Here is a 109,285-nt window from a genome sequence, read left to right on the forward strand (position 1 = left end):
GAGAGCTCCTCGCCGGCTATCTGGCGGGCGAAACGGTGGGTCTTGAGAATGCTGACCACCGACTTGTTCACCAGCGAACGGCTGTGCAGCAGGACTGTCACGTCCCGCTCCCGGTGCAGCTTGCCGATGATCGGGATCATCGACTCCGCGATTTCCTCGCGGTTCTTCCAGTTGGTGAACGAGGCGTCGTCGTTGACAGTCACAGGTTTCACTTTCGAGCTAGGCGTCGCTCATATGCTAACCCGCCCGCTTTTTGATCTTGAAAGGTGGTGTCCTTCCCGCGTACGCGGTACGGGGAACCCCGGCGGCGGCGGTGTCGTTAGTGCCGGGTGAGCGGCCCGAAGGGAGGTCGCGGAAAGGATCGCCCATGTCAGCCCCCGCCACACACAGCTCAGCCCCCGCACCGTTCGCCGCCCGGCCGGTGGCCGGCGCCGACGGCCCGCCCGTCGACGTGGACCGCCGCGAGGGGCCGTACGGCGAGGTCGTACTGCGTCGGCGCGGAGAGACGTACGAGATCATCGCCAACGGCTGCTTCCTGATGGACACCTCCGACGGCCGCTCCGAGCGACTCCTCGTCGACGCGGCGTACGACGCCCTCGGTGACCGCACGCAGCGCCCCGCCGTCCTGATCGGCGGCCTCGGCGTCGGCTTCTCCCTCGCGCACGCGGCCGCCCAGGACCGGTGGGGGCCGATCACCGTCGTCGAACGGGAGGAGGCGATCATCGACTGGCACCGGAACGGACCCCTGTCGGCCGTCTCGGGACCCGCACTCGCCGACCCGCGCGTGGCGGTCCTGCACGCGGACCTGGTGGCCCATCTGCGCGCGCCAGCAGGGGAGTTGGGGGCGAATGATGTGACCGGTGCGACCGGTGCGACGTACGACGCTCTGTGCCTGGACATCGACAACGGCCCCGACTGGACCGTCACCGACGACAACCGCAACCTCTACACCCCCGCGGGGCTCGCCGTCTGCCGGGCCCGGCTCAACCCCGGCGGTGTACTCGCCGTCTGGTCCGCACGACCCTCGGCCGCCTTCGAACAGGCCCTGCGCGAGGCCGGGTTCACGGCGGTGCGCAGCGAGGAGATCCCGGTTGGCCGGGGCGTGCCGGACGTCGTGCACCTCGCCCGCAAGCCCGCCTGACCTGCGCGGACGCACGCAGAGGGGCGGGGGAGCTGAGGTCAGATGCCCGGTGCCTCGCCGGTGCCGGAGGAGCCGGGGGAACCGGGGGCGCTGGGGGAACCGGGCGAATCGGCAGAACTTCCCTTGTTCCTGCGGCGGTTGACCACGACGACCGCCGCACCACCGGCCACCGCGACCCCCACGCCGAGCCCCACCCAGCCGAGCGCGCCGGACGACTCCGACGCGGCGGGCCCGGCGGTGCCCGTCGCAGGAGCGGTAGTGGCACCGGTGGCCTTCGGCGCGAGCGCGTCGAGCGTGCCGACCGGCTCGGCCTTGCCGACGGCCGAGAACCCCCAGTCGAGCAGTCGCCGCATCTCCGAGTACACCTCGTCGTGCTTCTTCGTCTGCGGATTCATCACCGTCACCAGGAGCGTGTGCCCGTCCCGATGGGCCGCCTCGGCAAGGGTGTTGCCCGCATTGGTGGTGTAACCGTTCTTGCCGCCGATCAGCCCCGGGTACTTCTCCACCCCGCCGATGCCCGACAGCATCCGGTTGGTGTTGGAGATCCCGAACGGCTTCCCCTTGGTGTTCGGCCCGCCGGGGAACTTGGCCTCGGCCGTGGAGCAGTACTCCTTGAAGTCCTTGTTCTTCAGCCCGGCGCGCAGGAACAGCGACAGGTCGTACGCGGAGGAGACCTGGCCCGGGGCGTCGTAACCGTCGGGACTCAGGACGTGCGTGTCCTTCGCGCCCAGTTCGTCGGCCCGCTTCTGCATGTCCGAGACCGTCTTCGGCACGCCGCCGTTCATCGCGGCCAGTACGTGCACGGCATCGTTCCCCGACCGCAGGAACACCCCGCGCCACAGGTCGGCGACCTTGTACTGCTGCCCGGGGACGATGCCCACCGCGCTGCTCCCGGAGCCCATTCCTTCGAGGTCCTGCGGGGTGACCTTGTGACTGGTGCCGTGCGGAACGCCCGGCAGCACGGTGTCCGCGAACAGCATCTTCAGGGTGCTCGCCGGAGGCAGCGCCCAGTGGGCGTTCGACGCCCCCAGGACCTGGCCCGTGTCGGCGTCCGACACGATCCACGAGAGCGCCGAGAGATCCTTCGGCAGTGCGGGTGCCCCCGCTCCGACCTGCGGCCCCGGCCTGCCCAGCCGCTCGCCGCCGACCTCGGACATGCGCGCCGGCGGAGTCTTCGCGGGCTTCTCGTCGGGCTTGCCCGTGGCGGTCGCCCGGTGCGGGGACAGCCGTTCGGCCGACGGGAGTCCGCTCGCCACGGCCGGGGAGACCCCGGCGACAGCAGTGACCGCGGTGACGGAAAGGCCCACGGCGGCATACCGGAACCAAGGGGAAAGGGAGGGGCGCATCACCCGAACGTATCGCAGTCGCCACCGTGCAAATCCACGCTGAACAGTGGAATTTCCCACGGCGCCGGGAGGGAACGAAACCGCTCCGCAACCCGTCCCTCAGATGAATGCGGGCAGAAGAACGCGGGCCTCAGAAGATGTTGGGGTGGAACCCGTTGCAGTCCGGGTCCTGGAGTGGGCAGGACGGATGCGCCTTGCGCCCCGGCTCGGGCGAACTGGGCGGCTCCGATGCCGGGTCGTACGGCTTCGGCGGCGGCATCTCGTACTCCAGGCAGCCGCAGACGACGCCGCAAGAACCCGAGAACCGGGGCTCGCCGTGCCGGAAGCGCGGGTGCCCGCACCTGCATGCGTTCGTTGCCCAGGACATCAACTGCCTGCCTCTCGGAGCACTCCTACGGGTTCGTTGCGGGCGCGGGGCCGTATGACAGCGGGGCCGTATGACCGCGGGGCCGTACGACATTGTCGCGGCGGACGGGGGCGGAGGTCGAGCCCCCGTCCGGGCCCGCCTATTGACCTTGTGGGTCGGTCCGTACGTCGGCAGGTACGAGAGCCCGTACGGACGCCGCCAGGTGCTCGCGGAACCAGCGGTGCCCCGGATCGGCCGAGTGGCGCGGATGCCACGCCATCCCGAGTTCCAGCGGCGGGAGGTCCAGCGGTACGGGAAAGGTGCGCAGGCCCAGGGCGGCCGTGGTGCCGGGGAGCCAGCCGCTCACCGTGATCGCCACCAGGTCGGTGTCACGGGCGAGCATCATCGCGCTCGTATGGCTCGGTACGACGACCGCGACCCGGCGCCGCAGCCCCCGTTCCGCGAGCGCGGCGTCGATGGGGCCCAGGCGCTTGCCCAGCCGGGAGATGCCGATGTGGTCCGCCGCCGCGAACCGGCGGGCATCGATCCGCCGCCCGCCGAACAGGGGATGACCGCTGCGGGCCACCCCGACCACCGTCCCCCGGGCGAGCTGCCGGGTCCGGATCTCCGGATCAAGGTGCCCGAGAACACCCAGCTCGACGTCCACCCCGCCCTGCCGCAGCCCGGGCCCGCCCTCGGCCGACTCCGGCACGAAGACCACATCCACCTCCGGCGCCCGCGTGCCGATCCGCTCGATCAGCGTCCCCGCCAGCCCGACCAGCAGCAGATCGGTCGCCTGGACGGTGAACGTCCGCCGGAGATGCACCGGGTCGAAGCCGGCCCCGGGGCGCAGCACGTTGTCGCACTCGCGCAGCAACGCGCCCACCTCGCCCCGGAGTTCCAGCGCCCGGGGGGTCGGCACCATTTCCTGCCCCGCCCGGACCAGCAGCGGGTCGCCGACGGTCCGGCGCAGCTTCGCCAGGGTCCGGCTGACCGCGGGCGGCGACGTACCGAGCCGTTCGGCGGCACGCGTCACGCTGTTCTCCTGGAGCAGGGCATCCAGTACCCGCAGCAGATTGAGATCCACCAACTACCGCCCTGAGCTGCATTGTTACGTATGGGACAAGAATTGCATGCCCATCCTTGCATTGCCCGGGGAGTCCTGCCGTACCGAGAGTGAAGACGTCCACGACATCGCGTGGGCCCTTCCTCTTCGCCCCGTAGGAGCCACCCCGTGCAGCAGCCCCAGCAGCCCCAGCTGTCCCAGCTGTCCCAGCAGTCCTCGAAGCCCGCGCCGTCCTCCCGTGCCGCCCGCGAGGGCGACACCCTGGCCGTCGTCAGCCAGAGCGGACCGACCGTCTCCTTCTACGACGCCGCCCACGACCGGCACCTCGCCACCCTCGAAGTCCCGGCGGAGCCCCACGAGTTGTGCTTCGACCCCACCCAGCGCCTGCTGTGGTGCACCACCACGTACCACTCCGGCTACTACCACGCCAACGCCGGCCGGCATACCGAACTGACCGCCATCGACCCCGACACCCACCGCATCGTCGAGGTCATCGACCTCGCCCCCGAACACGGCCCCCACGGCCTGGCGCTCGACACCGCCCGGGGCCGCCTCTACGTCAGCGTGGAAGCCACCGCCGACCGCCCCGGCGGAGTCGTCGTCGTGGACACCCGGACCCGCCGCCCCCTCGGCAGGATCGACACGGACGCCCCCGGACCGCACTGGTTCGCCATCGACCCCGCCGGCCGCGCGGGCTACGCCACCAACAAGGAGGCGCCCTACGTCTCCGTGGTCGACCTCGACCGGGGCACCCTGACGGCGAAGGTCGAAGTCCCGGGCAGCGAGGGCCTGGCCGTCTCGGCGGACGGGAACCACGTCTACGTCGCCGCCCCCTACGCCGCCTTCTCCGGCGCCGACGCCGACCAGGAGCGCCCGGCCCCCGGAATCCGCGTCATCGACACCCGTACGGCAACCGTCACCGACACCCTGCCCACCCAGAACGTCATCCTGCCCGTCCACCTCACCACGACGGGACGACTGCTCGTCGGCGAGGTACGGATGGCAGCCGACCCCGCCTCCCGCCTCGGCCGCCACGCCCCGGGCCGCCTCACGGTCTTCAGCACCGACACCCACAAGGAACTGGGCCAACTCGACGTCGGAAGCGCCCCGTTGACCATCACCTCCTCGCCCGACGGCCGACTCGCGTACGTCGCCTGCGCGGTCTCCTCCACCGTCGACGTCATCGACCTGGAGACCCTGACCCCGCTGAGCCGCCTGGACATCCCCAAGCAGGGCGAGCCCGGCGCCCACGGCCTGGCCTACATCCCCCGCCCGCACCGGTGAGGGAGGATGAGAACCGACCTCCGCGGTCGCCACCCCGCAGAAGCCCGCAGAAGCCCGTAGAAGGCCGTCAGCCCGCCGCCTCCCTGCCGAAGGATCCCGCCCATGCCTGCCAGCCGCCCGCCCGCCGCCACGACAGGCACACCGCGCCGGGTGCTGCGGGCGGACCAGCAGCAGGCGGTGGACAGCGCCGTACGCCACCTCAGGAGCCCCAGGTCACGGGGGCACGTCGTATCGGCGTGCGGTACGGGAAAGACCCTCACCGCGCTGCGCACCGCCGAGGCGCTCGACGCCCGCCGGCTGCTGATCGTGGTGCCGAGCCTGGACCTCATCGGCCAGTGGGCGCGCGCCACCCGGGCCGACGGGCGGGACGAGCCGATGATCGCCGTCTCGTCGCTGAAGGCGGGCAAGCACCCCGTACTGGCCCGCGCGGCGGTCGGGAGCGCGAACAGCCCGGACTTCCTGGCCGGCTGGCTGGCCCGGCGCCGCCGGGCCACCGTGTTCGTGACGCTCGACTCCCTGCCGAAGATCGAGCAGACCCAGCACACCCCGCACCCGGCACCGCTCTTCGACCTCATGATCGTGGACGAGGCCCACCGCACGGCGGGCAGCTGGGACAAGCAGTGGACGGCCCTGCACGACCACACCCGCATCCGGGCCGACCGCCGCCTCTACCTCACCGCGACCCCCTACGAATGGGAACCGCCCCGGCTGACCGAGGCCCCCACCCTCCGTCCCCGGCCGAAGCGGACCCCGAGCACCGCACCCGAATGGGACGCCCCGGCCCTGGTGGCCTCCATGACCGACACCAAGACCTTCGGCCCCCGGCTGCACACCTACTCGCACGCGGACGCCATCGACGACGGCGTACTCGCCGACTACCAGCTCCTCGTCCCCACCATCACGGACGAAGAACTGCGCACCGCACTCTCCGACACCACCGGCGAACCCGCGAAGGGCCCGACCGCGCGCCACACCACCGCCCTGCACCTGGCCGTGCTCAAGACCATGGAGGAGCACCGGCTCCACCACGTGATCGTCTACTTCCAGCAGATCGCGGACGCCACCGACTTCGCCCGCCAGTTCCCCCACACCCTGCGCTCGCTCCCGGCCGGGGACCGTCCCGCCTGGGCCGGCGAACTCGTCGTGCAGTCCATCAACGGCACCCACACCCCGGGCCAGCGCCACGACATCCTCACCGACTTCGCCGACGCGAGCCGGGCGGTCCTGACCAACGCCCAGGTCCTCGGCGAAGGCATCGACCTGCCCGCCGTCGACGCCGTCGTGTTCGCCGACCGCACGGCCAGCGTCCGCCGGATCGTGCAGGCGCTCGGCCGCGCCCTGCGCAAACCCGCCCACCGGGAGAGCAAGCTGGCGAGCCTGATCATCCCCGCCTACATCCCGCCCGGCGCCGATCCCACGGACCTCCTCGGCACCCCGTACGAACCCCTCTGGCTCGTCACCGCCGCCCTGCGCCACCACGACCAGACCATCGCCGTCCGGGCACCGCGCACCACCAGCAAACGGCGCCTGGAACAGAACACCCACACCATGCTCGCCCGCCGCTTCCGCTTCGACTTCTCCCTCGACCCCACCGACATCGCCCGGGCGATGGACCTGCTTGCCTGGCCCGCCGACGGTGCCGCGCTCTCCGCACCCCGACGGGCGGGACTGGCCGCCGCCACCCGCTTCCACGCCGAACACGGCGACCTGCGCGTGCCCACCGACTACGAGGACGCCTACGGCTACCGCCTCGGCACCTTCATCAGCGGCCAGCGCACCGCCCGCCGCCAGGGCGCACTCACCCCCGAGTGGATCGCCGAACTCGACGCCCTGGACATGATCTGGGACGAGAACGAAGCCGCCTGGCAGGGCCACCTCGCCACCGTCACCGCGTACCGCGACGAGCACGGCCACCTCGCCGTGCCCGCCCACCTGCCGGGCGGCCAGTTCCTGGTCGACCAGCGGCTGCTCGCCCGCACCGACCGGCTCGCCCCCGCCCGGTACGCCCAGCTCGCCGCGCTCGACCCCCAGTGGACACTGCCGCACGGCCCCGACTGGCACCGCAAGTACCACCTGCTGCGCCGCCACCTCCAGGCCGGAAACGACCCCGCCGCCCTGCGCCGCGACACCGTCATCGACGGCGTGAAGATCGGCAGCTGGCTGCACCGCCAGCACACCTCATGGGACGCACTCGACCCCGGCCGACGCACCCTCCTCACCCGCCTCGGGGCGGACCCGGCCGGGGCGCCGCTCCCGGCGGGGGCCAGGCCCGGCACCCCGGGAGGACGCACCCGCCGCACCCGCCGCACCTTCGAGCGGACCGCCGGGATCCTCCGCCTGTTCGTGGAGCGCTGGGCCCGCCCGCCGGGCGCCCGCGAATGGATCGAGGCCGACGGCGAAAGCGTCATGATCGGCCCCTGGCTCTGCAAGACGCGTGCCAAGGGGAAGGCGGGTCGACTCACCGAGGAGCAGGACCGGTTGATGCGCGAGATCCTCGGCGCCGACTGGAACCCGACGGAGCCCGAGGACTCTGCGCTCCCCGCATCCCGCGCCAGGGGCTGACCGGTTGTCAGTGGTGGCCCGTACGGTGTGAGCATGACGGGGAAGATCGAGTACGTACGGGGAGACGCCACCGCTCCGCAGGGCAAGGGCGTCAGGCTCATCGCGCATGTCTGCAACGACCTGGGCGGCTGGGGCAAGGGGTTCGTCCTCGCCCTCTCCCGCCGCTGGCCGGAGCCCGAGGCGGCGTACCGTCGTTGGCACCGGGGGAGGGCGGGCAACGACTTCGGGCTCGGCGCGGCGCAGTTCGTCCAGGTGGACCGGCACACCTGGGTGGCCAACATGATCGGCCAGCGGGGCATGCGGACCGGCAGCCACGGGGTCCCGGTCCGGTACGAGGCGATAGGCACGGCCCTGGAAGCGGTGGCGGCCAAGGCCGTGGAGCTCGGCGCCACGGTCCACATGCCGCGCATCGGGTGCGGGCTGGCGGGCGGGAAGTGGTCGCGGGTCGAACCGCTGGTGGAGGAGCGGCTGGTGGCCAGGGGGGTGGGAGTCGTGGTGTACGACCACGGCAACTGAACCTCCCCCCTCTCTCCTCCTCCCTGTCTCCAGTCCCGCCTGACCTCCCTGGCGCTCCTCAGTGGCTGACCGGAACTCCGGTGGTCGGGGACTCCGGGACGCCCAGGCGCCGGGCGTCCTTCTCCGGGCGCAGGAAGAGGGCCGCCAGGACCCCCGAGACCAGCAGGAGGCCCGCCGTGACGAGCCAGCCGTGCTGGTACCCGGCCGTGGCAGTGGCCGCACTGTCCACGATCCGGCCGAGGACCAGCGGGGACACGATGCCGCCCAGCGCGAAGACCGCCACCAGCGCGCCGAGCACGACGCCCCGCTGGGACGGCGGCGTGATCCGGGCGACGGCCGTCTGCGCGGCAGTCAGCATGACCAGGGCGACCGCCATCGGACCGAACATCATCGGCACCTTGATCCACAGCGTGCCGACGGTGGCGAACACGGTCACCGCGACCGCCGAGACCACCAGCAGCAGTCCGGCACCGGCGCCCTCCGGCAGTCGCCCCCCGCCGGGGCGGGACGCGGCCCGGCGGGCCAGCAGGCCGTGCGCCAGCAGGACCACGCCGTTGGCCACCGCGCCCCCGCCGACGGCGGCGCTCGCCTGCCCGAGGTCCCACCCCACCACCGTCCTGAGGTAGTCCGGCAGCCAGGTGAGCTTGGCCCCCATCACCCAGTACGCCGCGAACGAACCCAGCGCCGCCGTGACGAAGGTGCCGGACAGGAGGACGGCCCGCAACGGCACCTCGGCGACCTCTGAACTCCCTTCTCCCGTACGGGCGTTGCGGCCCACGGGCGGGGCCAGTGGCCCTTCCTTGCCCTTGACCGCCCACAGCGCGCCCCACACCAGCCCGGCCAGCCCCGCCACCCCGAAGGCCCAGCGCCAGCCGAAGTGGGTCACCACGGCCCCGAGCGTGGGCGCCGCGACCGCGACCCCCGCCGCCGCGCCCACCATGAGGATCGCCGTCGGCAGGGTGCGCTCCCGCTGCTCGAACCAGCCGTGCACGTGGTGGACCGCCACGGGCGCGGCCGGCCCCTCGGCGAAGCCGAGCAGTACCCGCGTCGCGATCAGCGTCGCGAAACCCGCCGCACCCCACACCATCGGCAACTGGGCCACCGACCATAACAGGCCCATCACCAGCAGCAGCACCGAGGTGCGCACCTTGCGCGTCAGGAAAGAGACCCCCACCGCCGACAGCGAGAAGAGGCTGAAGAACGCGGCCTGGGCCGCACCGAACTCCTGACGGCTGAGCCCGAACTCCTTCATGATCTCCGGCCCGGCCAGCCCCAGGACGGCCTTGTCGGCGAAGTTCACCAGCATGAAGACCAGCAGCAGCCAGGTCGCCGTCCACGCCTGCCTGCCACCCGCCGCTCGCGGACCTGCCGAGTCGGTAGGGCCCGCCGAGTCCGTAGAGCCCGCCGGGCCCGGTCCCGCAGGCGGATCCCGCGGATCCGTGCGCCGCGTCGCGGCAGCCCCTGCCTCCACGGTCACACCCCCTGTTCCGGGCGCTCCGAGGGGGCGCCGCAACCGCAGCCGTCGTCGTCGACGACGTCGACGTGGCCCACGCTGATGGCGCCCGCGGCCCGGCGCCGCCCCTCGTCACCGCGCGTCAACTCGGTGGCCACGTCCGTGCCCGCCGCCACCGCCGCCGACTCCGCGGCCGCCCAGTGGAAGACGCCGCGCGCCATCGTCGAGGTCTCCTGCCCGGCCCGGAAGCCGTACACCTCCGCTCTGACACGTGCCACTTCACGGTCGCCCGGCGCGGCCAACGCGGCGGTCTCCGCCAGATGCGACGCCAGCCGCAACTCCCCCTCGCCCAGCAGCCGCACCGCCCGCTCCGCCAGCGCCCGGGCACCGCCCGCCGCCGCCGCGAGCTCCGCCGCCAGCGCGGATTCCGGGGCGGGCTTGAGGTGCGCAGGGTTCTGGTCGTACCAGCCGCCCCACAGCCGCCACAGGTTCCGTACGACGAACTCCGGCTCGTCGTACGCCGGATGCAGGTAAGGCCGCTCCAGCAGACCGGCCGGGACCTTCACCGCGTGCAGCACCTCGTCCAGGCGCGCGCCCGCGTTCATCAGGTCCCGCGTCTGGTCGCAGAGCGACTCCAGCAGCTCCGCCGTGTCGTCCAGCGCCCGGCCGACACGCTCGGCGCCGATGATCGGCACCCCGTGCCCCGGCAGCAGCACCTCCGCGCCCAACTCCCGCATGGCACGCAGCGCCTGCGCCCACTCCACCGGGTAGCGCTGCACCTTCTGCGGGTTGCCGGCGTTCGGCGAGTTCCAGATGAAGAGGTCACCCGTGCACAGGGTCCGCAACTCCGGTATCCACACATAGGTGTGGTCGTCCGTCTCCCCGCGCGCGTGCACCAGCTCGAAGGTCAGAGCGCCCCTGCGCAGGGTCAGCCGGTCGCGGTACGTCCGGTCCGGATAGCGGTACTCCGTGGGCCACTTCAGGGACGGCACCCCGAACTGCTTGCGGTTGATCCAGGTGTTGTATCCGGCCGTCTCCCGGTAGCGGTCGAAGCGCGCCGCCACCGCCGCGTGCGCGACCACCTCGGGGCGTACGGCCCCGGCCCCGGCCCCTGCCCCGGCGGCCTCCCGGTCGAAGGGCCTCACGCCGAAGACGTGGTCCACATGGCCGTGGGTGAACACCACCGTGCTCACCGGAGCCGCCGAGCGGGCGCGTACCGCCGCGTGCAGCTGTGCCGCCGTACGGAAATCGCCGGAGTCGACCAGCACCAGGCCGTCCCCGGTGTCGAACACCGCCACGTTCGCGAACGCCGGGAAGAACGCGGTCCGTTCACCGATCGGCACCAGGCCGCCGCCGCTGAACCGCCCCGTGACGTGGTCCAGCAGCGATGCCTCGCCGGACCAGACCCGGTCCGCGTACGCCAGGTAGCCATCGGCACCGCCGTCACCGCCGTCACCGCCGTCACCGCCGTCTCCGCCGGCAGGGGAATCCGTCGTGGAATTGGGTCCCGTCATAGTCTCCGGCTCCTCGCGCTCATGCTCGGGACCACCCCTGCTGCTCACTGCCGCGGTCCGCTGATGACCCCAGAGTCTGCGTCGGATCCCGGCGGGGAGACACCCTCCGCCCTCACAGTCGGACGCCCCGTACCCTGTGACCCGTCACAGTCCCGAGGAGGAGCCGACCGGTGAACGACGACCCGCCGACCGACCGCCACAGCGACCCTCCGGAACTGTCACCCGCCGCACAGGCCCTTGCCGCCCGCTGCGAGAGCCGGGTCAACGAACTGGCCCGCCGGATGGCCCGGGAAACCTTCGAGCAGCTGCCGGGGTACACCGATCTCCCCGCCGACGTGAAGGACGTCGAGGTCGCCGCGACGGCACGCAGCGGGCTGCGCCTCTTCCTGCGCCGGGTACGCGACCCCCGGGGCGGCCGCACCGGGGACCTCAGCCTCTTCCGCGAACGCGCCGCCCAGCGGGCCGACGAAGGCATGCCCCTGCACACCCTGCTGCGCACCCATTCCTCGGGGGCCTACGTCCTGTGGCAGGCGCTCCGCGCCGAGGCCACCGCGGGCGAGGAGGGCGCACTCATCGAACTCGTCGACTTCCTCCTGCGCGGCCACGAGGCCATCATCGGCGCCGTGGCGGAGACCTACCTCGACGAGCAGGCCGCCCTGTCCGCCGAACGCCGCGAACACCACCGCTCCCTGGTGCGCGGACTGCTGGACGGCTCGGTGCCGCCCGCCCGTGCCTTCGAGGAACTGGGCCTGGGCCCCGAAGGCCGCACGCTCGTCGTCCGCCTGCACCTCGAACGGCAGCCACCCCCGATTCCCGCGGACAGCACGGCGGGTCCCGAGGCCCCCGCGCCGCCCACCGCCCCGGACGTCGCGGACCGCCGACGGCTGCGCCGCATCCAGACCGTTCTGGACCGCGCCTTCGGCACCGAGGCGGTGGCGCTGCTCGGTGTCGAAGGCGGCCATGTGATCGCCCCGCAGCGGGCCGACGACGCGGACGGCGCCCGTACCTGCGAAGAACTGCTCGCCCGGCTCCGCCCGTTCTGCGGCGACACCGTCCGGCTGGCGCCGGTCACCGCCGCCACGCCCCAGGACGTACCGGCCGCGGCGCGCACCGCCGCCGACATCGTCCGGGTCGCCCGCGCCTGCGGACTGCCGCCGGGAGCGCACCGTATGGACGACGTCCTGCTGGAGTACCACCTCTCCCGCCGCAACGAGAGCAGCGACCGGATCGCCGCCCTGCTCGACCCGGTCGGCGGCCGGCCGGAGCTCATCGAGACCCTGCGCGTGCACCTGGAACACCGGCACGACCGGCGCGGCACCGCCCGGCGCCTCGGCCTGCACCCCAACACCGTGGACAACCGGCTGGCCCGGATCACCGAGCTCACCGGCCTCGACATCGCCTCGGCCCGGGGGAGCGCCCTGGCCCTGGCCGCCCTGCTCCTGCGCGGCAGCACGCCCGCCTGAGCAGTGGCGGCCAGAGACCCTGGCCTACGTCACACCCCGGCGACCGACCGGATCCACGAGCGGTACGCCGTGACGTTCGTGTACGCGGTGGTGGTCTGCCGGTCGCTGGTGGAAGCCACGCCGACCTGGACACCGTTCGCCGTCATCGGCCCGCCCGAGTCCCCGCCGGCGGTGATGCCGTTGCCCCGGCGGGCACAGATCGCGGAGCCGCCGTAGGCGTCGGAGCAGCCGCCGGTCACGGTCACGTTCGCCACCTTCAGGTAGCGCGACTGGCAGTTGATCTCGGAACCGCACTGCGAAGTAGCACCCCAGCCGAACACCTGGACGCTCTGCCCGACGCTCACCGAACCCGGCTGGCCGAGCGGGGAGTACGTGGCCTGCACCGACCGGTCCAGCCGGACCAGCGCGAGGTCGGAGCTGTGGGTGTACGTCTGGATTCCGTTGGCCATCGTGCCGCCGCTGTGCTGGTCGAGGCTGCCGATGCGGAACGACAGCCCGCCTCCGGAGACACAGTGCCTCGCGGTCAGGATCCACGTCGGCGCGATGATCGTCGCCGAACAGGTCTCTCTGCCGTTGGACAGGAGGCGGGCCGCCCAGGGGGCGTTCGTCGCGTAACCGCCGCCGATGATCGGCTGGTTGACCCCGGACGTGGGTGCACCGGACGTGGGCGCACCCGAGACGGGGCCGGGGGCGGCGGTTTCGGCGGCCGACGCGGTGGGGGAGAGGAGGGCGACGACGGAGACGGCAGCGGCGAAGAAGGCGGGGACCAACCTGGCTATTCGCATGGTTCCTCGTTTCGGGGAACACGCCGAGGGGCGCGTGGGGTGGGGGGAACGACCGCCCCAGGGTCCCGGACAACGAGGAATCCGGGTACTAGCGACTGGTCATAACACGGACTTGGGGCTCCCCCCACCGCAGCGGTCAACTCCCCTGGGGAGACGCCTACTTGGTGAGCACCAGCGTCACGTTGTGCCCGCCGAAGCCGAACGAGTTGGCCAGCGCCGCCGTCCACTCGCCCTTCCTCGGTTCGCCCTTCACCACATCGAGGTCGATCCGCGGATCGAGCTCCTCCAGGTTGCGCGTGGCAGGCACGGCCCCGTCCCGCAGCGCCAGCAGGGCGGTCAGTGCCCCGATGACACCGGAAGCTCCCAGCATGTGACCGGTCATCGACTTGGTCGCGGTCACTGCCGGATGCCTGCCGACGGCGCGCGCGATCGCGTCCGCCTCCGCCACGTCACCGGACTCCGTGGACGTCGCGTGCGCGTGTACGACGCCGATGTCCGCGCCTGTCAGCCCCGCGTCGCGCAGCGCCAGCCCGATGGCGTGCATCTGCCCCTCGGTGTCGGACGCCGTGATGTGGTCCGCGCTCGACGTCACCGAACTGCCCGCGAGGGACCCGTACGTCCGCGCACCCCGGGCCCGCGCGAACTCCGGGCGCTCCAGCACCACCATCCCCGCGCCTTCGCCCATCACGAATCCGGACCGGTGCACATCGAACGGCCTGGAAATCGACTCGGGGTCCTCCGCCTGCGTCGACAGCGCCTTCATCTGCGCGAACGCCGCCAGCGTGAAGGGATGCAGACAGGCTTCCGCGCCACCCGCCACCACCACGTCCGCCCGGCCCGCGCGGATCAGGTCCTGGCCGACGGCGAGCGCCTCGGCCCCCGAGGCGCAGGCGCTGACGGGCGTCCTGGCGCCCCCCTTGGCGCCGAGTTCCATGCTCACCCAGGCGGCGGGCCCGTTGGCCATCAGCATCGGCACCGTGAACGGCGACAGCTTCCGTACCCCCGACTCCTCGAAGATGTCGTCCTGCCCGAGCATCGTCAGCACTCCGCCGATGCCCGTCCCGATCACCACGGCGAGGCGCTCCGGCTCGACCTCCGGAGCCCCCGCGTCCGCCCATGCCTCCCGCGCGCCGAGCAGCCCGAGCTGTTCGACGCGGTCCAGCTTCCTGGCCTGTACGCGGGGGAGCAGCGAAGCGGGATCCACCGGGAGCCCGGCCGCCACGTGCACGGGCAGTTGCGCCGCCCACTCCTCCTCCAGGAGCCGCACCCCCGACTTCCCCGCCAGCAGCGCTTCCCAGGACGACGGCGCATCGCCTCCCACCGGAGTCATCGCGCCGATACCCGTTACCGAAACCGGACCGTTCCCAACCACGTGCAGCCTCCCTGGGCATGGAGAAACCAAACAAGATCCAAATCTATGACGGCATCATTTCAGGCTCACCTACAAGGAATCTGGATCCGAATGCAACCGATTCGGAAGAGCAGCCTTGTTGCCTCTCCACAATTCGATCAGCGGGGCACCTTCGGCATGAAATGGCGGGGTACGGGGGAAATGGAGGCACAGAGGCCGGAATGCGGGCGGGGGAGGGGCACCTGGTGTGGCGGGAGGGGAAGCTGTCGAACGTCTTCCTGGTGACGGCGCACTGGGAGTACTGGTGGAGGGGCGGCCACACTCAGCGCTGGCAGCGCAGGGCCCGGTGGTGGCTGCGTCTGCTGATCGCCGCCGCTGCCCTGGTGGGCGCGGTGTGGTGCACGGAGCGGGTGTCCGGCGCGTACGACCAGACGCGTACGTACCGGCAGGCCCCGCTCTGCCCCGGCACGGCCACCTCCCGCCCCGGCGACCTGTGCGTCGGGCGCGAGCACGCGGTCGTGGAGTCCCGCCACGAGACCGAGAGCTGCACCACCGACAGCGGGGGCGGCCGGACCTGTTCGACCTCGTACAGCCTGACCCTCCGCCGCACCGAACCCAGCCGCACCCAGGAGATCGGCGTCAACCACGACCTGTACCAGAAGTCCCGGGACGGGGACCGGGCCGAACTGCGCGTCTGGCAAGGCGACTTGGTCGGGATGAGCCTGCGGGGCGAGCGGACGACGTATCTGCCGCCCGCGCAGCAGCTCATGCTGCTGATGACCGGGGTCGCGCTGCTGCTCGTGGGAATCGGCACCTGGGCGTTGGTCAGCGGCTCGGTGGACCTGGAGAGTGCGGCGGCACCGGTGGGCTGGCTCTGGCTGGTGCTGACGCTGCCGTGGCTGATCGACGGGGTGCTGCTGGGGGCGAGTCCGATGAGATGGGCGGTGACGGGGGTACTGGTCGCGGCCGGGGCGGGATGGACGCTGGCCGGCCTCGGCAGGGAGTTCCTCGACTCCAGACTCGGGTCGAAACTGCGGCGGGGCTGAAGCCGGGACGAGCCGGGGCCGGGTAGGGGCCGAGTCCGGGCCAAAGCCGGGCCGCCGGGGCCCGGAGCGCGGAAACGGCCTCGTCAGACCTCCGCCGCTGTGACACGGTGGCTTCACTACTGCAGAGATCGCGGAGGTTCGCATGACTGATGTCCCGCAGAACAGTGCCCCCGACGACGACGAAGCCAAGCGGAAGTTCCGGGAGGCGCTCGCGCGCAAGAGCCGGGGCGGAGCGTCCCGCGACGCCCGCGAGGACGCCAGGTCGAAGCTGAAGGGCGGCAGCGGCCCCGCCGGCAACAAGCGCAACTTCCGCCGCAAGACGGGCTGACCCGCGATGAGTTACGGGGAAGGGGCCGCAGCTCCCCCAACAGGGAGCAGCAGCCCCTTCCCTCACCTGCACCGGCCCGGTTAACGCCTCGGTCCCCCGGCGGCGTACACCGACGTGCCCGCGACCGCCAGCACGAGCGCCGTTCAAGTGCCGGCCGTCGCATCCGGGGGCAGCAGCATCCCGGTCAGCACCTGCGTCACCGCGTCCGGCGCCGACGGTACGACGAAGGAGACCGCCAGCCATCCGAACGGCAGGATCCACGCGTACTGCGCCCCGAAGCAGGCCGCCCCGAGGGCCGCCAGCCCCATCAGCCCCGCACTGTTGCGGACCGCGAAGCCGGGCGAGAACGGCTGCCCGCCGAGCCCCACCGACAGCGCCGTCAGCCCCGCCGCGAGGACGAGTGTGGCCGGCCGGGTATCCGCGAGCCCGCCGTCACCCAGCCGGGCCAGTCCCCACACGGCGAGCGCACTGACCACCACCACGGCGGACGAGGCGGGCGCCTGCCGCGATCGCGCGTACAGGATCAGCCACTTCACCGCGCCGCACCCCCGGTCAGCGCGTCCAGCGGGCGGTCGACGGCGTACGTGTCCCGGGGCGCGGCGGGCAGGACGACGAGCACGGCCAGCGCCCCGGTCGCCACCAGCGGCGCGAGGGGCAGCAACCGGCCAGGGACAGTGGCGGCGGCCAGCAGCGCCAGGCCCGTCGCGGCCATGCCGCACAGCCAGAGCGCCTGCCCCGCGTGCAACACCAGGGAGGCACTGCCAGCCCGGGCGGCGTCAGCACGGAAGGCAGCACCCGTCCGACCCCCATGCCCAGCAGCGCCCCCGCCGCGCCCGCCCGGTCTCCCCGGGCCACCCCTCTCAGGAGGTGCTCCTCGTCCAGATCCTGCGGCGCCGCCGCCCGTACACGTTTCACATCTGTAAGACGGAGGGCCTGGTCAGCAGGTTTTCGAGGGAGGGTGACCCTGGTCACAGCGCGTCGATTTTCTGTCCCGAAGGGCCAAGTGTCCCAGTGGGACATTTTGACGAGTACAGTCGGGAACATGAGCAGTACGGAAGGCGCGGGCCGCAGGGTCCGCAAGGTGCAGAAGAGCCGCGAGGCCATGGCGGACGCCGCCGTGGACCTGGTGCTGGAACGAGGGCTGGACCAGGTCACCGTCGAGGCGATCAGCGAGCGCGTGGACGTCTCCCGGCGCACCTTCGCCCGCTACTTCTCCGGCAAGGAGGACGCCGTCGTCGACGCCCTGCGCGCCGACTACGCGAAGATCAACGCCGCGCTCGCCGACCGCCCGGCCGAGGAACCCCCGCTCACCGCCTACCACCGTGCCCTGCACGACTGGCTCACCCACGACCCCCACGCCTGGCACCGGCGCCCCCGCACCGGCGAACTGCTGCGCCTGCTCCACCAGGAGCCCGCACTGCTGGCCGCCTACGGACACGTACGCGACGAAGCCGAGTGCACCTCGGTACGCATCGTCGCCCGCCGCCTGGGCCTCGACCCCGAGCGGGCCCTGCGCCCTTCGCTGGCCGTCGCCCTCGCGGTCGGCGCGTTCGGCACCGCCGTGCGGTTCTGGATCGCGCCGGGCGCCACCACCCCGCTTCCCCCGCTGATCGACGAGGCGTTCACGGCACTGGCCGACGAGCCCGCCCCCAGCACCACCCGCAAGTGAAACCAGGAACCACCATGACCGACATCAGCGCCCCCAACACGACCACCAGCGCCACTTCCGCCGGCGAGTTCACCGGCAGGACCGCCCTGGTCACCGGGGCCGCCTCCGGTATCGGCCTCGTCGTGGCCGAGCGCCTCGCCGCCGCCGGCGCGTCCGTCGTCGTCGCCGACCACAACGAGCAGGGCGCCGAGGCCACCGCCGAGGCCATCACCGCCGCCGGAGGCCGCGCCGCAGCCGTTCGCGTCGACGTCACCGACCCCGAATCGGTGCGCCGCGCGGTCGAGTTCACCGTCGCGACGTACGGCGGGCTGCACCTGGCCGTCAACAACGCCGGGATCGCCGGAGCCTCCGCCCCGACCGGCGAGTACACCGTCCAGGACTGGCAGCGGGTGATCGACACCGACCTCAACGGCGTCTTCTACTCCCTCCACTACGAACTGCCGCAGATCCTCGCCTCCGGCGGCGGCGCGGTCGTCAACATGTCCTCGATCCTCGGCACCAACGGATTCGCGGGCTCCGCCGCCTACTCCGCCGCCAAGCACGCGGTCGTCGGCCTGACCAAGACCGCCGCCGTCGAGTACGCCTCCCAGGGCGTGCGCATCAACGCGGTCGCCCCCGGATTCATCGACACCCCGCTCCTCAAGGAGGGCGACGAAGCGCAGCGCCAGTACCTGGTCTCGCTCCACCCGCAGGGCCGCCTGGGCACCGCGGCGGAGGTAGCCGAGCTCACCCTGTTCCTGCTCTCCGACCGCGCCTCGTTCGTCAACGGCAGCTACCACCTCGTCGACGGCGCCTACGCGGCACGCTGACCCTCCCCCCCCGCCTCCGCCGGCACATCGAGCTTCAGAGGAACCAAGGAAAAAGGAAAGAGGCACCCACATGTCAGCCCAGCCAGCCCCCGCCCCAGCGGCCCGGACCATGCAGGCCGTCCAGTACCGCAGCGTCGGCGCCGCCCCCGAGGTGGTCACCGTCGAGCGCCCCGAGCCCGGCCCCGGCCAGGTGCTGCTGAAGGTCACCGCGGCCGGAGTGTGCCACTCCGACATCGCCGTGATGAGCTGGCCCGCCGAAGCGCTCCCCTTCCCGCTGCCGCTCACCCTCGGCCACGAGGGCGCGGGAACGGTCGCCGCCCTCGGCGAGGGCGTCACCGGCTTCTCGGTCGGCGATTCCGTCGCCGTGTACGGGCCGTGGGGCTGCGGCAGCTGTCTGATGTGCGCACAGGGCAAGGAGAACTACTGCCTGCGCGCCGCCGAACTGGGCATCCGCCCGCCCGGTCTCGGTGCCCCCGGCGCCCTCGCCGAGTACATGATCATCGACGACCCGCGGCACCTCGTCCCGCTGGGCGACCTCGACCCGGTCACCGCCGTACCCCTGACCGACGCCGGTCTGACGCCGTACCACGCGATCAAGACGGCACTGCCCAGGCTCACCCCGGGCAGCACCGCCGTCGTCATCGGCACCGGCGGCCTCGGCCACGTGGCCATCCAGCTGCTGCGCGCGCTGACCCCGGCGCGGGTGATCGCGCTCGACGTGAGCGACGAGAAGCTGGACCTGGCCAGGAAGGTCGGCGCCCACGAGGCCGTCCTGTCGGACGCCCGCGCCGCCGACAAGGTCCGCGAACTGACCGGGGGAGTGGGCGCCCAGGCGGTGTTCGACTTCGTGGGAGCACCGCCCACGGTCACCACCGCGACGGCCTGCGCAGCCGTGGAGGCCGAGATCGCCATCGTCGGCATCGGCGGCGGCGCGGTCCCCGTCGGCTTCGGGACGGTCCCGTACGACGCCGCTGTCCGCTCCCCGTACTGGGGCTCGCGCTCCGAGCTGATCGAGGTGCTCGACCTGGCACGGTCCGGCGCGATCGACGTACACGTGGAGACGTACACCCTCGCCCAGGCCCCCGAGGTCTACGAACGCCTCCACGCGGGCCGCGTCAACGGGCGCGCGGTCATCCTCCCCAACGGCTGACCCCGAGGGGCCGCGCGCTCCGCCTGGGCCCGGACCTCCACGTAGGACTCGTGGGAGGTGATGCGAAACGCCTCCGACGGCTGTCAGTCGACGGGGGCGACCCGGATCAGGTTGCCGTCGGGGTCCGCGACGACGAACGTGCGCCCGAAGACCGCGTCGTGCGGCTCCCTGACCACTCGTACCCCCATCGCCACCCACTTCTCGAAGCGACGGTCGATCTCCTCGGGCCCGCCGGACAGGACGAGGCAGACCTCGCTCGTGCGCGGCATCTCCGGGGTCAGTTCGTCGGGGCTCCCGCTCCAGACCGCGAGGTCCGCACCGTCGCCGAGATCGAAGGTGATGTAGTTGGGGGTTTCGAAACCGGGCTTGGCCTCAAGGAGGTCCCCGTAGAAACGGGCAGCGGCAGGGGCGTCGTTGACATAGACGATGAATACGACCGGGGTCGGCATGGCTCACTCACTCCAGAAGTCGGTCTGTCTTTCCGAACGATCCGAGCTTGCCCGTCAAACATGACGGATCCTGTCATGTTTTCTGAGATGCTCGATTTCGTGACCCCTGACCGCTTCTTCTCCCTGCTGCTGACCCTGCAATCCCGGGAGACCATGACTACCGCCGATCTGGCCGATCAGGTCGGGGTCTCCGTCCGTACCGTCCTGCGGGACCTCCAGTGGCTCCAGGAAGCGGGCTTCCCGCTGCTGGTCCGGCGCGGCCGGACGGGCGGGGTGACCCTGCTCCCCGGCGGAGTCCTCGACACCTCACGGCTCACCCCGGCCGAACGGGACCACCTCGCGCTGCACGGCCTCGACGCCGCGCAGCGCGAACAGCTGGGCGCCACCGCCGACACCCAGCGCGCCGACCGGAAAGTGCGCTCAGGACTGCGCCCGTCGAGCACCGGTGCACTGCCCCTGAGCGCGGTCGTCACCACCGACAACCGCCCCTGGTTCTTCCACGACACAGCGGGCCTGCCACCGGCGGCGCTGGTGGGCGACCTGCGGCGCGCCGTCCGGCTGCGCATCTGCTACCGCCGTTCGGACGAGACCGAGCCCGCCTGGCGGGTGGTCGACCCCTACGGCCTGCTCGCCAAGGCGGGGCGCTGGTACCTCGTGGCGGACTCCGAGGGCCGCCCCCGGCTCCACGCACTGGAACGCCTCACCGACTGGGAGGCGATGCGGACGGCCCGCCGACTGCGTACCGGAGCGACCCTGGAAAGCGTGGCCACCGAACTGACCGCACGCTGGGAGAACCCGGAGAACCTCCTCATCCACGCCGAAGTCAAAGCCCACCGCCTGGACTTGGCGAGGCGCATCCTCGGCCGCCGCCTGACCGTGCCGGACTCCGCGGAGGCGCAAGAGGGGCGAGTGGCCATCACGATCACGGCCCGCAACGTGGAAGACGTACGCCTGCTCCTCCAGTTCGGCAACAGCCTCACCGTGACCGCCCCGCCCGAGGCGCGCGAGCGACTCCGCTCCCTCGCCACGCAGATCCTGGAGAACAACTCCTAGTCGGCGCTCACTGCCGGTCGGCAGCACGGTCCAACCGCCGTGCCAGTTCGGCCAGCCTGTGCGCCTGAGCCTTCGTCGCCTGCCCCATCACCAGGACGCGCAGCAGTCCGGGAAAGGCCACCCGGACCGTTTCGCTCACCCGGGTTCCCGTACCGTCGCGAGCCAGAGTGACCGTCGACTCCAACTGCACGCGACCCGGACTCCGTACCGCACTGACGATCCGCCGGCCGGGCTCCGGAAACGTCATCGTCACCCGGATCGGGTTGTCATAGCGCAACGGCCCGAACCGGAACCGCTCGACGGCGACGTACCGCACCACCTCCGCAACACCACGGCCACCGCCACCGCCACCCACCTCGCCATCGACTTCGACGTCCCGTACGGCGATCACCAACGGGGCCAGCCCGACGTAACTCTCCGGACGGGCCAAGTACGCGAAGACCTCTTCCGGGGCCCGGCCGACCGCGACGGTACGGGTGAACTCCTCGATAGGCATGGACACATCATGCTCAACCGCCCCGGTCTCCGGGTGCGTTCCCGCCAAGAATCGCCCGCGCCCACCCTCCCGGGGAGGACCGCTGAAAGCCCACACCGCCCTTACGCAGGGGCCCCGAGCGGCGGGTGCTCCAGCACCCGGGGCTTGTACTCGACCAGCTGGATGCGGCCGTCGAAGGTACGGTGCTCGGTCATTTCGAGGGCAACGTCCGGATAGCCGTCGTAGATGCGTTCCGCGCCCGTCGCCCCGGTGATCACCGGGAACATCACGACCCGGAAGCGGTCGACGAGTCCGGCTCGCAGCAGGGACCGGCACAGGCTGAGGCTGCCGATCGTACTGAGGAGCCCCGAGCCGCTCGACTTCATGGCGCGGACCGTCTCGACGGCGTCCTCACGGACGAGCGTGGTGTTGGCCCACGTCAGTGGCTCCTTGAGCGAGGACGAGAACACCACCTTGGAGGCTTGCGTGAGCTCGTCGACGGACGCCTCTTCCTCGGCCCTGAACTCGTCCTGACCGTCCGGGACCTCACCCGCCGCGAAGCCCGACATCAGCCGGTAGGTGTTCGCCCCCATCAGATAGGTGACCTCGGGCTGCTCGCCGAGCCATGCGAGGTACTCCGGTCCCTCAAGGCCCCAGAACCCGGGCCACCCTTCTCCCGATGCGTAGCCGTCGAGGGAGGTGATGAAATCGACGAGAAGCTCCGACATGGAGTTGTCCTTTCCTGAGGTGTCATGAGCTTGGACCGACCGAGAGCCCCAAACTCATCGGTCACGCTGCGAACCGAGTAAGCCGCTGACGGGCTCACCCTTCGATTCCGGTGGAGGTGTGTGCGACACCGACCGGCTTGGACTCGGGGGAACCGCGCTGGCGCAGGTAGACGGAGAGGATCGCCATGGAGGCCACGGCAAGGAGCTCGGACTGCCAGTTCTGCAGACTGCGGCTCCAGAAGTCCGCCGATGCGAGGTACTGCGTCCAGCCGACGGGGTCCTGGAGTTGCCTGAGCTGCTGCTCGTTGTACGCGGCGGTACCCGTGACGGACTGGGCCAGCCAGGACAGCAGGAACAGCCCTCCCATCACCAGGCCCAGCGACCGGGAGAACACCGCTTGGCGCACCCCGCCGATACCCGCCCAGCGCGGCGATTCAGGACCCGCGAACCGGCCCGCCCGCTGCTCCTCGTCGGACTGGGTTCCCGCCTTGTGCAGCTCCTTGGACTCCGGCGAACCCCGTTGCAGGAGCCAGACGGTGCCCACGATGTACAGGAAGAACTGCAGGTACTCCGACTGCCAGTTCTCCGTCACGTCCACGGCGAAGTCCGAGGACGTCAGGTAGTCGAGGAAACCCACCTGTGCGAGCCCGTCGGTGGCGAGCTGGTTGTTGAACTCCGTGCACCCCGCGATCGCCTGCCCGGCCAGAGCGAGCAGGAATGCGGTGCCGAAGCCGAGCGTCATGCTGTTGTTCCGTACGAAGCCCCGCACACCCGGCTCCTTCCGTGTGCCGCCGCCGGAACCCCGGGCCGCCCCTCCGTGCGTGGGGGCCGGCGCTGAGCCGGTCATCGCCGCATCATTCCCACCGCGATGAAGTAGAGCAGAGCGCCGACCACCCCGGTCAGCAGGAGCGTGAACAAGGTGCGCATGCGTCAGCCTCCCGAAATGGCGCACTTGTAGGGCTGCTCGGTACGGGGTTCGCACCCCGCGGCGACGACCTTCCAGCCATCCGGGAACTGCGACAGGAACAGGGTGTCGGCGGCGAGGACGGCCCGAGCCTGACGGCCGTACACATCGACTTGGCGCACCGGGCCCCCGGCCGGAAGGTCCTGCGCGCCGATGGCGTCCAGGCACGGCTTCTTTTCGGAGTCCTCGACCTCGAAGCGCGTTCGCGGGGCCAGCGCGGCACACAGGGCCGCCCTGTCACCGGTGCTCAGGGCCCGTTCGAACGCGGTGGAGGCGTGGGACGCCTTCGTGTCCCGTTCGCCGACACCGCCACAGGCCGCCGAACCCGAACCCAGGACCAGTGCGCCCAGCAGGATGAACGTCCTTGTGAGGCGGCGCCGTTCTTGGCTCACGCAACTTCCCTTCTCCCCGAGGGGGGAACGCGCAGTCCGCTTCGTCGCCGCTTCGTCGCGGAGCGGGTGCTTCCCCATGGTCTGCGGTCGACGGTCCGAATCCCTGCCGGACACACCTCGTACGTCCGGCTGGAGTCCGATGGCATGCTCAAGAGCAGCGGCTCGATGCCGCACCGGCAAAGGAGGCGGTGACATGAGCCCCACCCTTGAGCTACGGGTCGGACGTCGGAAGATCGAGGTGAAACGGGCCGACAAGCAGCTGTTCCCCGGGGACGGCCTCAGCAAGGCCGATCTCGCCGAGCACTACCGCCGGGTGGCCCCGCGCATGCTGCCCGAACTGCGGGGCAGGCCCCTGATGCTCGAACGGATGCCGGACGGGGTCACAGGAGGCCGCTTCTACCAGAAGGAGATCTCCGACCACTTCCCCGACTGGATCCACCGTGCCTCGATGGCCAAGGAGGGCGGCGAGGTCACCCATGTGGTCTGCGACGACGCCGCGACCCTGGTCTACCTCGCAAGCCAGGCGTGCATCACCCCGCACCGCTGGCTGAGCCGTGCCGACCGGCCGCGTCGGCCCGACCGCATGGTGTTCGACCTCGACCCGCCCGCCGACGACTTCGCTCCCGTCCGACGAGCAGCGCATCAACTGCACGAACTGCTCGACGAGCTGGACCTCACCTCGGGCCTGATGACCACGGGCTCCCGCGGACTGCACGTCGTCGTCCCGCTGAACCGGCGCGACGACACCGACGACGTGCTGGCGTTCACCCGCGCCGTCGCGGAGAAACTGGCCGCGCGGCACGCGCGCGAGCTGACGACGGAGGCCCGGGTGGGCGCCCGTAAGGGGAGGCTGTACCTGGACGTCGCCCGCAACGGGTACGCGCAGACCGTGGTCGCGCCGTTCGCCGTCCGCTCCAGGCCGGGCGCTCCGGTCGCCGTGCCGCTGAGCTGGGACGAACTGGACTCGCCGGAGCTGACTGCTCGCCGCTGGACGGTGACCGACCTCGGCGACCGCCTCGAAAGTGATCCCTGGTCGGGGCTCGCCCGGCGCGGGCGTGGCGTGGCAGGGGCGGCTCGGCGGCTGCGGGTCCTGGCGTAACACTGCCTGAGGGCAGGCCCGGCAGTCCCTCAGGCAGTGCTGCGCCCCAGGGTTGTTGCGGCAGGGCTGGTGGCACCGCGCGGCGGGAGGGCGAGGCGTCCTGCCGTACGCGCGAGGTGTTCGAATTCGCGGCGCTGGTCGAGACCGTAGAAGGTCGGGTGGCGGAGAAAGTGACTCGCGCGAGGTCCAGCACCAGGACGCGGCGCAGGGCGGGCGCGGGCTGCGGAGTCCGCTGACCGCACGCCTCGGCCGGCTCGCCACCCCCTTCCATGGCGGCGGCGTGCAGCGGTCAGGTCAGTGGTACGCGCGGGACCATTGGGGTACGCGTCGCCCCATGGGTGCTCTCCTCGCGCTGGCCTCGGCAGTCTGTTACGGCCTGGTGGACTTCGCCGGCGGCCTGCTTTCCCGGCGGATCCACTTCGCCGTCGTCACCTACTGGGGGCAGCTCGGCGGCCTCTTCGTCGCCGTCGTCGCCTCCTGCGTGATTCCCGCCGATTCGGTACGGGTCACGGACCTGTGGTGGGGTGCGCTCTCCGGGATCGGAACCGGGACGGCCATGCACTTCCTCAACCGGGGAATGAGCCGCGGGGCGATGAGCGTGGTGATCCCCGTGAGCGCCGTCACCGGCGTGGCTCTGTCCGTCGTGTGCGGGGTGTTCTTCCTGGGCGACCGGCCCACCGTGATGGCCTGGCTGGGCATCGGCGTCACCCTGCCCGCGCTCTGGCTGGTCGCAGGGGGAGGCCTGCGGCGCGGCAGCCGGCTGCGGGGCGGTCCGGCCGCCACGGACGGACTGATCGCCAGCCTCGGGGTCGCCGTGCAGTACGTCGGGCTCGGGCAGGCCGACCCGGTCAGCGGGCTGTGGCCGGTGGCCGCCGGGCGGCTCGCGGCCGTCATCGTCCTGTCCCCGAGCACGGTGCGGTACGCACGTCACTTCCGCCGGCCCCTCTCCCGGCAACTGCAGGCCTACGGGATCGGCGCGGGCGCTGCCGTCGGGCTCGGCCTGTACCTCCTGGCCGCCCAGCAGCAGATGCTGGCCGTCGCCGTCGTACTGGCTTCGCTCTATCCGGCCATCCCCACGGTCCTCGGCCTCACCGTGCTGCACGAGAAGGTCACCCGGGCGCAGACAGCCGGCCTGGTGGGTGCGGCGGGGGCCGTCGTCCTGCTGACCCTGGGGTGACCGCGCGGGCACCGGCGACCCCCAGCCGCTCGGCGAACCCGAGGGCTGTCCGCCGCCCGCCGCCACCCGCCTCATGTCCCTCGTTCGGCGTCACGGCCTCACGCGGCGGTGCCGTCGGCCTCCATGGTCATGCGGGCCACGTGGAGTGCCAGGTAGGAGACCTCGTCCTCGCTCAGCTGCTGGCCCAGCCGCAGTTCGACGATCGTCGCCAGTTTCTGCGCGGTGTGGGTCGCCGTCGGGTAGTGCAGACGGATGCCCTTGCCGATGGTGGACTCGTGGCCCTTCAGCTGGCGGTGCTGCTGGATCCGTACGAAGAGGTAGCGCACATGGGTGATGAACCGCGCCGCATTCACGGACTCCTGGGAGATGTCGAGACCGTACTGCTCCGCCACGACGGTGAGCAGTTGCTGGATGACGCCGGTCATCGTGTAGGTGAAGGACAGGTCACCCGAGGCGAAGCCCGCGTTGACCAGGTGCAAGGTGAGCGCGGTCGCCTCGGAGGCGTCCAGTCCCGGTTCCACGCGCTCGTTGATCGCCGCCAGCAGGCGCTGTGCCTGGGCGTACTCGGCGGCGTACAGGGTCTGCGCCTCGGCGCGCAGCGGGTACTCGACGACGATGCCCCGCTTGGCCCGGTCCAGTGCGCCTGCGACGTGGTCGGCGACGGCGATGGCGAGGGTGGGACGCGTGGACTCACGCCCCTCGATGCCGACCTCGTCAAGGGCGATGACGACAGCCCGCAGGACGTCCTCCCCGATGAGGGAGAAGGCCTCGGCGAGATGGTCGGGATCGCGGCCCTCGGCCGGGACGAAGACGCGCACGATCAGCGCGGGGTCGATGGGCTTGCCCTGCCGGGAGCTGAAGCCGATGCCGCGCCCGGTGAGGATGACCTCCCGGCCCTTCTCGTCGCGCGCGAGGACCACGTTGTTGTTGAGGACGCGTAGTGCCTCCACTGCCGGCCCTCCTTTCCAGTCTGTGGTCCGTTCCTGTCCGATGATCCCGCATCGGCCGCCGTTTGTGTCCCAGCCCCACCCGCCCCTCGACCGACGCGGGACACGCCCCCGCGCCGGTCGGGGCTGATCAGCGCAGTACGGTCACCACAGGGGCGCCGACGGTGACGTCCTGCCCGGTGTGCGGTTCGACCGAGGCGAGGTCCGCGGTGTTGGTGACGGTCATGAGGGTGACGGTCGGGTGCTGCGCGGCGCGCACGGCGTCGAGGTCGACCTCGACGAGCAGATCGCCCGCGGTGACCTGCTGGCCGGAGGCGACGCGCAGGTCGAAGCCCTCGCCCTGCATCTTCACCGTGTCGATGCCGACGTGGACAAGCACCTCGACGCCGTCCGCGGTGCGGATGCCGAAGGCGTGACCGGTGTCGACGACGGTGACCAGCTCACCGTCGACCGGGGCGACGACGCGGCCGTCGGCCGGTTCGATGCCCACGCCCTCACCGAGCGCGCGGGAGGCGAAGACCGCGTCCGGGACCTCGTCGAGGCCGACGACCCGCCCCGCGACGGGCGCGGCGAGAACGGTCTCCTTGCCGGGCGAGGCGACGGAGGCAGCGGTCGGGGCAGCGGCCGGAGCCGCGTCCTTGGCAGTGGAGCCGGCCGAGCCCGCGGACGCCGCCGAGGCAGCCCCGACGGTGACGAGCTCGGATTCCTTGACCGCCGTGCCTGCCCCACCAGCGGCGCCCTCGGCCGCGTCACGCTCGGCGTTGGCCTGTGCCCGCTCCTCCGGCGTACGGAAGTCGGAGAAGTACACCAGCGCCATCGAGGTGAAGAAGGCCGCCGTGATCGCGATGCCGTACGTGGCCATCGGGGAGAAGACCGGGATGGTCAGCAGCGAGGTGAAGGCGAACGCGTTGGTGTCGACACCGCCCAGGACGCCCACGAGCACACCGCCCACGAGGCAGCCGACCAGCATGCGCGGGTAGATCCGCTTGAAGCGCAGGTGGATGCCGTACAGCGAGGGCTCCGAGATGCCGCCGAACAGGCCCGCGGCCAGGGCGCCGGTGGCGGTCTGGCGCATCTCCTTCTCGCGGTGGCGGACCGAGAGGAGCAGCACACCGGCGGTCGCGCCGAAGCAGGCGAAGTTCCAGGCGCCCATGGGGCCCTGGATGAAGTCGTAGCCCAGGGTGTTGATGTTGACGAGCATGAGCGCGTTGAGCGGCCAGTGCAGACCGAGCGGCACCAGGAACGGGTACAGCAGCGGGATGAGGATCGCGAAGACGATCGGGGCGTTGCCGTTGAGCCAGGAGAGTCCCTCGCCGAGGCCGTTGCCCGCCCAGACGCCCATGGGGCCGATGAGGAAGGCGGTCACCGGGATCATGATCAGCATGCTGAAGAACGGCACGAAGACCATGTGCACGTTCTCCGGGAAGAGCCGCTGGAGGCCCTTGTAGACCAGGGCGAGCAGGGCGACCATCAGCAGCGGCACGAAGACCTGGCCGCCGTAGTCGTTCAGCTGCATCGGCAGCCCGAAGACGTGCGCCACGCACTCCTGGGTGCCCAGGGTGTCGTTCGTCGTACAGGTGATGCCGGGGATGCCGGAGTCCTTGTTGAGCATGCCCGTGAAGTTCGGGGTCATCACCGCGGCCATCACGGCCGCGCCCACCCACGGGTCGATCCTCAGCTTCTTCGCCGCGTTGTACGCGACGAAGATCGGCAGGAAGTACAGCACCGATCGCCACATCGCGTCGACGAACACCCAGGTGGCGGACTTGTCCGCGGCCCGGAAGTCGATCACGCCGAAGGCGTCGAGGACGGAGGCGATGGCGATGATCAGCGAGGAGCCGAGGAGTACGCCCATCAGCGGGCGGAACGAGTCCGAGAGGTACTCGAAGAAGTTGTCGACCCAGCCGTAGCGGCCACGGCCCTTGGCCCGGACCGCCGCCTTGACGTCCGCGTCGGACTGCGGGCGGGGCGTGCCGCCGCCGGTCATCGACGGCAGGTTCATGATCTCGGAGTAGACCCGTGCGACGGCTCCGCCGATCACGATCTGGAAGCGGTCGCCGGACTGGGCCACGGTGCCCATGACGCCGTCCAGGGCGTCGAGCGCGGCCTTGTCGACCTTCGCCCCGTCATGGAGCTGGAAGCGCAGCCGCGTCGCACAGTGCGTGAGGCTCTCGATGTTCTCGGGGCCGCCGACACCGCGGAGGATTTCCTCCGCCGACGTGCGGGATCCCTGTACGGGCGTGCTCATGATGCTTCCTCGCATCCTCGGGTTCCTGTATTCCTGCATCGGTCCGCGATCGCTCCCACCTGCGGCAAGGCAACAAAAAAGGCCCGGGTCGCGCCAATGGCGCTACCCAGGCCTTGCCTCGCCTCACGAAGACGGTGAAGTCTTCGGGGGAGTAACAATCCTGCGATCGAGATCGATCGGGCGTCACATTAACCCGACGTAAACCTGACCGCAACTGACCCTCTCTGGCCGCACGGAAGACAGCGGGGCTTCGGCATTCCGGACGGCGACGATGCCGGTACGAACCGGTGGGCCAATTCCCGGTCGCCGTACTTGCTTCCGTACGGCTCCCCTCCCCTCCGGGGCTTGGTGGCCATGGCGGCGACCAGCGCGTGCGGAGCCCGCCTGCCTCTCGACACCCCACCCGGCGGTGGCCATTCGTCCCCCCCCCACAGCCGTCGCGACAGCGGCGTGCAGGGCAGGGCGGGGAGGGCGGACGGCGCGGCTGCGATGCCTCGGGCAGTTGGCCGGATCAGCCCGCGGCGCCGTCCAGCAGGCTGTGGCGCAGTCGCAGCGCCCGTTCCGTGCTGGCCGCCAGGGTGGCGATGCCGATCGCGATGTTGCCCCACGCCGGTACGTCGACGGGCGAGCTGAAGGTCCCGGTGTACCGGGCGATGCCCTCGGACTTCGTGAGCTGTTCAGCGAGTTGGGGGAGGGCGACGGCCAGGGCGGCGACGAGCACGCACAGCGAGAAGAGACCGAGGGCGCGGCTCATTACGGGGTGCGCGCGGTCGAGACGCGCCCGGCGCCCCTCCGCGGAGTCGGGGTCAGGGACCAGCTGGAACTCGCGGCCTCCGTCGGTGACGTAATGGCAGCGCTTCAGGCCGAAGGCACTCATCCTCACTTCGACGGCGCCGCCCGGAACGGGGAAGACGGCAGGAAGCTTGGACTCGGCGTGCAGCCTGCCGTCGCGGTACAAGTGTGCTCTGACGTTGCCGGACGACTGGTTCTGCCAGTGCCTGACGTCCACGGCATAGACGGCCTCCCGGCCGTCGTCGTCCGTCAGCCGCAGCTGGAACAGCGCCCGGAAAGGCAGCTGCCACCAGCGGAAACGCTTCAGCTCACGGCCGTCCCCGGGAACGATCCGCTGTACGGCACGACGGCGCCGCCACTCCTTGATCATGTGTCCGCGCTCCCGTCACTTGGTCGGCTGCGCCGCGCAGGCGAGGTCCCCGGCCGGGCGCTGTCCGCCCGCCAGGAACGCTGTCACCGTGTTGTTCGCGCACGTGTTGCGGCCGAACGGGTAGACGCCGTGCCCGCCCTCGTCGGCGGTCACCATCGTGGCCCGGTCGCCGAATGCCCGTCGCAGCTTCTTGGCGCCGACCAGGGGTGTTCCCGGGTCGCGTTCGTTCTGCACCATCAGCACGTTCGACGGGCCGCGGTCACCGATCCGTACCGGCGGCTCGACCCGGCTGTCCGGCCAGTACGCGCAGGGCTTGATGCTTCCGGTGGCACCGCCCAGCATCGGATACTTCAGCCGGTCGATCGCGGCATTGCGCCGGTAGTCCCGGACCTTCCCGGGCCAACGCGAGTCACCGCAGGTCACGTAGAGATGACCGGCCAGGAGGTGCTCGGGGAGCGGCGGCGGAGGCGGCACCGGCCTGCCCCGGTCGAGCGCCTGCCAGTTCTGGGCCAGCGTGGGCATCAGGCCCTCGACGTACAGCCGGTCGAACGTCAGCCCACGGAACAGCGTCCCGTCGATGCCGCCGACCGGTTTCGCGTCGAGCCGTTTCGCGAGTTCGAAGAACTTGGCCCGCACCTGCCGGGGTGTGGTGCCCAGACCGTATTGCGGGCGCGCGGCGGCGTACGCCGCGAAGTCCGGGAACCGGTCCTCCATTCCGCGGCCGAGCAGGCGGAAGGTGGCGAGGTCGTAACCGCCGGGGCCCATGTTGCTGTCGAGCACGATCCGGTCGCTGCGCCCGGGGAACAACGTCGTGTACACCGCGCCGAGGTAGCTGCCGTAGGAGGCACCGAGGTACGAGGCCTTCGGCTCGCCCAGCGCCGCCCGGATCCGGTCCATGTCGCGCGCGGTGTTCGCGGTGGAGGTGTGCGGCAGCATCCACGCCGTCTTCGAGGTGGCGCACTGCCGGGCGACGGCCCGTGCGTACGGTGCCTCCCGGGCGACCTCGGCGGCGGTGTGCGCGTACGGCGGGAAGTTGCCGCGTGCCTGCTGCTCCGGTGTCAGGTCGCAGGTGACCGGTGTGCTGCGGCCGACCCCACGCGGGTCGAAACCGATCACGTCGTAGGAGTCGAGGACGTCCTTGGGCAGCCCGGCGCCTGCGAGCAGTGCCGGGTAGTCGAGTCCGGAGCCGCCTGGGCCGCCGGGGTTGGTCAGCAGCACACCGCGACGCTTGGCCGGGTCCTTGCTCGCCAGCCGGGAGACGGCGATCTCGATCTGCCTGCCGCCTGGTTCCCGGTAGTCCAGCGGGACGCCGAGCGTCGCGCACTCAAGACGGGGCGTGCCCGCCTTCTGCGATCCGGCCGGCTCCGGACACGGGCCCCACCGCAGCGAGTCCGGAGTGGCTGCGGTCGTGTCCGGAGCAGGCGCCGCCGACGCGCCCGAAATCGCGGCCGCCGCGACCGCGGTGGCGGCGAGGGCGAGGGAAAGGATCTTGCGCATCTGGTGTCCTCCTGAGGTGGCGCACGAGGTCGCGTCGCGGAACGGCCGGGTGACGGGTGACGGGTGACGGTGACGGCGACGCATACGAGTCTGTTCAGCCGGCGTCATCGGCACATCGACCCGGCGGCCCGAGTCACCTTCGACCTAGGTCGAAGCGCTGGTCCGCCCCTGGGCGGAGACGGGAGTCCCCAGGTCCGCTGCTCGGGCCACTGCACGGGCCGCTGGATATCGCGACAATGACCCGATGAACGACGAGGTCGCACCACGGCTCGGAGGGTGGCAGGAGACACAGCGGCTGGTGGCGGCCGCCCTGCTGGGCGTCCCCTTCTGGCTCCTCACCGGCGGGGCACTGCCGCCGGGCTGCGCGGCCGACACGTGTTCCTGGTTCGTCACCGGCGATCCGCTGGTGGCCCTCGGCTGCCTGGTGGCGCTCCTGTGGCGGCGAAGGTTCCCGTTCGCCGTCGCCATGGCGGTCGCCATCGCCTCAGGCACGTCAGCACTCGCCATCGGTGCCGCGCTGCTGGCACTGTGCTCGATCTCCACCCGTCGCCGTCCGGCGCAGATCGGAGTTGTCGCACTCCTCTACGTGGCCGCGTCTCAACTCACCCTCGTGATCTACCCGATCAACAGCCCGCCCGGCACGCTGTGGCTCCAACTCGCCCTCACGGCCCTGAGCGCGGGCACCGCGGTGGCCGTGGGCGTGGCCATCGGCGCACGGCGCGCCGAGGTGCGGTTCCTGAGAGAGCGGGCAGAGAGCGCCGAACGGGAGCAGACCGCACGGGCGGCACAAGCACGGGCGCTGGAACGGAACCGTATCGCCCGGGAAATGCACGACGTACTCGCGCACCGGATCTCCCTGGTAGCCATGCAGGCCGGAGTGCTGGACCACCGGGCCGACCTCACCACTGAGCAGAACCGCACGTTGGTCCGTGGCATCGCCGACGGCTCCCACCAAGCGCTGGAAGAGCTACGGGACGTCCTCGGTGTGCTCCGCGCCGATCCTGGCCACCCGGAGCCGCCACAGCCCTCCCTCGACCGGCTCCCGGACCTGGTGGCCGACGCCCGCACTTCCGGACTGGACGTCACGCTCACCACCACGGTGAAGGGAAACCCGTCCGACCTCGTCGGGCGCACCTGCTACCGGGTCGTCCAGGAAGGACTGACCAACGCCGCCAAACACGCTCCCGGCACCCACGTACACCTCACGGTCGAAGGAACAGCCGGCGCCGAACTGCACGTGAGCGTCCGCAACTCCCCGACCACCATGTCCACTTCGACCACCCCGACCAGTCGACCGCCGGCCTCGGGATTCGGCCTGCTCGGCCTCGCCGAACGCGTCACCCTCGCCGGCGGACAACTCAGCAACCACCCGACGCCCGAGGGCGGATACGTCCTCTCGGCGCGACTACCCTGGCCGAACCACGACCACGACGGGAGAAGCTGAGTGGACGGCGAGCCGGAGCCCGTGCGAGTCGTCATCGTCGACGACGAACAGCTCGTACGGCTGGCGCTACGACTGGTCATCGACGGCGAACCGGACCTGACCGTCGTCGCGGAAGCGGCAGACGGGGACGCCGGGATCGCGGCGGTGGAGGAGCAGCGGCCGGACGTCGTACTGATGGACATCCGGATGCCCGGCCGTGACGGCCTCAGCGCGACACGGGAACTCCTGGCCCGGCCGGTGCCGCCCCGGGTGCTCATGCTGACCACCTTCGACTCCGACGACCTAGTGCTCGGCGCGCTGCGCGCCGGGGCCCTGGGGTTCGTACTGAAGGACACCCCGCCGGCACGGATCCTCGATGCCGTACGAACAGTCGCAGGCGGGAACCCCGTCCTGTCCCCGGCGGCCACGGCACGAGTGATCGCCGCAGCCACCGGACCGCAGTCCTCCGATGCCCGCCGCTCGTCCCGCGAAGCCGCACGGCACCAACTGTCCGCACTGACCGAACGAGAACTCGACACCGCCCGGGCCATCGCGGACGGCCTGGGCAACCCGGAGATCGCCGAGCGACTGCGGATCAGCGTCGCGACCGTAAAGGCCCACACGGGCAGCCTGTTCGCCAAACTGTCGGCCGACAACCGGGTGCAGATCGCACTCCTGGTCCGCGACGCGGAGGAATGACCGGCACGAGGCCGCCGCCCAGTTCCAGGACCGTGGGACGGCCTTCCCGTTCGCCGGACCATTCCTGCGACGGGAGCACCTGCGGAGTCGGGCAGACCAGGTATCTTCGGCGCGCGCCGGAGGCACCGGCCGCACACCTGCTGACGCTGCGCGCCCAGCGATCCGGACACGTCCTGAACATCGATTCCGTGGGCGGCTTCGCCACGGCTCCGGCGGTGGGCCTGTACTGCGCGTCGAAATTCGCTCTCGAAGGCATCTCTGAGGCGCTGCACGGAGAACTGGCCCCGCTCGGCGTCCGTGTCACGGCCGTTGAGCCGGGCGGTGTCCGCACGGACTTCCTCAACAGCTCAAGCATGCAGGTCGAGCCGGCTTCCATTGCGGATTACACCGCCGGTGCGGGGCCTGTGCGCGAGGCACTGGCCCAGAACGACGGCCGCCAGCCGGGCGATCCGGTGAAGGCGGCGAAGGCGGCGAAGGCCATCGTCGACATCACCGAGGTCGCCGAGCCGCCGCTGCGCCTGCAGTTGGGCGCGGATTCGACCGAGCGAGTCGAGGCGAAGCTGGACCTGGTGCGGCGTGAACTTGACGCATGGCCCCACGTAGCACTCGGTACCGGCATCTGAGGAGCCGCGCGCCCACCGGGCCCTCGGTTGGAACGCAGGTTTCTGTACCCGTGATCGCGCCGGGGCCGACGCATGAAGATGGGGATTTTCGGGACTCGGCGGCAGTTCATCTGCTAGGTCAGCTGCGCTGTCCAGGATTACCAGGCAGAACCCCACTTCGCACCGGGGAGTTGATCGACCGGACAGCTCCTAGTAGTCGTTGAGCCAGTCGCCCGGAATCAGCTCACGCAGGCGGTCGAGGGCCTCCTCGGTGCGCGCGCGGGCAAGTAGGACATCTCCCTCATCGTCCCGCAGCAGGACATCCGTCCCCAGGAACCAACGGACACCGGGCCCTTCCTCGCCGGGGGGACAGGCCGGAAACGGGAGGCGAGTGCAGTTCTGCTCCAGGACTTCGACACCGTCTTCGTCGAGGTCGCTCAGGAAGTCGTGGAGCCCTTCGGGAGCATGCAGGGATTCCGAGAGAACGATCTCGACGAAGGCGAGCGAGAGCCGTTCGAGCCAGCTCTCCCACTTCTCGGCGCTCTTGTCCGCCAGGTCCGCCCGGATGAACACGGCGGGATCGTCTTGGCCGAGGTCGGCGAGGAGGATCCCCCAGGAAGCGGCGCCCTGATTCTCGTGCCGGAACACCAGTCCCTCGCGGGAGGGCTCGACATACAACTCGGCCGGGGCGAGCAGGACATCGTGATTGCTCGTGAGGTCCCGGCGCCGGCCGAACAGCCTGTATGCCTCGCGCAGGGCAATCGGCAGCCGCAGGCCCAGCCGTTCCTCGGCGGCGGTCAGGTCGGCCTCGGTGCAGCCGTCCCCCTCGTCCAGCGGAGTCGTCCAATGCGCCGCGAACCCCCGGATGAACTGCCGTGCCCCCGCTCGGTCTGCAACGCCAGCGGAGAGCGCCTGGACCATGTCGAACTCACGTGTCATGCCAGGACAATAGCGATCAACCAGAACCGAAGGAGCGCGACCGCATTCGCAGCGAAAGGGCATCAGTTGGGGCGGGCGCCCCTGAACACCGCAGTCTGACGGGGCAAGTTCAGGAGAAGGGCAGCGGCAGGAGGGTGACTCAGGAGGCGGCGGGCTCGATCTCGCCCGCGAAGACGATGATCTGGTCGATGAGGCTCCGGCGCAGATGGACGACGTCCGTTCCCGCCAGGCGGGGGCCTCCGTCAGGCGTGGTGAAGACCCACTGGTAGCGGGCCCATTCGTCCGGCATGTCCACCGCTGAGCAGCGCACCATCGTGCCGGTCCCCGCCGGGTGGCGCCGGATGTCCAGCACGAACTGTTCGACCGCCGCAATTCCTTCGCTGCGGCCCAACGGTCCCCAGAAGACCACGTCCGAGGTCAGGGCCTGGGAGAGCAGGGCAGTCACATAGCTGTCGTCCGAGGCGTTGAACGCGGAGATGAACATGTCGATCGCGGAGCGTGCGGTCTCTTCCTGCATGCTCCAGTAATACCAGCCGTTTGGCGTGCGCCAGTCGCCAGTTCTGTGCCGGAAATGCGCGGAGGCCGGCGCGGGGCCGGTGCCACGTAACGTCGGTATGAAGGTCTGTTACGGCTGTCCGACGGGTGCGGCGGGGGCGTTGACGCGCTTTTTCGGGCGTGGGTACGTTGCCACGGAGACAGGCCGCGAGTGTCTGTGCGGGACGGGCCCCCGAGGGGCGGAACGGTGACGGTGACAGTGAACGCGATGCGGGCAGTTGAGGGGACGACCGTACGGCGGTCCCGCCGCCGCGTCGCGCTGGTCACGGACCGCACCGTGGACCTGCTACGGGTCAACAGCGCGCTGTGTCGCGCCGCTTGTCGCACCACCCTGCTCTGTCGTCCGCTGCCGCGAGGCTGACGACCTCCTGCCACCGCTGCCGCCCGGCACGGCCGCCGCCCCCGACCGCCGGCCGCGGCTCTGACCGGCCGTAACTCCGCCGCGCCTGCCGCCCGGCCCCTCCGCGTCCGGAGGGAGACCGCGTCATGACCACCGAAACCCTTCACCCCCGCCCGACCGTCGTCGGGCCCTCCGGGTCCGGCAAGTCGACCCTGCTGCGGGTGATCAACGGGCAGTACGCCCAGTGGCTTGCCGCCCGGCACCTGTCCAACGAGCCCGCACCCATCCACCCTCCCACCTGCCGAAACCCCGGCAGCGCCCGTCCCTCCCCCGGCTGCGATACGGAGTCACAGCACTGCCATGACCCTCAGCGTCCCGCCCACCACACCCCCGGCACCCACCGCACCGGCTGTCCCGCCGCCCCTCGGCCCCCGGCACCCGGACCCGCTCCTGGACAACCCCGCCTGGGCCGCGCTCACCGGCCCGCACGCGCACCTCGCCGAGCGCGTCGGCGGGGCCGCCCGCTACCCGGCGGACGTCTCCCCGTTCACGGCGCTCGGCGATCCGGCCGACCCCGGTGCGTGGGACGACCTGGCGCGGCTGCTCGGGCCCGGGGCCACCGCCGCGGTCACCGGCGTCCAGGACGTGCCCGAGGGCTGGGAGGTCGTCGAGAGCGGTGCCGGTGTCCAGCTGACCGACACCTCGCTGCGCGCCGAACCCGCGCCGGAGGCGGTGCGGCTCGGCCCCGCCGACGTACCCGAGGCGCTCGCGCTGGTCGCGCTCACCCGGCCCGGCCCCTTCCGGCCCCGCACCGTGGAGCTCGGCACCTACCTGGGGATCCGCGCGGACGGCGGCCGGGGACCGCTGATCGCGCTGGCCGGGGAGCGGCTGCGCCCGCCGGGCTGGACGGAGATCAGCGCCGTCTGCACCCACCCCGCCCACCGGGGTCGCGGGCTGGCCACCCGGCTGGTACGCGCGGTGGCCGCGGGCATCCGGGAGCGTGGCGAGACGCCCTTCCTGCACACGGCCGCGAGCAACGCCCCGGCGATCCGGCTGTACGAGTCGATCGGCTTCATGCTGCGCCGCCGCACCCGGTTCCTGCTCGTACGCGCACCCGGCGCGGTCCCGCGAGGCCGGGACTGAGAGGCCACCTCCGTCCACCCCTCCCACAGGAAGGCACTTCCCGTGTCCTCAGCACCCCTGCACCTGGCCGTCGCCCTGGACGGCGCCGGCTGGCACCCGGCCGCCTGGCGCGAGCCCGTCTCCCGGCCCGGCGAACTGTTCACCGCCGGTTACTGGGCCGACCTGGTCGCCGAGGCCGAACGCGGACTGCTCGACTTCGTGACCATCGAGGACTCGCTGGGCCTGCAGCCCTCGTACGACCGCCCGTACGGCAGCGGCCCCGACGCACGCACCGACCAGGTGCGCGGGCGGCTGGACGCCGTGCTCGTCGCGGCCCGGATCGCACCGCTGACCCGGCACATCGGCATCCTGCCGACGGTGGTGGCCACGCACACCGAACCGTTCCACCTCTCCAAGGCCGTCGCCACCCTGGACTACGTGAGCGGAGGCCGGGCCGGCCTGCGCGTGCAGGTGACCACCCGCCGCGACGAGGCGGGGCACTTCGGCCGCCGTACCTTCCCCGCGCCCGGCGAGGCGGGCCACCGGTCGCCCGCCGGGCAGCGGATCGCGCACGAGGTGCTGGACGAGGCCGCCGACTACGTCGAGGTGCTGCGCAGGCTGTGGGACAGCTGGGAGGACGACGCGGAGATCCGGGACGCGGCGACCGGCCGGTTCGTCGACCGCGAGCGACTGCACTACATCGACTTCACCGGCCCGCACTTCAGCGTCAAGGGCCCTTCGATCACACCCCGGCCGCCGCAAGGCCAGCCCGTGGTCAGCGCGCTGGCGCACGGGGACCTGCCGTACCGGCTGCTGGGCCAGGCCGCCGACATCGGGTACGTCACCGCGGGCGACGCCGGGCGGGCCGGGGACGCCGTCGCAAGGATCCGCAAGGAGCAGTCGGCGGCGGGCCGCGCCCAGGAGACGCTGCACGTCTTCGGCGACCTGCTGGTGTTCCTCGACGAGGAGCAGGGAGCCGCCGCGGCCAGGCGGGCGCGGCTGGACGGCGTCGCAGGCGCCCCGTACAAGGGCGACGCCCCCGTCTTCACCGGCAGCGCCGCCCAACTCGCCGACCTGCTGGAGGAGTTGAGGGCGGGCGGGCTGACCGGGTTCCGGCTGCGGCCCGCCGTCGTGGGGCACGACCTCCCGGCGATCACCCGCACCCTGGTGCCCGAACTGCAGCGCCGGGGCGCCTTCCGGACGGCGTACGAGGCGGACACCCTGCGCGGGCTGCTCGGACTGCCCCGGCCGGCCAGCCGTTACGCGCCGGCCAGCCGTTACGCGTCGGCCGCGGCCTCCGGGCCCGCCGCGCGCCCCGCCGCATCCCCCGCATCCCCTGCATCCGCCGCCCCGACCCGCTGAGCCGGAAGGACCTCCGACCATGAGCAAGCCAGTCACGTCAGTCAAGTCAGGCAAGCCGGTCAAGCACGTCCACCTCGCGGCACACTTCCCCGGCGTCAACAACACCACCGTGTGGAGCGACCCCGAGGCGGGCAGCCACATCGAGTTCGGTTCCTTCGCGCACTTCGCGCGGACCGCCGAGCGCGCCAGGTTCGACTTCCTGTTCCTGGCCGAGGGGCTGCGGCTGCGCGAACAGGGCGGCAAGCTCTACGACTTGGACGTGGTGGGTCGCCCCGACACCTTCACGGTGCTGTCCGCGCTGGCCGCCGTCACTGACCGTCTCGGTCTGACCGGCACCATCAACTCCACCTTCAACGAGCCCTACGAGGTGGCCCGCCAGTTCGCCTCGCTCGACCACCTGTCCGCCGGGCGCGCCGCCTGGAACGTGGTCACCTCCTGGGACGCCTTCACCGGCGAGAACTTCCGCCGCGGCGGCTTCCTGCCGCAGGAGGAGCGCTACTCGCGGGCCCGGGAGTTCCTGGCCACCGCCCACGAGCTGTTCGACTCCTGGCGCGGTGACGAGATCGTCGCCGACCGGGGCGCGGGCACCTTCCTGAACGACGCGCGGGCCGGGAGCTTCGCCCACCGGGGGCGGCACTTCGACATCGAGGGGCGGTTCAACGTCCCGCGCTCCCCGCAGGGCCGCCCGGTGATCTTCCAGGCCGGCGACTCGGAGGAGGGACGCGAGTTCGCCGCCGAGCAGGCCGACGCGATCTTCAGCCGGTACGCGACCCTCGACGAGGGCCGGGCGTTCTACGCGGACGTCAAGGGGCGGCTCGCCCGCCACGGCCGTACCCACGACGAACTGCTGATCCTGCCCGCCGCGACCTTCGTGCTCGGCGACACCGACGCCGAGGCACGGGAGCTGGCCCGGGAGGTGCGCCGCCAGCAGGTCAGCGGCGCCACCGCGATCAAGCACCTGGAGTTCGTCTGGAACCGCGACCTGTCGGCCTACGACCCGGACGGACCGCTGCCGGACATCGACCCGGACCCGGGCGAGCACACCGTGGCGCGCGGCCGCGCCCAGGTCCGGATGTACCGCGACCCACTGGCGGTGGCCCGCGAGTGGCGGGAGCGCGCGGCCGCCCACAACTGGTCGATCCGGGACCTGGTCATCGAGACCGGCAACCGCCAGTCCTTCGTCGGCTCCCCGGCCACGGTCGCCGAGGAGATCAACACGCTCGTCCAACAGGACGCCTCCGACGGGTTCATCCTCGTCCCGCACATCACCCCGGGCGGCCTCGACGCCTTCGCCGATACGGTCGTCCCGCTGCTCCAGGAGCGCGGGGTGCACCGCACGGAGTACGGGGGCAGCACGCTGCGCGACCATCTGGGCCTGGCCCACCCCGACGTACGGGCGCGCGGCCGGGGCGGGTCGCAGCCGTCGGCGGCGGGCCGGGCGGCGTCGTGAAGTTCCTGGCCATCACCAGCGGCCGTTCCTCTCCCGGAACCGGTTGTTCTCGGCGGTGACCACGCTCAGCCTGCTCGATCCGGTGCGGGCGTACGAGGACTACGCGACGCTGGACCACCTCTCCGGCGGGCGGCTGGAACTGATCGTCGACAAGGTGCAGCGGTACCACGCCGAGTTCGGCCACATGGTGCTCCATCTGCACGTCGGCGCAAGTGGCCTGACGGAGCATCAGCACCGGGACTCGCTCACCCCCTTCCAGTCGGAGGTCGCCCCGGTGCTGCGCCGCGAGATCCCCGACTCGCCCCCTTCGCCTGGGGCCCCGCCCTCGCACCGGCCGCCCCTGCGCACGCGCCCGTACCGGCGGACCCCTGACCGCTGCCCCCTGACCAATTGACCGCCCGTCCGCCCGCCCGACCGAGGAGAACACCCCATGTCCGCCATCCCCCTCTCCGTCCTCGACCTGATACCGATCTCCTCCGGCTCCACCGCCGCCGAGGCGCTGCGCCGCTCCGTCGATCTGGCCCAGCACGCCGAGCGCTTCGGGTACGCCCGCTACTGGTTCGCCGAGCACCATCTCAACCCGGGAGTGGTCGGCGCCTCGCCCGCCGTCGTGATCGCGCTGACCGCCGCCGCGACCTCGACCATCCGGCTCGGCTCCGGCGCCGTACAGCTCGGTCACCGTACGGCGCTGTCCACGGTCGAGGAGTTCGGGCTGATCGACCTGCTGCACCCCGGGCGGATCGACCTGGGGCTCGGCCGTTCCGGCGGGCGTCCGCCCGGCGGCACCGCGGCGCCGCGGCCGACCGCGACCCCGGTGGTCGACGGATTCACCCCGAACGGGCTGCGCATCCCGCCGCGGTTCTCCTTCGACAACGTGCTCGGCTCGCCGCGGGTGGCCGTCCAGCGCACCCTGCTCCAGCAGCCGGACGCCACCTCCCAGGACTACGGCGAGCAGATCGACGACATCCAGGCGCTGCTGGCGGGCACCTACCGCAGCCCGGACGGCATCCCGGCACGCGCCGTGCCCGGCGAGGGTGCCGGGCTGGAGCTGTGGGTACTGGGCAGCAGCGGCGGCGAGAGCGCCGAGGTCGCGGGCCGCAACGGGCTCCGCTTCGCGGCGAACTACCACGTCAGCCCGGGGACGGTGCTGGAGGCCGCGGAGGGCTACCGGGCCGCGTTCCAGCCCTCGGACGTACCCGACAAGCCGTACGTCATCGTGTCGGCGGACGTGGTGGTGGCCGAGGACGACGACCGCGCCCGCGAACTGGCCACCGGCTACGGGGTCTGGGTGCGCAGCATCCGCAACGCGGAGGGCGCGATCGAGTTCCCCACCCCCGAGGAGGCCCGCGCGCACGTCTGGTCCGAGGCGGACCGGGCGCTGGTCCAGGACCGGCTGGACACCCAGTTCGTCGGCTCTCCCGGTACGGTCGCCGACCAGCTGTCCCGGCTCCAGGAGGCCACCGGCGCCGACGAGTTGCTGATCACCACGATCACCCACGGCCATGCGGACCGGGTGCGGTCGTACGAGCTGCTGGCGCAGGAGTGGAGCAAGCGGTGAGGCGCCGGGCCCCCGCATAGGGCCGGTGTAGACCGCCGGGCCAGTGTGGCGGCAACTCCGCGTCCGCGCAGTGCCCGGGGGGTGCACCGATGCGCTCGCCCCGGGACGCACCGGCGCGCTCACACAGAGGAGAGCCATGCCCGGGCAGGAACGCGAGACGCGGTTACCCCTTTCGGCGGCACAGTCGGGCGTCTGGTTCGCCCAGCAGTTCGACGTAAGCGGGTCGATGTACAACATCGCGGAGTACGTCGAGATCACCGGCCCGCTCGACCCCGGGCTCCTCTGCGTCGCGGTGCGGCGCGCCTACGGCGAGGCGGAGGCCGCCAGGGTGCGCTGCGGCGAGAGCGACAACGGACCCTGGCAGCAGCCCATCGACGGGGAAGGCGGGGACGACGGGGACGGCGGGGACCGGGACACGATGGCCCGGCTGGACCTCACCCGTGAGCCGGACCCGCTGTCCGCCGCCCACGCCTGGATGGACGCCGACCTGGCCGTCCCGGTGGACCTGCCGGGCGGCAAGCACCTGTTCACCCAGGCCGTCTTCACCCTGGGGCCGGAGCGGCACCTGCTGTACCAGCGATTCCACCACCTGCTCCTCGACGGTTACGGCGGTTTCCTGCTGACCCGGCGGGCCGCCGAGATCTACACCGCGCTGCATCAGGGCACCGAGGTGCCCGCGAACCGGGCGGGCGGGCTGGCCGAGCTGCTCGCGGAGGACACCGCGTACCGCGCCTCCGACGCGCACGTAGAGGACGGGGAGTTCTGGCGTCAGCAGCTGGCCGGACTGGGCGAGCCCGCCGGTCTGTCCCGGCGGCGGGCCCCGATGGCGCCGGGCGTACGGCGCGACTCCTGGTACCTGTCGCCGCACGAGTACGAGCGGTTGCGCAGGACCGCCCAGTCGTTCCGGACGTCCTGGAGCGTCCTGATGTTCGCGGCGCTCGCCGCGTACACGCACCGCGTCACCGGCAGCGAGGACGTCGTACTGGGCATGTCGGTGGCGGGCCGCAACTCCGCCCTGGCGAAGAACACCCCGGGCATGACCGCCAACGTCGTACCCCTGCGGCTGACCGTGCGGCCGGGGACGACGCTCGCCGAGCTGATCGAGCAGGTGAACTCCCGGGCGAGGCAGGCGCTGCGGCACATGCGCTACCGGTCCGAGGACATGCGCCGTGACCTCGGTCTGCTCCAGGAGCACAACCGGCTGTTCGGGCCGCAGATCAACGTCATGCCGTTCGACTACGGGCTGCCGTTCGGGCAGGCGCACGGCGTCTCGCACAACCGGGCCGTCGGCCCCGTCGACGACTTCATGGTGGCGGTGTCCGTCCGGGGCGAGGGCCTGCAGATCGTGTGCCACGCCAACCCGAAGACGTACAGCGTCGCCGAGCTGGCCGTGCACCGCACCGGCTACCTGGGCGCGCTGCGCGCCGTCATCGACGCGGACGCCACTCCGCACCTGAAGGTCGGTGCGATCGACACGGTCGGCGAGGAGGGGCTGCGCGCGGTAGGGGAGTGGACGCGCGCGGGCGGCGAGGCGGACCCGGTGCGCCACACCGACCTGGCCGCGGCCTTCGCCGAGCAGGCGCGCCGGGCGCCGGACCGCATCGCCGTCTCCTCGGGGGACGTACGGCTCCGCTACCGCGAACTCGACGCGAAGGCCGACCGGTTGGCCGCGCACCTCGTCCGGCGTGGCGCGGGTCCGGGAGCGTACGTGGCGGTGTCGCTGCCCCGGTCGGCCGACCTCGTCGTCACCCTGCTCGCCGTCCTCAAGTCGGGCGCCGCGTACGTGCCGGTCGACCCGGACCTGCCGGCCGGGCGGATCGGCCACATCCTGTCCGACGCCCGCCCGGCGATGGTCGTCACGACGGCGGAGCGGGCGGACGGGCTGCCGACCGAGGGCCCGCCGGTCGTCCTGCTCGACGACGTACCGGACGGCCCCGACACTTCTGACGCAACGTCACCTCCGTTGCCGGAAGCGGCCAAGGACCCCGGGCGGCCCGCCTACGTGATCTACACGTCCGGGTCCACCGGACGCCCCAAGGGCGTCGTCGTCACCCACGCGAACGTGCTGGCCCTGATGGGCGGGGCGCAACGGCTGTTCGGCTTCAACGCGGACGACGTATGGACGATGTACCACTCGTACGCCTTCGACTTCTCCGTGTGGGAGCTGTGGGGCCCGCTGCTGCACGGCGGGCGGCTGGTCGTGGTGCCGTACGAGGTGAGCAGGTCGCCTCAGGACTTCCTCGACCTGCTCGTACGGGAGCGGGTGACGGTGCTGAACCAGACGCCGTCCGCGTTCCAGCAGCTGACCCGCGCCGACCGGGAGGACCCGGCGACCGGCGACCGACTGGCCCTGCGCTACGTGGTGTTCGGCGGCGAGATGCTGGACCTGGACCGGCTCGGCGACTGGTACGCACGGCACGCCGACGACGCGCCCGTACTGGTCAACATGTACGGCATCACGGAAACCACCGTGCACGTCACGCACGCGGCGCTCGACCGGCGGCTGGCGGCTAGCGGCCGGGGCAGCGTCATCGGGTCCGGGCTGCCCGGCCTGCAGACGCATGTGCTCGACAGCGGCCTCAGGCCGGTCGCGCCCGGGGTGACCGGTGAACTGTACGTGTCGGGGCCGCAGTTGGCGCTCGGCTATCTCGGGCGGCCGGGGCTGACCTCGGAGCGGTTCGTCGCCAGCCCGTTCGGGGCGGCGGGGGACCGGCTCTACCGTTCCGGGGACCTGGCCGAGTGGACGCCGGACGGCCGGCTCGTCTATCTGGGCCGCTCCGACGCGCAGGTCAAACTGCGGGGCTTCCGTATCGAGCCGGGCGAGATCGAGGCGGTGCTGCGCGAGCACGGGGCGGTGGCCGACGCGCGGGCCGTCGTGTGCCGGGACGCGGTCGGCGACTCGGTGCTGGCCGCCTACGTGGTGCCCGCACCGGGTGAGGCCGCCCGGACGGCCGCGCTGCGCCAGTGGCTGCGCGAACGGCTGCCGACCTACATGGTCCCCTCGGCGATCGTGCTGCTCGACGCGATCCCGCTGACGGGCAACGGGAAGCTGGACGTCGCCGCCCTGCCCGCCCCGGTCCCCGACGCACGGCGCACCGCGCCCGCCGTGGCGCCGCGGAACGCCGAGGAGTCCGCGCTCGTGGAGGTGTGGCGGGAACTGCTGGGCGTACCGGACGCGGGCATCGACGACGACTTCTTCGACAGCGGCGGCGACTCCTTCAAGGCGGTGACGCTGGCCCGGCGGGCGGGCGGCGGGCGGCTGTCCGTGGTCGACGTGTTCCAGCACCCCACGCCGCGCCGCCTCGCGGCCCGACTCGGGGCCGCCGAGCCGGAGGGGGCGGCGGGGCGCTGGCTGCACCGGCTCGTCCCCGACGACGGGCAGCCGGTGCGGCGGGCGCTGGTCTGCGTCCCGTACGGAGGCGGCAGCGCCACCGCGTACCAGGCGCTGGCGACGCACCTGGCCCCCGGCACCGTGCTGTGGTCGGCGGCGCTGCCCGGCCACGACCCGGTGCGCCCCGAGGAGCCACTGGTCGGCTGGGCCGAGGCCCGCGATCACCTGGTGGCGGAGATCGCACGGATCCGCGCCGCCCACCCGGACGTTTCCGTCACGCTCTACGGCCACTGCGTGGGCACCGGGTTGGCCCTGGCCGTAGCCCGGCGGCTGGAGGACCTGGACCTGCCCGCCGCGTCCGTCTGCCTGGGGGCGGCGCTGCCCCGGGCGCAGGAGGGCGAGCTCGACGACGCCGCACTGCACGCGTACCTGAGCGGGCTGGGCGGCTTCGAGGGCGCCCTCGACCAGGAGGACCTGCGGCGCGTGCTGACCGTCGTACGCCACGACATGGCCCAGGGAGCGGCGCTCCTGCGCGAGGCGTCGGCCTGGCAGCGGCTGCGCACCCCGGTCCGGGTGGTCATCGGTGACGCGGACGCGGCCACGGAGGGCTACGAGAACGGCTATCGGGCGTGGGAGCGGTTCGCCCACGACGTGACGCTGGAGGTCGTCCCGGGCGGTGGCCACTACTTCGTCAAGGGCGAGGCGGAGCGGCTGGCGGAGGTGATCGGCTAGCACCGGGGCGTGCGCAGCTCGTACCGCCCGGCCTCCCCGGAGCCCGTGCGCCCGCCTTCTACCGGACTTTTTGTACGTGGGTGGTGGTGCTGTCGAGAGGGGCGCCGTCGCCCCCGGTCGGCGCGAGGTGCGGCACGGGCGTGCCGTGCTGGTCGACGAGCGTGGAGTGGCTTTCGCCGGGGGCGAAGGCATGGCGCTCTCCCCATTGCCGCAGGGCGAGGACGACGGGGAAGAGGGCGCGGCCGGCGTCGGTGAGTACGTACTCCTGGCGGCGGCCCGACGGTGCGGTGCGCTGGGCGAGCAGTCCGTGAGCGGTCAGCTTGCGGAGGCGGTCGGTGAGGATGTTGCGGGCGATGCCGGTCCGCCGCTGGAACTCGGTGAACGACCGCGCGCCGTCCATCGCGTCGCGGACGACGAGAAGGCTCCACTTGTCACCGACGAGGTCGAGCGTGCGGGCGACGGGACACTCGGGATCGGTCCAGTCGGGGGCCGGGGCGCTCAGGGGGCTGGCGGACATGACACTCCCAATGAGTTGCGAATTGAAACCATCATGCCGTACGGTCAAATCGGTTGCAATTCACTACCAATTTTGATCGGGGTCTCATGAACATCTGGCGGCGAATACTGCTCGCTGTGGTGTGTGGTGTCGCTGTGGCGGGCATCTACGCGGCCCAGCCGGTGCTGGAGCCGATGGGACGGGACCTCGGCGTACCCGCGGAACTCACCGGGTGGATCGTCGCGACCGGCCAGTTCGGCTACCTGGCGGGGCTGTTGCTGCTGGTGCCGCTCGGCGACGTGGTCGACAGGCGCCGCCTCATCGCCGCACACCTCGCGGTCACCGCCGGGGCGATGACCCTGACGGCCTGGGCCTCCACCGCCTGGGCGGCGTTCGCGGGGCTCGCGGCGGCCGGAGTGTTCGCCGTCGTGGTGCAGACCGCGGTGGCCTACGCCGCGTCGGTCTCGCCGCCCGCCGAGCGCGGAAGGAACATCGGCGTCGTCACCTCGGGCGTGGTGGTCGGAATCCTGGGCGCGCGGGTCGTGACCGGAGCACTCGCCGAGCTGTGGGGCTGGCGCAGCGTGTACGCCGTGCTCGCGGTGCTCTCCCTCGTCCTCGCGGCCCTCGTCCTCGCCGTACTGCCGTCAGAGGAACGCCTCCGTCCACCGGCGGCCTACCGCCAGGTCGTGGCTTCGCTCGGCGGACTGTTCCGTCAACGCACCTTTCTCACACGCGGGTTCATCGCGTTCTTCCTGTTCGCCTCGTTCGGAACCCTGTGGAGCGGACTGGCCCTCCCGCTGGCCGGCACGCCGTGGCATCTGAGCGAGAGCCAGATCGGACTGTTCGGCATCGCCGGACTCGCCGGCGCACTGGGCGCGGCACGTGCCGGACGCTGGGCGGACGCGGGAAGGGCGGCCCCGGTCACCGGCGTGGCACTCACCCTGCTCATCCTGTCGTGGGCGGCGATCACCCAGCTGCCGTGGTCGCTGTGGCTCCTCGTCGTCGGCATTGTGATCCTCGACTTCGCGGTCCAGGCCGTGCACGTGAGCAACCAGCACGTGCTCACCGCCGCGCATCCCGAGCGGGTCAGCAGCGTCCTCGGCGGCTACATGGTCTTCTACTCGCTCGGCTCGGCCGTCGGCGCGACCACGACCACCGCCGCCTTCACCACCCACGGCTGGGCGGGCTCCGGCCTCCTGGGAGCCGCGTTCGCGGCCTGCGCTCTGGCCGTCTGGGCGACCGACAGACAACTGCCCAGCACCGGTGCCCACCCCGCGCCCGAGCATGCGCGCACGCGTCAGAGGGTCAAGCCGTTCTAGCGGGCTTCCCGGGTACGTGCGTAATGGCGCCGCGCCCGGTCCCGGTTGCCGCAGTCGCCCGAACTGCACCAGCGGCGGGCGCCGTTGCGGGTGCGGTCCAGGAAGAACCATCCGCAGCCCGGCCCCGCGCAGCGGCGAACGCGGGACAGGGTGCGTGCATCGGCCAGCAACTCCTCTGCCTGGAGGGCGAGTTCGCCGCAGACGGTGGCCGGGACAGGGTGCAGCGGGAAGGCGCGGGGCAGTACGGCGTCCCCGCGGGCCGCGAGGAAGGCCTCACGCAGGGCGTTCCAGGCGGGGGCCGGGGGAGTGCTGCCGTCGACGAAGGCATCCAGGGCCGCCGTCAGCGACTCGCGCAGGCCGAGCAGCGACGCCTCGTCGGGAAGCGAGGTCGCGCCGAGCCCGGCCGTGGCGGCCCAGCGCGTCCAGGCCCCGGCATTCGGTACGCGCTCGGCCCGGCGGCTGTCGTCGGTGCGCCAGGCCACGGTGTTCACGAAGTCCAGGACGGGATGGCCCGCGATGTGCGACGGCTCGATCCCCTCGGTCAAGCCGGGGGAGTCGAGGGTCTCGGTCGTATCGATCGTATCGATGAGGGGGTTCCGGTCGTCGCTCACACCGCCACCTTAACCGGCCCGGCACAAAAACTAACGAGCAAAAGCCCAATAGCTTGTTAGTCTGCTGGAATGAACACTCCACTGCGGCGCAACCCCGGCGCCCCGCCCGACAGTGTCAGGAGCTTCCGGTCCGGGCTCAGTACCGGATCCGGCCTCGCGGCCGCTTCCTTCCTGCTGGCCATCAGCTTCGGCGCGCTCACCCAGACCCAGGGCTGGGGCCCGGTTGCCCCCGTCGTCTGTTCGCTGGTCGTCTTCTCCGGCTCCGCACAGTTCGCGATGGTGGCCACCCTGGGCGCGGGCGGCAACGCACTCGCTGCCGTGACCGCCGCCGCTCTGGTCAACATCCGCTACATACCCATGGGCATCGCCATCGCAGGGGACCTGCGGGGCGGACGGTTGCGCCGGGCGCTGGAGGGACAGGCGGTGGTCGACGGCTCATGGGCGGCAGCCCACCTGGGCGGCGGCCGTTTCGACAGGCCGCTGCTCCTTGGTGCGACGGCGGTCCAGTGGCCGTCGTGGGTGGCAGGCACAGCCATCGGCGTGGCCGTCGCCCCTGATTCCGGCCTCCTGCACACCCTCGGCCTCGACGCCCTCACCCCGGCGCTGTTCGCCGTCCTGCTCCTCGACGAGCTGAAGCGGGGACGGGAGGGGTGGCTGTCCGCCGGTATCGGCGCGGGCGTCGCGGGCGCCCTGATCGCAGTCGTTCCCGCAGGGCCCGCCCTGGTCGCGGGCGCCGGAGCGGCGGCGCTGGTCGCGCTCGCCCGCACGGGCCGGACCATCACTGCCGAGGAGGCGGCCCGGTGAATACGGCACATGTGTGGGCCGCGGTCGCCGCGGTCGCCCTGCTCGGCTTCGCCTTCAAGGCAGTCGGCCCCGCTGTTCTCGGCCGACGCGAACTGCCGCCCCGCGCCCGGTCGGTGCTGGCTCTGACGGCTCCGGCACTGCTCGCCGGATTCGTCCTGGTCGACCTGGCAGGGCCTGGCTGGTCCGCACTCGACCTCACGATCGTCGCCGGTGTCACCGCCGGGATCGGCCTGCGCCTGTGCAGGGCGCCGCTACCGGTGGTGATGGTGGGCGCGGCGATGACGACGGCGCTGCTGCGCTGGGCACACTGAACGGAGTGCCCTCAGCCTGCTTCTGGTCCCGTGGCACTCGGACGGTCCATGAGGCCATGTGCGCGGGGACCCGGGCCGGCGGCAGTGCCGCCCGGTCTTCGAGCCCTTCGGGCAGTGCGGCGCGGGCGAGCACCAGCAGGGGAGGGTCGGCTCCGATCTCGGCTTCGGCGGCCTCCAGGTCCTCGGTGTCGAGCAACTCCCGTGCTGCGGACAGGATCTGGTGCGCGCGGTCAGCCACTGAGGCCCTTTCCCATGACGAACCATCAACATGGCTACCGGCGTTGGCCGTCAAGGGAGAGGGCGCGCTCCTCCTGGTTAGGTCGTCCGGTGGTCTCCCTGCCGCCGGTGGGCGCGGCGGCGGGGCCATTTGCGGGTGTCGCGGGGCTGGACGTACGGCTCTTCGTCAGCGGGCTGCCCGCCGGCGATGGCGCGCTCACGGGCGAGTTCGGCGTCGAACTCAAGGCCCAGCAGGATGGCCAGGTTGGACAGCCACAGCCAGATCAGGAAGATGACGACGCCGGCGAGCGCGCCGTACGTTTTGTTGTACGAGCCGAAGTTGGCGACGTAGAGCGCGAAGCCGCCGGAGGCCAGCAGCCACAGCACGACCGCGAGCGCGCTGCCGGGGCTCACCCAGCGAAAACCGGGGCCGTGGACGTTGGGCGCGCGCCAGAACAGCAGGGCGATCATCAGTGCCACGAGCACGAGCAGGACCGGCCACTTGGCGATGTTCCAGACGGTGACGGCCGCGCTGCCCGCCCCGATGACGTCCCCGGCCCGTTCGGCCAGTGTTCCGGTGAACACCACGATCAGAGCACTGGCGGCGAGCAGGATCATCAGCGTCACGGTGAGCAGGATCCGCAGGGGAGTGAGCTTCCACACCGGCCGCCCCTCGGGCAGGTCGTAGACGGCATTCGCGGCGCGGATGAAGGCGGCCACATAGCCGGATGCCGACCAGAGGGCGGCGACCAGGCCTGCGATCGCGATGATGCTGCTGGTGCCCCCGCTGTCTTGGAGTTGGCGTACGGCATCACCGAGGAGGTCGCGGACCGCGCCCGGCGCGAGCTGCTGCAGGCTGTCCAGAACGGTGCGCGTCGCGGACTGCCCGATGACGCCCAGGAGCGACACCAGTACGAGCAGTGCCGGGAACAGGGACAGCACTCCGTAGTAGGTCAACGAGGCCGCGCGGTCGGGCAGATCGTCGTCCAGGAACTCTTTGCCGGTACGTCGTAGTACCGACCACCAGGAACGGGAGGGCAGCTCGGTGGGTTCGTCCGGGGCGGCTTCCTCAACCTGACGCTCCGGGCCGGTACCCAGGGCCGGTTCCGTGTCGCCGTGCTGCTGCTTGGGTTTGCCGAAGAGTGCCATACGACGCGAGTTGCCCTGCTCGTACTGGCTAATCGATGCGTGTACAAGCCCTTTTGGCCAACGGTGTGGCTTCCTCTCGCGCCGGGTGTCGGACGGCCCGGTCAGTTGTTTGAAGTGAGCTCTTCCGGAAACTCGTGAACTGGCCGAGGGGGCCGGAGGGGGTGTGGCCGCTATCCGGCCACCGGCGCTCCACTTACTGGCTACCGGTTACCGGACTTACTGGACCGAGCTCTGAATGCCGTGCGTTGCTGATTTCTGCGATCGAAAGAGGTTGAGCATGACGGTGGTGCAAAGGCCCAGCTCGTCGGCGGCAGAGGACCGTGAAAGCCGTACGGGACCCCTCGTTTCGCCCGTCAACTCACACAACGAGTGGGACCCCCTGGAAGAGGTCATTGTCGGGCGTCTCGACGGCGCGACGATCCCCTCGGGCCATCCGGTCGTGACCTGCAACATCCCGCCGTGGGCAGCGCGGCTGCAAGGGCTGGCCGCCGGGTTCAAGTATCCGCGCAGGCTGATCGAGCCGGCGCAGGACGAGCTCGATCAGTTCATCGCTCTCCTGGAGTCTCTCGATATCCGGGTCACCCGCCCGGAAGCGGTCGACCACAGGCGCCGTTTCAGCACCCCTGACTGGTCGTCGCGGGGTTCGTTCAACACCTGTCCGCGGGACAGCTTGCTCGTGGTCGGTGACGAGATCATCGAGACCCCGATGGCGTGGCCGTGCCGGTATTTCGAGGCTCATTCCTATCGCGCGCTCCTCAAGGACTACTTTCGGCGCGGTGCGCGCTGGACGGCGGCGCCGAAACCACAACTCGCGGACGGGTTGTTCGAGAAGGGCTTCCGTGCTCCCCGCGCCGGTGAACCCATGCGCTACATCCTCACCGAGTTCGAGCCGGTATTCGACGCGGCGGACTTCGTACGTGCGGGACGCGATCTGTTCGTGACGCGGAGCAATGTCACCAACCGCATGGGAATCGAATGGCTGCGTCGCCACCTCGGGCCCGGCTATCGCATCCACGAGATCGAGAGTCGCTGCCGTACGCCCATGCACATCGACACGACGTTCGTGCTGCTCGGGCCGGGCAAGGTGATGGTCAATCCCGAGTACATCGACATCGACCGGCTGCCCGAGGTGCTGAGCTCGTGGGACGTCCTGGTCGCCCCGGAGCCCGACCCGATCGACGAGCGCGTGCTCAAGTTGACCTCGATGTGCGGGAAGTGGCTCAGCATGAACGTACTCATGATCGATGAGAAGCGGGTGATCGCCGAGCGGCATCACACCGGAATGCTGCGCGCACTTGAGAAGTGGGGCTTCGAACCGATCCCGTGCGATCTGCTGCACTACGCGCCGTTCGGCGGGTCATTCCACTGTGCGACGCTCGATGTCCGACGGCGCGGCACCCTCGCATCGTATTTCGACTGACGGGCCAGCCAACTGGCTGTGCAGAGTGCCCAGTTCACGGTCGTGGGGTTGGAGGAGCTGACCCCGCCCCCTGCGCCGCAGTTGGCGGTGCAGGGGGCGGGGTTCGACCATGCGCGGCGCGAGGTGGCGGACCGCGCCGACAAGTGCGGCGAGCAGTGCTTCGCGGGCGGCGTCTCGCTGACCGGAATTCGCCTGGTGGGCGGCGAGCCTTTGCACCACCGCAGGGCGGATGCACGTCGCTCTGCCAGTGCGGGGGAGGGGGCCTTCCATGGCGGCCCAGCCCTCGCTCCACCCCAGCAGGGTCACCACCAGAGCTGATGCCACGGTGGCGCCAGAATCCATCTACGGACTTGAATTGGCGCCAGAATGGTGCCAACCTGACGCCATGTAGGCGCCGTTCGGCCCAGCCTTCGTCGTGGGCAGGCACAGGAACGCGTCCTCTACCCACGCGAGGCAAGTGCCGTGGGACCACGTCATTTCGCGAGATGGAGAATGGTCATGAGTGAAGCGCTCCACACCGTCCCCGCACTTCCGACCGCCCGCACGCCCGGCTGCCCCTTCGATCCTCCCGCCGAACTCCTCGACGCCCGCCGGCACGGAGAAATCAGCGGTTTCACCCACCCCGGTGGCATACCCGGCTGGCTGATCACCGGGTACGACCTGGTCAAGTCGGTGCTGGCCGATCCGCGGTTCAGCTCACGCAAGGACCTCCTGAACATCGTCGACTTCGAACTGCCCCCGGCGCCGCCCGGCGAGTTCCTCCTCATGGACGACCCGGAGCACGCGCGCTACCGCAAGCCACTGGTGGGCAAGTTCACCGTGCGGCGGATGCGGCAGCTCACCGAACGGATCGAGCAGATCACCACCGAGTGCCTGGACGCCATGGAGAAGGCGGGCCCCTCGGCGGACCTGGTGAGCGCGTTCGCCAAGCCCATCCCCACCATCGTCATCTGCGAGCTGCTGGGAGTGCCCTACGCGGAGCGGGACTCCTTCCAGCAGCAGATCGACTCGTTCATGAACGGCGAACCGAGCGACGAGGAACTGACCGCCGCCTACACCGCGACCCAGCAGTACCTCGCGGAGCTGGTGGCCGCCAAACGCGCCCACCCCACCGACGACGTACTCAGCGAACTCGCCGCCGGCGACCTGACCGACGAGGAACTCCAGGGCATCAGCCTGATCCTGCTGGCGGCCGGCCTCGACACCACCGCGAACATGCTGGCCCTCGGCACCTTCGCACTGTTCCAGAACCCCGCCCAACTGGACGCACTGCGTGACGACCCCTCCCTCACCGACCGGGCCGTCGAGGAACTGCTGCGCTACCTGAGTGTGGTCAAGACCTCCATGCGGACGGCCACGGAGGACGTGGAACTGGGCGGCCAAACCATCAAGGCAGGCACGACGGTCCTCCTCTCGTACAACACCGCCAATCGTGACCCCGAGCGCTTCACCGACCCCCACGTACTTGACATCCGCCGCCAGGAGGGCGGGCACCTGGCCTTCGGCCACGGCACGCACCTGTGCCTGGGTCAGCAGCTGGCCCGCATCGAAATGCGAGTCGCGTTCCCCGCACTGCTCAACCGCTTCCCCGCGCTGCGCCTGGCCGTACCGGCCGAAGAGGTCGCCCTGCGCCCGGAGATCGCAGACGTCTACGGGGTGAAGAGCCTCCCGGTCACCTGGGAAGCATGAACGCGCACCGCAGACGCGCCCGGCCTCACGGCAGGCCCGCTGTCGGGTGCTGGTGATCCGCCCTGGCTGTTTGAGCGGGCCGGTCAGAACTCCAGCGCGTCGGCGGGCACGATCTCGGCGCCCATGTTGCGTTCCATCATCCGCAGCGCCGCGTCGGCGAGATCGGGATGGATGTGCGCGACGGCGTCCCGGGGCACCGTGACCTGAAGGTGACGGATGTGCGCGTCCAGTGCCGAGTACAGCACGCACTGCTCGGTCACCTGGCCGCACAGGATGACCCGGTCGACGCCGAGTTCGGTGAGGAGATGGCTGAGGGGCGTCTCGTAGAAGACCGAGTGCCGGGCCTTGATGACGAAGAGGGAGGCGTCGTCGGGCCGCAGGGGCTCCACGAGTTCGGCATGCGGGCCAGAGAGAGCGGTGTGCAGCAGTTCGCCGTGGTGGGAGCGCCACTCCCCGAAGTTGTCGTTGACGTAGATGACCGGGACGTCCGCACCGGAGGCGCGGGCTCGTTTCAGCAGTCCGGCGATGACGGGGACGACCTGGGCCGCGGTCGGGAGGAGCAGCTCGGCGTCGTCGTGGTCGTACGTGTTGATCATGTCGATGACCAGCAGGGCACTCTTCGTCATGTCGTCCAGATTCGCAGATCTGTCCCGTCGGGCCTCTTGGGCGGGAGGGCGTGGCGGCCTCAGGCTTCCTGCGCGTTCGTCCGTACGTTCGCCAGGACGAAGCCGCTGCGCGGCCGGGTCGGCATGCGGTGCAGGGGGATGGACAGGTCCTGATCCGGCACGTCGTACGTCAGGCGGGCGAGCCTCGGGGCCAGGGTCGCCAGTACGGCGAGGGTCACGTCCTCGCCGGGGCACCGGTGGCCCGTGGCGGGGTCGCCGCCGCCCTGCGGGACGAGCTCGTCCCGGCCGGGTTCCCGGGCCAGGAAGCGGCCAGGGTCGAAGGTGTACGGGTCGGGGAACAGCGCCGGGTCGTGATTATGGCCGTAGAGGTCGAGCAACACCATGGTCCCCTCGGGCACCGGCTGACCCTCCCACTCCGCGGTGTCCGTCGCCAGACCGGCGACGAACGGCGCGAACGGATAGAAGCGGCGCACCTCCTGGGCGAAGGCCATCGCCTGTGCGCCGTCGCCCGTGGCGAGCCGCTCGCGCTGCTCGGGCCACCGGTGCAGCGCGTGCGCGGCGAAGGCGACGAACCAGCTGACGGCCACCGTCGGCCGGATGACGTTGAGCACCTCGACGGCCGCGGTGTGCGGATCGAGGAGCGTGCCGTCGGCGTCGCGGTGGTGGGCGACGGCGGTGAACACCGTGCCCTCCTTGCCCTGTACCTCCGTGCTGTGTCCCTTCGCTTCACCCGCCCCTTTCGCCCCTTCGCGTTCGGCCGTCACGAGATCCGCGATCCTCGCCTCCTGCCGGGTACGGGCCCGCCGTGCGCGGAAGTGCCGGGGACCCGCCGTGGCGAAGCCGTCGACCATCGCCATCAGGTCATCGGCCAACTGCCGTGCCCCGTACGGCCCTTCGGGCAGGGCGACGCCCGCCCAGCCACAGACCGCGCGCGTGAGGACTTCGGGGACCTCGTCGAGGAGCACCACCCTCTCCCGGCGCGCCCAGTCGGCCGCCGCCAGGTCCCACTCCCGTGCCACGCGGTCGGCCAGGTCCCGCAGGCCCGCCGCGTCCTTGAGCTCGGCCATGAACATCGCCTTGCGGACGCGGTGGTGCTCACCGTCCAGGGTGTGCACCGCGCCACGGCCGAACAGGGTGTCCAGGAGAGGCCCCGGCAGCGCGTCCTGCCGTACGACGTGCTCCTCGTCGTAGAACCAGCGCACCGCCTCCGGGCCGTGCAGGGCCAGCGCGCGGTGCCCGGCCAACCGGGTGCGCACCGGCCAACGGCCTTCGCGGCGCTGCCGGTCGGGGAGCCAGGCGTAGCCCTTGAGGAGGAGGGGAAGGGTGCTGTCCATCGTGGTGTCTCTCCTGATGTCTGGCCTGAGGTCTGGCTTTATGTCTGGTGGGTGCTTTTTTGGGGGCGGGCGGGCGTGGGTCAGTGCCGTCGTCGGGTCAGTGCCCGCTGGGCCGCCACGGTGGCGGTGTGCAGCGGACCTCGTGCCCGCAGTGCCGCGCGGGCCGCGTTCGAGCCGGGTGCGCCGTGCACGCCGCCGCCGGGGTGGGCGGAGGCCGACGCGAGGTAGAGGCCGCGCACCGGGGTCTCGGGGCGGCCGGTGCCCGGTACGGGGCGGAAGAAGAGCTGCTGGTGGAGGGCAGCGGTGCCGCCGTTGATGGCTCCGCCGTGCAGGTTGGCGTCGGCGGCCTGGAGAGTGGGCGGCGCCAGGACGCGGCGGGCGCGGATGCGGGAGCGGAAGCCGGGCGCGTACTGCTCGACCTGCTCCTCCATCCGGTCGGCCATCGCCTCCTGCTCGCCCTTGTCCCAGCGCCCCGTGAGACCCGCGTACGCGGCGTCGCCCCGTACCTCGTGCGGTACGTGGGTGTAGGCCCAGGCCGACTCGGTGCCCGCGGGGGAGCGGGAGGCGTCGGCGGTGGTCATCTGGCCGAACAGCAGGAACGGCCGGTCCGGGATGTGCCGGGTGGCCAACTGGGCCGCGAACCGGGTGAGTTCGTCGATTCCGTCGACGAGGTGCACGGTGCCTGCCCCGGCCGCTCCGGGCGCGCTCCACGGGACGGGGCTGCCCAGCGCCCAGTCCACCTTGACCGTCGCGAAGTCCCACGCGAAGCGCCGCAGGTCCTCGTGGACGCGCGGGGGCAGGGCGTCGGCGTCCACCAGGTCGCCGTAGAGATGCGGGGCCGACACGTCGGCGAGTACGGCGTGCCGCGCGCGGACCGCGTCACCGTCGGCGGTACGGACCCCGAGCGCGCGCCCCTCCCGTACCACCACCTCGGTGACGGGACGCCCGCAGTGCACGCTTCCGCCGAGCGCGCGCAGCCGGGCGACCAGGGCGTCGGTCAGCGCACCCGCACCACCCACCGGAACCGGGAAGCCGTACGTCTGACCCAGCATGGACATCAGCCAGCCGAAGCCGCCGCTGCCCGCCGCCTCCGGGGCGAGGTCGGCGTGCAGGGCGTTGCCCGCGAGCAGCAGCCCGCCGCCTTCGCCCCTGAACCTCTCCTCGCCCAGCCTCCTGACCGGGAGCAGGAGTTCCCGGGCGAAGCGCAGGCCGCCCGCGGCGCGTACCCGCGCGGCGAGACCGATGCCCGCGCGCACCGGCGGGAAGGGGGTGAAGAGCGCCTTCAGGATGTGCTCGCCCACCCGGTCCCAGCCCTCGCACAGGTCCAGCCACGCCTGCCCGTCGCCCGGTGCGAAACGTTCGAGGCTCGCGGCCGTCACCGTACGGTCGCGGTCGAGCACCGCACAGCTGCCGTCGGTCAACGGGTGCGCGAGGACGTGCGGGGCGTGGCTCCAGCGCAGCCCGTACCGGTCGAGGCCGAGGGCGGCGACGACGGGGGAGGCGGCGGCCAGCGGGTAGAACGCGCTGAACACGTCACTGACGTACTCCGGATGGACCGCGCGGTCGCTCTTGACCGCGCCGCCGGGGTCGTCCTGCGCCTCCAGTACGGTGACCCGCCAGCCAGCGTCGGCCAGGAGGTTCGCGGCGACCAGCCCGTTGGGTCCGCTGCCGATCACCACGGCATCGGCCGCCTCCGCCGCGTCAGGCATGGGCGGACCGCCCGTTCCCGTCCGGCGTTTTCGGCGGCGCTGCCGTCTTCGGCGTCGACCGCTCCACCACCCGGGCCAGCCGGGCCAGCAGGCTGCGGTGCCGCAGCTGCAGCAGTGCGTCCAGCACGCTGTTGTGCAGCGCGCCGCCCACCCCTCGCAGTGGATGCTCGTCCAGGATCACCAGGGTGTTCTCGCCCCACGGCCTGATGTCGAAGGCGATCCGTGCGGTACCCAGCGGGCCGCTGTGCGCCTCCAGCTCCAGGGCGTGCGGCGGCTCGTGGCGGCGCACCGTGGTGTGCCCCTCGAACTCCTTGGGGCCCAGCCGGACGGTGTAGCGCAGGGTGGCTCCCTCCTTCGGCCAGCCTCCGCCGTCCGGGTACGTGGAGGCGGTGCCCACCACCCACTCGTGGTAGCGCGACTCGTCACTGAGCACCGCCCACAAAGCGTCGGGGGAGCGGCGGATGAGCTGGTGTCGGACGGCCACGAATCCTCCTGGGGTACCGGTCGGCCGTCTGGTCGGCCGTTCCGTCTGTCGGCACCGGCCGGGTGCCCTCCGCCATCCGGTTTACACGGAATTCTCCGCTTCCGCAGAGGGAAGTGGCCGGGGGTGTGGCGGATGCCGGACCGGGTACACGTGGCTGCCGGCCCGGCCAAGGTGTGGGCTGGTCGAGGGAGTCTCTCTGCCGTGGGCCGACCAAGGCACACAGGGCCGCAGAGGGGCTCAGCCGACGTAAGACGCAGGAGAGGAGCGCGAGTATGCCGACCCCAGCCATGCCGTCGGAACCCACCGAGGCCGACGGTGCCTCGGACGCCGCGTCCGGCCAGGAGCAGACCGTCGGCACGGTTGCGGAATCCTGGCCCGCCTCGGATCTGGCGCAGTTCCAGGCGGTGCGCGGGCGCATCGAAGAAGAGCAGGACCGGACGGGCCTGCCGTCAGAGGGAGCCGAACCGGGTCAGGAAGGGGACGGCCTCCTCGAAGCGGATGTCGAGTTGCGCCCCGCACGAGAGGACACCGCATGAGTGCGACGCACCCATGGATGACCCCGGCCGCACCACTCGCAGGACGGGCCCCGGCTTTCCAGGACCCGCCCCGTGTCACAGGTCCCGTCACAGACCCGTCGGGAACCGCTCCCACACCCGGTGCGCGGCCAGCAGCCCGGTGACCTCCTCCAGTACCGCCGGTCCCGAGTCGCCCAGCACCACACCCGGTGCCAGTTCCGACACCCCGGACGCCTCCAGCACCGGTGCCGCCCCCGCCCAGCCGCCGATCGCCTTGCCGTGCCGGTACGCCTCCGACACCAGCAGCAGTACGCGCGGATCGGTCGGGCCGCCCGCCCGTTCGTCGGCCTTCGCGTCCCGTGCGCCGTACGCGTCCGCACCTGGCAGGGGCGTACCCGCCAGCAGGACCGCGTCGAACTCGATCGAGCGCGCGGTCGTGAACGTCCGCTGCACGGTGACCGGTTCGCCCTCGCCGTCGTCCAGCTTGCCGCCGGCCGGTGCGATCACCAGCGGCACCATGCCCGCTGCCTCGACCGCGTCCCGTACCGCCCGTACGCCTGCGAGGTCGCCGTCGCCGCCCGCCACGATGCCGATGATCCGGCCCTGCGTCGGCCACTTCTTGCCGAGCTGCGAGAGCGCCGGGCTCGGCGTCACGTCCGCGAGCGGTACGGTCGGCTCCGGGGCGGGCAGCCCGAGACCGATCGCGACCTGCCCGCACAGCTCCGGGTCGATGTTGGCGAGTACCTTCAACGCCCTTTCCTTGATGGCCTGTTCGTAGCACTTGTTCAGCTCGAAGGTGTACGCGGCGATGATGTGCTCGCGCTCCGTCGGCGTCATGCTCAGCCAGAACAGCCGCGGCTGCGTGAAGTGGTCGTCGAACGAAGAGGGAGCCTGCCGCACCTTGCGCCCGGCCTCGACCGCCTGCGGCACCTCGATGTACGCCGAGACGTCCTCACCCGCGAGGAACGGGCAGCCGCCGTCGAGGGAGTTGGGTTTGTAGGGGGCGGCGCCGCTGTGGACGGCGGTCTGGTGCATGCCGTCGCGGAGCATGTCGTTGACGGGTGCGTGCGGCCGGTTGATGGGCAGCTGGCCGAAGTTGGGGCCGCCGAGGCGGGAGATCTGGGTGTCCAGGTAGGAGAAGAGCCGCCCGGCCAGCAGCGGGTCGTCGGTGACGTCGATGCCGGGGACGAGGTGGCCGGGGTGGAAGGCGACCTGCTCGGTCTCGGCGAAGTAGTTCGTGGGGTTGGCGTTCAGGGTGAGCAGCCCGATCGGCTGCACCGGGGACAGTTCCTCGGGGACGATGTTCGTCGGGTCGAGGAGGTCGATGCCCTCGAAGACCTGCTCGGAATTGTCCGGGAAGACCTGCACGCCCAGCTCCCACTGCGGGAACGCGCCCGCCTCGATGGCGTCCGCGAGGTCGCGGCGGTGGAAGTCCGGGTCCATGCCGGCGGTGATCTGGGCCTCCTCCCACACCTGGGAGTGCACGCCCAGCTTCGGCTTCCAGTGGAATTTGGCCAGGGTCGTGGCACCTTCGGCGTTGACCAGGCGGAAGGTGTGGACGCCGAAGCCCTCCATCATCCGGTACGAGCGCGGGATGCCCCGGTCGGACATGTTCCACAGCGTGTGGTGGGTGGCCTCGGTGTGCAGGGTGACGAAGTCCCAGAACGTGTCGTGCGCGCTCTGCGCCTGCGGGATCTCCCGGTCAGGGTGCGGTTTGCCCGCGTGGATGACGTCCGGGAACTTGATCGCGTCCTGGATGAAGAACACCGGGATGTTGTTGCCGACCAGGTCGAACGTCCCCTCGCCGGTGTAGAACTTCGTCGCGAAGCCCCGGGTGTCGCGCACCGTGTCGGCGGAGCCGCGCGAGCCGAGGACGGTGGAGAACCGTACGAAGACCTCCGTCTCCGTGCCCTCCGTCAGGAACGCCGCCTTCGTGATCGCGGCGGCCGTCCCGTACCCCCGGAAGACGCCGTGCGCGGCGGCGCCGCGCGCGTGCACCACGCGCTCGGGGATGCGCTCGTGGTCGAAGTGGGTGATCTTCTCGCGGAGGTGGTGGTCCTGGAGCAGGGTCGGACCCCGCTCACCCGCCTTCAGCGAGTGGTCCGTGTCGTACAGGCGGGCACCTTGGGCGGTGGTCAGGTACGCGTCCCGCTGGGCCACCACGTCCTGGTCGATTCCGGTGGCCTCGCCGGTGGGGCTCACCGTGGCGGGCCCGCGCTGGTCGGCCTTGGGCGGCAGCGGGGGGCGTACCCCGGTCGGCTCGTCGACCTGTGGCGGCTCGGGCGCGGGGCGGCCGGGAATGCGGGGTCCTTCGCCCCCGTCGCCGCTCAGGGCCGATATGACCTTGCTGGCGGCTTCCTTCACCGGGTGCGACTGGGGGGTGCTGGCGCTGGACTTGTCCACGGGGTGCCTCCGGGGTGCAGGGGATGCCGTCGTCGTTGGGCGCCGGCCGTTGTCGGGGCCTGGGTACCCCTGATATGCGGGATGAACCTGTTGATTCAGGTTGATTTCGCACCGGCCCGGAGGGGGACGCGGTGGCACGCCTCCGCGCCTCGGGGACGCGTGCTCCACGCCTCACGGACGCGTGCCCATCCCCGTCGCCGCCTCACCCGCCCGCCCACCGGGAACCCGCGCGGCCAGCGGCGGAGTGTCACCGCCGCTGCCGTCCCGCAGCCCGCCCAGGAACTCCCGCAGCACCTGAACCGACGTGCGTTCCGGCCGCCAGTCCAGCTCCTTCTCCGCCCGCGCGCAGTCCATCAACGGCATCCGCAGCACCGCGTCGAAGAGGTGCGGCGACGCGGGCAGCAGCCGCGCGCCCCACCCCGCCGCCAGCGCCCCGCGCGCCACCGCCCGGGGCATCCGTACCGCCCGCGCCCCGAACATCTCCGCCAGAACCTCCGCGTCCACCGGGGGACCGGCGGCCAGGTTGAACGCGCCCCGCACCTCGCCGAGAACCGCCGCCCGGTACGCCCGTGCCGCGTCGTCCGTGTGCAGCGCCTGCACCCGCAGCCCCGGTACGTGCGGTACGACGGGCAGCGCCGTGGGGCGCACCAGCCGGTTCGGCAGCAACGGCCCGGCGAACAGCCGCCGCTGCTCGCTCGCCGACTCGCGCTTGAAGAGGAACGCGGGCCTCATCCGTACCACCCGCTGCTCCGGATACCGGAGCTCGTGCACGTCCAGCACCCGTTCCAGGTACGCCTTCTCCCGGCAGTACGCGGCGTCCGGCCAGCCGTGCGTGGGCCAGGACTCGTCCACCGTCCGGTCCTTGGGGCCGGGGGAGTACGCCCCCACCGACGAGGCGTGCACCAGCGCGGGCACCCGGGCCCGCGCCGCCGCCTCGAAGACCCGCATGCTGCCCAGGACGTTGGTGCGCCAGGTGACCTCCGGCCGGTGTGTCGGCTGGAACAGCCACGCCAGATGCACGACCGCGTCCGCGTCCCGGAACAGGACGGCCAGCTCGTCCACCGATCCCTGACGGCTGCCGGGGCCGCCCGCCGCTCCGAGGTCGGACTCCACCCAGGTCGTCTTGACCGGAGTCTCCTCCGGAACCCGGCGGGCCAGCCCCCGTACCGAACCCACCGCAGGGTCCTCGGCCAGCGCCCGCACCACGCTCGTCCCGACGTTCCCCGTCGCACCCGTCACCACGATGTGCCTGCCCATGGCCGGCCCTCCTGCCCCATCCCTCGTACGACACCGCTTGCCGCACGCGTGTGCCCTCGGCCGCAGCGGCCCGGCCCCGGTCCGGGTATCCGAACTCCACGTCCGTACACCTGTCCGTACACACGTCCGTACGCATGCCCGTGGAATTACGGCGCCGCTGCCCGTGGTGCGACACCACCCACCGGCGGTGAAGCTGAGATGACCCGCCGAACGGGGGCACACGTGTAGGCGTGCGCGGCCCGGGTACTCCGCAGCCCCACGAACGACTCGCAAGGAGCAGCCGATGCGCAGCAGTGCCACCCACCGCTCCGGCTCGTACTGGATGGAGTACGACGACGGCGCACCCCACCCGCCCCCCGCGGACCGGATCACCGTCGACACCGCCGTGATCGGCGCGGGCATCGCCGGGATCTGTACGGCCTGGGAGCTCGCCCGCGCAGGGCGGACGGTCGCCCTCCTGGAGGCCGGCCGGATCGCGTCCGGCGTCACCGGCCACACCACGGCCAAGCTGTCCGCCCTGCACGGCCTCGCCTACCAGCGGGTGCGCGAGACCCGTGGCGCGGACGCCGCTGCCCTGTACGCGCGCTCGCAGCGCGACGCCGTGGACCATGTGGCGGCGGTGTGCGAGGAGTTGGGGATCGACTGCGACTTCGAACGCCTTGCCGCGTACACCTACAGCGAGTCCGGGGAACACGCGCGCGCCGTGGTCGCGGAGGCCGAGGCCGCGCGGGAGGCGGGACTGCTCGCGACGTACGTCACGGAGACCGGGCTGCCGTTCCCCGTGGCGGGCGCGGTGCGGGTGGAGGACCAGGCGCAGTTCCACCCCCGCAAGTACCTGCTGGCCCTGGTCGCGGACATGGAGCGGCGGGGCGCGCTGGTCTTCGAGGGCGCCCGGGTGACCGGACTGCACGAAGGGGACCCGTGTCGGCTCACGGTCGCGGGCGGGCCCGTGGTGCGGGCCCGCGACGTGGTGGTGGCCACGCACTACCCCGTCTTCGACCGCTCCCTGCTCTTCCCCCGGCTGAAGCCGCACCGCGAGCTGGTGGTGGCGGGACCGATCCCGGCCGAACAGGACCCGCGGGGCATCTACCTGACGCCGGAGGGCACGACCCGTTCCGTACGTACGGCACCCTTCGGAGACGGCGCGGAGCGGCGGCTGCTGATCGTCACCGGCGAGAAGTTCACCCCCGGCGACGGCGGGGTCGAGGAGCGGTACGCGCGGCTGGAGCGGTGGACCACCGACCGGTTCCCCGGCGTGACCCTCACGCACCGCTGGGCGGCCCAGGACAACGAACCGTCCGACGGGGTGCCCTTCGTGGGCAGGCTGCGCCCCGGCGCCCGGCACACCTGGGTGGCTGCCGGATTCAACGGCTGGGGAATGAGCAGCGGAGTGATGGCGGGCCGGCTGCTGGCCGCGCGGATCGCCCGTGTCGCCCGTGAGACGGGCCCGGACAGCGAGCCGGCCGAAGGCGCGCCCGAGGCCTCGTCGTGGGCGGACCTCTACGATCCGGTGCGGCTGAGCCCCCGGCACGAGACGCCCGCCGTGCTGAGCACCTCCGGGACCGTCGCGGGGCACTTCGTAGGCGACCGGCTGCCCCACCGCACCGGCTCCGTGGCTGACATCCCCGAGGGCGGCGGTGCGGTGGTGCGCGACGGGACGCGGCACGTCGCGGTGCACCGCGACGACTCCGGCACGCTGCACCGCGTGGCGGCCCGGTGCACCCACATGGGCTGCCTGGTGCGGTTCAACGACGCCGAGCGCACGTGGGAATGCCCGTGCCACGGGTCCAGGTTCGGGGTGGACGGCGAGGTCCTCCAGGGGCCCGCCACAGCTCCGTTGCCCCGGGAACAACCCGGCCCGCACTCATGACCTGCGACACCGTCGCGCTCCCCGACGGCCCCGACCGAGAACGGGTACGCGGTGAACGAGGAGCAGGTGCGCGAGGCGGTCCTGCCCACCTACGACGTCCAGCCCGCCCTCGAAGCGCACCCGGGCAAACCCGTCGTCAGCGCGAACCAGGCCACCACCTGGGCACTGCCCGGCGCCGTGGGCCGCCGGGCGGCGGGGCGGGGACACCGGTTCTGCTGGACCTCTCCGGTGGCCGCAACGAGCGCTGACCATTGCCTTCGACGGGCAGAGCGTTGTGCTCCATCTGCCGATCCGCCGCCTCATCTGCGGCACGTACGCCTGCCCGCGTCGTACGTTCCCCGATCCGTCCGCTCAGTCGACCGCACCGTACGCGTGCTGCACCACGTGGCTGGGCCGCGTCCGGGAACGTATCGGTCTCTCACTCGCCGGAAGGGCTGGTGCCAGGCTGGCTGCCCAACTGGGTTTCCACGTGGGACGGCTGACCCTGCTGCGTAGGGTCAGCCCGGCAGGCCATGTCCGATGTATCGCTGGGGTGGAGTACTCGATCATGAGTAGATGACTGCCTTCTATCACGTGTGCTTTGTGGTCCAGGACATCGAGCAAGCGATGCAGGACTTTCGACGTTCGGCCGGGGTCGAGTGGAGCGCCCCGCTGGAGGACCGGCTCGGCGAATGGGACTACCGCATCGTCTTCAGTACGGGCGGGCCGCCGTTCATCGAGCTCATCGAGGGGCCCGCGGGCAGCCCCTGGGACGCGTCGGGGGGAGCCAGGTTCGATCACATCGGCTTCTGGTCCAGCGACGTCGTACGAGGCTCCCGACGCCTGGTGCAGGAGGGCATGCCCACGGACTTCTCCGGTTGCCCCTATGGCCGTCCGTTCGCCTATCACCGTATGGACAGCATCGGGGCACGCATCGAACTCGTCGATGTCAGTCGACAGAGCGGGTTCCTCAGTAAATGGCACCCGGGTGGGGGCCCGATGCCCGCCGTAGACGAAAGCAGCGGAGACTGAGTCCGCTCCGCGCAGCCCGGCCTAGGCCTCGACCAACGCCTGGGGGCGAGGCATTCGGCTTCACGACCCTTTCGGGACGTCTTCCACGCGTGTCTGATCCGGCGCGGTGACTCACTGTCCGAGCTCACGGACGCGACGCTCCGCGAGGACGGCTCGGTGACCTCACCGCTCGACCTGACGCCGCAGGCCCAAGTGGAACCACGCGGCTCCGACGTCCCGTGACAACGAGCCGAACCTCTACGCCCCCTCTCTGACCTCCCGGAAGACCAGCGCTGCACCGAGGGCCGCTCCCGCCGGAACGAAGAGCTCCCCTCGGCCCGTCTCGCGTGCGGGAAGTCCGTTCTCTGCCAGCAGCGCACGCGTCCGAGCGATGTCGGGGACGGAGACTGTGCACGCGACAAGCGCAGGCAGCGCGGGCGGTTCTTCACCCGGCAACAGGTCCGGCAGGTCGGCCTTGGCCAGGAGGGTGACCGGCCCCTCCGTGGAGATCGGCCGGCCCAGATAGCGCTCGTACCGCTCGCGAACCAGGGGGAGTTGTCCGTTAGGAACGCACAGCACCACCTCGACGAGGTCCTGGGCGCCGTTGGGATGGTCGAGGTGACGGGTGTGCTGGAATTCGGGGTCCAAGTCGGCGACGCCGCCGCCCCGGCCTTCCGGCGCACCGTCGATCTCCAGGTAGCGGACGAGCTCCGTGCGCACGCCGTTGCGGGTCTCGACCGGTCGGCCGACGGTGTTCACCCCGCCGTGTTCCCGGGCTGCACCGGTGTCACCAACTCGATGAAGCTCCGGGAGAGGTCGGCGTGCGTGTTCGCTGCCCCGAAGGGCTCGGGCACGGCGCCCTCACGGGGCGCCAGCGCCGGCACGCTGGGCGGCGGGAGGCGAAACCCGAGCCGTCGGTAAAGCGCCATGGCCTGTGTCATGTCGCTGACCACGTGACCGACGTGATGCAAGCGTGCGATGTCGTGAGGCATGACGCTCACCGTAGGCCCACACACCGGAAGCCCGGGAGCGGACCAGGGCAGGCGGGGCGATCCCCCGAATGGGACAGCGGGACGGGCAGTTTGCCACCTGTGACGCCGAAGGGTCCGTTGGAGGAAGCCCCGGGGTGTGTTCGTCAGCTGGCTGCTCCCTCGGCCCGCAGTCAGCTCTGGGCCAGGCGGTCGGAAGCGGTTTCCGCCTCGGGAAGCAGATGAGCCAGCAGCAGCTTGATCAGCAAAACGGGGGCGACCCAGGCAAGTTCACGGGGAACGGATACCAGCGTCAGCACACCGGCGGTGGCCAGTACCGTCACGGCGAAGGCTACTGGTCGCCTCAGCAACGGTGAGGCGACCAGCACGGCAGCCGCCCCGGTGACTGCCAATCCGTAGCTCACCGCCGCCGCCGTCCAGCCGTACCCCGGCACGACCAGGGCGAGCAGAAACGGCTGGACGTGGACGGCCACGAACGCGAAGTGGTGACCGTTGGTACGCCCAGGCCGGTGGAACCATCGCTTGGCGGCCCCGGTGGCGTTGACCACCGCACCGCCGAACAGGTCGAACGCCACTGCGGCAACGACGAGTTGAGCGGCCATCGGCATCTCCGACCCTCGGACGAGGGCGAAGGCGAAGGCCGCGCCGAGCACTGCGCTCGCGTAGCAGACGAGCCTCTCGCCCGGTGTGGCCTGTGGCGCCACGAGCCGCGCATCGACCCACCGAACGGCTGCCGAGGTTCCCCCCACGCTCATGACTCCACCCTGGACCGCAGACCTTCGACGCAGACCTCGATGATCGGCTCCGCCAGCTCCGCGATCGGCACCGCCGGATCCACGATCCACTGCAACACGCACCCCTCGATCGCGCCGACGACGACGGCCGCATGGGCGTCACCGATCCCTGCGCGGAGGGTCCCTTCACTCTCGGCCCTCGCCAGCAGTTCGGCGATCACGGCTCTGTACTCGCGGTACTCGGCGGACATGTCCACCGTTGGACCGGTCTCCTGACTGCCTGCGGCCCACAGGTCAATGAGGATGCGGGCGACTTCAGGTTCCTCGGCCAGCATCGCCACCACCGACCGCACCAGTACGGCGAGTTGCTCCAGCCCGCCGCCGGAGCCGCTCCGCGCCTGCTGGAGCACGGCCCGGGACCGGGCCCCGTACTCCTCGAAGACGGCGGCCAGCAGTGCGTCGCGGCTGTCGAAGTACAGGTACACACTCCCCTTGGCCACCCCCGCCTCCCGGGCCACGTCGTCGACCCGCGCCGCGGCGTACCCCTGCCGCGCGAACACCCGCACTGCCGCGTTCAGGATCATCTTCCGGCGCGCAGCGGACTCGACCTTCCTGGCACACATCAGCAACCCCTCCACAATGACTGACTGGTCAGTCATTGTGGAGGGGTGAAGCGCCACGGTCAACTACGGTCATTCGGGGCCGACGTCCCGTCAGGTCACTGGCCGGCGGCCGCTTTCTCCCGGTGGCGTGCCCATGCCTGCTCGCGCAGTTCCGGTGCGCCGAGCAAGTCGGCGGCTGTGCACGTCAGGGCCCGCGCGGCGGCGAGCATCACCCGCCGACCCCGGGCGCCGGCCGCCGCAGTGGCGAACTCCGGGGTGTGATCCGACTCTTCGGAGCCCAGGATGGCCACGAAGGGGTGGATTGCCGGAACGATCGCGCTGACGTCACCGATGTCGGACGACCCCAGATACACGCCAGGCGCGGGTTCTTCGAGGGTGATGCCGTCCGCTCGCAGGTGGTGGGCGAACCGGCCGGAGAGCACGTCGTTGTCGCGGAAGTGCCGGTATCCCGCGCCGGTGGGGGACGTTTCCACCCGCGTGCCGGTGGCAGCCGCGATACCTTCCGCGCACCGTGCCACCTCCGCCAGCAGGTCGTCGAGAGCGCTCGAAGTGGCGGCGCGCAGCCCGAACAGCCCTTCCGCGCGCTCCGGGACGATGTTGGTGGCCCGGCCGCCGTCGGTGATGATGCCCTGGATGTGCGCTCCCGGTGCCAGACGGCGCTGCATTACGTTGATCGCGCCGAACATCTGGATCAGGGCGGCCAGGGCGTCCACCCCCTCGGTCGGGTTGCCGGTGGGATGCGCGGCGCGTCCGTGGAAGACCGCGCGCACCTGCACCTGTGCCGTCAGGGGCGCCCAGGTCCAGTCGTTGACACCGGGATGGAACATCAAAGCGGCGTCGACCTCGTCGAACACGCCCTCCGCCACCTCGGTCACCTTTCCGCCTCCTCCTTCCTCGGCGGGAGTCCCCACCGCCATGACGGTGCCGGGAAACCCCGGAGAAGGCGCCGCGCCCAGCGCGCTGTGCAATGCCAAAGCCGCACCCAACCCGGCCGCGGCGATCAGGTTGTGGCCGCAGGCGTGCCCAAGGCCAGGGAGCGCGTCGTACTCCAGCAGCAGCGCGACCCTTGGCCGGCCGCCGTCACCGGCCTCGGCCACGAAGGCAGAGGGAAGGCCCGCCGCTCCGCGCTGTACGGCAAAACCGGCCTGCTCCAGTTCCCCCGAGAGCAGGGCCGCCGCCGCGTGCTCCTCGAAGGCGAGTTCCGGCTCACGGTGCAGAGCGAGTGCCACATCCCACAGACGCGGGGCACGAGCCGCGACCTCCCGGCTGATGTGCTCGTGCAGGGCAGTGAGAACAGGCGAATCCGGACGGCCTTCCGCGCCGTGGGAGAGGGCCGCGGCGTCGGCGGGCTCCCGGGATATGGACATCGCCTTCACCCCTTCACGGCATCGGCTGTGACCACCCGCACGCTCTTCACCTTGTTGTCCACCGCGTCCGGTACCACCATGCCCGCCTCGGCACCGCTGCGCAGATACTCCAGAATCTCCAGGTTCAGCCGCTCGCCCGGCACCGCCGCCGGGATGCCGGGCGGATACGGGGTGAGCATCTCCGCACTCACGCGGCCCACCGCCTCCCGCCACGGAACCTGCTCAACGGGCCCGAAATAGGCGTCGCGCGGCAACATGACCTGTTCCAGCCGCAGTTCGGCCGGATCGGGAACATGTACCTCCGGCGCGGGCCGCATGTCGTCCGCGTGGCGCACCAGGTCCTCGAAGGCGACGAGCAGACGCTGCGCCGACTGCTCGTCGTCGGCATGGGTGAACTGCGCGCTGATCCGGCGGTGGTCGCTCAGATGCAGGTTGATCCGATGGTGGTCACGCAGCCAGTCGGCCGCGCTGTACCCGCTGATGCGCAGCGCGGAGACGTCCACGATGATCTGGAGCGGATCCATGTCGGCGGCGCGCCCGGGTCCGCAGAAATCAGCGCGACCGTGCACACGCATACCGTCGAGCGCGTCGATCCGCCCGCGTACCTCCCCGGCCAGCGCCAGGGCGTCGTCGAAAAGGGCGCGCCCATGCTCGACCATTTGCCGACGCCAGCCGTCCAGGGCGGCGTACATGAGGCTGGAGGGGCTCGTCGTGCCCAGCAGGTCCTCGCGCGAGCTGAGTACGTGCGGGTCGACCAGATCGCCCTGCAGATGGAACACGGAACCCTGTTCCAGCCCCGAGCCCATCTTGTGCACCGAGGTCACACAGATGTCGACCCCGGCGTCCATGCCCCACGCAGGCAGCTTCGGATGGAACGGCAGGTGCGCACCCCATGCCTCGTCGGCGATCAGTGGTTTTCCGTGTTCGTGGCAGACGGCGGCGATCTCCGCGAGATCGGAGCAAGTGCCGTACGGGGTGGGGCTGGTGACCAGCGCCCCTTTGGCGTCGGGGTGTGCCAGCAGGGCGGCGCGGAAGGAGTCGCTGGAAGGCGGGTGCGCGAGATGCAGGTCGGGGTCCCACTGCGGCTCGACCCAGACGGGACGTACACCGGAGAGGATGAGGCCCGAGACCACCGACTTGTGCGCGTCCCGCCCCACGAGCAGGGTCTCGTGGGGGCCCGCGACCGACAGCATGGCGGCCTTGACGGAGAGCGAGCTTCCGCAGGTGGAGAAAAAGGTGTGCTCCGCGTCCACGGCGTCCGCCATCAGCGCCTGGGCTTCGGCGAGGACGCCGTGGGAGGACATCCGGTCGTCGAGTCCGCTGATCGCGAGCACGTCGGAGCGGAACACCGCGTCGCCGAGCACCGCACGCACCCGGGGGTCGGCGCCCCGCCCCTGCTTGTGCCCCGGTGGAGTGAATGGCGTCTGCTGTTCGGCGTGGTAGGCCTCAAGCGCGTCCAGCACGGGTGCCTTCGAGTGGTCCATAGGGGGCCGGTGCCCCGCACAGCGGTACGAAAACGAAAGTACGAGGCTCTTCGCCCGTACGGCGGCGGCACTGGCCTTGCGTTCCTCTCGCTCACCCGGGTGTACGCGCCCGCCCCGCTGTCCGCCCCCACGGGATGTGCGGGCGCCCCCGTACGACGACCGACCGACCGCCTTGCCGTGCCGTGCCGGCAGGACTCCGACAGCAGGAGCAGGAGCAGGAGCAGGAGCAGGACGCGCGGGCCAGTGGTGCGCGCCCACTGCTCGTTCGCCTGCGCGTGCCGGGGCCGCACACGTCCACCCCCGGTCGAGGGGCCCCGGCGAGCAGCACGGCGTCGGACTCGATCGAGCGCGCCGTGGTGACCGTCCTCTCGGCCACTTCCTGCCGAGCTGCGGGCTCGGCCGTACTTCCGCATGGGGCACGGCCACACCGGGTGCGACTTGCTTGGGTGGCGGGGGTTGGACCTGTCCAAGGAGGAAGACGCCGACGCCGCGACGAGGTCAGGCTCCCTGCGGCTCGCCTTCAGGGAACGGTCCTGCCTCTTCGAGCTGCGGGGCCTTCGCGACCACATTCCGCCACATTCCGCTCACCTCACCTCGTCGCCTGCTGAAGGTGCGAGCTGCGCTGTTCCACCGCAGGATGGCAACTATCAGTGCAGGCGGGGCGCAGAAAGGTCGCCGGTACGTCAGCAGGCATGCCTGGCCCGCGTCCACCCGCACGGGCCCCGCGCGCCGGGACCGGCCTGTCCCCGGCGCGTCACCCGGACGAGCGCGGCGACCGCGGCCGCCACCCAGGTCAGCGAGCGGTGGGACTCGGCAGGGCACTGAGCAGAGGGCGATGATGACGACGATCGGTGTGGAAGAAGAGTATTTGCTGATTGACACCGGCACGGGTCTCCCGGTGGCGCGAGCGGAAAAGGTGCGTCGAGCGCTGGGCGAGGAGAGTCTCACGGCCGATAACGAGGTTCAGCCCGAGCTGCTGCAGGCTCAGATCGAGGTGGCGACCCCGGTGTGCGGCACCCTGAAAGAGCTCGGCGGGCATCTGCTGCGTCTGCGGCATGCCGTGGGGGAGGCCGCGGAGGCGCACGGGTGCCGATTCGTGGCCTGCGCTACACCCCCGCTGCGCGACGGGCATCCGGTGGCCGTCACCGACAGTGCCCGCTACCAGGGCTTGCGCGCCCAGGCGCCGCAGCTCGTCGCGGAGCAGTTGATCAATGGCATGCATGTGCACGTCGCCGTGCCCAGCCGCGAAGCGGGCGTGCAGGTGCTGAATCGCATCCGGGTCTGGCTGCCGATCCTGACGGCCATGTCGGCGAACTCTCCACTGTGGGAAGGTCACGACACCGGGTTCGCCAGCTGGCGCACCGTGGTCTTCGGCCGCTGGCCGGTCACCGGCGTACCTCCGTACTTTCTCGGCGCAGCCGACTACGACCGGCGTGTGCGGCGCTTGCTGGAGAGCGAGGTGATCCTGGACTGTGGTGAGCTCTACTGGCAGGCCCGTCTGTCGGAGAGTTACCCCACCGTGGAAGTGCGGTGTATGGACGTCCAGCTGCGGGCGGATGACGCGGTCATGCTGGCCGGCATCACCCGCGCTCTCGTGGAGACCGCCCTGGCCGAAGCGGCTGCCGGCGTTCCCGCACCGGACTGCGCCACGGAAATGCTCCAGGGCAGCATGTGGCACGCAGCGCGTCACGGCCTGAGCAGCAGCTTGATCGCTCCGGACGGAGGGCGGCGCAGCCCCAGCGACGATGTGCTGAATCAGCTCTTGCGGCACGTGGCTCCCGCGCTCGATGCCTCCGGCGACGTACGACAGGTGACCGGCCTGGTCCAGCGCCTCCTGCGCGAGGGCACCGGGGCAGACCGGCAACGGGCCGCCTTCGGGGTCGGCGGTCCGGAAGCAGCCATCGAGCTCATCGCCAAGGAGAGCACCTTGCCATGAAGCGCTGCACGGAAACGCCGAACCCTGGCGCCGGAGCTGCGCGGAACGGGTGTAACGGGGTGATCGGCCCGGAGCGGCCACCGAAGGCGTTGAACGTGTCCGCGCGGTGGCGGTGTGAACGGCCCCACGAGGACAAGTGCCGTCGCCGCAGGCCCACTTCACACCGGACTCACCGAGGTCCGCACTTTGCGGAGCGGGAGTTCGTGCGCTCAGGGCCGCCTGCCCGCCCATTTGCCGACCCCTTCCGCGGAAGCAGGCTGGGGGATGAACTGACAAGGCGTAGCGGGAGCGCAGCTCCGAGGTGAAGCAACTGGGCACCAGCCTAGGGACTGTCCTGTCTGGCGGATCAGCTCAGGCACAGGCCTATCCAGGGCACTGTGCACCGAGGCGTCGGCGACCCTCAGCCCATCGATGCCGTGAACCCGCAGGCCGGGCCGGTGACAGAGAGCAGATCGGTCCCCATCCAGCAGGCAGGTGCCCACCGGATGGCAGTACGAGACGATCGTGATGGAGTGACGGTATGACGTCACTGCCGCACCGCGTCCTCCGAGCTTTCGACCAGTTCAATGCCGCCCACCCCTGGGACCACAACGCCCACTACCACCCCTGGATCCTGCGGCAGCTCCCCCGACGCTTCGATAGTGCCCTGGACGTCGGATCCGGCAGTGGCGACCTGGCCAGGCTCTTGGCCACGCGCGCAAGCACGGTGCACGGCATCGACTCCGACCCGAAGATCATCGCCCGGGCACGGGACCTGACCCCTTCGGCAACCCCCGTCACCTTCACCACCGCAGACGCGCTGACCGGGATCCCCGCCGATTCCTACGATGTCATCACGTGCGTCGCCTCGATCCACCATCTGCCGTTCACCGAAGCTCTCACCGTCTTCCGCCAGCACCTGGCGCCCGGAGGAACCCTCGTGATTCTTGGGCTGTCGCGCCCGACGACCCCGGGCGACCACCTGCTCGGAGCCGCAGCCATCCCCCTCAACGCTGCCACCGGTTGGCTCAAGAACAGGGGCCGCACGGCACCTCGTCCGGTTTCGATGACGGCCATGACCCGACCGGCGGCCATGAGCTTCCCCGACATCGCCAGCGAGGCCCGTTCGGTCCTGCCCGGCGCACGACTGCGGCGTCGGCTGTTCTGGCGCTACACGCTCGTATGGCATCACCGTTGAGCGTTTCCGTGAAAGCCAGGTGGTGTGAGAACACCAACCGTCAGTGTTCTCAAACCACCTGAGACCTCTGCGGCGAGGAGTTGGGCTTCCGGGTCGTTCTACGGCGTGGGCCCGTCTCTCCAGCGACGGCCCCGCGTCGGGTTCACGATGTCATCAACTAATGGGAAGAATTGAGAGCCGACGCTGAGGAGTCGGGGTGGCATGGAGCCGGGCGGGATCGCAGTCGTAGCAACAGCCAGCACTGTCATCATTCACTGGTGACGACATGGATGCGCTGCTACTGGAACGAGGAAGACACCTGGTTCTACTTCGAGGTCGACGCCGAAGGCTGGGTGATCCGGCAGGTCGAACTCGAAGGCCCTGAGCTGACTCCGATCGCCGCTGCCTCCCTCGCCGAGTGGCAGCGGGCCCACGACGCAGGCCGCCTCGACGAGTACGACAGCAGGTTCGGGGCCACCGCTGAACTGCCCGTCTCCGCGTGGGAAGGCCACGATCCGGAGCAGCTGACTTCCGACGAGTTCGAGCAGGCCTGGGGCTCCGCCCGTCAGCAGATTGCAGCCCGGCCGTCATGACGTCGGACGGTGAAACGGGCACTACGAAGGATGTTGATCGTTGGCAGTGCCGGCGACTGCTGGCCCGCAGTTCGCCGGAAGTCCGCCCACCACCAAGGCAATCGCGTCCTCAGCAGTATCCGCCTCACCGATCACTGTTCCCCGCAAGGGACCGCAGACCCGGTACCGTCCATCGCTCAGCGGATCGACGAACGGTGCGTCCCAGGAGTACGGAACCCCGGTGCAGGTCGTGAAATGAAGCGACCAGTGGCTGGTGAACGGAAACAGCTGCCGCAACTGCGGTTCGGCATGCGCTAGCTCGGCAATCTTCAGCGTTCGACGGGCGAGTTTGAGACGGACCGACTCCTGGCGCAGGTCTTCAAGAAGTAAGCGCCACCTCGCTGCGACCGCCTCAGCCGGGCCCCTTTCGTGGGCCTCGGCCAGCTCGGTGACCTCGACGAAGGGGGCGGCGTCGTGGATCTCCCTGAGCCTCAGGCCGTTCCGCCATGCCTCCAGAGCCCGTGCCATCTCACCCAAGTTCCCAGTCGCACCCGAAATCAACCGCACCCCCATGGACCAGCCGTTGAAGATGAACCACCGCTGTGTAGACCCCAGGTTGATCCAGCACGTCTCACGGTCAGCCACCGTGCTCTCGACGCCCGCCGACCAGAGTGGGTCCGAGTCATCCACGAGAAGCTCGCCCAGGGAGAGGCCAAGCTCAGCAGCCACGGCCTCCAGGGCTCCAGCGAAGCTGCCGGCAGACATCAGGTCTGGATACAGGGCAGAGTTGGCCGGGAGCGGCTCACGTCGGCCAGGGGGTATCGGGTTCGCGGTCACCGGCGCAGTCTGCTCCTCGCGCTGGGGATTCCGCCATGCCCGCGAGGTTGATCAGAGCCAGCCCACTGGGTGCTGTCGCTGAAGGAGACCTCCTTACGGCGTTCCCAGTCGGTGCCGTTCAGGGCGAAGTTGCTGTCCTCCATGGAGGCGGCGGGGATCTTGCCCCGGCCGGTGTTGGTGACCTGAAAGGTCCGGTAGCGGGGGACCGTGCCCTGGAGTTCTTCGTCCACGCGTGAACCCTGCATGCCCTCCTCCGAACCCCCTACAAGGCTCTTGACTATGACCCTGGTAGGGCGTCGCCGTGGAGCCTGAGACAGCAGGCGCCACCGAAGTTGAAGTTGCCCCGTGCGGAGTCTTCTCGGCCGGCGGAGCGCGAGGTTGCCGTCGCCCGGGCCCGCTCCCGGGCCGGATCTCCGCAGGTGGTGCCCCGTTTCTGGCCGAGGAGTCGGGCCAGGAGGTGCTGGCGATACCGCGCCGGCTGGTCGGCCGGGGGACGCTCTTCGCGTGGACGGTGACCGGCCAGAGCATGAACTCCCATGCCAAGTCGTAGTGTGCACGCGCCTGCGCAGCCGAGGGCTTCGGGGGCTGCCCCGGAGGGGCACCTCGCTGAATCGCTACAGGAGCGGTGTCTCCGTATCGCTTGCCAGTCTTGCGTGGAGTTCGACGTCATAACGCACGCCGTCGTACTGGAGCTTCTGCCGTTGGAGCCCTTCGACCGCGAAGCCGGCAGCAGCGGCGACCCGGCAGGACGCAGGGTTGTTGACCCGGTGCCCCAGCTCAAGTCGGAACAGCTCAGCATCATCGAACGCCCACCTCGTCAGAGCACGGCACGCCTGTGAAGCGACACCCTTCCCGCGGGCTGCGGCCGTCGTCCAGTACGAGACCCACGCGGTGTCATGGCGCCGATCGACGGCGCTCACAGCAACGTTTCCGAGGACTACGCCCTGGCCGTCAACCACGGCAAAGCCGAAGGCCGAGCCCTTGTCCCAGCGCTCTGCCCATCCCGAAATCCACTGTTCCGCGGCGTCCTCCGAGTCGATGGCCTCTTCGGATTGCCCACGCATCAAAGGATCGGCGAACGCACTCATCACCGGGCGGGCATCCAGCCCTGCCCATCGACGCAGCAGCAGGCCGGTTGAAGTCTGTATGTGATCACGCACGGCCGGAGTCTCGCCGATCACTGAGAACCTGTCACACCGATTCTTCCAGAGGTCCTGTTCGAGGCCGAAAGACACGGCTGGGAAGGCCGATCCAGGACGCGGTGAGCTTGGCTGATCGGGCCGGGGTCTGCCGTAGCGCCAGTGGTGCGGTGACGCCGCCCAGATTGTCCCGGCCGGTCGTGCCGTGGGCCCGGTGCGGACGAGGGAGACTCCGTGCGTTACCACCGTGCGCTCGCGGCGCACCAAGCCGTCGCGATGTGGGAGCTCTCGCGCCGGGCGTTCCTTGAGTTCGAGCTCGCGGACGATTGTGTGGTGGGGGACCAGGGCCTGTGTGAGGAGATCTGCTCCTCGCTCGGGGCGCCGGTCGTGATCGCGATCACGGCTTCCCAGCCCTCTTGGTACGGGTGTGCTGGTTGGGACCCCAGCCCCGGACGACCCGCTTCACCTCGTGGTCGGCGAGGTGGGGGAAGGAGGGCGGTGAAGGGAGCTCCATCGCTGCCTCGACCTTCGTGGGCAGCGAGTTCGCGGGAGGGCCTTCACCGGGGTGTGCGTTAATCAGTTGATGGGGGGCGAGAGTTGGCGGACACTCTCGCCGATGTACTCCGATGCTGATGTCGCCGCGCTGTACGACTTGCTGAACCCATGGAATCCGGATCGCCGATCCGACGACCGGTTCTACTTCCCGCTGGTCATGGACGCGGAGTCGGTACTCGACGTTGGTTGTGGCACGGGCGCCATGCTGAAGCTTGCCCGTGAGCGTGGTCACCGCGGTCGGCTTGTCGGCTTGGACCCCGACAGCGCCGCGCTCGATCGGGCACGGTCGCGTGTGGACGTGGAGTGGATCGAGGGCATCGCAGCGGACGCCAAGAGAGGTGCGGGCTTCGAACTCGCCACGATGACCGGCCACGCGTTCCAGAACCTGCTGACCGATGACGAGTTGCGGGCCTCACTCAGTGCCATCCACGGGGCGCTGAAGCGCGGCGGTCGTTTCGCCTTCGAGACGCGGCACCCCCAGGCAAGGGCCTGGGAGGAGTGGACGCCTTCGAACCCGGACGACGTGGTCGACCTCATCGACGACGCCGGCCGCTCCCTCCGCTACTGGCACGACGTCGATTCCGTCGTCGGCAACATCGTCACGATCCGCGGAACGGTGGCGAAACCGGACGGCACGGTGCTTCGCGTCCTGAGTGAGAGCTTGCGATTCCTCGACGTCGCGGCCCTCCAGGAGCTTCTGGCCGAGACAGGCTTCGAGATCGACGCCCAGTACGGCGACTGGGATCGCGGTCCGATGACCGATGACAGCCGGGAAATCATCACCATTGCCCGCCGCAGGTAGCTCCTGTCTCGGCGGCTCTGTCTATAGCCAAGTCTGAATTGGTTGAGATGACGCACGGACCACGGGGTTTTCTCGTCGCGGGGGAGCGGGAGCGCGGGATGCCGAAGTCAGTGGTCTGAGAGCTGTGCGAAAACACTCTGGATAGTCACGTCGTACTGCAGGCTGTGGTGCAAGAAGAAGTAGAGGGGCGACGATTGAATGTCGTTTATGGCAACAGTTTCGCATTCAGAACCACTTGGTTCGATTTGAGAGACGTCGCTTCCGGTCCGTCGATCGCCAAGTTGCGTGAAATATATGACATGGAAGCGGTGAAATGGAAATGAGTGAGGATGCCTCTCAGGATTCGTTTGGCTCCCTCGTCCGTGAGCTCACTCGCAACGAGCGCAGGCCCCTGGCCTGCTTTGCGACGCTGGCACTCGCGGGCGCGGCCGCAGAAGCGGCCGTTCCGCTCTTCGTAGGAGCATCGCTCAGCGCTGCACTGGAGCCGGGGCCAGGGCGGCTGGTCGCAACTGTGCTTGGACTGGCCGCGGTTCTCGGCTTCGGAATCGTCGCCAACGTCACCCGGAATGTCATTGCTTCCCGGATCAAGGTGCGCAACGCGGCACGGCTACGTACATCGATCAGCGAGAAGGCGGCGCGAGCACCTCGCGAAGTGGCCGCTTCCTCACACCAGGCGCAGGTCGCCACGGTGGTCTCCTACGACGTCGAACGGGTGACCAACTTCCCCATCGCCCAGATCAAGCTCGTTGCCTCCATCATCGGCATGGCGGTGGTCGCCGCATACCTGCTGTGGATATCACCATGGGTGACCCTCCTCATCCTCTTGGGCGTGCCTACTTTCATGTGGCTCACCACGAAGATCGCGGAGCCTCTGGAGGAACGGCAGGAGAGGCACCGGGAACTGCTGGGCAAAGTGGCCGAGTTGAGTTCCGACATCGCCCTCGGGCTGCGCATCCTGCGCGGTATCGGCGCCCAGAGTGTCATGCGCAAGCGATTCGAGAAGGCATCCCAGGACACCGAGCAGGCGGGAGTCAGGGTCGCGCAGACCGAGGCGCTCCTGTTCGTCTCGGGAAATCTGCTGCCCGGCATTCTCCTCACGGGTGTCGTGGCGCTCGGCGGCCACCTCGCGACAACCGGCGCCATCGCGGCCACCGACCTGGTCACCTTCTATGCGGCTTCGGCCTACCTGGTTCTGCCGGTCTCCACCGCCGCTAGCTACAACGGCCTGCGCAGCAGCGCGCGTGTCGCGGCGAAGAACATCGTGGAGATCATCGACATTCCGGAGAACAACTGGCCCGGCCGGCTCAGCCCCGTTCCGGCAGGCGCGGACCTCGTGGACAGCACGACCGGGTTGAACGTGCCGCCCGGCAAATTCACCGTGCTGGTACCCACTTCAGGCACCGGCACGTCAGAGGAAATGGGCCGCCGGCTCGCCGGGATGACACCCGACTCCGCCGCAACGGTTCTCCTCGGCGGACGCCCCCTGCACGATTACGACCTTTCCGCTCTACGGGACTCTCTGCGGTACCACGGTCCGCGCACCACGATGCTTTCCGGCAGCGCCCGCCAGGTGCTGGACCCCTCCGACCGTCACAGCGAGGAGGATCTCCGCGCCGCTCTGTGGGCAGCCGGAGCCACCGATGTCATCGACAGGCTGCCGGAAGGGCTGGAAACGCACATCGACGCCGACGGACGCAGCGTGTCGGGCGGACAACGACAGCGGCTGACACTGGCGCGCTCGCTGCTCGGCGAGCCCGCCGTGCTCGTGCTCATCGAGCCGACAACTGCCCTTGACGCGGTGACCGAGGTCGAGGTCGCGCGGCGTGTCGCCCACTTCCGCCAAGGACGCACCACCTTGGTGGTCTCCCACAGTGGCGCGTTCCGTGCCGTGGCCGACCAGGTGCTCCGTACCCCTGAGGATTCCTGTGTCTGAACCCACCCGCACCCTGCCAGTAGCCGAAGCGCACCGCGTAAAACGCAGTGTCCGCAAACTCCTCTCCCGGTTCAGGGGACGGCTGACCGCGATCGTCCTCGTCCATGCGGGGGCGACGGTCTGCGGACTCGTGCCGCCATTGGTGCTCGGCGAGATCATCGACAAGGTCTCCGCAGGCCAAGAGCTCTCCCTCTTCCACTCGGCCTCCCTGATCGCTGCGGCACTGCTCGTCGGAGCGGTACTTGAGTTCACCGCCGCGAAGTGGTCGTTCATTCTGGGCGAGCGCGTCTTTTCCGTCCTCCGGATGCAGTTCCTGACCGGTCTGCTCGCCATGCCGCTGCGCCGTGTGGAGAGGGCTGACGCCGGTGAGGTCCTGTCGCGTTCCACCTCCGACATGGACGCGCTGCAGGAAGTGACGCGGACAGGTCTCCCGGAGACGATCGTCGGCTCGGTGACGACCGCGATGACCCTCGGCTTCGCCTTCGTCATCAACCCGCTGCTCGCGCTGGGGTGTCTGGTCGGGTTCCCTCCGATGATCCTCGCGACCCGCTGGTACATCCGTCGGGCGGAGAAGGCCTACGGCGATGACCTCGAAGCGCGCGCTGCCGTGTCCAGCCAGGTCACCGAATCCGTACGAGGCCACGAAGTCGTCGAAACGCTGCAGCTGGAGACGGTTCGGAAGGAGTCCGCTGCACGCGCCGTCGCGCGCGCGGTCGAGACGGCGGGCGAGCCGATCCGCCTCGAACAGCGCGCCTTCCCCGTGATCCAGGTCGGATACCACCTTCCCCTGCTCGTTGTGGTGGGCTGGGGAGCGTGGCTGGTGCGGGCGGGAAGCGCCGAGGTGGGGCAGGTCGCGGCCGTGGCGCTCTACATGCGGGCCATCCTGTCCCCACTGGACGACCTCATCTACTGGTTCGGCGAAGCCCAGCCGGCCAGGGCCGCGCTCGCCCGCATTCTCGGAGTCGCGGGGGAAACGGCAACTCCCGAGCATGCCGTGCCGCAGGAGCACGCGCCACTGGAGCACCACGAGGCGCTGAGCGTTCAGCAGCTTTCCTTCGGCTACGTCGACGGCACGAGCGTGCTGAACAAGATCGACCTGACGGTGCACACGGGTGAACGGGTCTGTGTGGTGGGCGCGTCCGGGGCGGGCAAGACCACCTTGGCCCTTCTGCTGGCCGGCATCCTCACCCCCCTGTCCGGCAGTATCCGTGTAGCTGACAGCGGCGGCGCTGCCGAAACCCGCCTCGATGTGGTCCTGATGACACAGGAGGACCACGTCTTCGGCGGCACGATTGCCGACAACCTGACACTGGTCCGGGAGGATGCCTCCGAAGCTGCCATCTGGGCCGCGTTGGAAGCGGTCGGCGCCGAAGGCTGGGTGAAGTCCATGGAGGACTCCCTGCAGACCCAACTGGGAGCCGATGCCGAAACCCTGACCCCTGCTCAGGCACGCCAGCTATCCCTGGCCCGGCTGGTTCTGATGCGGCCGAAGGTCCTCATTCTGGACGAGGCCACCGCAGGTCTGTCGGAAGAGGAGTCGAAGCAGTTCGCGACGCTGCTTCCCACGGTATTGCAGGACACCACGGTCATCCAGATTGCCCACGACCTGTGGGCGGCTCAGAACAGCGACCGAGTCATCGTCATGGAAGAAGGCAGCATCGTCGAGCGGGGAAGCCACACCGAACTGATCGACTCGGACGGTGTGTACACCCGCCTGTGGAATTCCTGGCGCTCGGCGTCTCTCTCCCCGGAACAGCTCCGATGACCGTGTCGAGCGGGCGAAGCGCTGACCTGGTCCTGACGATCGCGCCGGGTGCGGTCCGGCAGGACACAACGGGCGGTGGCACCGACCTTTTCTGGCCGGAGCACGGCTGCGGAGTGGCCCTCAGAGCCACCCCCGCCGTGTCCCCATCTGTGTAGCAGCTCGCCCGTAGTCGCTGCCCCTGGGGCGGTACTTGGGCTGCTTCATGGAACTTGCCCTGGCCGCGCGGGCCCGGCCCCGCCCGCCCGGCCGGGGCGGCTCCCGGACCTGTCCATACGGGAGCATTGCCGCCAGCACCAGCGCCAGCATGGGGCCGGAGTCCGGCGGCGAACCCGCCCGATTCCGGCCGTCAGCCAGCCCGACCATCCGTATGTACGGAGTGCAGGAACTTCGCGGCACCGCGTACGGCCGCAGTGTGCGGCGCGGGCACCGGCCTCAGTGGTGCGTGCAGCTTGCCCACCAGACGGTGGGTCAGTTCCGGGCGCAGTGCACCGCCACCGGCCAGCAGGGCGCCCCGGCTCAAGGCGTCGGCCGTGAGTGACGTGCGGTCCTGCCGGAGCATCGACGTGATCATCGTGGCGACGGACTCGCTGATTACCTCCGCGGTCTCGGGAACGTCCAGATCGGTCGTGCCCAACGCGGTACGGCGGGCGTCGTGGACGGCGCCGTCGGCGAGCAGTACGACCTCGGTGAGCTGGGCGCCGATGTCCACCACCAACAGGGGACAGGCCGGGTCTGCGTCCGCTGCCAGAGCTACGGCACGAGCGGCGGGCAGCGTCAGCACTGCGCGCGGACGCAGCACTTGTACGGCCGCCCGCGCCCGTTCCCGGAAGGCCGGCCCGTCCAGCACGGGAGTGGTGATCACCACCAGAGGGCGGGCGAAGCGAGGCAGGCGGGAGCCGAGCAACCGGTCGAGCATGCGGCCCGTGCCGGGTACGTCGACGATGGCGCCGCGCTGGATCGGACGGAGCGCTCCGGCACCGGGGAACGTGACGGTGGGTACGTCGAGGATCATCGGCCGGTCGGCCATCCAGGCGCGGGTGCGCGCGCTGCCGAGGTCGAGCGCGAGCCCCCGGCACCGTCGGCACACCGGCCGGGGCCGGTCGCGGAACAGGTCGCCGAAGGGCGCGGCGGCGCGGGTTCCCCGGACGGCGGTCACTGTCCTGCCTCCCGCACCTGCTGGCAACGGGCGCAGTACCGGGCCTGCGGAACCACGAGCAGCCGCTCCCGGCCGACGGGCATACGGCACAGATGGCAGCTGCCGTAGCGGCCCTCGTCGATGCGCCGCAGCGCCGCGCGGACGTCGATGAGGACCATGCGGGCGGACGCGGCGAGCTTGAGGTGTACCTCGGTCCGCGCGGCTGAGCCGATGGGGCAGGGGTCCTGTGTGCGGGGCGCCGTCGCGGCCATCTGCCGCAACTGGTCCTGTCGGCAGGGGAGTTGGTCGCTCAGGCTCTTTCGCAGCAGGGCGAGGTCGTCGGGAGAGAGGTGTGCGGCATGGTCGCGGATCGTCTGGTGGTTCACGCTTCACCCCTTGTGAGCAGGGCGGGAGAGGGAGAGGGAGGAGGAAGGGTGGGAGGGAGTGGTGGGCTCCTGGCCCCACCGGCAGGGAGGCCCGGCCGGTCGCCGTCAGGCCGAGGTGCGGCGCTGGCAGGCGACGCAGTACCGCGTGTACGGGAGGATCTCCAGGCGTTCGACCGGGACCGCGTTGGTGCAGCTCTGGCAGGTGCCGTAGATGCCCGCGTCGATACGGGTGAACGCCGCGTCGATCTCCTTGAGCACGCGGCCGATCGCCTCGGCCTGGGCGGACACCAGGACGTCGTTCGCGGACCGCCCGTTCTCCTGGAGGGCCCGCAGTTGGGCCTTGCGGGAGCTGCGGGCGTGTTCGAGGCGCTGGCGCGCGTCATGGGTGGCGGCCCGGGCGGGGTGGAGGTCGGTCCGGGAAACGTCCGGGGTCATGTCATGAGTCCTTTACGAGGAGGGGGAAGGGGGCGGTAGGGGGGCGGTAGGGAGCGCAAGCGGGGTGTGCCGCAGACCTGCGCGCGGCGGAGAGGGGTGCGGGGCACGCCGTCGCCGGTCACCTTCGAGCCTGGCCCACCCGGCCCCGCAAACCCATCGGGCGCAAGCCCCATTCATGCGGGGCCGCGATGACCACACCCCTGCCGGATGGGTATCAGAGCGCCTCCGAATTGGGTATCAAAACCCCTGGACCTTGCGTCAAATGCAAGGCAGGGTGAGCGAATACGTCTTGCAATCGGAGGAAGAAGCTCCGTCCCGGGGCGCGCGACAGCCGACAGCGGAGCTCACCGAGGCCGGAGCGCGGAGAACGAAGGAGTGTCCCCGGTGTCGCTGTTCTGGCGGGTCTTCGGACTCAACGCGCTGGTACTGGGTGCCGCGACGGCGCTGCTGCTGTGGGCGCCGGTGACCGTCTCCGTACCCGTACTGCTCACCGAGGCGTTCATCCTGGTGGGCGGCCTCGCCGTGATGCTCGTCGCCAACGCCGCACTGCTGCGGTGGGGCCTATCCCCGCTGGGCCGGCTGACCCGGCTGATGGCCACCGTGGATCTGCTGCGCCCCGGGCAGCGGCTGCCGGTGCCCGGCCCAGGCGGCGGCACCGAAGTCACCGAACTGGTCAGGGCGTTCAACGCGATGCTCGACCGGCTGGAACAGGAACGAGCCACCTCCAGCGCACGCGCCCTGCTCGCGCAGGAGTCGGAACGCCGCCGCATCGCTCAGGAACTGCACGACGAGGTCGGGCAGAGCATGACCGCGATCCTGCTGGTCCTCAAGCGAGCCGCGGACACCGCCGATGAGCCGCTGCGGGAGGAGTTGCACCAGGCCCAGGAGATCACCAGGGACGGCCTGGACGAAGTCCGCCGCCTGGTGCGGCACCTGCGCCCCGGCGTCCTGGACGACCTGGGGCTGGTCAGCGCCCTGACCTCGCTCACCCACAACTTCGCCACCCACACCGGGCTCCGCGTGGTGCGCGGTTTCGACGCCGGTCTGCCCGCCCTGGAGCAGCAGGCCGAACTCGTGCTGTACCGGGTGGCCCAGGAGAGCCTGACCAACGCGGCCCGCCACGCGGACGCCGAACGCGTCGAAGTGAGCCTGCACCGCACCGAAGAGGCGGTGGTGCTGGAGGTCACCGACGACGGCCGGGGCATCGAGGCCGCCTGCGAGGGAGCCGGGATCCGAGGCATGCGCGAGCGGGCCCTGCTCGCCGGGGCCGCCCTGCACCTCACGTCCACACCCGGCAGCGGCACCCGCGTCCGCCTCACCGTCCCCGTCCCCCTCTCCATCCCCAGGGAGTCCTGACCATGCCCGACCCGGCCCGGCCCCCCGAACCCGACACCGCTCCGGCGACGCCCATCCGCATCCTGCTGGCCGACGACCACGCCCTGGTGCGCCGCGGCGTACGCCTGATCCTGGAACAGGAAGCGGACCTGCGGGTCGTCGCCGAGGCGGGGGACGGTGCCGAGGCCGTCGAGGCGGCCCGGAACCTGGACATCGACCTGGCAATCCTCGACATCTCCATGCCACGGCTGACCGGCCTCCAGGCGACCCGCGAACTGGCCGCTCTCAAGCCGGACCTGCGCATCCTGATGCTGACCATGCACGACAACGAGCAGTACCTCTTCCAGGCGCTGAAGGCCGGTGCGTGCGGCTACGTACTCAAGTCCGTCGCCGACCGCGACCTGGTGGCCGCCTGCCGGGCCGCGATCCGCAACGAGCCGTTCCTGTACCCGGGTGCGGTCACCGCCCTCATCCGCAACTATCTGGACCGGGTCCGCCACGGCGAGGAGAATGCCGACAACATGCTCACCGCGCGCGAGGAGGAGGTGCTCAAGCTGGTCGCCGAGGGCCACTCGTCCAAGGACATCGCGGAGATGCTCTTCATCAGCGTCAAGACGGTGCACCGTCACCGGGCCAACCTGCTGCACAAGCTCGGCCTGCGCGACCGGCTGGAGCTGACCAGGTACGCGATCCGCGCCGGGCTCGTCGAGCCCTGACGCCCGCCGAGATGCGCCCCTCACCCCGTACCCGCCCGTCGGCGGCAGCAGCCACCCGACCGGCCCGCGCCGCTGCCCGGTCCGCCGGCCGGCGGATCACTGCGCCGCTCGCCGTTCTCTTCGCCGTACTGCTGGCGCTGCTGCCCACGAACACCGGGAACGCCCAGGCTGACGCGGTACGGGGTGCTTGGACGGGCAGCAGCGCGCCGGGCAGCCACGAACCCGTCGACGCCGGACCCGACACTGACGCCGGCGCCGGCGCCGGAGCCGGAGCCGGAGCCGACACAGGCCCCGAGTCCCGTCCCGACGCCGACGCCGCCACCTTCCCGGGTACGGATTCCGGCCCCCACGCGCATACCGGCGACGCCCCCGCCAGCCCGGACTCACAGACCCCGCCCACCGGCCCGCTCGCGGACACCCCCTGGACGCCGGACTCATGGGCCCAGGTCAGGTCCAGGCACGAGCACCTTGACCAGCGCCCCGTCCTCCCGGACCACCCGCTCGCGGAGCACCGCGCCACCACGTCCGTGCGGTGCCAGGGGACGTACGACCCGACTCCTCGCGCATGTCCGCTTGTTTCCCCCGGCCGTGCGGCCCACGACCGCGGCCGGGCGCCCCCGGCCCATACCGGCAGCTGAAGAACCACACCCCTTCCCTCCTCTCACCTCGTCCTCTCCTTGCCGCGGTCGCGCCGACCGCTGCCGAGGCATGCCTGCCGGAGGCTCCCGTTGAAGCCGTTGAAACCGTTGAAACGCCGGAATAACTCGCTGCGCACCCGCGCGCTGCTCGCCCTCGCCGTGATCGCCGGATCACTGGCCATCGCCCTGACCATGCCGATCCGCCTCGGGCTCGACCTGCGCGGGGGCACCCAGATCGTGCTGGAGACCCGCTCCACCCCCACCACCCCCGCCGACCGCGACGCCACCGACCGCACCGTGGAAGTACTGCGCGGCCGCATCGACGCGCTCGGTGTCGCCGAACCCACCCTCGTTCGCTCCGGTGACCGGCGCATCCTGCTCGAACTGCCCGGAGTGCAGGACCCGAAGAAGGCCGCCGACGTGCTGGGCCGCACCGCGCAGCTCACCGTCCACACGGTGCTCGGCCGGGCCGCAGCCGCTCCCGCCGCGACCCCGGACGGCGCCGCATCCTCGTCCGGCAAGGCGGGGGAACGCGTCCTGCCGGACGAGTCCGGGCAGCCCCTGCGGCTGAAGGCCGCCGAGCTGACCGGCCAGGACGTTAAGGGCGCGGACGCCCGGTTCGACCAGCAGGGCGGCGCGGGCTGGCACGTCGCGGTCGACTTCGCGGGCACCGGCCGCGACCGGTGGGCGGCGGTCACTGCCCAGGCCGCGTGCCACCCGTCGGGCGATCCGCAGCGCAGGGTTGCCATCGTGCTCGACGACAAGGTCATCTCCTCGCCCCAGGTGGACCCCTCGGTGGCCTGCGGGGCGGGCATCGCGGGCGGCAGCACCCAGATCACCGGCACCTTCGACGCCGCCGAGGCCCGCGAACTCGCCCTGCTCATCTCCGGCGGCGCACTGCCCGTACCGGTGGAGACCATCGAGCAGCGCACCATCGGCGCCACCCTCGGCGATGCGGCGATCACCGCGGCGGCCTGGGCCGCGGTCGTCGGCACCACCCTGACCGCACTGTTCGTCATCGCCGTCTACCGGCTCATGGGGCTGCTCGCGACGATCGGCCTGGCCTGCTACGGCCTGATCTCGTACGCGGCCCTCGCCGCGGTCGGCGCGACCCTGACACTGCCCGGCCTCGCCGGATTCGTCCTCGCCATCGGCATGGCCGTGGACGCCAACGTCCTGGTCTTCGAACGGGCCCGCGAGGACCACGCCGCCCGCAGCCGCCCCTCCACCCGCTCGGCCCTCACCGCCGGATTCCGCGGCGCGCTGAGCGCCATCGCCGACTCCAACATCACCACACTGATCGCTGCGGGCCTGCTGTTCGCCTTCGCCTCCGGACCGGTCCGGGGTTTCGGCGTCACCCTGGGCATCGGCGTACTCGCCTCCATGGTCAGCGCACTGCTGATCACCCGCGTGCTCGCCGAGTACGCCACCAACCGCCCCGCAGTCCAGCACCGCCCACGCATCACCGGCATCGCCGGTACCGGATGGGTCCGTGACCGGCTGACGCGCCGGAACCCCGACCTGATGCGCCGCCCGCGCCGCTGGCTGGCGGTCTCCGCCGCCGTCCTCGTCATGGCGGTCTCGGGCATCCTCGTACGCGGACTGGACTTCGGCATCGAGTTCACCGGCGGCAGGCTCGTCGAGTACTCCACCAGCAAGCCCGTCGACCCGAATCGGGCCCGTACGGCCCTCGCAGACGCCGGGTTTCCCCGCGCGCTCGTCCAGTCCTCGGGCGACGGAGGACTCACTGTCCGCGCGGAGAGGCTGACCGACGACGAGGCGGCCACCCTCACCGAAACCGTCCAACGGCTCGGCGGCGAGACGCAGAAGGTCCGCGACGAGCTGATCGGCCCCACCCTCGGCGAGGAGCTCCGCCGCAACGCCCTCATCGCCTTCGGCCTCGCCCTCGGCGCCCAACTGCTCTACCTCGCCGCGCGCTTCCGGCTCCGCTTCGCCACCGCGGCGGTCGGCGCGCTCGCCCACGACGTGCTCATCCTCGTCGGCGTGTTCGCCTGGCTCGGCAAACCCGTCGACGGGATCTTCCTGGCGGCCCTGCTCACCGTCATCGGCTACTCGGTCAACGACTCCGTCGTACTCTTCGACCGCGTCCGCGAACACCTCGCCAAGGACCGGAGCACCTCACTGGCGCGCCTGTCCAACCGGGCGATCCTGCAGACCCTGCCCCGCACCGTGAACACCGGCATGGGGGCGGCGCTCATCCTTGCCGCCCTGGCCGTGCTGGCCGACGACGCCCTCACGGACTTCGCGCTCGCCCTGCTGATCGGCCTTGGGGTGGGCACGTACTCCTCCGTGTTCACCGCGACCCCTCTCGCGATCGAACTGCATCCGCGGCTAGGGCGGCCAGGCACGAAGGGTGCGACGGGCACGAAGGGCACGAAGAAGCCCCGTCCCCCGGCGGCGGTGGCGGTGGCGAACGTCGCGCACGAGGACGGTCCGCCCGGCACCCGAAACCGCCCCTGACCCCCCAAGAAGCCCCCAGGGCTGCGCGGCGGGCAGACATACGACCGAACCGGATCCACCATGTAAGGGTGAACCCGTCACCGAGCACGACCCGGCCCCGGCCTCGCCCCCGCCGCAGGCTGCGCTTCGACGGCTGGATCGCCGGGATGGGAACCTCCGGCGGAACCCGGATCGTGCTGGGTCACTGGCCGCGTTCGCCCTTCGGCCCGCTCAGTGACGTCATGCTCGAACGGGCCGACGGGGAACGGCTGTTGCTGGCCCCCACCCCGGAGACCGCCGAGTTCATCCGCCGTAGGTACACCTATGACACGGTGCGCGTCGTGCCGGTCCGAGTGAGCGTGGCGGACGGCCACTGGGCGGTCTCCGCGGGCCCGCTCGATCTACGATTCGGCATCGGCCGGCGCGGACCCCTCGGCCTCCTGCTCCGGGCGGTGCCCGGCCCGCTGGCCGCCCGCCCGGCCTGGTGCGCGGTGACCGACGTGCCCGTACGTTTCCTGCTCTCGGGCGTCCGCACGCGCGGCAGCGCCGGGGGAGGCCACCGCGAGTGGTACGGCGCGCGCGACCTGCACCCGGTCACCGCCCTGTCCGGCACCTTCGACGGGACAGACCTGGGCGCCCTCGCCCAGGTCGACCCGCCGGTCCGCTTCGGGTTCGGCTCGGTTCCCCGCGAGCCCGCGCTCACACGCGTCACGACGACGATCGAACTTGGCGCGGGGAGCGGCCGGTGGGTTAACGCGCCACCCGGGGCGCACGTCGTGGGAGCGACGAGGCGGAAGACGTCGAAGCGGGGCTCCGTGAGCTCGGCGAGGGGGTGTCGGCGACCCAACCGCAGTGCTCACACCGGCGGCGTACGGTGTTTCGCCCAGGGCCTTGGGCGCGGCGGGCTGCGCGCTGCTCGCCTCGTACGGGGCGATTCTCCTGGCACTCCAGGGCGCGCGCCCTGCGGGTGCTCATCAGAGTGAAGACTGCCACCGTCGCGACGAGCAGCAGTGCCGCGCTGATCAGCATCGCTAGTGCCGGCTGATGGGCTTGCGGGCGGAGCATCCCTCTTGTCGCGAGCGGAAAACTGTTCGACAGGCCGGGCCGGAGTCGTCATGATCCGCACTCGTGACGACTCCGAAAGAACTCCTCATCCGGGCCGCTGCCCACAACAACGCCGAGTGGTGCGCAGCGATGAGCCGATCGCACGGCTTGGCAGGCGAGTTCGGGGCGCAGGCTTGGACCGCGCCGTCACGCACACCGCTCTACTACCCCGACGCGGTGACGCTGGTGCCGAACGCCGACCGGGCCGCACTGGCGGACCGGATCGACACCATCGCACCCGGCGCCTCCGTCAAGGACAGCTTCGCCGACCTCGACCTGACGGAGGCGGGCTTCCACATGCTGTTCGAGGCGCAGTGGATCCACCGCCCGGCGAGCGCACCCGCCCCCGCGTCGGACCTCGTCTGGGATGTGGTGGGCGACCCGGACACGCTGCGCGCCTGGACGCTCGCCTGGGACGACGGGAACGGCAACGCGGACCTCTTCCGGCCCGAACTGCTCGACGACCCCGCCACCTTCCTGCTTGCCGGACAGTCAACCGACGACCGAGTGATCGCCGGCGCGGTGGCCAGCCGCAGCGACCACGTGGTGGGAATCTCCAATCTCTTCGCACTGAACGGCGGCCCCGACGCGGCCTGGCCGGTCGTACTCACCGCAGTGAAACGGCTGTTCCCCACCCTGCCGGTGGTCGGCTACGAGCAGGGTGACGACCTGGCGGCAGCCATCCGCCATGGCTTCGAGCCGGTCGGTCCGCTGCGGATCTGGCTGCACAGCCAGTAACCGGCCCGCCCGAGGCCATTCCCGTACCGCAGAAGATGCGGCTGCGACTGGGGGAGGCCGCCCCGCCAAGCGCGCCATCGTCGCGAGGGACCTCGAACTCACCGGGCTGATAAAGCCGTTCACCACCGAGATCTGATTCGGTGCACGCGTCGGCGTCCTCGGCAGCAACGGTTCCGGAAAGGGCCACTTCCCTGCGCCTGCTGGCCTGCGGCGGCACCGACCCGGAGGCCGAACCCTCGACCTCTACTCGGTCGAAGCCCTCGGACAGGCCCTGTGCAAGGTGGCAAGGTAACGGCTGGTGCGGGGTCGCTGCTGATGGCCGCGTCGCCAGGCGGACCAGCCGAGTCGGTGGGCGGCATCGTGGAGGGGCTGGAGTACGAGCGTGTTGAACAGGCGCTGGATCTCCTTACAGGACAGTGGGACCAGCCCGTTTGGGGTGGGGGTTGCGCGCCTGTTCGTCGGCGCGGACGACGGTCAGGAAGGCGTGAGCGAGTATCGCGAGGCTGACCCAGCGGGTCCAGGAGGGGTAGCGGCGGACTTGGTGCTCATCGAGTCCGGCCAGACCCTTCTCGGTTTGGAAGGTCACTTCCACACGCCACCTGGATCCGGCTACCCGCACGAGCTCGGTCAGTGGCACCGGCCGGGGTGAGAGGCAGCGGTAGTAGGCGAGTTCGCCGGTGGTGCGGTTGCGGCGGATCAGGAGCTGGCGGCTGCCCGGCGCCGCCTCGGTGAGATCGGTGACGGCCCAGTCGTAGAACCGCTGTCCCTTCGCACCGCGTCCAGCTCAGAGTCTCTGCCGGGCACGCTTCGGCACCTGCTTCACCAGGGCGTCGGCGCGGAACGTGCCCTCTCCGGTGGGCACTTCGGCCGATCAAGCCACCGCGAGGACATGACCGATGCCGCGCTCCTCCAGAGCCGTGCGCACATTCGAATTGTTGCCGTAGGCCTTGTCACCGGTGACCCAGCCCACGTGATGTCCGGCGTCGAGGAAGTGTTCGATCATCGTGCGGGCCAGTTCTGGTTTGGTCGCGAAGGCGGTGTCGCCGCCGAGCCCCGCTGCCGGCAGCGGTCCGGGGTGTTTGGCCAAGGAACGCGGGATGTACGGCTCCCGGTCCACCGCTGCGTGTCCCCGCTCGCAGGCATAGACGAGGTAAACGGCGCCCCGGGAGCTTTCGATCCGCCCGGCCGTTCCGGTGTACTGGCGCTGGACCCCAACCGTGTAGGTGCCCTTCTTCACGTCGAAGGTCCCGTCGACGTCCAGCACTGCCTCCTCGTCGTGGAGGCGCTCAATGACGTATCCGCGCACGTCGTCGCGGACGGCGTCGGCATCCCAGGAGGCCCGGCACAGCAGATGTTGCATGCCGTGCGGGCTGGCCCCCCGGCCCACTCCGCGATCGGCCAGCAATTTTTGCGCGGCAGGTCCGACAGCAGTTCGAGCACCAACCGCCCGACCCGGCGCCGGGGCCCAGCGCGAGCGAAACGGCACGCGATGCGGCTTATCAGGCCCTCGGATGTTTCCTGCCGGCGGCCGGGGTCCACGCCGTGACTTACGGCCACCACCCGATCTTCTGTCTTCACGCAACGATGATCAAAGGTGGTCGTACCCGTTCCCGCAGCGCCCCCGCCAGCAAGATCATGATGTGGCGGGTCAGCCGTGGCAAGTGGGCGCTTCCGCCCTGTTCCCCGAAGGCACCGCCCACCGCTCTGTGGATGCCGTTGTCAGCAAGGCCCGGGCAGTCGTTCTATCCATAGTTCATGAACCAGTGAGTATCGAAAAAGCGGGCCATCGTGAACGGGTGATGCGGATCCATGAGGATGCGGCAGACGAACTCAGCGGCTTGGCAGTCGAAGGCGACGTCCTCACCGTCGAAGGACCGGACCACCACAGGCCAGCGGTCGGGGTCGCCGCCGTCGGCCCTCCAGCAATACAGGTTCTCGTGCTCCGTGCCTGCCCAGATGAGCAGGCCGTCCTCCCTGAGATCCGTCCACGGCTCCTGGTTCAGGTCCAGGAATCCGTCGAAGGCACCCTCGCCGAAGGTCTCGACCATGCGCTTGTAGTCGCTCGGCAGTGCGGTGCCCAGGCGGGTCTCCATCTCTGCCCATTCCATGTCCGGCCGCTGGTCGGACTGCGTCCAGCCGGTGATCAGTCGGAGCCGCTCCATCCAGTCGATGTCCTCGGTCTCGTCCGGAGCGACCTCCAAGGGCCTGGGCACCTCTCTTGGAGCGACTATCAGCACCGACCGCTCGGTCCCCTCGGCGTCCCGCGCCGTCCCCGTGCCAACCCACTGATCCCCGTACGCCCACGCCCGTAGCATCACAGCTCGGTCCTCGAAGGGGACGAGAAGAGCCGCCCCCCTGGAATCGTCGACCGTCGGATCGGTGAAACCATCAAGGACGAGGGTGCGTGGGGTGCCATACCTGCCTTCTAGTAGGTCGGTCAGGTCCTGAAGGTCCAGATCGCCGGGCAGGTACATGTAGCTGTTCCCGGGGCCGAGTCGGGCCAGCAGATCGTTGACGTCCACTTGTGTGAGCTCCATGGCGGACAGTGAAGCGCACCGCACTGACAATGCGGCTGCTCAAGACTTCGAATGTTTCCTGCCAGCGGGCAGGGTCCACACCGTGCTCTGCGGCCAGTACCTGATCTTCTGTCTTCACGCAACGATGATCAACGGACGCCGTACGCGGCCGCCCCGCAGCGGTCCGCCAGAATGATCACGATCTACAGCTGGAATATTAGGGGCCTTTAATGCGTAGAGGTCCGTTCGTCATGCGGGCGGAAAGGGCAGAAAACGACCTGTCCGAAGACGTCCCACCTCTGTCGATAGCGTCCTTCAGCGGCCGACTATGTGAAATCCAGGCAACAGGGGGACAATGGTGGAACTAGGCCTTATGGAAATCGGGCCCGGGATTGGTGACTACGCGGTGCTACGCCGTGGTCATCGCAGCCGAAGGGATTGAAGAACCATGATCGTTCTTGGTGTCATTCTCCTCGTTATCGGCCTAGTGGCAGGGATCTCGCTACTGACGACCATCGGCAGCATCCTTGTAGTGGTGGGTGCGATCCTGTGGATTCTCGGTGCTACGGGTCGTGCCGTCGGGGGACGCAAGCACTACTTCTGATCTCTGCGGCTGTCCTCGAAGAAGTGGTGTGCGAATGCCGCGACCTCGGGTCGGCTGCCAAGCAGTTCAGTACACGCTTGTGAGTTTTCGCGCCTGGTTGGTGGTCTCTGCACGGACCACGGCCGGGGACAAGAATCGCGGCTCGTGTACGCCCGCTATGAGGTCACCGGCACGATACGGTGATCCGTCCGGGCCCGGAAGAGCGGTGCGATGGGGCAACCCGCTGCAATTTCCCCGGCCTCTTCCCGTGGTGCGTTCGAAAGTGCCGATGAGGACGTACCCGATGGCTCTCCGTATCGTGGACCCTCGTATCCGGCGGAAAGGGCCATGTTGAACCAGCAAATCCGACCGCGCCCCGGGCTGTCGGGCAAGGTCCGGCGTGTCTGGGAATCGCTGCGCGACAGGGGTGCGTGGCGTGTGTACTACTGGCCCGACACCGGCAGCGAGCGGACGGTGCTCCTGCGGTTCACCCGGTTTCGGTGGCAGGCCATGTGCTGGTTCGACACCTACAGGGCCGAGCTGCCGACCCGGATCGCGTGCACCAGCACGACGGCACCACGTTCCTCTCCCGGTCGGCCGGGATGCCGAGAACCTCACCCAACCACACGGCCGATGCCACGGGTTCGGGCGTCTCGATGACGAAGCAGGCCAGGTCGTGCGGTTCGCGCGGACCCGCGCGCGCTGAACCGATCGAGTATGACCTGTCGGTCCGGGGTGTACGTGGAGAAGAACGGGGTCCATGCGGGGCGTTCTGCAACACGGCTTCGGTAAACGACCCTGGTGAGCCTTCACGGGCGAAGACATGCAGGTCCACTGCGTGCCCGGCGCGGCGGAGCCGCTCGACGGTGGCGTGCACGTCCGCCACGCGCACGGCGAAGTTGAGTGCGCCTCCGCCCGCGTCGAGCAGCGCGTCGACCTGCGGCATCCAGGCGGTCATGGCCTGCCCGAAGGGTGAGTTGGTGAACTCGGCGCGGTCCACCACGGTGAGGATCTCGAACTAGCGAACATCCAGGCGCCAGGCTCCGTTCCGGAAACCCAGCTAGGCCGGGTTCGCGTGCGCCGGAAGGCTGGCCGCCGAGTACGCCTCCGTGGCCGACTCGGCATCGCGAACGCAGCACAGACGATGGTCGAACTCCGGCAACTCGGAATGCAATCCATGCTTCTGGAGGGGTCCGCGGATGGGGATCACGCCACGGTCACTGTGCCTTGCCGCCGCGGTGTGGTCATGAGATCGGGCGGAGACCGATATCCGGTTGGATCCGTCGCGGAATTGCCGCTCAACCGCGGTCACCCAGTTCCGAGACGAGGCTCACTACGCCCTGCTGACCGCTCCAGCCGTCTCCGTCCTACGGGAGGCCGGCAGAGCCTCAGTACCGGCCCGCCACCGAGTCCGACTGCCATTCCTGGAACTTCAGGTTCTCGCTCGGCGCCCGGTTTCTGCGCACGTGATGCCGTCAGCGCTATGACGTCATGGTGATGTTGGTCTTGGACGCCTCAACTCGTGCGCCATAGCGTCGAGTTGTTGGCAAAGACAGATCACTGTGAGGAGTTTCCATGACGGGCAACATCAGTCACCGGGCCCGGATCACGAGGTTCGCCGCCCTGGCGCTGGCCACCGTGGCGGTCGGTGCCTTCGCCACCGGCGGCGCCAACGCCGACACCTCCAAGCAGGGCCGGACCGAGGTCATCGAGCTCCAGCTCAAGGACCTTGAACACGAGACCCTCGATCTCGGCAAGTCGGGGCCGAGCCTGGGTGACACGAGCGTCTACTGCGCCACCGCGGTGGAGAACGGCCGCGTCGTCGGGCGGGGAGGAGGGACGTCCCAGGTCGTGTCGGTCAGCGGCGGGAAGTTCACGTCGCAGGCTGTGATCACGGTAGAGCTCAAGCGCGGCACTCTGACGATGCAGTCGCTGCGGTCGGACGATGCGAGTTCGCTCGACATGGCCATCACCGGTGGCACGGGCGATTTCAAAGACGCCCGAGGCAGTGTTCGCTACTGGGACATCAACACGCCGAAGGAAAGGCTGCGCGCCGAGATCCTGCACTGACGGAGGACGACACCGCCGTGCTTGGGTTCGCCGTGCAGGGGGCCACTCGAGGGGGGCACCTCGCGGCTGGGGTCCGGTTGCCGGGACGGGGAACGTACAGTCACACAGTTCGTTGGGTGCAGGGGACGCTGCAGTGACAGGCGGGGGAGCTGACAACTATGCATAGGAACCATGACTGGGCGGTGCGCACCGAGTGTCTGGCCCACGCCACTGGATGGGCGGATCGAGCACGGCATCCGGAGCGGCATGACCAACGCGAACGCCGGCCCTGCTGCGCCGCCGCCCCACCGTCTCGTCCTGGCGGGCGCTGCTGGAAACCCCCCGCCGGGCCCACGAGGCACGCACCCGCCCGCCCGGCCGGCGCGGCCCGGACCGCACGGAGCGTGCCGCCGGCTGACTGCAGCGGGGGCCGGCCAGTCCTGGTGCGGCTGCGGCGTCGCGCCCGGCAGGGTCTGCCCGTCGACGGCCGCCTCAGCAGCTGGAGAACACCCAGGTGAGCGGCTTAGTTCGAGGAACTTTTCACCACAGGAAGGCCGCATACGGTCCGCTGTGCGGGTGCAGTCGATGAGTTCGGGGCGCGACAGGAGTCTGATGGGTGACACCCGATTTCTGGAGGCTGGCCTGTGGCTGAAGTACACGTTCTGGAAACCCGGAAAGCTCTGGAAAGAGCCATCCACGTCGAGCGGCTGGCACTCGCGCAAGACCTTGCCGCGCTCAGCGAGGCCCAGTGGGCGAAAGCATCTCTGTGCGGACGTTGGACCGTGGAGGAGGTGGTGGCCCATCTGACGGCAGGTGCCAGCACGAGGATGTGGCGCTGGCTGCTGAGCATGCTGGCCGCGCGGTTCGATCCCGAGGTGCACAACGACCGACGGCTTGCACAGCACTGTGGTGCTACACCGGAAGAGACCTTGCGGCGATTTCGCGCAGTTGCCGCCGGGCCCGCCGGGCCGACCGGGCATATTGCGGCCTGGTTGGGCGAGATCGTCGTCCACGGCGAGGACATCCGCCGGCCGTTGGATCTCGTGCGGACACCCCCAGTGGCCACGACGACAGCTGTGGCCCGGTTCTTCGCCAGCCGTGATTTCACCGTACCGAGCAAGACCGCGATCGCGGGCCTGCGGGTCGAGGCTACGGACGGACCGTTCACCACCGGCTCAGGGGATCTCCTCCGGGGGCCGACCCTCTCGCTTGTGATGGGGATGGCAGGCCGCCCAGCGGCCTGCGAGGACCTTGAGGGCGACGGTGCCGCAATCCTGCGCACACGACTGCGCTCAAGTTAGCTGGCTCTTTAACCTTTGCGGGCTACCAGGGTGTGGTTGCCGCTGAACCCGGCGGGGTGTTCAGGTACTCGATGGCGGGTCGTCGGGTGGCTTGGCAGACTCCTCGCCATGAGCAACTCGTACGCGCAGGCAGTGCTGAGGACGACGGATGTTGCCGAGGCGCTGCACGTCGCTGGGCGGCTGCTCGCGCTCGCTGACACCGTGGACCTCGAAGTCGACTTCGAAGCACGGGTCTCCACGCCCCGCGAGTTGGAGCGGTTGACCGGAGTCATGCCGGATGCCGACTGGTGGGCGTACGGGGCCGACCGGCAAGGCTCCTCGCGCACGGGAGATTCCGCGTCGGAGTGCCTCCCGATCTTCATGAGCAAATGGTGCGTGGCCCCGGAAGCGGTGGAGGCATTCCTGGCTGCGGCGGGGCCCGTACCGGCCATGGTGCGCTCGGATTTCAGAGGTTGGCCTGAGGCTCCGGAGGTCGGCCTCGGCCGTGGGGGCACCAGAGGCGCCTACGTGACGGTGTGTGTGAATGTCCGCGACCTCTACCTTGAGGAGCCGGCGCCGGACCACACGGTGTACGTCCACGTGAAGCAGGCCGAAGCCCGGCGGGCGACCTGGCTGGCGGCGCAAGTCGGCCTGCAGACCATCGGCGAGTTGCAGATGGCGCCCCTCTGAACCTGTCCGAACGCCGCCTGCCCCGAAGAACTCCCTGGTGAGTGACAGCGTTCGGGATGCCGCTCGGTCCCGGGTTGCATGATGGGGAGGTGAACCGGAACGCATCGGTCGAGGGCTTTCGTGGAAGCTGGTGGGCAGGCGGCAAGGGACTACGGAGGCGTACGCGCCGAATTCCTCGAAGCGGCCTGCGCAGAACCATGCCTACGGCGCAACCCGACCAAGGTTAAGTAGCAAGCTGAGGCCCTGGACACACCGGCCGGGCGGCTGCCCCGCGTCCTGGCAGGATCAGGGGCATGCTCCCGCTGTTCCGCCGCCCGCTGTTCCGCCGTGCCCGCGTTCCTGCCGCTGCCTGGGCCAGCCCTGCACCGTACCCCAGTGGTCTCGGGGGTGGCTGACGCTGCGGTGGTGGAGCGCGCGGACCGTATCCGTGCCACCTGGACTGCGGCGGGCGGGGACGTCGGTCGTCTCGGTCCGGCCCCGGTCTGGCTGGACACCGCCCGTACCAGAGCCCCGGTTTCGCTCGGCGACGGCGCCCTCCAGGAGCTTGCCGATCACCTGGGGACGAAGCCCCTCACGGTCGCTTCGGACGCCGGGTGAGGGGCGGTGGTGCGCGAGTTCGAGCTGCACGGGCTGAGGCGGGACCTGCGCGCGGAGGGCGTCGTCACCGCGGTCGTGTGCAGCCCACACTCGCCGCAACACTGCGGGCCGTGCTGGCGTCCGCCCGCTCGGGTAAACAAGGCACCCCGTCGGCCGCAGGGGACCAGGCGGCCTGATGGCGCCGCCACGGCCCGGGAGGCATCGGAGACCGTCGACGAGATGTCACCAGGGCTTCGCGCTTGACCGCCCTGAGGCCCTAGAAGACGCCCCCCCCGCACGTATGGGGGTGCACTCCGCGCGGACCAGATCCACCGCGGGGCCTCGCGCCCGGCCGCCGCAGTGGCAAACACCGCGACGGCCGTACCTCGCGAAAAGACGCGACCACTCCCCGGATACCACTTCAGAAGCTGTGGGAAATTCTGGGACCTGAAGGTGGTGAGCCGACTGCAGAGTTGGTGGCCCACTTTGGGGCAATGCGGCCCAGCCATGCGTCTTGATCGTCAGCAAGTGGTCGTCGCAGGGGAAGCGGGAGGAACCGGCAGGCGAACGTGAGGCCGACGTCCTCCCCGTCGCCGTGCACCTGATGCGCCCACTCATCTGGGGTGTCCGCAGGCACCTGGAGGTGAAAGAAGCTCGTCCGTCGCGGCTGTCCGGTGTCGGGGTGGGGCTTGTCCTCCACGAGGACCTGCCGGACCACGGTGGCTGTCAGCAGGCCCGTTTCCTCAGCAACCTCTCGAAGAACCGCTTCTTCCGGCCCTTCGCCTGGTTTTACTCCCCCCGCTGGGACTTGGGTGCCGGCCTGCGGTGTTCCGGTGTGATCGAACACCAGCAGTTCGGGAACGCTGTGAAGCCGGATCACGTAGGCGGCGACTCGGATTCGAGGTTGGGTCATCCCGGCATTGTCCGTCATGACGTCGGTCGTGCTCTTCCGCCCAATGGCCATGACCCCTTCATCAGCAGGTTGTCACGGACTATTCCACGCGCTCCCCCTTGCAACGCTTCCTGCGGCCACGGGCGCCCCACCCGACCACGCCCGCCAGTATGGCCACCAGGGCCACCAGTCCGAGCGCCACCCGGCTCCCTTCGGAGGTGGCGATCTGCGCGAACACCGCTGCGCCGATCGCTGCACCCGCCGCGTCGAGGCCCGCGAGCCAGGACATGGTCTCGGTCGTCCGCCCCGGGGGAGCAAGGTCTCCGCCGACGGTGCGTACGGCCCCGAATGCGGAGCCGACGGCGAGTCCGGCGAGCGGGCTGAGGAGAAGTACGGCGAGCGGCGAGAGATGGGTGGCGAGCGCGAGGACGGCGGCTCCGGCGGCGAAGGCCCAGAGGAGGAGGGGGACTTGCCGACCGCGCGCGGACAGCCGGGGAAGGGCGCCCAGGAGCAGGCTTCCGAGGACGCTGCCGACGGACAGGATCGAAAGATAGAGGCCGGTGAACGAGGTGGCCCCGAACTCACGGGCGTACATCGGTAGGACGACGTCGACGGCAGTGATCGCGGTGACGAAGAGGACGTTGGCAGCGAAGAGGCGCAGAAGCGGACCGGAGAGGAGTAGACCGCCACACCCCTCCGAACTCGCCTTTGGAGATGGGGTGTTGAGAAGCATGAGCACGACGCAGGCTGCGAGTACGCCTACAACGACGAGCGGCGCGACCGGCGAGACGGTAAGGCTGAGCCAACTGGCCAGCACGGGCCCTGCGATGAGCGCGGCGCCCATGGTGGCGGAGTCGAGGGCCATGGCGGTGGCGAGTGTGCGGGGAGTGGTGAGGGGGTGCCAGACGCTACGCATCATGACGGCGACGGGCGGGGTGGTGGCACCTAGAACGGTGGAGAGGGCGAGAAGGACGGGAATGGCCATGCCTCCGTGCGCAACGGCGACCGCCCCAAGAAGCACCAGACCGGTCACGTACCCGCCGAGACAGCACAGGAGGACAGTGCGTGGGGAGCAGCGGTCGATGAGGCGGCCGCGCAGCGGGGAGGTGAGCCCCTGCCCGAGGGTGAGGGCGCTCAGAGCGAAGCCGGCGGTGGCGTACGAGTGTTGGTGGGCGACGAGGAGCAGGACACTGAGGCCGAGCATGGAGGTGGGGAGTTTGGCTGCGAGGCTGACGAGGGCGAGGCGCCAGAATCCGGGGACCCGGGCCAGCTCGCGATAGGGGGAATTGGACTGGCCCTGGCGGGCCTCCGGTACGGCGGCCATGGCTCACTATTCGGGATTCGGGATTCGGGATTCGGGGTCGAGGAGCGTTGAGGAGCAGGGGGAAGGGGAAATCAGGTTCCTGTGACTCAGCCGAGCGGGGCCTGGCTCCTGGCCCGCACGGCCCGCATCGCCCAATCGAGCACCGGCCCAAGGCCCTCCGGGGGCGGCCACCCATTGACGATCGCCAGCAGGTGCAGATAGCGGTCCCGGCGCGGATTGTTCATCTGATCCAAGTGGTCCACCAACCGAACCCTCAGCGCTGGGCCGTCCGGGCATCCGACGATGCGTGCGTAGTGCCCCGCCAGGGCGGAGGTGATCTCGGCGCCCTCCGCCGACGACGGGTCGACCTCGGCAGCAAGCGCCGGCTCCACCAGGGAACGTACGGCCTCGGCGAGAACTCTCGGCAGGCGCTCCACTCCGTCGCCCGCCCCGTCGCCCGTCCCGTCGTCCGGAGCCCGGTCGGAGGCCAGATTCCGTGCCATGCCGTGCACGCTCGCCCGGAAGTCCTCGTCCTGGAAGAGCTCCGCAAGCTCCACCCACGCCTCCAGTTGCTCCGTGGAGGGGTTCTCCGGCAACTCCGGGGTCATCGATCGAATTACCGCCCCGAAGGCGGGATGCGAGTGCAGCCCTGCGAAGGCGGCTTCGAGGAACTCGCCGATCATCCGGCTCCGTTCCTCCTCGGACAGCTTGGCGAGCCTGTGTATGAGGTCCAACTCCTTGGGGGCGGCATCGCGCCGTGCCACAGCGTTGAGTACCGCCTTGCGCAGCCGCAGAGTCTGGATCTGTACATCGATTGCTTGCGCATGCGCCGCCGCGACGTCCGGAAGCGCGGCCTCTTGGTTAACGACCTTGTTGACGGTGGCCAGGTCGAGGCCCAGTTCGCGCAGGGTGCGTACGAGTTCGAGCCGGGCGACGGCGTCCGTCGCGTACAGCCGGTAGCCGTTCCTGCTGCGGCTCGTGGGGGTGACGATTCCGGAGTCGGAGTAGAAGCGGATGGTCTTGATGGGAAGGCCGGTACGTTGGGCGAGTTCGCCGATGAGGTAAACGGGGTTGCCGGTAGTGCTCTTGTTCATGGGCTTAGCCTGACGTCTCCCCCTACTGGAGACTCAAGTCTCTCGGCACATGGAAGGGCTACGGCCATCGGCAAGCTGGGGTTCAAACCGTTGACCATGCCGATGAGAGACGGGTTCGGGCAGGGGCCTTTGGAGGGATCACTGAGGGCTAGTTCAGTGGACGATTGCGAGGAGGGCTCGCGTGCACCGACCTGAGCCTCACTTTCTACCGACCGAGAGTGACGCTCCATCAGGTTTTTGGGTCATCTCGGCCGTGGCCGCCCGTGACCGGGGGCACGGTGGACCTTCGTGGTCAGCCCACCGTTGCGGAGTAGACCTCTGTTGTGGCGTTCCAGTTCGGCACTGCGGTCGTGGTGAAGGTCTGGTTGCCGTTGGTCACCGCGGGGTTGGCGAAGGTTCCGTTTGCGACGGTGACGGGGAGGGGAGCGCGGTAGGCGGCATGCGCCGCCATCGGCAAGGATGCCGCCTGGAGAGCGAGGAGCACGGGGGTCAACACCACGGTGCGTCTCCCCAGTCGTCGCGACGTACGAACACGATCGCGGCCAGCACCTCCCGATCGCCGTACCGGCGCCGACCGCCACCCTGCGGCCGCGACGGCGCCTCTGGCACCACCCGCTGATTCCCCGACCAGGTATGGGGTGTCCAGCAGGGACACCATGCTGTCGTTATGGCCTATCCCCATCAACTCGCCGAAAGGGGCGTGATTCTCACTCCAAGAGGTCGGCTCGGCAGCAGGGGCGGCGTTCCAACTATCGGCCACCACGCCACCGTTCTGCTTACGCAGAAGATTGAGCAAGTAAGGCGGCAGCGTCACGCCGAGCTCATGCTCGGCTTCCCTGACTGCTCGCTCTGTCAGCGGTGGCTGGACCCTGTATCCTCCCTCGCCCCAGAACGTTTCCTTGACCTCGTCGTACCGAGTCATGGCCGGAATCCGACGAGCCATCTCCAGGCCGGGTCAGGCTCGGAAATAGAGAGGCGTTCTCCACACGCCTGCGGCGACACTGGAGGCGTGCTGATCATGGATGCCGTGCTGGAGACCTATGAAGCCACCGATTTCACTCTGTGGCCCATCGCCGAATTGCCCACAAACCGGTTGTTGCCCCTGTCCGGCCAACTGTCGCCACGGGAAGTCGGTACAGCGATGGCGGTCCTGACCAGCTACAACGAGGGACAGGACGGCCGCCGAGCCAAGGATTCCGAAGATGCCATCGAGCAGGTCGTCCGTCGCCTGGTTGAGGCCGAATCCGTGATCGCCCCCGGTGGCCTGCGGATCCAGGACACAGCCACTGGCGTCACAGCATCACCCGGGTGCTGCTTCGGCCTGGAGAATTGGCGCGACTGGCTTGATCTAGTGACGGGAGAAGAGCCGTGGCTCGGTCACGACCCCGCTCCCCGGATCGAGCACACCGGGTCGCTTGTCCGGTTATGGCCTGATTCGGATGACCTGGCGCGACTCCCCATAGAAATATCTCTGAGTGACTTGCCATTGATCCTTGGTTCCGTCCGTGACAACCTGCGCGACTTCCTGACTCTTGTCGAGCGGTGGGCTGCCGACCACGCCCCCGCTCACGCCCCGGCCCTGATCGCAAAGCTCGACGAGAGCCTGGCCATCTGCGCACCCCTGCGAGAAGCCCAAGGCTGAGACGGCCACCACCACCGCAGCGGCAGCATGTCTCATGAGACACGTCAAAGTCTGGAGAACGATGGTCAGCGGATCACCATCGAGCGCACCGGGGACGGCGTGGTCGTGCGGTCCAGGCCGGGGAGTGTGGTCACCTCGACGCCGAAGCAGCCTGCCAACCCTCCACAGTCGATCTCGGCATGCCGACCTTCGCCGACGTTGCCATCCGCACCACCACTACGTCGACGGACCAGCACCGTCCCTGCAATCCATGGTCGCCACGAAGCTGAACTGCCTACGCTCCAACCCAAGCGAACTGTCCTCGTGTTTCCCGCAGGTGAGCGAGCTGCGACCGTCGCCTCGCTCAATCGGTATCTGCCCGAGCAGCGCAATCCATGGACTCTGGACGGCAACCTCTACATCGACATCGACGATGAGCAGACCGGCTACCTCTTCTCCGATTGGGATCCCGAGGATGTGGCGATCCTCGAAGCGGCCGTCGGACATCACCCCACTTGGGCGGTGCAGATCGACATCTCCGGGCGGATCGACGGCACCGCAGAGGTTCACCGAATGATCGCGCTGCTGCTTGAGCATGGAGGCGTGGCAACGGACGACTACACCCCCCACCCTTGGACCTTGCCGGAAATTCTGTCTGGAGCGGTGATCGACGGCCTGCGGTTCTTCGACTTCCGCGGCTACCACGAGCCCAACCGCGAGCACGGGCGCTCCTGACTCTGTCCGCTGCTCCCTCCTGCGCCCCGACCCCGCCCAGCGCGGCCGCCTGGTAGAGATCCGCGACAACCTCCTCGACCGGATCGCCGAAGCCGAGAAAGAGGGTCGGCTCGGCGAAAGCGAGGGCCTGCGCGTCCGCCGGCGCCGAACCCAGAATCGACCAGAGCGACTCCGCGCCCGGCAGCGTGGCGATCAACCTCGGCATGTCGCGTAAGGCCCCGGCTCATCCCGCCCAGGCGGAGGGAGCAGGATCACTGAGACGATCGCGGGATGAGCAGCAATGAGATCCGGTTCGATTGCCAGCACCGTGGCGACAATGGTCCGCTCGTGATCGTCCCTCACATCGACGGAGCACCACTCACCGAGCTGATCGATGAGTACGAGATCGCGGCCGGGATGCAGCCGCCGACGACACGAGCGCAAGAACACTGCCGTCAGTCCGTCTTGCCGCACATGGAGTCCAGGGGCGGAGCCCAGCGGCGGGGGACTCGTCCTCACCCGTCGGCGACGGGCAGGTTGTGCCACCAGTGACCGCATCCGCCAGAGCAGAAGCGTTCGCGGCGCCGTTCGTCTGCGACCGCGAGGACCTCGACCAGTAGCCGGAACGCCTTGCGTCGTTCGTCGACAGGGGTGAGGCCGGCGATCCTCCCCAGTTGCTGGTCGATCGGGCCGCAGGTGATCAAAACCGCCGGGGTGTGCGTCGGGCGCAGCCCGGCACGTCGGATGCTCTCCGGTCCGTCGTCGGTGACGGCGCGCGCCTGCACGCAGTGGTGGCGCAGGAACAGGAGTATCTCGGCCTGCTCCTCCGGGCTGTGGGTGTCGAACCACTCGATGCCCTGTGACATCGGGCGCAGTCCTTGGGCGAGTTCGTTGAGGATGATGTCCTGCTCGGTCATGATCAGCTCCCGCAGCCCAGCGAGGCGAAGACCTCAGCGGTCTCGTCGACGAACGCGCACAGTTGCTGCACGGCCTGCCGACAGTCATGCGGGTCGAGAGCCGCCACGGCCCGGATTTCGAGCCATTGGTCCCAGGGGCCGGCCGGGGCTAGGAACCGTGTCGTGTACTCGGAGCCGAGCAACTCCTCAAGGTACAGAAGTGTCCCAAGGACGACTGCCTGGTCGTAGTCGAGGTAGGGACGCGACAAGTAGTGATCAAGGTATGCGCTGAGCAGTTCGGCATCCGCTGCAGTGCCGAACTTCGCAAGGGCGACGCAGTATGCCGCGCCCGCATACGGCCCCTCGCTGGCCAGCAGGAGCCGGCCGATGAGCTCGCGGAACTCGGACCTGTGGGCCACAGCAACCAGCCAGGCGGCAGTCTTGCGCTCGCGCCATCCACCCTCGAAGAGGACGCCGAGCTCCGCCGGAGTGATTTCGTACGCAGCCTGAGCCAGATCCCGCACAAACGCGGAGCGCTCGACCGGGCTCAACCGGAAAACGCTCCCGCCCAACCGAAGGTATCGCCGATCAGGCGTGACGAACCGCCGAACCAGATCCTGCAACTCAAGATCGCTCTGGACATCACGCATAGCCGCATCCTGGCCCGGGACGGTAGTCATGTGCCACAGGTTTGCCGACTGCCTCAACGGACCGTAGTCACTGGTTCAGAGAAGCCTGCATCCGATGCCCAGTACTGCAGGTGAACCCCGAGATGATCAAACGACTTGAGGAGATCGAGCAAGACCTCCTCGACCGGCGAGAACGTGCTGAGCAGGAGGGCTGGAAAGGAGAGATCGAGGGCATCGACCTCACCCTCCAACTGCTGCGCCAGAAGCATGCCGATGCCACCCGATTCGCTCGCCGTGCAACCCGAGTATCCCTCGGCATGCCTAGCGTCCGCCCCACGACCTAGTGCTGTGACCGGGAAGGTTCGCCGGGTTGGTTGGTCCATGCACGGTCCGCTTAGCATTTGCGTCCATGGCTGAATCCGTGCACGTCCTTGACTGGTTGCAGAGCTGGTACGCCTCACAGTGCGATGGCGACTGGGAACACGAATGGGGCATGACCATCGAGACTCTCGACAACCCGGGCTGGGCCGTCAAGATTGATCTTGAAGAGACAGCCTTGGCGGACCGGGAGTATCCCCAACATCAGGTCACTCGGGATGAGCACGACTGGGTCATCGCCTTGACGGCCGAGAGGGCGTTTCGCATCGCATGTGGACCCGGCAACCTGACTGAGGCCCTCACACTGTTCCGGGTCTGGGCAACAACGAGCGTCCCTTAAGTAATGTGACCGGCGAACCCGTCACGCTGCGAGCGCGGGTCGACCGCCCCAATCGGATGCCCTTCTCGCTGCGGATTCGGGCGCGTTGGCGTCGTTGGGCGGCCAGGACGTCGGGGTGGCGGGCGTTCTGGTTGCGCCAGCGCAGGTAGGCGTGCAGGGCCCGGGTCTGGACCGTGTGGTTTGGATGGTGGGAGTTGGCGAGGGTGAACTGCCGGAGCGGTCCGAAGTGGGTCTCGATGGGGTGGCCCATGACACGTAGGTCGTGGTGAAGCACAGCTCGACCTTGTTGCGCGCCGCCCACCTGCGGATCTTCCAGTTCAGGTGGGCGGAGAGGTTGTCGAGGATCACGTGGATCGGGGCGCCGTCCGGGCGGGCGGCCCGGATCGTTCTCAAGGCCGCCCAGGTGTGGTCGATGCCTTTACGGCGCCGGTTGATCTCCCACATCTGGTCGTCGCCCACTGAGTAACAGCCGTGGAAATAGGTGATTCCGTGGGTACGCCGGTAGGTGGCGGGCAGCCGGTCGGGGTGGCTCTGTTCGGCCCAGCAGGAGCCGGCGGTGGGGCGGATTCCCTACAGCCCGAACTCGTCGAACGCGAACGCGCGGTGCGGCCGCTCATTGATCGCGTACTCGATCCGGGCGAGCTTCGCGTCGAACGCTGCATCGGGGGACTCCTTCCAGGTCTTCGTGCGCTGGAAGGAGATCCCGCGGCGGGCGAGTAAGCACCGCAGGGCCTCCCGTCCGATGAGGACGGGGCGGCTACGGTTGTGTCGCAGGTGATCGGCGAGCTTGCGGATCGACCAGCGCGTGAAGGGCTTGCCCAGCACAGTCGGGCGGGTGGTGGCCATCTGGACGACGAAGTCCTCGTCGTCACGATCGAGAAGGCGGGGACGGCCTCCCGCCCACTGAGGGTCCAGGCATGCGAGCCCGATCTCGTTGAACTTGTGCATCACGTCGCGGACTGTGTCCTCACGAATGGTTGTGACCTACCGGGAGTGTCGGCCCCGCATGTCATCCTGGCGCGATCAGGTCAGCGGGTTGAGGGGAGACAGGGCCGATGAGGGCTGCGTACTACCGAGCCGAGAGCGAGAGCGGCGACCACATCGAGGACCCGTCCGAGGACGCGCTGTTCATGCTGATCGACGACCTCAACCACTCGGACAACACCTTCGTCGTCACCCAGCCCGACGAAGACGACCCGGCCTGGTTCACATCAGTCGCTGTCCTGGACGAAGGAGGCTACGAGGTCGTCCGACGCGACACCACCCGCCGCGAACACGACGTCGCCACCGAGACCAGCATCGACCAGATCGCCCGCGACCTCACCCTCTGGATGGCCGCCCGCGACTTCCCCGGACGGCCCACCCAGAGCACCAGCAACTTCTAAAACACGCCCTAGCTGTCCTTCCGGTCCATCGCACGCTCCCGCACCCGGGCAACAACCTGCTCCTGCTGCACACCACGCAGCCAGCCCATCCACAGCGCCAACCCCGTCACGAACACTGCCATCAACACCACCGCCCACCACGGTGCGTCGGTCTCCAGCACCAGCACGACCATGGCGATCACCCAAATCCCCACGGCACCCGAAACGTTCTTCGCGCTCGGCTTCTTCATGCGGACCGAGTACCCGACCACCGTCCCCGAACACGCAGCAGGGGCGCGCCTTTTGTCTCCTCAGACCAGGCACGCCCCACCGGTGCTGATCACCGTACCGCCCCGCACACCAGAAGCCACGACGATGACCACCACCCGCGCCGCCCTCCACCTCCTCACCCTCCGCTGGGCCGACCTCACCGACAGCCTCACCCCCGGCACCAGCCGCGCCTGGTACGGCGTCGGCATCCGCCACCACCTCGCCGACACCCGACACCCGCGAGCCCGACGACGAGCCCACCCCGAGCCTGCGCGCCCTGGAGCGGCGTCCGGGCCAGATCGGCCAGCGGCCCATCCCTCTCGAACTGAACGTCTTCGCCACCATGCAGACGGTCACCGCGCACCTGCGCGACGCTGCCGACGTCCTCGCATCCCGCCTCCAGATCTCCCCCGTGGTCACCGCGCCCCCCGGCCTCGTCCTGTCTCCGACGAAGGCCGCGCGCCGACGGGCGAAAGCCGCGTGGGACGCAGCAGGCCCCCGGCTGTGGCCCATCGGATCCGACCTGCTTTCCGCAGAGACTGCCCTGGCCTGGCTCACCGCTCGCGTCGAAGGCGCACCGGGACCGTTCTACTTCCTCGACCAGGGCGACCACGAGGCACTCCAGGGGTTCGTCCGCACTTGCCTGTGGCACGCGGAGCGGGCCCTCGACCGCGGCGTCCATGTCGGGCTCACCCTCGTCATCCCGTGTCCGCGCTGCGGCGGGCAGGTCACCATGCGGGGGGGGGGCAGCGCCTCGTGCGGTGGGTGCCGGTCGCAGTGGACGGACAGCGGCAGCGCCGCGGCGTAGTTCAGGACGGAAGTCGGCAGGCGATCCTCGACCGCAGCTTGCTTGTCGCCGGGTATTGCTCCTCGTCCAGCTTGGCAAGGAGCAACACCCGGTGCGCTCCTCAGGCTTGCGCGGCTCGTGTGCCTTGCCGCCAGGGGGCGTGATGTTCGATCAGGACTGGAACGACAACAGCGACAACGAGATCGCGAAAGGGCGCGCGCGAACCACGATGGTGGTAGCCGTACTCATCACGCTCATAGTGGTCGGCGTCGCAGCCGTGGGCATCGGCGGCCTTTCGATCTTCCTGGACGTGATCGACGCTCTCAGCTGGTAGCTGCCCTCAGATCGGCGGAGGTCTGTAGCCACGCTCGCCCGGCCCCCACCCCGTAGTCGTGCGGTTCTGCGCCCCGCCACTCGATCAGTGCGGAACCGCTGGCCACTACATCCTCGGCATCCGCAACCCCTGCGAGCCGGACCAGCTCGGTCAGGTCGCTGTCCGAGTACGCGATGCCGAGGATCTGCTCCCGCGCGGTGACCCGCCGGCCGCCCTCGCCACGCGGCGGGTGCACGACTATCGGTGATCCAGACATGGCTCCACCGTCACCCGAGGCACGGCCGGACGCATCCTGACCCCATCCCGGCGAATCCGACGATCTGGCCTCCCACCTGCAAGGACGGCCGACCGGTCGCATTCGGCGTCTCACGATGTGGTCTTTGAGCATCCCTGCGCCCCCTCGTGCATCGCGGCAGAGTCTGTTCGCCACGACCACGCGGGGTATCGAATGACCGTGGCAAGAACGCCACGATGCCCCCGACGCAGGCGCAAGGCTTCCCAACCGGCCCGCGTCGAGGGCGCACTCCCAGGAGCAGTCCCGGAAGGAGAAGCACGTGTTCGTACTCCCTTGTCTGAACTACCCGTACGGCTCACCGTCACACCGCGCGTTGAGGTGGCACTACATCGTGGCCATCGTGATCGTCAGCGTGGTCGTGCTGGCGTGCGCGGGTGTAAGCCCCCAGGGGGCTGAGGTAGTCCTTGCGCTCGTCGGCCTGGCTGCCGCCGAGCCGCGGAAGTAGTCAGCCGCATGAAGCCCCCGCCACGACCCGGCGGGGGCTTCATGCGCGGGCGCC

The 109,285-nt window shown here is 70.3% G+C and carries 108 protein-coding genes and 6 pseudogenes (2 of these 114 cut by a window edge); 57 read left to right on the forward strand and 57 right to left on the reverse strand.

Translation table 11 applies throughout. From position 1 onward, the window contains the following. On the reverse strand, window positions 1-203 hold the start of the coding sequence (locus tag ACZ5PB_RS33600; RefSeq protein WP_468696476.1) for a glyceraldehyde-3-phosphate dehydrogenase. The gene continues 1,246 nt to the left of window position 1, outside the view; 203 of the gene's 1,449 nt are visible here — the first part of the coding sequence; the start codon lies at window positions 201-203; its stop codon lies off the left edge, out of view. Window positions 204-367: 164 nt separating this feature from the next. Between ACZ5PB_RS33600 and ACZ5PB_RS33605 the strand changes: the two genes are divergently transcribed. After that, complete coding sequence (locus tag ACZ5PB_RS33605) at window positions 368-1,141, forward strand: spermidine synthase family protein (protein WP_468696477.1); 774 nt, start codon at window positions 368-370, stop codon at window positions 1,139-1,141. A gap of 38 nt (window positions 1,142-1,179) precedes the next feature. On the opposite strand, the gene ACZ5PB_RS33610 is transcribed toward ACZ5PB_RS33605, so the two are convergent. The 3 genes from ACZ5PB_RS33610 to ACZ5PB_RS33620 form a co-directional block, all read right to left on the reverse strand. Continuing rightward, entirely contained in the window at window positions 1,180-2,487 is a 1,308-nt protein-coding gene (locus ACZ5PB_RS33610; protein WP_468696479.1) for a D-alanyl-D-alanine carboxypeptidase family protein, read from the reverse strand. A gap of 130 nt (window positions 2,488-2,617) precedes the next feature. Continuing rightward, a complete protein-coding gene (locus ACZ5PB_RS33615; protein WP_468696481.1) occupies window positions 2,618-2,854 on the reverse strand; it encodes a hypothetical protein in 237 nt (78 codons plus the stop codon). Window positions 2,855-2,993: 139 nt separating this feature from the next. Beyond that, window positions 2,994-3,920 (reverse strand): LysR family transcriptional regulator, encoded by a 927-nt coding sequence (locus tag ACZ5PB_RS33620; protein ID WP_468696483.1) that lies wholly within the window; start codon window positions 3,918-3,920, stop codon window positions 2,994-2,996. 147 nt (window positions 3,921-4,067) lie between these two features. Between ACZ5PB_RS33620 and ACZ5PB_RS33625 the strand changes: the two genes are divergently transcribed. The 3 genes from ACZ5PB_RS33625 to ACZ5PB_RS33635 all read left to right on the forward strand — a co-directional run bounded on the left by ACZ5PB_RS33625 (window position 4,068) and on the right by ACZ5PB_RS33635 (window position 8,261). Next, window positions 4,068-5,183 carry a YncE family protein gene (locus tag ACZ5PB_RS33625; protein ID WP_468696484.1) on the forward strand — a complete coding sequence of 372 codons (1,116 nt, stop codon included), beginning with the start codon at window positions 4,068-4,070 and terminating at the stop codon, window positions 5,181-5,183. A 102-nt stretch (window positions 5,184-5,285) separates the two neighbouring features. Then, on the forward strand, window positions 5,286-7,745 hold the full coding sequence (locus ACZ5PB_RS33630; protein WP_468696486.1) for a helicase associated domain-containing protein: 2,460 nt from the start codon (window positions 5,286-5,288) through the stop codon (window positions 7,743-7,745). A gap of 33 nt (window positions 7,746-7,778) precedes the next feature. Further along, window positions 7,779-8,261 carry a macro domain-containing protein gene (locus tag ACZ5PB_RS33635; RefSeq protein WP_468696488.1) on the forward strand — a complete coding sequence of 161 codons (483 nt, stop codon included), beginning with the start codon at window positions 7,779-7,781 and terminating at the stop codon, window positions 8,259-8,261. 58 nt (window positions 8,262-8,319) lie between these two features. On the opposite strand, the gene ACZ5PB_RS33640 is transcribed toward ACZ5PB_RS33635, so the two are convergent. Together ACZ5PB_RS33640 and ACZ5PB_RS33645 are read right to left on the reverse strand one after the other, a co-directional pair. Then, complete coding sequence (locus ACZ5PB_RS33640; protein WP_468696490.1) at window positions 8,320-9,738, reverse strand: MFS transporter; 1,419 nt, start codon at window positions 9,736-9,738, stop codon at window positions 8,320-8,322. Further along, entirely contained in the window at window positions 9,735-11,228 is a 1,494-nt protein-coding gene (locus ACZ5PB_RS33645; protein ID WP_468696491.1) for an alkyl sulfatase dimerization domain-containing protein, read from the reverse strand. The genes ACZ5PB_RS33640 and ACZ5PB_RS33645 overlap by 4 nt, the downstream gene beginning before the upstream one ends. 170 nt (window positions 11,229-11,398) lie before the next feature. Here ACZ5PB_RS33645 and ACZ5PB_RS33650 point away from each other — a divergent pair, with 170 nt between their 5' ends. Further along, entirely contained in the window at window positions 11,399-12,691 is a 1,293-nt protein-coding gene (locus ACZ5PB_RS33650) for a PucR family transcriptional regulator (protein ID WP_468696493.1), read from the forward strand. 29 nt (window positions 12,692-12,720) lie between these two features. On the opposite strand, the gene ACZ5PB_RS33655 is transcribed toward ACZ5PB_RS33650, so the two are convergent. Together ACZ5PB_RS33655 and ACZ5PB_RS33660 are read right to left on the reverse strand one after the other, a co-directional pair. Continuing rightward, window positions 12,721-13,476 (reverse strand): S1 family peptidase, encoded by a 756-nt coding sequence (locus tag ACZ5PB_RS33655; protein WP_468696495.1) that lies wholly within the window; start codon window positions 13,474-13,476, stop codon window positions 12,721-12,723. 157 nt (window positions 13,477-13,633) lie between these two features. Then, entirely contained in the window at window positions 13,634-14,848 is a 1,215-nt protein-coding gene (locus ACZ5PB_RS33660) for a beta-ketoacyl-[acyl-carrier-protein] synthase family protein (RefSeq protein WP_468696496.1), read from the reverse strand. Between the two features lie 200 nt (window positions 14,849-15,048). Between ACZ5PB_RS33660 and ACZ5PB_RS33665 the strand changes: the two genes are divergently transcribed. Then, window positions 15,049-15,873, forward strand: a complete 825-nt coding sequence (locus tag ACZ5PB_RS33665) for a hypothetical protein (RefSeq protein ID WP_468696498.1) — start codon at window positions 15,049-15,051, stop codon at window positions 15,871-15,873. 142 nt (window positions 15,874-16,015) lie between these two features. After that, window positions 16,016-16,201, forward strand: a complete 186-nt coding sequence (locus ACZ5PB_RS33670) for a DUF5302 domain-containing protein (RefSeq protein WP_468696500.1) — start codon at window positions 16,016-16,018, stop codon at window positions 16,199-16,201. Window positions 16,202-16,344: 143 nt separating this feature from the next. Here the strand turns inward: ACZ5PB_RS33670 and ACZ5PB_RS33675 are convergent, their stop codons facing one another. Next, window positions 16,345-16,737, reverse strand: coding sequence for a hypothetical protein (locus ACZ5PB_RS33675; protein ID WP_468696502.1), 393 nt, complete (start codon window positions 16,735-16,737; stop codon window positions 16,345-16,347). Further along, window positions 16,734-16,949, reverse strand: coding sequence for a hypothetical protein (locus ACZ5PB_RS33680; protein ID WP_468696503.1), 216 nt, complete (start codon window positions 16,947-16,949; stop codon window positions 16,734-16,736). Before ACZ5PB_RS33680 ends, ACZ5PB_RS33675 begins: the two co-directional genes overlap by 4 nt. Window positions 16,950-17,243: 294 nt before the next feature. Between ACZ5PB_RS33680 and ACZ5PB_RS33685 the strand changes: the two genes are divergently transcribed. The 3 genes from ACZ5PB_RS33685 to ACZ5PB_RS33695 all read left to right on the forward strand — a co-directional run bounded on the left by ACZ5PB_RS33685 (window position 17,244) and on the right by ACZ5PB_RS33695 (window position 19,829). Next, the gene (locus ACZ5PB_RS33685) at window positions 17,244-17,870 is read left to right on the forward strand and encodes an acyl-CoA-like ligand-binding transcription factor (protein WP_468696505.1); all 627 of its coding nucleotides are present in this window, start codon (window positions 17,244-17,246) and stop codon (window positions 17,868-17,870) included. A 14-nt stretch (window positions 17,871-17,884) separates the two neighbouring features. Beyond that, window positions 17,885-18,679, forward strand: a complete 795-nt coding sequence (locus ACZ5PB_RS33690; protein WP_468696507.1) for an SDR family NAD(P)-dependent oxidoreductase — start codon at window positions 17,885-17,887, stop codon at window positions 18,677-18,679. Window positions 18,680-18,788: 109 nt separating this feature from the next. After that, window positions 18,789-19,829 carry an NAD(P)-dependent alcohol dehydrogenase gene (locus ACZ5PB_RS33695; protein WP_468696645.1) on the forward strand — a complete coding sequence of 347 codons (1,041 nt, stop codon included), beginning with the start codon at window positions 18,789-18,791 and terminating at the stop codon, window positions 19,827-19,829. An 83-nt stretch (window positions 19,830-19,912) separates the two neighbouring features. Here ACZ5PB_RS33695 and ACZ5PB_RS33700 read toward each other — a convergent pair whose 3' ends face one another. After that, complete coding sequence (locus ACZ5PB_RS33700; protein ID WP_468696508.1) at window positions 19,913-20,278, reverse strand: VOC family protein; 366 nt, start codon at window positions 20,276-20,278, stop codon at window positions 19,913-19,915. A 99-nt stretch (window positions 20,279-20,377) separates the two neighbouring features. Here ACZ5PB_RS33700 and ACZ5PB_RS33705 point away from each other — a divergent pair, with 99 nt between their 5' ends. Then, complete coding sequence (locus ACZ5PB_RS33705) at window positions 20,378-21,331, forward strand: helix-turn-helix transcriptional regulator (protein ID WP_468696648.1); 954 nt, start codon at window positions 20,378-20,380, stop codon at window positions 21,329-21,331. A gap of 7 nt (window positions 21,332-21,338) precedes the next feature. On the opposite strand, the gene ACZ5PB_RS33710 is transcribed toward ACZ5PB_RS33705, so the two are convergent. The 4 genes from ACZ5PB_RS33710 to ACZ5PB_RS33725 all read right to left on the reverse strand — a co-directional run bounded on the left by ACZ5PB_RS33710 (window position 21,339) and on the right by ACZ5PB_RS33725 (window position 23,890). Next, complete coding sequence (locus tag ACZ5PB_RS33710) at window positions 21,339-21,827, reverse strand: SRPBCC family protein (RefSeq protein ID WP_468696510.1); 489 nt, start codon at window positions 21,825-21,827, stop codon at window positions 21,339-21,341. Between the two features lie 101 nt (window positions 21,828-21,928). After that, window positions 21,929-22,534, reverse strand: a complete 606-nt coding sequence (locus ACZ5PB_RS33715) for a dihydrofolate reductase family protein (RefSeq protein WP_468696512.1) — start codon at window positions 22,532-22,534, stop codon at window positions 21,929-21,931. A gap of 94 nt (window positions 22,535-22,628) precedes the next feature. Next, window positions 22,629-23,381 (reverse strand): DUF6766 family protein, encoded by a 753-nt coding sequence (locus tag ACZ5PB_RS33720; RefSeq protein ID WP_468696514.1) that lies wholly within the window; start codon window positions 23,379-23,381, stop codon window positions 22,629-22,631. An 83-nt stretch (window positions 23,382-23,464) separates the two neighbouring features. Beyond that, window positions 23,465-23,890: a nuclear transport factor 2 family protein gene (locus ACZ5PB_RS33725; protein WP_468696515.1), complete on the reverse strand. Its 426-nt coding sequence runs from the start codon at window positions 23,888-23,890 to the stop codon at window positions 23,465-23,467. Between the two features lie 193 nt (window positions 23,891-24,083). On the opposite strand from ACZ5PB_RS33725, the gene ligD reads away from it, so the two are divergent. Both ligD and ACZ5PB_RS33735 read left to right on the forward strand, forming a co-directional pair. Beyond that, a complete protein-coding gene (ligD, locus tag ACZ5PB_RS33730; protein WP_468696517.1) occupies window positions 24,084-24,989 on the forward strand; it encodes a non-homologous end-joining DNA ligase in 906 nt (301 codons plus the stop codon). Window positions 24,990-25,323: 334 nt separating this feature from the next. Further along, a complete protein-coding gene (locus tag ACZ5PB_RS33735; protein ID WP_468696518.1) occupies window positions 25,324-26,166 on the forward strand; it encodes an EamA family transporter in 843 nt (280 codons plus the stop codon). 98 nt (window positions 26,167-26,264) lie between these two features. Here ACZ5PB_RS33735 and ACZ5PB_RS33740 read toward each other — a convergent pair whose 3' ends face one another. The 4 genes from ACZ5PB_RS33740 to ACZ5PB_RS33755 all read right to left on the reverse strand — a co-directional run bounded on the left by ACZ5PB_RS33740 (window position 26,265) and on the right by ACZ5PB_RS33755 (window position 32,020). Then, the gene (locus ACZ5PB_RS33740; protein ID WP_468696519.1) at window positions 26,265-27,116 is read right to left on the reverse strand and encodes a PRD domain-containing protein; all 852 of its coding nucleotides are present in this window, start codon (window positions 27,114-27,116) and stop codon (window positions 26,265-26,267) included. A 127-nt stretch (window positions 27,117-27,243) separates the two neighbouring features. Further along, a complete protein-coding gene (locus ACZ5PB_RS33745) occupies window positions 27,244-29,361 on the reverse strand; it encodes a glucose PTS transporter subunit IIA (RefSeq protein ID WP_468696521.1) in 2,118 nt (705 codons plus the stop codon). A gap of 511 nt (window positions 29,362-29,872) precedes the next feature. After that, window positions 29,873-30,523, reverse strand: a complete 651-nt coding sequence (locus ACZ5PB_RS33750) for a hypothetical protein (RefSeq protein ID WP_468696523.1) — start codon at window positions 30,521-30,523, stop codon at window positions 29,873-29,875. A gap of 15 nt (window positions 30,524-30,538) precedes the next feature. Then, window positions 30,539-32,020 (reverse strand): alpha/beta hydrolase, encoded by a 1,482-nt coding sequence (locus ACZ5PB_RS33755; RefSeq protein WP_468696525.1) that lies wholly within the window; start codon window positions 32,018-32,020, stop codon window positions 30,539-30,541. A 244-nt stretch (window positions 32,021-32,264) separates the two neighbouring features. Here ACZ5PB_RS33755 and ACZ5PB_RS33760 point away from each other — a divergent pair, with 244 nt between their 5' ends. The 3 genes from ACZ5PB_RS33760 to ACZ5PB_RS33770 are packed head-to-tail and all read left to right on the forward strand — an operon-like array spanning window position 32,265 to window position 34,765. Next, window positions 32,265-33,464, forward strand: a complete 1,200-nt coding sequence (locus tag ACZ5PB_RS33760) for a sensor histidine kinase (protein WP_468696527.1) — start codon at window positions 32,265-32,267, stop codon at window positions 33,462-33,464. Next, the gene (locus ACZ5PB_RS33765) at window positions 33,465-34,142 is read left to right on the forward strand and encodes a response regulator (RefSeq protein ID WP_468696528.1); all 678 of its coding nucleotides are present in this window, start codon (window positions 33,465-33,467) and stop codon (window positions 34,140-34,142) included. Then, complete coding sequence (locus ACZ5PB_RS33770) at window positions 34,139-34,765, forward strand: SDR family NAD(P)-dependent oxidoreductase (protein ID WP_468696530.1); 627 nt, start codon at window positions 34,139-34,141, stop codon at window positions 34,763-34,765. The genes ACZ5PB_RS33765 and ACZ5PB_RS33770 overlap by 4 nt, the downstream gene beginning before the upstream one ends. 189 nt (window positions 34,766-34,954) lie before the next feature. On the opposite strand, the gene ACZ5PB_RS33775 is transcribed toward ACZ5PB_RS33770, so the two are convergent. After that, a complete protein-coding gene (locus ACZ5PB_RS33775; RefSeq protein WP_468696532.1) occupies window positions 34,955-35,683 on the reverse strand; it encodes an SMI1/KNR4 family protein in 729 nt (242 codons plus the stop codon). 139 nt (window positions 35,684-35,822) lie between these two features. Then, window positions 35,823-36,200: a nuclear transport factor 2 family protein gene (locus tag ACZ5PB_RS33780; RefSeq protein WP_468696534.1), complete on the reverse strand. Its 378-nt coding sequence runs from the start codon at window positions 36,198-36,200 to the stop codon at window positions 35,823-35,825. Between the two features lie 225 nt (window positions 36,201-36,425). On the opposite strand from ACZ5PB_RS33780, the gene ACZ5PB_RS33785 reads away from it, so the two are divergent. The 7 genes and pseudogenes from ACZ5PB_RS33785 (at window position 36,426) to ACZ5PB_RS33815 (ending at window position 46,133) form a co-directional block, all read left to right on the forward strand. Next, window positions 36,426-36,599: a hypothetical protein gene (locus ACZ5PB_RS33785; RefSeq protein WP_468696535.1), complete on the forward strand. Its 174-nt coding sequence runs from the start codon at window positions 36,426-36,428 to the stop codon at window positions 36,597-36,599. Window positions 36,600-36,938: 339 nt separating this feature from the next. Continuing rightward, a complete protein-coding gene (locus ACZ5PB_RS33790; protein WP_468696536.1) occupies window positions 36,939-37,721 on the forward strand; it encodes a GNAT family N-acetyltransferase in 783 nt (260 codons plus the stop codon). A gap of 42 nt (window positions 37,722-37,763) precedes the next feature. Then, window positions 37,764-39,062: an LLM class flavin-dependent oxidoreductase gene (locus ACZ5PB_RS33795; RefSeq protein WP_468696538.1), complete on the forward strand. Its 1,299-nt coding sequence runs from the start codon at window positions 37,764-37,766 to the stop codon at window positions 39,060-39,062. A gap of 19 nt (window positions 39,063-39,081) precedes the next feature. Beyond that, complete coding sequence (locus ACZ5PB_RS33800) at window positions 39,082-40,512, forward strand: NtaA/DmoA family FMN-dependent monooxygenase (RefSeq protein ID WP_468696539.1); 1,431 nt, start codon at window positions 39,082-39,084, stop codon at window positions 40,510-40,512. Between the two features lie 13 nt (window positions 40,513-40,525). Continuing rightward, a pseudogene (locus ACZ5PB_RS33805) lies at window positions 40,526-40,666 on the forward strand (LLM class flavin-dependent oxidoreductase); the annotation flags it as partial. Window positions 40,667-40,942: 276 nt separating this feature from the next. After that, on the forward strand, window positions 40,943-42,070 hold the full coding sequence (locus ACZ5PB_RS33810; protein WP_468696541.1) for an LLM class flavin-dependent oxidoreductase: 1,128 nt from the start codon (window positions 40,943-40,945) through the stop codon (window positions 42,068-42,070). 136 nt (window positions 42,071-42,206) lie between these two features. Then, complete coding sequence (locus ACZ5PB_RS33815; protein ID WP_468696542.1) at window positions 42,207-46,133, forward strand: amino acid adenylation domain-containing protein; 3,927 nt, start codon at window positions 42,207-42,209, stop codon at window positions 46,131-46,133. Between the two features lie 58 nt (window positions 46,134-46,191). Here the strand turns inward: ACZ5PB_RS33815 and ACZ5PB_RS33820 are convergent, their stop codons facing one another. Further along, window positions 46,192-46,650 carry a winged helix-turn-helix transcriptional regulator gene (locus tag ACZ5PB_RS33820; protein ID WP_468696544.1) on the reverse strand — a complete coding sequence of 153 codons (459 nt, stop codon included), beginning with the start codon at window positions 46,648-46,650 and terminating at the stop codon, window positions 46,192-46,194. Window positions 46,651-46,736: 86 nt separating this feature from the next. On the opposite strand from ACZ5PB_RS33820, the gene ACZ5PB_RS33825 reads away from it, so the two are divergent. Further along, window positions 46,737-47,948, forward strand: coding sequence for an MFS transporter (locus ACZ5PB_RS33825; RefSeq protein ID WP_468696545.1), 1,212 nt, complete (start codon window positions 46,737-46,739; stop codon window positions 47,946-47,948). Here ACZ5PB_RS33825 and ACZ5PB_RS33830 read toward each other — a convergent pair. Continuing rightward, complete coding sequence (locus ACZ5PB_RS33830) at window positions 47,945-48,559, reverse strand: CGNR zinc finger domain-containing protein (RefSeq protein ID WP_468696547.1); 615 nt, start codon at window positions 48,557-48,559, stop codon at window positions 47,945-47,947. The two genes, ACZ5PB_RS33825 and ACZ5PB_RS33830, sit on opposite strands and share 4 nt — an antisense overlap. A 69-nt stretch (window positions 48,560-48,628) precedes the next feature. On the opposite strand from ACZ5PB_RS33830, the gene ACZ5PB_RS33835 reads away from it, so the two are divergent. Genes ACZ5PB_RS33835 through ACZ5PB_RS33845 form a run of 3 tightly spaced genes read left to right on the forward strand, consistent with a single transcriptional unit; the run spans window position 48,629 to window position 49,915 of the window. Continuing rightward, window positions 48,629-49,363, forward strand: coding sequence for an AzlC family ABC transporter permease (locus ACZ5PB_RS33835; RefSeq protein WP_468696549.1), 735 nt, complete (start codon window positions 48,629-48,631; stop codon window positions 49,361-49,363). Beyond that, window positions 49,360-49,674 carry an AzlD domain-containing protein gene (locus ACZ5PB_RS33840; RefSeq protein WP_468696551.1) on the forward strand — a complete coding sequence of 105 codons (315 nt, stop codon included), beginning with the start codon at window positions 49,360-49,362 and terminating at the stop codon, window positions 49,672-49,674. Before ACZ5PB_RS33835 ends, ACZ5PB_RS33840 begins: the two co-directional genes overlap by 4 nt. A gap of 58 nt (window positions 49,675-49,732) precedes the next feature. Next, on the forward strand, window positions 49,733-49,915 hold the full coding sequence (locus ACZ5PB_RS33845) for a hypothetical protein (protein WP_468696553.1): 183 nt from the start codon (window positions 49,733-49,735) through the stop codon (window positions 49,913-49,915). A gap of 74 nt (window positions 49,916-49,989) precedes the next feature. On the opposite strand, the gene ACZ5PB_RS33850 is transcribed toward ACZ5PB_RS33845, so the two are convergent. After that, window positions 49,990-51,039, reverse strand: a complete 1,050-nt coding sequence (locus ACZ5PB_RS33850) for a YihY/virulence factor BrkB family protein (protein WP_468696555.1) — start codon at window positions 51,037-51,039, stop codon at window positions 49,990-49,992. A 277-nt stretch (window positions 51,040-51,316) separates the two neighbouring features. Here ACZ5PB_RS33850 and ACZ5PB_RS33855 point away from each other — a divergent pair, with 277 nt between their 5' ends. Then, window positions 51,317-52,459: an amidinotransferase gene (locus ACZ5PB_RS33855; RefSeq protein ID WP_468696556.1), complete on the forward strand. Its 1,143-nt coding sequence runs from the start codon at window positions 51,317-51,319 to the stop codon at window positions 52,457-52,459. Between the two features lie 498 nt (window positions 52,460-52,957). Beyond that, window positions 52,958-54,148, forward strand: a complete 1,191-nt coding sequence (locus ACZ5PB_RS33860; RefSeq protein ID WP_468696557.1) for a cytochrome P450 — start codon at window positions 52,958-52,960, stop codon at window positions 54,146-54,148. A gap of 83 nt (window positions 54,149-54,231) precedes the next feature. Here the strand turns inward: ACZ5PB_RS33860 and ACZ5PB_RS33865 are convergent, their stop codons facing one another. The 4 genes from ACZ5PB_RS33865 to ACZ5PB_RS33880 form a co-directional block, all read right to left on the reverse strand. Continuing rightward, window positions 54,232-54,774 carry a cysteine hydrolase family protein gene (locus ACZ5PB_RS33865; RefSeq protein WP_468696559.1) on the reverse strand — a complete coding sequence of 181 codons (543 nt, stop codon included), beginning with the start codon at window positions 54,772-54,774 and terminating at the stop codon, window positions 54,232-54,234. Window positions 54,775-54,833: 59 nt separating this feature from the next. Beyond that, window positions 54,834-56,108 (reverse strand): cytochrome P450, encoded by a 1,275-nt coding sequence (locus ACZ5PB_RS33870; protein ID WP_468696561.1) that lies wholly within the window; start codon window positions 56,106-56,108, stop codon window positions 54,834-54,836. 80 nt (window positions 56,109-56,188) lie between these two features. Further along, window positions 56,189-57,817, reverse strand: coding sequence for a phytoene desaturase family protein (locus ACZ5PB_RS33875; RefSeq protein ID WP_468696562.1), 1,629 nt, complete (start codon window positions 57,815-57,817; stop codon window positions 56,189-56,191). Next, on the reverse strand, window positions 57,810-58,301 hold the full coding sequence (locus ACZ5PB_RS33880) for an SRPBCC family protein (RefSeq protein WP_468696564.1): 492 nt from the start codon (window positions 58,299-58,301) through the stop codon (window positions 57,810-57,812). The genes ACZ5PB_RS33875 and ACZ5PB_RS33880 overlap by 8 nt, the downstream gene beginning before the upstream one ends. 272 nt (window positions 58,302-58,573) lie before the next feature. Between ACZ5PB_RS33880 and ACZ5PB_RS33885 the strand changes: the two genes are divergently transcribed. Continuing rightward, window positions 58,574-58,837, forward strand: coding sequence for a hypothetical protein (locus tag ACZ5PB_RS33885; protein ID WP_468696566.1), 264 nt, complete (start codon window positions 58,574-58,576; stop codon window positions 58,835-58,837). An 87-nt stretch (window positions 58,838-58,924) separates the two neighbouring features. Here the strand turns inward: ACZ5PB_RS33885 and ACZ5PB_RS33890 are convergent, their stop codons facing one another. Together ACZ5PB_RS33890 and ACZ5PB_RS33895 are read right to left on the reverse strand one after the other, a co-directional pair. Then, window positions 58,925-61,219, reverse strand: coding sequence for a catalase (locus tag ACZ5PB_RS33890; RefSeq protein WP_468696567.1), 2,295 nt, complete (start codon window positions 61,217-61,219; stop codon window positions 58,925-58,927). Between the two features lie 171 nt (window positions 61,220-61,390). After that, window positions 61,391-62,476 carry an NAD-dependent epimerase/dehydratase family protein gene (locus tag ACZ5PB_RS33895; RefSeq protein WP_468696568.1) on the reverse strand — a complete coding sequence of 362 codons (1,086 nt, stop codon included), beginning with the start codon at window positions 62,474-62,476 and terminating at the stop codon, window positions 61,391-61,393. A gap of 283 nt (window positions 62,477-62,759) precedes the next feature. Between ACZ5PB_RS33895 and ACZ5PB_RS33900 the strand changes: the two genes are divergently transcribed. Together ACZ5PB_RS33900 and ACZ5PB_RS33905 are read left to right on the forward strand one after the other, a co-directional pair. Continuing rightward, entirely contained in the window at window positions 62,760-64,346 is a 1,587-nt protein-coding gene (locus tag ACZ5PB_RS33900) for an FAD-dependent oxidoreductase (protein ID WP_468696570.1), read from the forward strand. 555 nt (window positions 64,347-64,901) lie between these two features. Further along, window positions 64,902-65,357, forward strand: a complete 456-nt coding sequence (locus tag ACZ5PB_RS33905; protein ID WP_468696572.1) for a VOC family protein — start codon at window positions 64,902-64,904, stop codon at window positions 65,355-65,357. 237 nt (window positions 65,358-65,594) lie between these two features. On the opposite strand, the gene ACZ5PB_RS33910 is transcribed toward ACZ5PB_RS33905, so the two are convergent. From ACZ5PB_RS33910 to ACZ5PB_RS33935, 6 genes are all read right to left on the reverse strand, one after another. Further along, on the reverse strand, window positions 65,595-66,095 hold the full coding sequence (locus ACZ5PB_RS33910) for a hypothetical protein (protein ID WP_468696573.1): 501 nt from the start codon (window positions 66,093-66,095) through the stop codon (window positions 65,595-65,597). Continuing rightward, complete coding sequence (locus tag ACZ5PB_RS33915; protein WP_468696575.1) at window positions 66,092-66,328, reverse strand: VOC family protein; 237 nt, start codon at window positions 66,326-66,328, stop codon at window positions 66,092-66,094. Before ACZ5PB_RS33915 ends, ACZ5PB_RS33910 begins: the two co-directional genes overlap by 4 nt. Before the next feature lie 170 nt (window positions 66,329-66,498). After that, window positions 66,499-67,080 carry a hypothetical protein gene (locus tag ACZ5PB_RS33920; protein ID WP_468696576.1) on the reverse strand — a complete coding sequence of 194 codons (582 nt, stop codon included), beginning with the start codon at window positions 67,078-67,080 and terminating at the stop codon, window positions 66,499-66,501. Next, complete coding sequence (locus tag ACZ5PB_RS33925) at window positions 67,077-67,718, reverse strand: TetR family transcriptional regulator (RefSeq protein ID WP_468696577.1); 642 nt, start codon at window positions 67,716-67,718, stop codon at window positions 67,077-67,079. Before ACZ5PB_RS33925 ends, ACZ5PB_RS33920 begins: the two co-directional genes overlap by 4 nt. A 59-nt stretch (window positions 67,719-67,777) precedes the next feature. Beyond that, window positions 67,778-69,049, reverse strand: a complete 1,272-nt coding sequence (locus ACZ5PB_RS33930; RefSeq protein WP_468696579.1) for an amidohydrolase — start codon at window positions 69,047-69,049, stop codon at window positions 67,778-67,780. A 5-nt stretch (window positions 69,050-69,054) separates the two neighbouring features. Further along, complete coding sequence (locus ACZ5PB_RS33935) at window positions 69,055-70,533, reverse strand: aminotransferase class I/II-fold pyridoxal phosphate-dependent enzyme (RefSeq protein ID WP_468696580.1); 1,479 nt, start codon at window positions 70,531-70,533, stop codon at window positions 69,055-69,057. Between the two features lie 838 nt (window positions 70,534-71,371). Between ACZ5PB_RS33935 and ACZ5PB_RS33940 the strand changes: the two genes are divergently transcribed. Continuing rightward, window positions 71,372-72,469: a carboxylate-amine ligase gene (locus tag ACZ5PB_RS33940; protein WP_468696650.1), complete on the forward strand. Its 1,098-nt coding sequence runs from the start codon at window positions 71,372-71,374 to the stop codon at window positions 72,467-72,469. 209 nt (window positions 72,470-72,678) lie between these two features. On the opposite strand, the gene ACZ5PB_RS33945 is transcribed toward ACZ5PB_RS33940, so the two are convergent. After that, window positions 72,679-72,999: a GMC oxidoreductase gene (locus tag ACZ5PB_RS33945; protein ID WP_468696582.1), complete on the reverse strand. Its 321-nt coding sequence runs from the start codon at window positions 72,997-72,999 to the stop codon at window positions 72,679-72,681. Between ACZ5PB_RS33945 and ACZ5PB_RS33950 the strand changes: the two genes are divergently transcribed. Further along, window positions 72,990-73,646, forward strand: a complete 657-nt coding sequence (locus ACZ5PB_RS33950; RefSeq protein WP_468696584.1) for a class I SAM-dependent methyltransferase — start codon at window positions 72,990-72,992, stop codon at window positions 73,644-73,646. The genes ACZ5PB_RS33945 and ACZ5PB_RS33950 overlap by 10 nt on opposite strands. Before the next feature lie 269 nt (window positions 73,647-73,915). Next, window positions 73,916-74,218, forward strand: a complete 303-nt coding sequence (locus ACZ5PB_RS33955) for a hypothetical protein (protein WP_468696651.1) — start codon at window positions 73,916-73,918, stop codon at window positions 74,216-74,218. Between the two features lie 21 nt (window positions 74,219-74,239). Here the strand turns inward: ACZ5PB_RS33955 and ACZ5PB_RS33960 are convergent, their stop codons facing one another. From ACZ5PB_RS33960 to ACZ5PB_RS33970, 3 genes are all read right to left on the reverse strand, one after another. Then, window positions 74,240-74,962: a DUF6193 family natural product biosynthesis protein gene (locus tag ACZ5PB_RS33960; protein ID WP_468696586.1), complete on the reverse strand. Its 723-nt coding sequence runs from the start codon at window positions 74,960-74,962 to the stop codon at window positions 74,240-74,242. A gap of 68 nt (window positions 74,963-75,030) precedes the next feature. Then, window positions 75,031-75,279 carry a hypothetical protein gene (locus tag ACZ5PB_RS33965; protein ID WP_468696587.1) on the reverse strand — a complete coding sequence of 83 codons (249 nt, stop codon included), beginning with the start codon at window positions 75,277-75,279 and terminating at the stop codon, window positions 75,031-75,033. 369 nt (window positions 75,280-75,648) lie between these two features. Further along, window positions 75,649-76,194: a GNAT family N-acetyltransferase gene (locus ACZ5PB_RS33970; protein WP_468696589.1), complete on the reverse strand. Its 546-nt coding sequence runs from the start codon at window positions 76,192-76,194 to the stop codon at window positions 75,649-75,651. A 595-nt stretch (window positions 76,195-76,789) separates the two neighbouring features. Here ACZ5PB_RS33970 and ACZ5PB_RS33975 point away from each other — a divergent pair. The 3 genes from ACZ5PB_RS33975 to ACZ5PB_RS33985 all read left to right on the forward strand — a co-directional run bounded on the left by ACZ5PB_RS33975 (window position 76,790) and on the right by ACZ5PB_RS33985 (window position 81,228). Next, entirely contained in the window at window positions 76,790-77,530 is a 741-nt protein-coding gene (locus ACZ5PB_RS33975; protein WP_468696591.1) for a class I SAM-dependent methyltransferase, read from the forward strand. A gap of 313 nt (window positions 77,531-77,843) precedes the next feature. After that, complete coding sequence (locus tag ACZ5PB_RS33980; protein ID WP_468696593.1) at window positions 77,844-79,463, forward strand: ABC transporter transmembrane domain-containing protein; 1,620 nt, start codon at window positions 77,844-77,846, stop codon at window positions 79,461-79,463. Then, window positions 79,456-81,228 (forward strand): ABC transporter ATP-binding protein, encoded by a 1,773-nt coding sequence (locus tag ACZ5PB_RS33985; protein ID WP_468696594.1) that lies wholly within the window; start codon window positions 79,456-79,458, stop codon window positions 81,226-81,228. Before ACZ5PB_RS33980 ends, ACZ5PB_RS33985 begins: the two co-directional genes overlap by 8 nt. A 346-nt stretch (window positions 81,229-81,574) precedes the next feature. Here ACZ5PB_RS33985 and ACZ5PB_RS33990 read toward each other — a convergent pair whose 3' ends face one another. From ACZ5PB_RS33990 to ACZ5PB_RS34000, 3 genes are all read right to left on the reverse strand, one after another. Continuing rightward, window positions 81,575-82,384, reverse strand: coding sequence for a rod shape-determining protein (locus tag ACZ5PB_RS33990; RefSeq protein ID WP_468696596.1), 810 nt, complete (start codon window positions 82,382-82,384; stop codon window positions 81,575-81,577). Beyond that, the gene (locus tag ACZ5PB_RS33995) at window positions 82,381-82,749 is read right to left on the reverse strand and encodes a TraR/DksA family transcriptional regulator (RefSeq protein ID WP_468696597.1); all 369 of its coding nucleotides are present in this window, start codon (window positions 82,747-82,749) and stop codon (window positions 82,381-82,383) included. Before ACZ5PB_RS33995 ends, ACZ5PB_RS33990 begins: the two co-directional genes overlap by 4 nt. Before the next feature lie 105 nt (window positions 82,750-82,854). Next, window positions 82,855-83,184, reverse strand: a complete 330-nt coding sequence (locus tag ACZ5PB_RS34000; protein ID WP_468696599.1) for a TraR/DksA family transcriptional regulator — start codon at window positions 83,182-83,184, stop codon at window positions 82,855-82,857. 384 nt (window positions 83,185-83,568) lie between these two features. Here ACZ5PB_RS34000 and ACZ5PB_RS34005 point away from each other — a divergent pair, with 384 nt between their 5' ends. The 6 genes and pseudogenes from ACZ5PB_RS34005 (at window position 83,569) to ACZ5PB_RS34030 (ending at window position 90,175) form a co-directional block, all read left to right on the forward strand. Then, a complete protein-coding gene (locus ACZ5PB_RS34005) occupies window positions 83,569-84,540 on the forward strand; it encodes a HAMP domain-containing sensor histidine kinase (protein WP_468696600.1) in 972 nt (323 codons plus the stop codon). A 2-nt stretch (window positions 84,541-84,542) separates the two neighbouring features. Continuing rightward, the gene (locus ACZ5PB_RS34010) at window positions 84,543-85,235 is read left to right on the forward strand and encodes a response regulator (protein ID WP_468696602.1); all 693 of its coding nucleotides are present in this window, start codon (window positions 84,543-84,545) and stop codon (window positions 85,233-85,235) included. 11 nt (window positions 85,236-85,246) lie between these two features. Continuing rightward, on the forward strand, window positions 85,247-85,873 hold the full coding sequence (locus ACZ5PB_RS34015) for a hypothetical protein (RefSeq protein ID WP_468696603.1): 627 nt from the start codon (window positions 85,247-85,249) through the stop codon (window positions 85,871-85,873). A 108-nt stretch (window positions 85,874-85,981) separates the two neighbouring features. Further along, entirely contained in the window at window positions 85,982-88,354 is a 2,373-nt protein-coding gene (gene secD, locus ACZ5PB_RS34020; RefSeq protein ID WP_468696604.1) for a protein translocase subunit SecD, read from the forward strand. Window positions 88,355-88,500: 146 nt separating this feature from the next. Further along, window positions 88,501-89,064, forward strand: a pseudogene (locus tag ACZ5PB_RS34025) (hypothetical protein); the annotation flags it as partial. A gap of 463 nt (window positions 89,065-89,527) precedes the next feature. Next, on the forward strand, window positions 89,528-90,175 hold the full coding sequence (locus ACZ5PB_RS34030) for a hypothetical protein (RefSeq protein WP_468696652.1): 648 nt from the start codon (window positions 89,528-89,530) through the stop codon (window positions 90,173-90,175). A 243-nt stretch (window positions 90,176-90,418) separates the two neighbouring features. On the opposite strand, the pseudogene ACZ5PB_RS34035 reads toward ACZ5PB_RS34030, so the two are convergent. Further along, window positions 90,419-91,732: pseudogene (locus tag ACZ5PB_RS34035) on the reverse strand (IS701 family transposase). A gap of 185 nt (window positions 91,733-91,917) precedes the next feature. Further along, window positions 91,918-92,712 carry an SMI1/KNR4 family protein gene (locus tag ACZ5PB_RS34040; protein WP_468696605.1) on the reverse strand — a complete coding sequence of 265 codons (795 nt, stop codon included), beginning with the start codon at window positions 92,710-92,712 and terminating at the stop codon, window positions 91,918-91,920. A gap of 427 nt (window positions 92,713-93,139) precedes the next feature. Here ACZ5PB_RS34040 and ACZ5PB_RS34045 point away from each other — a divergent pair, with 427 nt between their 5' ends. Beyond that, window positions 93,140-93,295 carry a DUF6131 family protein gene (locus ACZ5PB_RS34045; protein WP_468696606.1) on the forward strand — a complete coding sequence of 52 codons (156 nt, stop codon included), beginning with the start codon at window positions 93,140-93,142 and terminating at the stop codon, window positions 93,293-93,295. Window positions 93,296-93,761: 466 nt separating this feature from the next. Here ACZ5PB_RS34045 and ACZ5PB_RS34050 read toward each other — a convergent pair whose 3' ends face one another. After that, window positions 93,762-94,286 (reverse strand): VOC family protein, encoded by a 525-nt coding sequence (locus tag ACZ5PB_RS34050; protein WP_468696654.1) that lies wholly within the window; start codon window positions 94,284-94,286, stop codon window positions 93,762-93,764. A 563-nt stretch (window positions 94,287-94,849) separates the two neighbouring features. On the opposite strand from ACZ5PB_RS34050, the gene ACZ5PB_RS34055 reads away from it, so the two are divergent. The 5 genes and pseudogenes from ACZ5PB_RS34055 to ACZ5PB_RS34075 all read left to right on the forward strand — a co-directional run bounded on the left by ACZ5PB_RS34055 (window position 94,850) and on the right by ACZ5PB_RS34075 (window position 97,890). Next, window positions 94,850-95,344, forward strand: a complete 495-nt coding sequence (locus ACZ5PB_RS34055; RefSeq protein WP_468696607.1) for a dirigent protein — start codon at window positions 94,850-94,852, stop codon at window positions 95,342-95,344. A 182-nt stretch (window positions 95,345-95,526) separates the two neighbouring features. Then, a pseudogene (locus tag ACZ5PB_RS34060) lies at window positions 95,527-95,741 on the forward strand (WhiB family transcriptional regulator); the annotation flags it as partial. A gap of 226 nt (window positions 95,742-95,967) precedes the next feature. Further along, window positions 95,968-96,624, forward strand: coding sequence for a maleylpyruvate isomerase family mycothiol-dependent enzyme (locus tag ACZ5PB_RS34065; protein WP_468696609.1), 657 nt, complete (start codon window positions 95,968-95,970; stop codon window positions 96,622-96,624). 108 nt (window positions 96,625-96,732) lie between these two features. Then, a complete protein-coding gene (locus tag ACZ5PB_RS34070; protein ID WP_468696611.1) occupies window positions 96,733-97,293 on the forward strand; it encodes a hypothetical protein in 561 nt (186 codons plus the stop codon). Window positions 97,294-97,680: 387 nt separating this feature from the next. Then, window positions 97,681-97,890, forward strand: coding sequence for a hypothetical protein (locus ACZ5PB_RS34075; protein WP_468696613.1), 210 nt, complete (start codon window positions 97,681-97,683; stop codon window positions 97,888-97,890). Window positions 97,891-98,290: 400 nt separating this feature from the next. Here the strand turns inward: ACZ5PB_RS34075 and ACZ5PB_RS34080 are convergent, their stop codons facing one another. From ACZ5PB_RS34080 to ACZ5PB_RS34095, 4 genes and pseudogenes are all read right to left on the reverse strand, one after another. After that, window positions 98,291-98,782 (reverse strand): NUDIX hydrolase, encoded by a 492-nt coding sequence (locus tag ACZ5PB_RS34080; RefSeq protein WP_468696655.1) that lies wholly within the window; start codon window positions 98,780-98,782, stop codon window positions 98,291-98,293. Window positions 98,783-98,861: 79 nt separating this feature from the next. Beyond that, window positions 98,862-100,085, reverse strand: coding sequence for an MFS transporter (locus tag ACZ5PB_RS34085; protein ID WP_468696614.1), 1,224 nt, complete (start codon window positions 100,083-100,085; stop codon window positions 98,862-98,864). 86 nt (window positions 100,086-100,171) lie between these two features. Next, on the reverse strand, window positions 100,172-101,158 hold the full coding sequence (locus ACZ5PB_RS34090) for a MerR family transcriptional regulator (RefSeq protein ID WP_468696616.1): 987 nt from the start codon (window positions 101,156-101,158) through the stop codon (window positions 100,172-100,174). 682 nt (window positions 101,159-101,840) lie between these two features. Next, a pseudogene (locus tag ACZ5PB_RS34095) lies at window positions 101,841-102,101 on the reverse strand (SMI1/KNR4 family protein); the annotation flags it as partial. Window positions 102,102-102,176: 75 nt separating this feature from the next. Here ACZ5PB_RS34095 and ACZ5PB_RS34100 point away from each other — a divergent pair. Beyond that, on the forward strand, window positions 102,177-102,800 hold the full coding sequence (locus ACZ5PB_RS34100; RefSeq protein ID WP_468696657.1) for a hypothetical protein: 624 nt from the start codon (window positions 102,177-102,179) through the stop codon (window positions 102,798-102,800). 303 nt (window positions 102,801-103,103) lie between these two features. Next, window positions 103,104-103,514, forward strand: coding sequence for a hypothetical protein (locus ACZ5PB_RS34105; protein WP_468696618.1), 411 nt, complete (start codon window positions 103,104-103,106; stop codon window positions 103,512-103,514). 494 nt (window positions 103,515-104,008) lie between these two features. Here ACZ5PB_RS34105 and ACZ5PB_RS34110 read toward each other — a convergent pair whose 3' ends face one another. From ACZ5PB_RS34110 to ACZ5PB_RS34120, 3 genes are read right to left on the reverse strand one after another with little or no spacing between them, the layout of a single operon-like run. Further along, window positions 104,009-104,410, reverse strand: coding sequence for a DUF5958 family protein (locus ACZ5PB_RS34110; protein WP_468696619.1), 402 nt, complete (start codon window positions 104,408-104,410; stop codon window positions 104,009-104,011). A gap of 2 nt (window positions 104,411-104,412) precedes the next feature. Then, entirely contained in the window at window positions 104,413-105,069 is a 657-nt protein-coding gene (locus ACZ5PB_RS34115) for a DUF6000 family protein (protein ID WP_468696621.1), read from the reverse strand. Window positions 105,070-105,092: 23 nt separating this feature from the next. Next, the gene (locus tag ACZ5PB_RS34120; protein WP_468696623.1) at window positions 105,093-105,287 is read right to left on the reverse strand and encodes a hypothetical protein; all 195 of its coding nucleotides are present in this window, start codon (window positions 105,285-105,287) and stop codon (window positions 105,093-105,095) included. Window positions 105,288-105,427: 140 nt separating this feature from the next. Here ACZ5PB_RS34120 and ACZ5PB_RS34125 point away from each other — a divergent pair, with 140 nt between their 5' ends. After that, a complete protein-coding gene (locus ACZ5PB_RS34125) occupies window positions 105,428-105,736 on the forward strand; it encodes an immunity 53 family protein (RefSeq protein WP_468696625.1) in 309 nt (102 codons plus the stop codon). A gap of 21 nt (window positions 105,737-105,757) precedes the next feature. Here the strand turns inward: ACZ5PB_RS34125 and ACZ5PB_RS34130 are convergent. Further along, a pseudogene (locus ACZ5PB_RS34130) lies at window positions 105,758-106,705 on the reverse strand (IS630 family transposase); the annotation flags it as partial. 86 nt (window positions 106,706-106,791) lie between these two features. Between ACZ5PB_RS34130 and ACZ5PB_RS34135 the strand changes: the two are divergent. Then, a complete protein-coding gene (locus ACZ5PB_RS34135; RefSeq protein ID WP_468696627.1) occupies window positions 106,792-107,121 on the forward strand; it encodes a hypothetical protein in 330 nt (109 codons plus the stop codon). An 8-nt stretch (window positions 107,122-107,129) separates the two neighbouring features. Here the strand turns inward: ACZ5PB_RS34135 and ACZ5PB_RS34140 are convergent, their stop codons facing one another. Next, window positions 107,130-107,351 (reverse strand): hypothetical protein, encoded by a 222-nt coding sequence (locus tag ACZ5PB_RS34140; RefSeq protein ID WP_468696629.1) that lies wholly within the window; start codon window positions 107,349-107,351, stop codon window positions 107,130-107,132. Between the two features lie 362 nt (window positions 107,352-107,713). Between ACZ5PB_RS34140 and ACZ5PB_RS34145 the strand changes: the two genes are divergently transcribed. Next, on the forward strand, window positions 107,714-108,178 hold the full coding sequence (locus tag ACZ5PB_RS34145) for a hypothetical protein (RefSeq protein ID WP_468696631.1): 465 nt from the start codon (window positions 107,714-107,716) through the stop codon (window positions 108,176-108,178). A gap of 142 nt (window positions 108,179-108,320) precedes the next feature. After that, entirely contained in the window at window positions 108,321-108,491 is a 171-nt protein-coding gene (locus tag ACZ5PB_RS34150) for a hypothetical protein (RefSeq protein ID WP_468696632.1), read from the forward strand. Here ACZ5PB_RS34150 and ACZ5PB_RS34155 read toward each other — a convergent pair. Further along, complete coding sequence (locus ACZ5PB_RS34155; protein WP_468696633.1) at window positions 108,481-108,747, reverse strand: hypothetical protein; 267 nt, start codon at window positions 108,745-108,747, stop codon at window positions 108,481-108,483. The two genes, ACZ5PB_RS34150 and ACZ5PB_RS34155, sit on opposite strands and share 11 nt — an antisense overlap. Window positions 108,748-109,045: 298 nt before the next feature. Between ACZ5PB_RS34155 and ACZ5PB_RS34160 the strand changes: the two genes are divergently transcribed. Continuing rightward, window positions 109,046-109,231 carry a hypothetical protein gene (locus ACZ5PB_RS34160; RefSeq protein WP_468696634.1) on the forward strand — a complete coding sequence of 62 codons (186 nt, stop codon included), beginning with the start codon at window positions 109,046-109,048 and terminating at the stop codon, window positions 109,229-109,231. A gap of 53 nt (window positions 109,232-109,284) precedes the next feature. Here the strand turns inward: ACZ5PB_RS34160 and ACZ5PB_RS34165 are convergent, their stop codons facing one another. Then, window position 109,285, reverse strand: a 1-nt sliver of a protein-coding gene (locus tag ACZ5PB_RS34165; protein WP_468696635.1) for a helix-turn-helix domain-containing protein. Its footprint extends 344 nt past the window's final position; a 1-nt sliver of its 345-nt coding sequence is all that appears in the window; its start codon lies off the right edge, out of view; the stop codon is cut by the window's right edge — 1 of its three bases falls inside, at window position 109,285.

The sequence above is a fragment of the Streptomyces sp. NPDC032721 genome (assembly GCF_055579625.1).

Coding starts and splice junctions, on each gene's coding strand:
- ACZ5PB_RS33605 (WP_468696477.1), top strand. CDS start 368: ATGTCAGCCCCCGCCACACACAGCTCAGCCCCCGCACCGTTCGCCGCC.
- ACZ5PB_RS33610 (WP_468696479.1), bottom strand. CDS start 2,487: ATGCGCCCCTCCCTTTCCCCTTGGTTCCGGTATGCCGCCGTGGGCCTT.
- ACZ5PB_RS33615 (WP_468696481.1), bottom strand. CDS start 2,854: ATGTCCTGGGCAACGAACGCATGCAGGTGCGGGCACCCGCGCTTCCGG.
- ACZ5PB_RS33630 (WP_468696486.1), top strand. CDS start 5,286: ATGCCTGCCAGCCGCCCGCCCGCCGCCACGACAGGCACACCGCGCCGG.
- ACZ5PB_RS33635 (WP_468696488.1), top strand. CDS start 7,779: ATGACGGGGAAGATCGAGTACGTACGGGGAGACGCCACCGCTCCGCAG.
- ACZ5PB_RS33645 (WP_468696491.1), bottom strand. CDS start 11,228: ATGACGGGACCCAATTCCACGACGGATTCCCCTGCCGGCGGAGACGGC.
- ACZ5PB_RS33655 (WP_468696495.1), bottom strand. CDS start 13,476: ATGCGAATAGCCAGGTTGGTCCCCGCCTTCTTCGCCGCTGCCGTCTCC.
- ACZ5PB_RS33665 (WP_468696498.1), top strand. CDS start 15,049: ATGCGGGCGGGGGAGGGGCACCTGGTGTGGCGGGAGGGGAAGCTGTCG.
- ACZ5PB_RS33670 (WP_468696500.1), top strand. CDS start 16,016: ATGACTGATGTCCCGCAGAACAGTGCCCCCGACGACGACGAAGCCAAG.
- ACZ5PB_RS33685 (WP_468696505.1), top strand. CDS start 17,244: ATGAGCAGTACGGAAGGCGCGGGCCGCAGGGTCCGCAAGGTGCAGAAG.
- ACZ5PB_RS33690 (WP_468696507.1), top strand. CDS start 17,885: ATGACCGACATCAGCGCCCCCAACACGACCACCAGCGCCACTTCCGCC.
- ACZ5PB_RS33695 (WP_468696645.1), top strand. CDS start 18,789: ATGCAGGCCGTCCAGTACCGCAGCGTCGGCGCCGCCCCCGAGGTGGTC.
- ACZ5PB_RS33700 (WP_468696508.1), bottom strand. CDS start 20,278: ATGCCGACCCCGGTCGTATTCATCGTCTATGTCAACGACGCCCCTGCC.
- ACZ5PB_RS33710 (WP_468696510.1), bottom strand. CDS start 21,827: ATGCCTATCGAGGAGTTCACCCGTACCGTCGCGGTCGGCCGGGCCCCG.
- ACZ5PB_RS33715 (WP_468696512.1), bottom strand. CDS start 22,534: ATGTCGGAGCTTCTCGTCGATTTCATCACCTCCCTCGACGGCTACGCA.
- ACZ5PB_RS33720 (WP_468696514.1), bottom strand. CDS start 23,381: ATGACCGGCTCAGCGCCGGCCCCCACGCACGGAGGGGCGGCCCGGGGT.
- ligD (WP_468696517.1), top strand. CDS start 24,084: ATGAGCCCCACCCTTGAGCTACGGGTCGGACGTCGGAAGATCGAGGTG.
- ACZ5PB_RS33735 (WP_468696518.1), top strand. CDS start 25,324: ATGGGTGCTCTCCTCGCGCTGGCCTCGGCAGTCTGTTACGGCCTGGTG.
- ACZ5PB_RS33745 (WP_468696521.1), bottom strand. CDS start 29,361: ATGAGCACGCCCGTACAGGGATCCCGCACGTCGGCGGAGGAAATCCTC.
- ACZ5PB_RS33750 (WP_468696523.1), bottom strand. CDS start 30,523: ATGATCAAGGAGTGGCGGCGCCGTCGTGCCGTACAGCGGATCGTTCCC.
- ACZ5PB_RS33755 (WP_468696525.1), bottom strand. CDS start 32,020: ATGCGCAAGATCCTTTCCCTCGCCCTCGCCGCCACCGCGGTCGCGGCG.
- ACZ5PB_RS33760 (WP_468696527.1), top strand. CDS start 32,265: ATGAACGACGAGGTCGCACCACGGCTCGGAGGGTGGCAGGAGACACAG.
- ACZ5PB_RS33770 (WP_468696530.1), top strand. CDS start 34,139: ATGACCGGCACGAGGCCGCCGCCCAGTTCCAGGACCGTGGGACGGCCT.
- ACZ5PB_RS33775 (WP_468696532.1), bottom strand. CDS start 35,683: ATGACACGTGAGTTCGACATGGTCCAGGCGCTCTCCGCTGGCGTTGCA.
- ACZ5PB_RS33780 (WP_468696534.1), bottom strand. CDS start 36,200: ATGCAGGAAGAGACCGCACGCTCCGCGATCGACATGTTCATCTCCGCG.
- ACZ5PB_RS33790 (WP_468696536.1), top strand. CDS start 36,939: ATGACCCTCAGCGTCCCGCCCACCACACCCCCGGCACCCACCGCACCG.
- ACZ5PB_RS33800 (WP_468696539.1), top strand. CDS start 39,082: ATGAGCAAGCCAGTCACGTCAGTCAAGTCAGGCAAGCCGGTCAAGCAC.
- ACZ5PB_RS33810 (WP_468696541.1), top strand. CDS start 40,943: ATGTCCGCCATCCCCCTCTCCGTCCTCGACCTGATACCGATCTCCTCC.
- ACZ5PB_RS33815 (WP_468696542.1), top strand. CDS start 42,207: ATGCCCGGGCAGGAACGCGAGACGCGGTTACCCCTTTCGGCGGCACAG.
- ACZ5PB_RS33820 (WP_468696544.1), bottom strand. CDS start 46,650: ATGTCCGCCAGCCCCCTGAGCGCCCCGGCCCCCGACTGGACCGATCCC.
- ACZ5PB_RS33825 (WP_468696545.1), top strand. CDS start 46,737: ATGAACATCTGGCGGCGAATACTGCTCGCTGTGGTGTGTGGTGTCGCT.
- ACZ5PB_RS33835 (WP_468696549.1), top strand. CDS start 48,629: ATGAACACTCCACTGCGGCGCAACCCCGGCGCCCCGCCCGACAGTGTC.
- ACZ5PB_RS33850 (WP_468696555.1), bottom strand. CDS start 51,039: ATGGCACTCTTCGGCAAACCCAAGCAGCAGCACGGCGACACGGAACCG.
- ACZ5PB_RS33855 (WP_468696556.1), top strand. CDS start 51,317: ATGACGGTGGTGCAAAGGCCCAGCTCGTCGGCGGCAGAGGACCGTGAA.
- ACZ5PB_RS33860 (WP_468696557.1), top strand. CDS start 52,958: ATGAGTGAAGCGCTCCACACCGTCCCCGCACTTCCGACCGCCCGCACG.
- ACZ5PB_RS33865 (WP_468696559.1), bottom strand. CDS start 54,774: ATGACGAAGAGTGCCCTGCTGGTCATCGACATGATCAACACGTACGAC.
- ACZ5PB_RS33870 (WP_468696561.1), bottom strand. CDS start 56,108: ATGGACAGCACCCTTCCCCTCCTCCTCAAGGGCTACGCCTGGCTCCCC.
- ACZ5PB_RS33875 (WP_468696562.1), bottom strand. CDS start 57,817: ATGCCTGACGCGGCGGAGGCGGCCGATGCCGTGGTGATCGGCAGCGGA.
- ACZ5PB_RS33885 (WP_468696566.1), top strand. CDS start 58,574: ATGCCGACCCCAGCCATGCCGTCGGAACCCACCGAGGCCGACGGTGCC.
- ACZ5PB_RS33895 (WP_468696568.1), bottom strand. CDS start 62,476: ATGGGCAGGCACATCGTGGTGACGGGTGCGACGGGGAACGTCGGGACG.
- ACZ5PB_RS33900 (WP_468696570.1), top strand. CDS start 62,760: ATGCGCAGCAGTGCCACCCACCGCTCCGGCTCGTACTGGATGGAGTAC.
- ACZ5PB_RS33905 (WP_468696572.1), top strand. CDS start 64,902: ATGACTGCCTTCTATCACGTGTGCTTTGTGGTCCAGGACATCGAGCAA.
- ACZ5PB_RS33915 (WP_468696575.1), bottom strand. CDS start 66,328: ATGCCTCACGACATCGCACGCTTGCATCACGTCGGTCACGTGGTCAGC.
- ACZ5PB_RS33920 (WP_468696576.1), bottom strand. CDS start 67,080: ATGAGCGTGGGGGGAACCTCGGCAGCCGTTCGGTGGGTCGATGCGCGG.
- ACZ5PB_RS33925 (WP_468696577.1), bottom strand. CDS start 67,718: ATGACTGACCAGTCAGTCATTGTGGAGGGGTTGCTGATGTGTGCCAGG.
- ACZ5PB_RS33930 (WP_468696579.1), bottom strand. CDS start 69,049: ATGTCCATATCCCGGGAGCCCGCCGACGCCGCGGCCCTCTCCCACGGC.
- ACZ5PB_RS33935 (WP_468696580.1), bottom strand. CDS start 70,533: ATGGACCACTCGAAGGCACCCGTGCTGGACGCGCTTGAGGCCTACCAC.
- ACZ5PB_RS33940 (WP_468696650.1), top strand. CDS start 71,372: ATGACGACGATCGGTGTGGAAGAAGAGTATTTGCTGATTGACACCGGC.
- ACZ5PB_RS33950 (WP_468696584.1), top strand. CDS start 72,990: ATGACGTCACTGCCGCACCGCGTCCTCCGAGCTTTCGACCAGTTCAAT.
- ACZ5PB_RS33955 (WP_468696651.1), top strand. CDS start 73,916: ATGCGCTGCTACTGGAACGAGGAAGACACCTGGTTCTACTTCGAGGTC.
- ACZ5PB_RS33960 (WP_468696586.1), bottom strand. CDS start 74,962: ATGTCTGCCGGCAGCTTCGCTGGAGCCCTGGAGGCCGTGGCTGCTGAG.
- ACZ5PB_RS33965 (WP_468696587.1), bottom strand. CDS start 75,279: ATGCAGGGTTCACGCGTGGACGAAGAACTCCAGGGCACGGTCCCCCGC.
- ACZ5PB_RS33975 (WP_468696591.1), top strand. CDS start 76,790: ATGTACTCCGATGCTGATGTCGCCGCGCTGTACGACTTGCTGAACCCA.
- ACZ5PB_RS33980 (WP_468696593.1), top strand. CDS start 77,844: ATGGAAATGAGTGAGGATGCCTCTCAGGATTCGTTTGGCTCCCTCGTC.
- ACZ5PB_RS34000 (WP_468696599.1), bottom strand. CDS start 83,184: ATGACCCCGGACGTTTCCCGGACCGACCTCCACCCCGCCCGGGCCGCC.
- ACZ5PB_RS34010 (WP_468696602.1), top strand. CDS start 84,543: ATGCCCGACCCGGCCCGGCCCCCCGAACCCGACACCGCTCCGGCGACG.
- ACZ5PB_RS34015 (WP_468696603.1), top strand. CDS start 85,247: ATGCGCCCCTCACCCCGTACCCGCCCGTCGGCGGCAGCAGCCACCCGA.
- ACZ5PB_RS34030 (WP_468696652.1), top strand. CDS start 89,528: ATGAGCCGATCGCACGGCTTGGCAGGCGAGTTCGGGGCGCAGGCTTGG.
- ACZ5PB_RS34040 (WP_468696605.1), bottom strand. CDS start 92,712: ATGGAGCTCACACAAGTGGACGTCAACGATCTGCTGGCCCGACTCGGC.
- ACZ5PB_RS34045 (WP_468696606.1), top strand. CDS start 93,140: ATGATCGTTCTTGGTGTCATTCTCCTCGTTATCGGCCTAGTGGCAGGG.
- ACZ5PB_RS34055 (WP_468696607.1), top strand. CDS start 94,850: ATGACGGGCAACATCAGTCACCGGGCCCGGATCACGAGGTTCGCCGCC.
- ACZ5PB_RS34070 (WP_468696611.1), top strand. CDS start 96,733: ATGAGCAACTCGTACGCGCAGGCAGTGCTGAGGACGACGGATGTTGCC.
- ACZ5PB_RS34080 (WP_468696655.1), bottom strand. CDS start 98,782: ATGACCCAACCTCGAATCCGAGTCGCCGCCTACGTGATCCGGCTTCAC.
- ACZ5PB_RS34085 (WP_468696614.1), bottom strand. CDS start 100,085: ATGGCCGCCGTACCGGAGGCCCGCCAGGGCCAGTCCAATTCCCCCTAT.
- ACZ5PB_RS34090 (WP_468696616.1), bottom strand. CDS start 101,158: ATGAACAAGAGCACTACCGGCAACCCCGTTTACCTCATCGGCGAACTC.
- ACZ5PB_RS34100 (WP_468696657.1), top strand. CDS start 102,177: ATGGATGCCGTGCTGGAGACCTATGAAGCCACCGATTTCACTCTGTGG.
- ACZ5PB_RS34110 (WP_468696619.1), bottom strand. CDS start 104,410: ATGACCGAGCAGGACATCATCCTCAACGAACTCGCCCAAGGACTGCGC.
- ACZ5PB_RS34115 (WP_468696621.1), bottom strand. CDS start 105,069: ATGACTACCGTCCCGGGCCAGGATGCGGCTATGCGTGATGTCCAGAGC.
- ACZ5PB_RS34120 (WP_468696623.1), bottom strand. CDS start 105,287: ATGCTTCTGGCGCAGCAGTTGGAGGGTGAGGTCGATGCCCTCGATCTC.
- ACZ5PB_RS34125 (WP_468696625.1), top strand. CDS start 105,428: ATGGCTGAATCCGTGCACGTCCTTGACTGGTTGCAGAGCTGGTACGCC.
- ACZ5PB_RS34135 (WP_468696627.1), top strand. CDS start 106,792: ATGAGGGCTGCGTACTACCGAGCCGAGAGCGAGAGCGGCGACCACATC.
- ACZ5PB_RS34140 (WP_468696629.1), bottom strand. CDS start 107,351: ATGAAGAAGCCGAGCGCGAAGAACGTTTCGGGTGCCGTGGGGATTTGG.
- ACZ5PB_RS34145 (WP_468696631.1), top strand. CDS start 107,714: ATGCAGACGGTCACCGCGCACCTGCGCGACGCTGCCGACGTCCTCGCA.
- ACZ5PB_RS34150 (WP_468696632.1), top strand. CDS start 108,321: ATGTTCGATCAGGACTGGAACGACAACAGCGACAACGAGATCGCGAAA.
- ACZ5PB_RS34155 (WP_468696633.1), bottom strand. CDS start 108,747: ATGTCTGGATCACCGATAGTCGTGCACCCGCCGCGTGGCGAGGGCGGC.